Source organism: Bradyrhizobium sp. I71, assembly GCF_022354745.1.
GTDB classification, from domain to species: domain Bacteria; phylum Pseudomonadota; class Alphaproteobacteria; order Rhizobiales; family Xanthobacteraceae; genus Bradyrhizobium; species Bradyrhizobium liaoningense.
Genome location: NZ_CP059398.1, coordinates 1,003,869 through 1,118,960, shown reverse-complemented (window position 1 = coordinate 1,118,960; position 115,092 = coordinate 1,003,869). Strand labels below are relative to the sequence as shown.

At 65.7% G+C, this 115,092-nt stretch carries 99 protein-coding genes (2 of these 99 running past the window's edge); 62 read left to right on the top strand and 37 right to left on the bottom strand.

The window, feature by feature from the left end; all coding sequences use genetic code 11:
* From rfaE1 to FJV43_RS05545, 4 genes are all read left to right on the top strand, one after another.
* Positions 1–326 carry the 3' portion of a D-glycero-beta-D-manno-heptose-7-phosphate kinase gene (rfaE1, locus tag FJV43_RS05560; RefSeq protein ID WP_239625225.1) on the top strand. Its footprint begins 1,159 nt before the window's first position, so the window shows 326 of its 1,485 coding nt (coding positions 1,160–1,485); its start codon lies beyond the left edge, outside the window; its stop codon occupies positions 324–326.
* Positions 323–1,609, top strand: a complete 1,287-nt coding sequence (locus FJV43_RS05555; RefSeq protein ID WP_239625224.1) for an O-antigen ligase family protein — start codon at positions 323–325, stop codon at positions 1,607–1,609. Before rfaE1 ends, FJV43_RS05555 begins: the two co-directional genes overlap by 4 nt.
* 84 nt (positions 1,610–1,693) lie before the next feature.
* Positions 1,694–3,607 carry a nucleoside-diphosphate sugar epimerase/dehydratase gene (locus FJV43_RS05550; protein ID WP_239625222.1) on the top strand — a complete coding sequence of 638 codons (1,914 nt, stop codon included), beginning with the start codon at positions 1,694–1,696 and terminating at the stop codon, positions 3,605–3,607.
* 43 nt (positions 3,608–3,650) lie between these two features.
* Positions 3,651–4,598, top strand: coding sequence for an NAD-dependent epimerase/dehydratase family protein (locus FJV43_RS05545; protein WP_239625220.1), 948 nt, complete (start codon positions 3,651–3,653; stop codon positions 4,596–4,598).
* Here FJV43_RS05545 and FJV43_RS05540 read toward each other — a convergent pair.
* Positions 4,586–5,605 (bottom strand): glycosyltransferase family 4 protein, encoded by a 1,020-nt coding sequence (locus tag FJV43_RS05540; protein ID WP_239625218.1) that lies wholly within the window; start codon positions 5,603–5,605, stop codon positions 4,586–4,588. The genes FJV43_RS05545 and FJV43_RS05540 overlap by 13 nt on opposite strands.
* Positions 5,602–6,561: a lysylphosphatidylglycerol synthase transmembrane domain-containing protein gene (locus FJV43_RS05535; RefSeq protein WP_239625216.1), complete on the bottom strand. Its 960-nt coding sequence runs from the start codon at positions 6,559–6,561 to the stop codon at positions 5,602–5,604. The genes FJV43_RS05540 and FJV43_RS05535 overlap by 4 nt, the downstream gene beginning before the upstream one ends.
* 198 nt (positions 6,562–6,759) lie before the next feature.
* On the opposite strand from FJV43_RS05535, the gene FJV43_RS05530 reads away from it, so the two are divergent.
* From FJV43_RS05530 to FJV43_RS05490, 9 genes are all read left to right on the top strand, one after another.
* Positions 6,760–7,749: an SDR family NAD(P)-dependent oxidoreductase gene (locus tag FJV43_RS05530; RefSeq protein WP_239625214.1), complete on the top strand. Its 990-nt coding sequence runs from the start codon at positions 6,760–6,762 to the stop codon at positions 7,747–7,749.
* Between the two features lie 7 nt (positions 7,750–7,756).
* Positions 7,757–9,169 (top strand): mannose-1-phosphate guanylyltransferase/mannose-6-phosphate isomerase, encoded by a 1,413-nt coding sequence (locus FJV43_RS05525; protein ID WP_239625212.1) that lies wholly within the window; start codon positions 7,757–7,759, stop codon positions 9,167–9,169.
* A gap of 170 nt (positions 9,170–9,339) precedes the next feature.
* On the top strand, positions 9,340–10,344 hold the full coding sequence (locus FJV43_RS05520) for a Gfo/Idh/MocA family oxidoreductase (protein ID WP_239625210.1): 1,005 nt from the start codon (positions 9,340–9,342) through the stop codon (positions 10,342–10,344).
* Between the two features lie 51 nt (positions 10,345–10,395).
* Complete coding sequence (locus FJV43_RS05515) at positions 10,396–11,547, top strand: DegT/DnrJ/EryC1/StrS family aminotransferase (RefSeq protein ID WP_239629323.1); 1,152 nt, start codon at positions 10,396–10,398, stop codon at positions 11,545–11,547.
* Between the two features lie 219 nt (positions 11,548–11,766).
* Positions 11,767–13,293, top strand: a complete 1,527-nt coding sequence (murJ, locus tag FJV43_RS05510; RefSeq protein ID WP_239625209.1) for a murein biosynthesis integral membrane protein MurJ — start codon at positions 11,767–11,769, stop codon at positions 13,291–13,293.
* A gap of 260 nt (positions 13,294–13,553) precedes the next feature.
* Positions 13,554–13,844 carry a DUF1127 domain-containing protein gene (locus FJV43_RS05505; RefSeq protein ID WP_239625207.1) on the top strand — a complete coding sequence of 97 codons (291 nt, stop codon included), beginning with the start codon at positions 13,554–13,556 and terminating at the stop codon, positions 13,842–13,844.
* 251 nt (positions 13,845–14,095) lie between these two features.
* Positions 14,096–16,405: a xanthine dehydrogenase family protein molybdopterin-binding subunit gene (locus FJV43_RS05500; protein WP_239625205.1), complete on the top strand. Its 2,310-nt coding sequence runs from the start codon at positions 14,096–14,098 to the stop codon at positions 16,403–16,405.
* Between the two features lie 99 nt (positions 16,406–16,504).
* Positions 16,505–16,954, top strand: coding sequence for a cytochrome c (locus FJV43_RS05495; protein WP_239625203.1), 450 nt, complete (start codon positions 16,505–16,507; stop codon positions 16,952–16,954).
* 343 nt (positions 16,955–17,297) lie between these two features.
* Positions 17,298–18,581, top strand: coding sequence for a cystathionine gamma-synthase family protein (locus FJV43_RS05490; protein ID WP_239625202.1), 1,284 nt, complete (start codon positions 17,298–17,300; stop codon positions 18,579–18,581).
* Positions 18,582–18,654: 73 nt separating this feature from the next.
* Here FJV43_RS05490 and FJV43_RS05485 read toward each other — a convergent pair whose 3' ends face one another.
* A complete protein-coding gene (locus FJV43_RS05485; protein WP_028182282.1) occupies positions 18,655–19,071 on the bottom strand; it encodes a CHRD domain-containing protein in 417 nt (138 codons plus the stop codon).
* A gap of 155 nt (positions 19,072–19,226) precedes the next feature.
* Between FJV43_RS05485 and FJV43_RS05480 the strand changes: the two genes are divergently transcribed.
* On the top strand, positions 19,227–20,153 hold the full coding sequence (locus tag FJV43_RS05480; protein ID WP_239625200.1) for a cytochrome c: 927 nt from the start codon (positions 19,227–19,229) through the stop codon (positions 20,151–20,153).
* A gap of 11 nt (positions 20,154–20,164) precedes the next feature.
* On the opposite strand, the gene FJV43_RS05475 is transcribed toward FJV43_RS05480, so the two are convergent.
* Entirely contained in the window at positions 20,165–20,410 is a 246-nt protein-coding gene (locus tag FJV43_RS05475) for an Lrp/AsnC family transcriptional regulator (RefSeq protein WP_008554991.1), read from the bottom strand.
* A gap of 128 nt (positions 20,411–20,538) precedes the next feature.
* On the opposite strand from FJV43_RS05475, the gene thiD reads away from it, so the two are divergent.
* From thiD to FJV43_RS05455, 4 genes are all read left to right on the top strand, one after another.
* Positions 20,539–21,339 (top strand): bifunctional hydroxymethylpyrimidine kinase/phosphomethylpyrimidine kinase, encoded by an 801-nt coding sequence (gene thiD / locus FJV43_RS05470; protein ID WP_239625198.1) that lies wholly within the window; start codon positions 20,539–20,541, stop codon positions 21,337–21,339.
* Between the two features lie 286 nt (positions 21,340–21,625).
* Positions 21,626–22,438 (top strand): UDP-2,3-diacylglucosamine diphosphatase, encoded by an 813-nt coding sequence (locus FJV43_RS05465; RefSeq protein WP_028182133.1) that lies wholly within the window; start codon positions 21,626–21,628, stop codon positions 22,436–22,438.
* 13 nt (positions 22,439–22,451) lie between these two features.
* On the top strand, positions 22,452–23,495 hold the full coding sequence (locus FJV43_RS05460; RefSeq protein WP_239625197.1) for a glycosyltransferase family 1 protein: 1,044 nt from the start codon (positions 22,452–22,454) through the stop codon (positions 23,493–23,495).
* An 87-nt stretch (positions 23,496–23,582) separates the two neighbouring features.
* Positions 23,583–24,566, top strand: coding sequence for a threonine/serine dehydratase (locus FJV43_RS05455; protein WP_239625195.1), 984 nt, complete (start codon positions 23,583–23,585; stop codon positions 24,564–24,566).
* A gap of 671 nt (positions 24,567–25,237) precedes the next feature.
* Here FJV43_RS05455 and FJV43_RS05450 read toward each other — a convergent pair.
* Positions 25,238–27,061, bottom strand: a complete 1,824-nt coding sequence (locus tag FJV43_RS05450) for a caspase family protein (RefSeq protein WP_239625194.1) — start codon at positions 27,059–27,061, stop codon at positions 25,238–25,240.
* Between the two features lie 165 nt (positions 27,062–27,226).
* On the opposite strand from FJV43_RS05450, the gene FJV43_RS05445 reads away from it, so the two are divergent.
* Both FJV43_RS05445 and FJV43_RS05440 read left to right on the top strand, forming a co-directional pair.
* Positions 27,227–27,670, top strand: coding sequence for an RbsD/FucU domain-containing protein (locus FJV43_RS05445; protein WP_239625192.1), 444 nt, complete (start codon positions 27,227–27,229; stop codon positions 27,668–27,670).
* A gap of 138 nt (positions 27,671–27,808) precedes the next feature.
* Positions 27,809–28,168: a hypothetical protein gene (locus FJV43_RS05440; protein ID WP_239625191.1), complete on the top strand. Its 360-nt coding sequence runs from the start codon at positions 27,809–27,811 to the stop codon at positions 28,166–28,168.
* Between the two features lie 271 nt (positions 28,169–28,439).
* Here FJV43_RS05440 and FJV43_RS05435 read toward each other — a convergent pair whose 3' ends face one another.
* Positions 28,440–29,783 carry a hypothetical protein gene (locus FJV43_RS05435; RefSeq protein ID WP_239625189.1) on the bottom strand — a complete coding sequence of 448 codons (1,344 nt, stop codon included), beginning with the start codon at positions 29,781–29,783 and terminating at the stop codon, positions 28,440–28,442.
* A 75-nt stretch (positions 29,784–29,858) separates the two neighbouring features.
* Between FJV43_RS05435 and FJV43_RS05430 the strand changes: the two genes are divergently transcribed.
* Positions 29,859–31,055, top strand: coding sequence for a major facilitator superfamily domain-containing protein 6 (locus FJV43_RS05430; protein WP_239625188.1), 1,197 nt, complete (start codon positions 29,859–29,861; stop codon positions 31,053–31,055).
* Here FJV43_RS05430 and dgcA read toward each other — a convergent pair.
* A complete protein-coding gene (gene dgcA, locus FJV43_RS05425) occupies positions 31,025–32,020 on the bottom strand; it encodes an N-acetyl-D-Glu racemase DgcA (protein WP_239625186.1) in 996 nt (331 codons plus the stop codon). The genes FJV43_RS05430 and dgcA overlap by 31 nt on opposite strands.
* 134 nt (positions 32,021–32,154) lie before the next feature.
* Between dgcA and FJV43_RS05420 the strand changes: the two genes are divergently transcribed.
* Genes FJV43_RS05420 through FJV43_RS05410 form a run of 3 tightly spaced genes read left to right on the top strand, consistent with a single transcriptional unit; the run spans position 32,155 to position 34,963 of the window.
* Positions 32,155–33,288 (top strand): ABC transporter permease, encoded by a 1,134-nt coding sequence (locus FJV43_RS05420; RefSeq protein WP_239625184.1) that lies wholly within the window; start codon positions 32,155–32,157, stop codon positions 33,286–33,288.
* Positions 33,289–33,290: 2 nt separating this feature from the next.
* Positions 33,291–34,061 carry an ABC transporter ATP-binding protein gene (locus FJV43_RS05415; RefSeq protein WP_239625183.1) on the top strand — a complete coding sequence of 257 codons (771 nt, stop codon included), beginning with the start codon at positions 33,291–33,293 and terminating at the stop codon, positions 34,059–34,061.
* Between the two features lie 29 nt (positions 34,062–34,090).
* The gene (locus FJV43_RS05410) at positions 34,091–34,963 is read left to right on the top strand and encodes an MlaD family protein (RefSeq protein WP_239625181.1); all 873 of its coding nucleotides are present in this window, start codon (positions 34,091–34,093) and stop codon (positions 34,961–34,963) included.
* Positions 34,964–35,213: 250 nt separating this feature from the next.
* Here the strand turns inward: FJV43_RS05410 and FJV43_RS05405 are convergent, their stop codons facing one another.
* Positions 35,214–40,853, bottom strand: coding sequence for a negative regulator of septation ring formation (locus tag FJV43_RS05405; protein ID WP_239625180.1), 5,640 nt, complete (start codon positions 40,851–40,853; stop codon positions 35,214–35,216).
* A 395-nt stretch (positions 40,854–41,248) separates the two neighbouring features.
* Between FJV43_RS05405 and FJV43_RS05400 the strand changes: the two genes are divergently transcribed.
* Together FJV43_RS05400 and FJV43_RS05395 are read left to right on the top strand one after the other, a co-directional pair.
* Positions 41,249–41,623 carry an Hpt domain-containing protein gene (locus tag FJV43_RS05400; RefSeq protein WP_239625178.1) on the top strand — a complete coding sequence of 125 codons (375 nt, stop codon included), beginning with the start codon at positions 41,249–41,251 and terminating at the stop codon, positions 41,621–41,623.
* A 169-nt stretch (positions 41,624–41,792) separates the two neighbouring features.
* Positions 41,793–42,113 carry a 2Fe-2S iron-sulfur cluster-binding protein gene (locus tag FJV43_RS05395; RefSeq protein ID WP_018642875.1) on the top strand — a complete coding sequence of 107 codons (321 nt, stop codon included), beginning with the start codon at positions 41,793–41,795 and terminating at the stop codon, positions 42,111–42,113.
* 15 nt (positions 42,114–42,128) lie between these two features.
* On the opposite strand, the gene FJV43_RS05390 is transcribed toward FJV43_RS05395, so the two are convergent.
* Entirely contained in the window at positions 42,129–42,596 is a 468-nt protein-coding gene (locus tag FJV43_RS05390) for a thioesterase family protein (protein WP_239625177.1), read from the bottom strand.
* Between the two features lie 182 nt (positions 42,597–42,778).
* Between FJV43_RS05390 and FJV43_RS05385 the strand changes: the two genes are divergently transcribed.
* From FJV43_RS05385 to FJV43_RS05375, 3 genes are all read left to right on the top strand, one after another.
* Positions 42,779–43,807: an NAD(P)/FAD-dependent oxidoreductase gene (locus FJV43_RS05385; protein ID WP_239625175.1), complete on the top strand. Its 1,029-nt coding sequence runs from the start codon at positions 42,779–42,781 to the stop codon at positions 43,805–43,807.
* 105 nt (positions 43,808–43,912) lie between these two features.
* Positions 43,913–44,503 carry a DUF2147 domain-containing protein gene (locus FJV43_RS05380; protein ID WP_239625173.1) on the top strand — a complete coding sequence of 197 codons (591 nt, stop codon included), beginning with the start codon at positions 43,913–43,915 and terminating at the stop codon, positions 44,501–44,503.
* 352 nt (positions 44,504–44,855) lie between these two features.
* Positions 44,856–45,212 (top strand): hypothetical protein, encoded by a 357-nt coding sequence (locus tag FJV43_RS05375; RefSeq protein WP_028177426.1) that lies wholly within the window; start codon positions 44,856–44,858, stop codon positions 45,210–45,212.
* A 141-nt stretch (positions 45,213–45,353) separates the two neighbouring features.
* On the opposite strand, the gene FJV43_RS05370 is transcribed toward FJV43_RS05375, so the two are convergent.
* Positions 45,354–46,715 (bottom strand): HAMP domain-containing sensor histidine kinase, encoded by a 1,362-nt coding sequence (locus tag FJV43_RS05370; RefSeq protein WP_239625172.1) that lies wholly within the window; start codon positions 46,713–46,715, stop codon positions 45,354–45,356.
* Complete coding sequence (locus FJV43_RS05365) at positions 46,712–47,392, bottom strand: response regulator transcription factor (RefSeq protein ID WP_239625170.1); 681 nt, start codon at positions 47,390–47,392, stop codon at positions 46,712–46,714. Before FJV43_RS05365 ends, FJV43_RS05370 begins: the two co-directional genes overlap by 4 nt.
* Before the next feature lie 341 nt (positions 47,393–47,733).
* Here FJV43_RS05365 and FJV43_RS05360 point away from each other — a divergent pair, with 341 nt between their 5' ends.
* Both FJV43_RS05360 and FJV43_RS05355 read left to right on the top strand, forming a co-directional pair.
* Positions 47,734–48,621, top strand: coding sequence for a MipA/OmpV family protein (locus tag FJV43_RS05360; protein WP_239625168.1), 888 nt, complete (start codon positions 47,734–47,736; stop codon positions 48,619–48,621).
* 85 nt (positions 48,622–48,706) lie between these two features.
* Positions 48,707–49,153 carry a hypothetical protein gene (locus FJV43_RS05355; RefSeq protein ID WP_239625167.1) on the top strand — a complete coding sequence of 149 codons (447 nt, stop codon included), beginning with the start codon at positions 48,707–48,709 and terminating at the stop codon, positions 49,151–49,153.
* A gap of 4 nt (positions 49,154–49,157) precedes the next feature.
* Here the strand turns inward: FJV43_RS05355 and garD are convergent, their stop codons facing one another.
* From garD to FJV43_RS05315, 8 genes are all read right to left on the bottom strand, one after another.
* On the bottom strand, positions 49,158–50,699 hold the full coding sequence (gene garD / locus FJV43_RS05350) for a galactarate dehydratase (RefSeq protein WP_239625165.1): 1,542 nt from the start codon (positions 50,697–50,699) through the stop codon (positions 49,158–49,160).
* 158 nt (positions 50,700–50,857) lie between these two features.
* Positions 50,858–52,306, bottom strand: coding sequence for an aldehyde dehydrogenase family protein (locus tag FJV43_RS05345; protein WP_239625163.1), 1,449 nt, complete (start codon positions 52,304–52,306; stop codon positions 50,858–50,860).
* 77 nt (positions 52,307–52,383) lie between these two features.
* A complete protein-coding gene (gudD, locus tag FJV43_RS05340) occupies positions 52,384–53,727 on the bottom strand; it encodes a glucarate dehydratase (RefSeq protein WP_239625162.1) in 1,344 nt (447 codons plus the stop codon).
* 24 nt (positions 53,728–53,751) lie between these two features.
* Positions 53,752–54,696: a 5-dehydro-4-deoxyglucarate dehydratase gene (gene kdgD, locus FJV43_RS05335; RefSeq protein ID WP_239625160.1), complete on the bottom strand. Its 945-nt coding sequence runs from the start codon at positions 54,694–54,696 to the stop codon at positions 53,752–53,754.
* A 124-nt stretch (positions 54,697–54,820) separates the two neighbouring features.
* Positions 54,821–55,726, bottom strand: coding sequence for a LysR substrate-binding domain-containing protein (locus FJV43_RS05330; RefSeq protein WP_239625159.1), 906 nt, complete (start codon positions 55,724–55,726; stop codon positions 54,821–54,823).
* A 121-nt stretch (positions 55,727–55,847) separates the two neighbouring features.
* Positions 55,848–57,200, bottom strand: a complete 1,353-nt coding sequence (locus tag FJV43_RS05325; protein WP_239625157.1) for an MFS transporter — start codon at positions 57,198–57,200, stop codon at positions 55,848–55,850.
* A gap of 337 nt (positions 57,201–57,537) precedes the next feature.
* Entirely contained in the window at positions 57,538–59,490 is a 1,953-nt protein-coding gene (locus FJV43_RS05320; RefSeq protein WP_239625156.1) for a hypothetical protein, read from the bottom strand.
* An 84-nt stretch (positions 59,491–59,574) separates the two neighbouring features.
* On the bottom strand, positions 59,575–60,657 hold the full coding sequence (locus FJV43_RS05315; RefSeq protein WP_131872844.1) for a YbhN family protein: 1,083 nt from the start codon (positions 60,655–60,657) through the stop codon (positions 59,575–59,577).
* 429 nt (positions 60,658–61,086) lie between these two features.
* On the opposite strand from FJV43_RS05315, the gene FJV43_RS05310 reads away from it, so the two are divergent.
* The gene (locus tag FJV43_RS05310; RefSeq protein ID WP_028177413.1) at positions 61,087–61,593 is read left to right on the top strand and encodes a ferritin-like domain-containing protein; all 507 of its coding nucleotides are present in this window, start codon (positions 61,087–61,089) and stop codon (positions 61,591–61,593) included.
* Between the two features lie 106 nt (positions 61,594–61,699).
* Here FJV43_RS05310 and FJV43_RS05305 read toward each other — a convergent pair whose 3' ends face one another.
* Complete coding sequence (locus FJV43_RS05305) at positions 61,700–62,134, bottom strand: hypothetical protein (RefSeq protein ID WP_239625154.1); 435 nt, start codon at positions 62,132–62,134, stop codon at positions 61,700–61,702.
* A gap of 59 nt (positions 62,135–62,193) precedes the next feature.
* Between FJV43_RS05305 and FJV43_RS05300 the strand changes: the two genes are divergently transcribed.
* Together FJV43_RS05300 and FJV43_RS05295 are read left to right on the top strand one after the other, a co-directional pair.
* Complete coding sequence (locus FJV43_RS05300; RefSeq protein ID WP_239629321.1) at positions 62,194–62,781, top strand: hypothetical protein; 588 nt, start codon at positions 62,194–62,196, stop codon at positions 62,779–62,781.
* Between the two features lie 80 nt (positions 62,782–62,861).
* Positions 62,862–63,461 carry a YdcF family protein gene (locus tag FJV43_RS05295; protein ID WP_239625152.1) on the top strand — a complete coding sequence of 200 codons (600 nt, stop codon included), beginning with the start codon at positions 62,862–62,864 and terminating at the stop codon, positions 63,459–63,461.
* Between the two features lies 1 nt (position 63,462).
* Here FJV43_RS05295 and FJV43_RS05290 read toward each other — a convergent pair whose 3' ends face one another.
* The gene (locus tag FJV43_RS05290) at positions 63,463–64,806 is read right to left on the bottom strand and encodes a PLP-dependent aminotransferase family protein (RefSeq protein ID WP_239625150.1); all 1,344 of its coding nucleotides are present in this window, start codon (positions 64,804–64,806) and stop codon (positions 63,463–63,465) included.
* A gap of 185 nt (positions 64,807–64,991) precedes the next feature.
* Between FJV43_RS05290 and FJV43_RS05285 the strand changes: the two genes are divergently transcribed.
* On the top strand, positions 64,992–65,228 hold the full coding sequence (locus tag FJV43_RS05285; protein WP_239625148.1) for a DUF1127 domain-containing protein: 237 nt from the start codon (positions 64,992–64,994) through the stop codon (positions 65,226–65,228).
* A 254-nt stretch (positions 65,229–65,482) separates the two neighbouring features.
* On the opposite strand, the gene FJV43_RS05280 is transcribed toward FJV43_RS05285, so the two are convergent.
* The 3 genes from FJV43_RS05280 to FJV43_RS05270 form a co-directional block, all read right to left on the bottom strand.
* A complete protein-coding gene (locus FJV43_RS05280) occupies positions 65,483–66,487 on the bottom strand; it encodes an alpha/beta hydrolase (RefSeq protein ID WP_239625146.1) in 1,005 nt (334 codons plus the stop codon).
* Positions 66,488–66,696: 209 nt separating this feature from the next.
* Positions 66,697–67,122 (bottom strand): universal stress protein, encoded by a 426-nt coding sequence (locus FJV43_RS05275; RefSeq protein ID WP_239625145.1) that lies wholly within the window; start codon positions 67,120–67,122, stop codon positions 66,697–66,699.
* A gap of 50 nt (positions 67,123–67,172) precedes the next feature.
* On the bottom strand, positions 67,173–67,709 hold the full coding sequence (locus tag FJV43_RS05270; RefSeq protein WP_239625143.1) for a histidine phosphatase family protein: 537 nt from the start codon (positions 67,707–67,709) through the stop codon (positions 67,173–67,175).
* Positions 67,710–67,930: 221 nt separating this feature from the next.
* Between FJV43_RS05270 and FJV43_RS05265 the strand changes: the two genes are divergently transcribed.
* The 9 genes from FJV43_RS05265 (at position 67,931) to FJV43_RS05225 (ending at position 81,631) form a co-directional block, all read left to right on the top strand.
* Positions 67,931–69,409, top strand: coding sequence for an FAD-binding oxidoreductase (locus FJV43_RS05265; protein WP_239625141.1), 1,479 nt, complete (start codon positions 67,931–67,933; stop codon positions 69,407–69,409).
* 88 nt (positions 69,410–69,497) lie between these two features.
* Positions 69,498–70,010, top strand: coding sequence for a peptide-methionine (R)-S-oxide reductase MsrB (msrB, locus tag FJV43_RS05260; RefSeq protein WP_239625139.1), 513 nt, complete (start codon positions 69,498–69,500; stop codon positions 70,008–70,010).
* 291 nt (positions 70,011–70,301) lie between these two features.
* Entirely contained in the window at positions 70,302–72,554 is a 2,253-nt protein-coding gene (locus FJV43_RS05255) for a flagellar hook-basal body complex protein (RefSeq protein ID WP_239625137.1), read from the top strand.
* Positions 72,555–72,589: 35 nt separating this feature from the next.
* Positions 72,590–74,473: a flagellar hook-associated protein FlgK gene (gene flgK / locus FJV43_RS05250; protein ID WP_239625135.1), complete on the top strand. Its 1,884-nt coding sequence runs from the start codon at positions 72,590–72,592 to the stop codon at positions 74,471–74,473.
* A 21-nt stretch (positions 74,474–74,494) separates the two neighbouring features.
* The gene (locus FJV43_RS05245; protein ID WP_239625134.1) at positions 74,495–76,378 is read left to right on the top strand and encodes a flagellar protein; all 1,884 of its coding nucleotides are present in this window, start codon (positions 74,495–74,497) and stop codon (positions 76,376–76,378) included.
* 71 nt (positions 76,379–76,449) lie between these two features.
* A complete protein-coding gene (locus tag FJV43_RS05240; protein ID WP_239625132.1) occupies positions 76,450–77,235 on the top strand; it encodes a hypothetical protein in 786 nt (261 codons plus the stop codon).
* 10 nt (positions 77,236–77,245) lie between these two features.
* Positions 77,246–78,880 carry a hypothetical protein gene (locus tag FJV43_RS05235; RefSeq protein WP_239629319.1) on the top strand — a complete coding sequence of 545 codons (1,635 nt, stop codon included), beginning with the start codon at positions 77,246–77,248 and terminating at the stop codon, positions 78,878–78,880.
* Between the two features lies 1 nt (position 78,881).
* A complete protein-coding gene (locus FJV43_RS05230; protein WP_239625130.1) occupies positions 78,882–80,135 on the top strand; it encodes a hypothetical protein in 1,254 nt (417 codons plus the stop codon).
* Entirely contained in the window at positions 80,132–81,631 is a 1,500-nt protein-coding gene (locus FJV43_RS05225; RefSeq protein WP_239625129.1) for an aspartate aminotransferase family protein, read from the top strand. Before FJV43_RS05230 ends, FJV43_RS05225 begins: the two co-directional genes overlap by 4 nt.
* Before the next feature lie 87 nt (positions 81,632–81,718).
* On the opposite strand, the gene flbT is transcribed toward FJV43_RS05225, so the two are convergent.
* Positions 81,719–82,159, bottom strand: a complete 441-nt coding sequence (flbT, locus tag FJV43_RS05220; RefSeq protein ID WP_035671936.1) for a flagellar biosynthesis repressor FlbT — start codon at positions 82,157–82,159, stop codon at positions 81,719–81,721.
* A 321-nt stretch (positions 82,160–82,480) separates the two neighbouring features.
* Here flbT and FJV43_RS05215 point away from each other — a divergent pair, with 321 nt between their 5' ends.
* The 5 genes from FJV43_RS05215 (at position 82,481) to flaF (ending at position 93,143) form a co-directional block, all read left to right on the top strand.
* Positions 82,481–84,751, top strand: a complete 2,271-nt coding sequence (locus FJV43_RS05215; RefSeq protein ID WP_239625127.1) for a DUF1522 domain-containing protein — start codon at positions 82,481–82,483, stop codon at positions 84,749–84,751.
* Positions 84,752–85,107: 356 nt separating this feature from the next.
* On the top strand, positions 85,108–87,378 hold the full coding sequence (locus FJV43_RS05210) for a DUF1522 domain-containing protein (RefSeq protein ID WP_239625125.1): 2,271 nt from the start codon (positions 85,108–85,110) through the stop codon (positions 87,376–87,378).
* Between the two features lie 324 nt (positions 87,379–87,702).
* Entirely contained in the window at positions 87,703–89,973 is a 2,271-nt protein-coding gene (locus FJV43_RS05205) for a DUF1522 domain-containing protein (RefSeq protein ID WP_239625123.1), read from the top strand.
* A gap of 219 nt (positions 89,974–90,192) precedes the next feature.
* Complete coding sequence (locus tag FJV43_RS05200; RefSeq protein ID WP_239625119.1) at positions 90,193–92,481, top strand: DUF1522 domain-containing protein; 2,289 nt, start codon at positions 90,193–90,195, stop codon at positions 92,479–92,481.
* A 293-nt stretch (positions 92,482–92,774) separates the two neighbouring features.
* Positions 92,775–93,143, top strand: a complete 369-nt coding sequence (gene flaF / locus FJV43_RS05195) for a flagellar biosynthesis regulator FlaF (protein ID WP_028181463.1) — start codon at positions 92,775–92,777, stop codon at positions 93,141–93,143.
* 151 nt (positions 93,144–93,294) lie between these two features.
* Here flaF and FJV43_RS05190 read toward each other — a convergent pair whose 3' ends face one another.
* The 4 genes from FJV43_RS05190 to FJV43_RS05175 form a co-directional block, all read right to left on the bottom strand.
* Entirely contained in the window at positions 93,295–93,654 is a 360-nt protein-coding gene (locus tag FJV43_RS05190) for a hypothetical protein (RefSeq protein WP_239625117.1), read from the bottom strand.
* Positions 93,655–93,810: 156 nt separating this feature from the next.
* A complete protein-coding gene (locus FJV43_RS05185; protein WP_239625115.1) occupies positions 93,811–94,308 on the bottom strand; it encodes a hypothetical protein in 498 nt (165 codons plus the stop codon).
* Positions 94,309–94,319: 11 nt separating this feature from the next.
* Positions 94,320–94,688: a flagellar assembly peptidoglycan hydrolase FlgJ gene (flgJ, locus tag FJV43_RS05180; RefSeq protein WP_239625113.1), complete on the bottom strand. Its 369-nt coding sequence runs from the start codon at positions 94,686–94,688 to the stop codon at positions 94,320–94,322.
* A complete protein-coding gene (locus FJV43_RS05175) occupies positions 94,688–95,812 on the bottom strand; it encodes a flagellar basal body P-ring protein FlgI (protein ID WP_028181459.1) in 1,125 nt (374 codons plus the stop codon). Before FJV43_RS05175 ends, flgJ begins: the two co-directional genes overlap by 1 nt.
* A gap of 282 nt (positions 95,813–96,094) precedes the next feature.
* On the opposite strand from FJV43_RS05175, the gene FJV43_RS05170 reads away from it, so the two are divergent.
* On the top strand, positions 96,095–96,508 hold the full coding sequence (locus tag FJV43_RS05170) for a flagellar assembly protein FliX (protein ID WP_035678102.1): 414 nt from the start codon (positions 96,095–96,097) through the stop codon (positions 96,506–96,508).
* 3 nt (positions 96,509–96,511) lie between these two features.
* On the opposite strand, the gene FJV43_RS05165 is transcribed toward FJV43_RS05170, so the two are convergent.
* On the bottom strand, positions 96,512–96,883 hold the full coding sequence (locus tag FJV43_RS05165) for a helix-turn-helix domain-containing protein (protein ID WP_061023262.1): 372 nt from the start codon (positions 96,881–96,883) through the stop codon (positions 96,512–96,514).
* 146 nt (positions 96,884–97,029) lie between these two features.
* Here FJV43_RS05165 and FJV43_RS05160 point away from each other — a divergent pair, with 146 nt between their 5' ends.
* Positions 97,030–97,641 (top strand): NAD(P)-dependent oxidoreductase, encoded by a 612-nt coding sequence (locus tag FJV43_RS05160; protein ID WP_239625111.1) that lies wholly within the window; start codon positions 97,030–97,032, stop codon positions 97,639–97,641.
* 218 nt (positions 97,642–97,859) lie between these two features.
* Entirely contained in the window at positions 97,860–98,225 is a 366-nt protein-coding gene (gene dksA, locus FJV43_RS05155; protein ID WP_085966600.1) for an RNA polymerase-binding protein DksA, read from the top strand.
* 281 nt (positions 98,226–98,506) lie between these two features.
* Here the strand turns inward: dksA and FJV43_RS05150 are convergent, their stop codons facing one another.
* On the bottom strand, positions 98,507–98,905 hold the full coding sequence (locus FJV43_RS05150; RefSeq protein ID WP_239625109.1) for a helix-turn-helix domain-containing protein: 399 nt from the start codon (positions 98,903–98,905) through the stop codon (positions 98,507–98,509).
* Positions 98,906–99,001: 96 nt separating this feature from the next.
* On the opposite strand from FJV43_RS05150, the gene FJV43_RS05145 reads away from it, so the two are divergent.
* Positions 99,002–100,030 (top strand): aldehyde reductase, encoded by a 1,029-nt coding sequence (locus FJV43_RS05145; RefSeq protein ID WP_239625107.1) that lies wholly within the window; start codon positions 99,002–99,004, stop codon positions 100,028–100,030.
* A 78-nt stretch (positions 100,031–100,108) separates the two neighbouring features.
* On the top strand, positions 100,109–100,888 hold the full coding sequence (locus tag FJV43_RS05140) for a fumarylacetoacetate hydrolase family protein (RefSeq protein ID WP_239625105.1): 780 nt from the start codon (positions 100,109–100,111) through the stop codon (positions 100,886–100,888).
* Between the two features lie 265 nt (positions 100,889–101,153).
* Here FJV43_RS05140 and flgH read toward each other — a convergent pair whose 3' ends face one another.
* From flgH to flgF, 4 genes are read right to left on the bottom strand one after another with little or no spacing between them, the layout of a single operon-like run.
* Complete coding sequence (gene flgH, locus FJV43_RS05135) at positions 101,154–101,918, bottom strand: flagellar basal body L-ring protein FlgH (protein ID WP_239625103.1); 765 nt, start codon at positions 101,916–101,918, stop codon at positions 101,154–101,156.
* A gap of 3 nt (positions 101,919–101,921) precedes the next feature.
* A complete protein-coding gene (gene flgA, locus FJV43_RS05130; RefSeq protein ID WP_239625102.1) occupies positions 101,922–103,067 on the bottom strand; it encodes a flagellar basal body P-ring formation chaperone FlgA in 1,146 nt (381 codons plus the stop codon).
* 10 nt (positions 103,068–103,077) lie between these two features.
* A complete protein-coding gene (flgG, locus tag FJV43_RS05125) occupies positions 103,078–103,866 on the bottom strand; it encodes a flagellar basal-body rod protein FlgG (protein WP_028182232.1) in 789 nt (262 codons plus the stop codon).
* A gap of 16 nt (positions 103,867–103,882) precedes the next feature.
* Entirely contained in the window at positions 103,883–104,644 is a 762-nt protein-coding gene (gene flgF, locus FJV43_RS05120; protein ID WP_239625101.1) for a flagellar basal-body rod protein FlgF, read from the bottom strand.
* A gap of 384 nt (positions 104,645–105,028) precedes the next feature.
* On the opposite strand from flgF, the gene fliL reads away from it, so the two are divergent.
* The 5 genes from fliL to FJV43_RS05095 all read left to right on the top strand — a co-directional run bounded on the left by fliL (position 105,029) and on the right by FJV43_RS05095 (position 111,769).
* Positions 105,029–105,526 carry a flagellar basal body-associated protein FliL gene (gene fliL / locus FJV43_RS05115; protein WP_239625099.1) on the top strand — a complete coding sequence of 166 codons (498 nt, stop codon included), beginning with the start codon at positions 105,029–105,031 and terminating at the stop codon, positions 105,524–105,526.
* A 19-nt stretch (positions 105,527–105,545) separates the two neighbouring features.
* The gene (fliM, locus tag FJV43_RS05110) at positions 105,546–106,748 is read left to right on the top strand and encodes a flagellar motor switch protein FliM (protein WP_061883026.1); all 1,203 of its coding nucleotides are present in this window, start codon (positions 105,546–105,548) and stop codon (positions 106,746–106,748) included.
* Positions 106,745–107,191: a DUF6468 domain-containing protein gene (locus FJV43_RS05105; protein ID WP_035675328.1), complete on the top strand. Its 447-nt coding sequence runs from the start codon at positions 106,745–106,747 to the stop codon at positions 107,189–107,191. Before fliM ends, FJV43_RS05105 begins: the two co-directional genes overlap by 4 nt.
* A gap of 9 nt (positions 107,192–107,200) precedes the next feature.
* Positions 107,201–107,962: a flagellar protein FlbB gene (locus tag FJV43_RS05100; RefSeq protein WP_239625097.1), complete on the top strand. Its 762-nt coding sequence runs from the start codon at positions 107,201–107,203 to the stop codon at positions 107,960–107,962.
* A 102-nt stretch (positions 107,963–108,064) separates the two neighbouring features.
* Complete coding sequence (locus tag FJV43_RS05095) at positions 108,065–111,769, top strand: tetratricopeptide repeat protein (protein WP_239625095.1); 3,705 nt, start codon at positions 108,065–108,067, stop codon at positions 111,767–111,769.
* Between the two features lie 200 nt (positions 111,770–111,969).
* On the opposite strand, the gene fliP is transcribed toward FJV43_RS05095, so the two are convergent.
* Together fliP and FJV43_RS05085 are read right to left on the bottom strand one after the other, a co-directional pair.
* Positions 111,970–112,728: a flagellar type III secretion system pore protein FliP gene (gene fliP, locus FJV43_RS05090; protein ID WP_239625093.1), complete on the bottom strand. Its 759-nt coding sequence runs from the start codon at positions 112,726–112,728 to the stop codon at positions 111,970–111,972.
* A complete protein-coding gene (locus FJV43_RS05085; RefSeq protein ID WP_239625091.1) occupies positions 112,725–113,708 on the bottom strand; it encodes a flagellar biosynthetic protein FliO in 984 nt (327 codons plus the stop codon). The genes fliP and FJV43_RS05085 overlap by 4 nt, the downstream gene beginning before the upstream one ends.
* Positions 113,709–114,062: 354 nt before the next feature.
* Between FJV43_RS05085 and flgB the strand changes: the two genes are divergently transcribed.
* The 3 genes in view from flgB to fliE are tightly spaced (at most 36 nt apart) and all read left to right on the top strand, a layout consistent with a single transcriptional unit that may run on beyond the window.
* A complete protein-coding gene (gene flgB / locus FJV43_RS05080) occupies positions 114,063–114,467 on the top strand; it encodes a flagellar basal body rod protein FlgB (protein ID WP_239625089.1) in 405 nt (134 codons plus the stop codon).
* A gap of 36 nt (positions 114,468–114,503) precedes the next feature.
* Positions 114,504–114,929, top strand: a complete 426-nt coding sequence (flgC, locus tag FJV43_RS05075; protein ID WP_028180906.1) for a flagellar basal body rod protein FlgC — start codon at positions 114,504–114,506, stop codon at positions 114,927–114,929.
* A gap of 17 nt (positions 114,930–114,946) precedes the next feature.
* Positions 114,947–115,092 carry the beginning of a flagellar hook-basal body complex protein FliE gene (gene fliE / locus FJV43_RS05070; RefSeq protein ID WP_028180905.1) on the top strand. It continues 163 nt past the right edge of the window, so 146 of the gene's 309 nt are visible here — the first part of the coding sequence; the start codon lies at positions 114,947–114,949; its stop codon lies beyond the right edge, outside the window.

Genomic DNA, 115,092 nt, shown 5'->3' with positions numbered 1-115,092 from the left:
GCCTGATCGTGGGGCTCAACAGCGACGCCTCGGTGCGGCGGCTGAAGGGCGCCGATCGTCCGGTGCAGGACGAGCGCGCGCGCGCCGAGGTGCTCGCAGCATTGGAGGCCGTCGATCTCGTCGTCATCTTCGCGGAGGACACGCCGATCGACCTGATCACCAGGATCAAGCCCGGCGTGCTGGTGAAGGGCGGCGACTACACCCGCGAGCAGGTCGTCGGCCACGAGGTGGTCGAGGCTGCGGGCGGAACGGTCGTGCTGGTCGACATCCTCCAGGGCTTCAGCACGACGGCGCTGGTTCATCGCGCCCGGGGAGGCGGCAAGTGACGGCGCTTGCCGGAGAGACTCCCGGCCAGATGTTGCGGCGGCGCCTGCGCAGTCCGGCGGCCTGGCGCGAGACGGTCGACCTGTTCGCGATCCTGACCGCCGCCTCGCTGCCCTGGTCGACGTCGCTTGCGGGGATATTCAACGCGCTGATGCTGCTCTGCATGGTGCCGTTCCTCGACGTCCGCGCCTTCCTGCAATCGCTGAAGCGTCCGATCTGTGTGGCGCCGATCGCGCTGGTGCTGCTCGCGCTGGTCGGGACGCTGTGGTCGGATGCGGCCTGGGGCGCACGCTTGTATGCGGTCAATCCGACCGTCAAGCTGCTCGTGCTGCCGGTCCTGCTCTATCATTTCGAGCGCTCGCCGCGCGGCTGGTGGGTCTTCGTCGCCTTCCTGGTGTCCTGCGCCCTGTTGTCGGTGATGTCGTGGCTGGTCGCATTCTATCCCGATCTTGCGCTCAAGACCGATCCGCCCGAGCGCGGCATCTTCGTCAAGAACTACATCGACCAGAGCCAGGAATTCACGCTCTGCGCGGTCGCGCTCGCCTATCCGATCGTGATGCTGCTGCGGGAGAAGCGATATTGGTTCGCCGCCCTGCTCACGGCGCTTGCGCTCAGCTTTTTCGTCAACATGGCCTTCGTGGTGGTGTCGCGCACCGCGCTCGTCACCATTCCGATCATGTTCGGCGTGTTCGCGCTCCTTCACCTCAGGTGGCGCAGCATTGCGATCGTCGCCGCCGCGCTGCTCGCCGTCGCCTTTCTCGCCTGGCAGGTATCGCCGCATTTGCGCCATACTGCCGAGAGGTTTACGGACGACTACACGCGCTATATGGAGAGGGGCGAGCCGACCTCGCTGGGCCTGCGGCTCGAATTCTGGCGAAAGTCGCTCGGCTTCCTCGCGGAGGCGCCGATCGCAGGACACGGCACGGGCTCGACGCGCGGATTGTTCGAGCGCGTCGCGACGCCCGGCGGTCAGCACAAGGCGTCAGCCGAAGTGATCGGCAACCCCCACAATCAGACGTTGAATGTTGCCGTGCAATGGGGTTTGATCGGCGTCGCCGTTCTCTACACGATCTGGATCCTGCATCTGCTGCTGTTTCGCGGCGACGGGCTTGCCAATTGGATCGGGCTCCTGGTCGTGGTGCAGAACGTCTTCACCTCGCTGTTCAACTCGCATCTGTTCGACTTCCACGAGGGTTGGATGTACGTCATCGGCGTCGGCGTTGCCGGCGGCATGGTGATCCGGGCACAACAGGCCGAGGCGAAGATGAGGGAAGCTGGTTCCTGAGCGGTCGCGCGGCTGGCAAGTCTTGTCCAGATGGGGTATCAGCGCGATCAGGTTGCATCTAACTGGGTTTTTATCGGTCGGCGGATGACGCGTCTTTCGCATCTTACCTCGCGCAATTTCCTGATCGCGCTCCACGACCTGCTGGCGACCACGGCCGCGCTTTTTGCCGCCTTCTATCTGCGATTCGAGGGTGGCGAAGACTTCTTCGAGCGCTTGCCGCTGCTGTTCCAGATCCTGCCCTATTTTCTCGCCTTCAGCGTGGTCGTGTTCTTCGTCTTGAACCTGACCACGACGAAGTGGCGCTTCATCTCGCTGCCGGATGCGCTGAACATCATCCGCGCGGCGACCGTGCTCACCGTCGCCCTGCTCGTGCTCGACTACATCTTCGTCGCTCCCAACGTCCGCGGCGCCTTTTTCCTCGGCAAGGTGACGATCGTTCTCTACTGGTTCCTAGAGATCGCCTTCCTCAGCGCGCTGCGCATGGCCTATCGCTACTTCCGCTATACGCGGGTGCGGCGTCACGCGAAGGGCAACGATGCCGCCCCGACGCTGCTGATCGGCCGCGCCGCGGACGCGGAGGTGCTGCTGCGCGGCATCGAGAGCGGGGCCATCAAGCACATTTGGCCCGTCGGCGTATTGTCGCCCTCGATGGCGGATCGCGGCCAGTTCATCCGCAACCTGCCGGTGCTGGGCGGCATCGACGACGTCGAGGACGTCATCGCGGACTTCGCCAAGCGCAACAAGGCGATCGCGCGCCTCATCATGACACCGTCGGCATTCGAGCCGGAAGCACACCCCGAATCGATCCTGATGCGGGCGCGCAAGCTGGGAGTGATCGTCAACCGCATGCCTTCGCTGGAGAGCGGCGACACGCCGCGGCTCACCGCGGTCGCGGTCGAGGACCTCCTGCTGCGGCCGAGCGAGACGATCGACTATGGGCGCCTGGAAGCGCTGATCAGGGGCAAGGCCGTCATCGTGACCGGCGGCGGCGGCTCGATTGGCGCAGAAATCTGCGAGCGCGTCGTCGCCTTCGGCGCCGCGCGGCTCCTGATCGCGGAAAACTCCGAGCCGGCGCTCTACGCGATCACGGAAGCGCTCGCCGCGCGGGGGGCGGCAGCCCAGATCGAAGGGCGGATCGCCGACATTCGCGACCGCGAGCGCATCATGCGCCTGATGGCGGAGTTCAGGCCGGACATCGTGTTCCACGCCGCGGCGCTCAAGCACGTTCCGATCCTCGAACGCGACTGGAGCGAAGGCGTCAAGACCAATATCTTCGGCTCGATCAACGTTGCGGATGCCGCCGTGGCGGCCGGCGCCGGGGCGATGGTGATGATCTCGACCGACAAGGCGATCGAGCCGGTGTCGATGCTCGGCCTGACCAAGCGCTTTGCGGAGATGTACTGTCAGGCGCTCGATCACGAGCTCGCCGCAGGCAGCGGCGCCGCCAAGCCGCCGATGCGGCTGATCTCGGTCCGGTTCGGCAACGTGCTGGCCTCGAACGGCTCGGTGGTGCCGAAGTTCAAGGCGCAGATCGAGGCCGGCGGCCCGGTGACGGTGACGCATCCCGACATGGTCCGCTACTTCATGACCATCCGCGAGGCCTGCGATCTCGTCATCACCGCGGCCACGCACGCGCTCGGAACGCAGCGCCCTGACGTCTCGGTCTACGTGCTCAACATGGGCCAGCCGGTAAAGATCGTCGATCTCGCCGAGCGCATGATCCGCCTTTCCGGACTGCAGCCGGGCTACGACATCGAGATCGTGTTCACCGGCATGCGGCCGGGCGAGCGACTGCACGAGATCCTGTTCGCCTCCGAGGAGCCGACCCGCGAGATCGGTGTTCCCGGCATCATGGCCGCGCAGCCGAACGAGCCGCCGATGCAGACGCTGCGCAAGTGGATTGCAGCGCTGGAGCAGGCGATCGCCCGCGACGATCGCGCCACCATCAGGACCATCCTGAAGGATGCGGTCCCTGAATTCGGGTCGACGGCGGCCTGACCATGCCGGTCGATGGGTTGCGCGCTGTTCTGTCGGAGCAACGATGAGCGAGACAAAGCCGGTCGCGCTGGTAACGGGAGCGAGTGGCTTCGTCGGTCGTCACATCGTGCGCGCATTGACACGCGAGGGCTGGTCGGTCCGCCGCGCGGTGCGCAGCTCGGGAGGGGCGGACGACGAGGTCGTGATCGACTCGATCGGCCCCGAAACCGATTGGCAGGCGGCGCTTGAAGGCGTCGACGCCGTCATCCATCTCGCCGCACGCGTGCATTACAAGAACGACGAGCACGCGGCCGAACTCTACCGCAAGGTCAATGTCGAGGGCACGCTGCGCCTGGCACGCTACGCAGCAACGGCCGGCGTGCGTCATTTCATCTTCATCAGCACCGTTCTGGTGCACGGCCGCAGCAATGACGGCTGCGCGCCGTTCAGCGAGAGCGATTTGCCGACGCCGCGTGGCCTCTACGGCACATCCAAGGCCGCGGCCGAGGCGGGCTTGAGCACGCTGGCCCGCGACGTCGACATGAAGATCTCGGTGATCAGGCCGCCGCTGATCTACGGCGCGCACGCCAGGGGCAATTTCCCGCTGCTGGCGCGCGCGGTCAGGCTGGGGCTGCCGCTGCCGTTCGCGGCGATCCGCAATCGCCGCAACTTTCTCTCGGTGCAGAACCTGTCGTCGTTCATCCTGCACCGGCTCGGCCATCCCGACCCGGGGGGCAATTTCGAGATCTTCCTGGTGGCCGACCGGGAGAGCGTGTCGACGCCTGAATTCGTCGCATGTCTGGCGCGAGCCTCCGGCAAGAGCGTCCGGCTGTTCCGCATGCCGCCAGAGCTGCTCGGCGCGGTCCTCCGCATGATGGGCCGGCAGGATATGCATGACGGCCTGATCGGCTCGCTCGAGCTCGACATTTCGAAGGCGATCGCAACCGGCTGGCAGCCGCAGGTCACCCTCGAGGAGGGCTTGCGCCTGGCGGTCTCGGATCAGGAGCCCTGAGGCCGGGAGAAACGGCGCAGCACGAATCCGACCGCGCCCGCGCCAGCGAACAGGGAGACGATCGTGATCGTCGTCGAACCGGCGCGAATGGTGACGATGGCGAGCAATGCCAGCACGAGATTGAGCGCGAATACCTCGCCGACCACCCGCTTCACCGTGAACCCGTTGTCGGTTGCACGCTGATAAAAGTGCGTGCGGTGTGCCGACCAGAACGGTTCGCGCCTGATGATGCGCCGGAACAGCGTGATGGTGGAATCCGCAAGATAATAGGCGGGCAACAGCAGGGCTGCGACCGTCTGCCCCCGGAAGGCGAGCTCCAGCAGGCACCAGCCGAGCAAGAGGCCGATCGGCAGGCTGCCGACATCGCCCAGGAAGACCCTTGCGACCGGACGGTTGAACGGCGCAAAGCCGAGCATGGCGCCGCACAGCGCGGCGGCGATCAGCACGGCCGGCCACGAGAGATCCCCGACCCATCCGAGCAGCAGCAGCGCCGCGGTGACCGGCACGACTTCCGCCACGGTCATCAGGTCGAGCCCGTCCATGAAGTTGACGAGGTTCACGAACCAGACTCCGGCAAGGACGATGAGGCCGCGCTCCAGAGGAAGCGGCAGCGCCGGCACGATGCGCGCGGTCTCCGGCGCGGTGAACACCACTGCGCCGACGCAGGCCGCCTGCAGCACCAGCCGCACGAGCACGGGCAGCGACACGATGTCGTCGGCGAAGCCGACCAGCGCGATCACGACCGTCGCAGCGACCAGCGCCGGCGGGATCGCGACATTGGCCGAGGCTCCCCAGAGCGAGGCGACGATCAGGGTCGCGGCGATCACCGCGATGCCCGCGCCCTGCGGGGTCGGGATGCGATGTGAGGACCGCGCGTTCGGTCGCGCCAGTGCGTAGCGCTGGAGCAGGGGACGGCTGGTCCAGGTGACGAGCGCCGAGATCAGCGCGGCGATCGCAACGGCAAGCAGCACGGGCGCGCCGGCGAGCGCTTCGGTGGTCGAGCTCACTCCGGCACTCCGATCGGGGCCGACCCTTGCGCGGCCTTCTCCGCGCTGAGGATCCAGACCAGGCCGCCGACGGCGCCGACGATGAAGTACACGGCGCCGAACAGCAGCGAGACGTTGACACCCTCGTTGGCGGCAAGTCCCGCGAAGCCGAACGCAAGGCTCATCGTGGCTTCGCGCACGCCCCAGCCGGCGATCGAGATCGGCATCATCGTGATCAGCATCACCGGCGGTACCAGCAGAAAGACGTCGCTGAAGCGAACCGGGGCCGCAATCGACTGCACGACGCACCAGGCGATGACGACGGCCAGCACGTGAACGAGGACCGACAGCATTGCGACGATCGGCCCGCGGGGGCGGCTGAAGATCACCCGATTGGCGATCACCGCGCAGGCGTGAATGTGATGCGTGGCCCACCAGGTCTTCAGCCAGGGCCATTTCAGTGCGCCGAAAATCAGAAAGCCGACGCCGCCGGCGAGCGCCAGGAGGTCGACGAGCAGCAGCGCCGAGCGCCCGTGCGGATCGGTGATGAGGGTGTAGCTCCAGGGCAGGCTGGCGACGATGAGAACCGCGAGCGCGATCAAACCGATCGCGCGGTCGACGAAGATCGAGTAGGTCGCCGCACGCCAGCCGGCGCCGGCGCGCGCGACCAGCCACAGCCGGACCGCATCGCCGCCGATCGCCGACGGCAGGGTCTGGTTGAAGAACGAGCCGATCACGTTGTAGCGCATGGCGCGGCTGAGCTCGAGCGGCGCGCCGCAGACGGCGCTGATCTGGCGCCAGCGCAGCACGCCGACGAAGATCTGCAGGAACGCGACCGCGATCGCGACGCCGATCCAGAACAGGCTGGTGACGGTGAAGCGCGAAAACAACTCGGACAGGTCGACCTTGCGCAGCGCGAGATAGAGCAGCGCTGCGGAAATCATGATCTTGGCCGTCGACAACAGGATTCGGCGCATCTCGCCCGCATGGACAGGGTTTGCGAAGATTTGAGGCAACCCGACGCGAGGCGCCGAATTCGGCCGCTTTGGTATGGTCTTGGCGCCGATCTTGCAATAGCCGTCGTTGGGGTGTTGTGAGGGCAGCGGCGAGCCTATTGCGACCCGATCGAGCTGGCGGCTAAACAGGACCGGGCTAGGGGATCCCCAGGGAACAGGATGACGGATCAGGCGATTTTGGTCACGGGTGCCGCCGGATTCATCGGCTTTCACGTCGCCCGGCAGCTCCTGGGCGAAGGACGTCCCGTCGTCGGGCTCGACAATCTCAACAGCTATTACGATCCGGCGCTGAAGAAAGCGCGCCTGGCGCTGCTCAGGGACGATTCCCGCTTCTCCTTCGTCGAGACCGACCTCGCCGACCGCGAGGCGATGGCGGCGCTGTTTGCCCAACATCGTTTTGCCAAAGTCGTGCATCTGGCGGCGCAAGCCGGCGTGCGCTACTCGATCGAGCAGCCGCACGCCTATGCCGATTCCAATCTCCTGGGCTTTCTCAACGTGCTGGAGGGCTGCCGCAACAACGGCTGTCGTCATCTCGTCTACGCCTCGTCATCCTCCGTTTACGGCGCCAACACAAAATTGCCATTTGCGGTTGCGGACCGCACCGATCATCCCGTGAGCTTCTATGCCGCGACCAAGAAGGCGAACGAGGTGATGGCGCAGTCCTACAGCCATCTCTACCGCCTGCCGGTCACGGGGCTGCGCTTCTTCACCATTTACGGCCCGTGGGGCCGGCCCGACATGGCCGTGTTTCTGTTCGCGAACGCCATCATGGCGGGCAAGCCGATCCGGCTGTTCAACCATGGCGAGATGCGCCGCGACTTCACCTATATCGATGATGTGACCCGCGTCGTATCGAAGCTGATCGATCTTGTGCCCGCGGACGATCCGGCTGCCGCAAATGCGCCGTTTAAGCTCTACAATGTCGGCAACCACCATCCGGAGGAACTGATGCACGTCGTCGGTCTTCTGGAGCGGGAGCTGGGCCGGACGGCGATCAAAGAATTGCTGCCGATGCAGCCGGGAGATGTGCGGGAAACGTTCGCGGATGTCGAGGATCTGATGCGCGACACCGGCTTTGCACCGTCAACGCCGATCGAGCATGGGGTCCATAATTTCGTCACCTGGTATCGCGACTACTTCAAGGTTTGAGATCACGATGGACAAACGCATAATCCCCCTGATCATGTGCGGCGGTGCCGGCACGCGGCTGTGGCCCGCTTCGCGCGAGGTTCGCCCCAAGCAGTTCCTGCCGCTGTTCGGCACGCGCTCGACATTCCAGGACACGCTGCTGCGCGTGTCCGATCCCTCGCTGTTCGATCGCCCGATCGTCATCACCAATGCGGCCTATCGCTTCATGGTGCTGGAGCAGCTCGCCGAGATCGGCATCGAGGCGGACGTGATCCTCGAGCCGATGCGGCGCGATTCCGGCCCCGCGATCGCGGCGGGCGCGGTGTTCGCGCAGAACCGCGACAGTGAAGCGATCGTGCTCGCGCTCGCCGCCGACCACGTGGTGCAGGACAATGCCGCCTTCGTCGCGGCCTGCCGCGAGGGCCTCACCGCCGCGCGCGCCGGGCGCATCGTCACCTTCGGCGTCAAGCCGGAGCGGCCGGCGACCGAATACGGCTACATCAATCCGGGTGAGGTGATTTCCGGCGAAGTGCATGCGGTTGCGCGCTTCGTCGAGAAGCCGGACGCGGTGAAGGCGTCCGACTACGTCAATTCGGGCTATCTCTGGAACAGCGGCAACTTCATGTTCCCGGCCAGCGTGCTGCTCGACGAATATCGCAGGGTCGATGCGGGAAGCGTCGAGGCCGTCACCAGCGCCGTCAACAATGCCGGCCGCGATCTCGGCTTCGTCACGCTGGAGCCCGAGGCGTTCGGCGCGGCGAAGGCGATCTCGATCGACTATGCGGTGATGGAGAAGACCTCGCGCGCCGCCGTCGTGCCGGTGTCGTGCGGCTGGTCCGACGTCGGCTCCTGGCTCGCTGTGTGGGAGCTGTCCGAGAAGGACGCGCAAGGCAACGCGGCGCATGGCACCGCCGTGTTCGAGGACTCCCGCAACTGCAACGTCACCACCGATTCCGCGCTGGTCGCGCTCGAAGGCGTCGACGATCTCGTCGTGGTCGCCACCGCCGACGCGATCCTGGTCTCGCGCCAGAAGGATGCCAACGGCCTGAAGCGCCTGGTGACCAAGCTGAAGGCGGTCGCGCCCAAGGTCACCGAGGAGCATCTGAAGGTGCACCGGCCCTGGGGCAGCTATCAGTCCGTCGACAATGGCGAGCGCCACCAGGTCAAGCGCATCGTGGTGAAGCCGGGTGGGCGCCTGTCGCTGCAGAAGCACCATCATCGCGCCGAGCACTGGATCGTGGTGCGGGGCACGGCCCAGGTCACCGTCAACGAGACCGTGAAGACGGTGCATGAGAACGAGTCGATCTACATCCCGATGGGCGCCGTGCACCGGATGGAGAACCCCGGCAAGATCCAGCTGGAGCTGATCGAGGTCCAGACCGGCTCTTATCTCGGGGAAGACGACATCATCCGGATTGAAGACGACTATCAAAGGTCGTAACCAGCAAGCTCCGAATCACGCGACCCGGGCCTTTTGCGGCTTAAGGCCCGGGGAACGTGTAACTTTTTGAATCAAATCGTGTCCGGGCTCCCAGCTCCGCATTCGCCACAAATGTGGCGACCGTGCTAGGAGAGGCGCCGGGGATTTGGGTTGAATCGGGGATTGCTCAGATGAGTTCCAAAGGATCTGCACCGGCGAAGGCCGGCTTGCGCGTCGGCGTCATTGGCGCCGGCGTGATGGGCAGCAACCACGCGCGCGTGCTTGCGGGTCTACCCGGCGTCAGCCTCGTCGGCGTCGTCGATCCCTCGGCGGCACATCGTGAGCGGGCAACGGAGCTTGCCGGTTGCGAAAGCTTCGAGACGCTCGACCAGCTCTTCGCCGAAGGCGTCGACGCCGTGACCATCGCCGCGCCCACCCATCTGCATCACGAGGTCGCGCTCGCCTGCATCGCCAAGAACATCCACGTGCTGGTCGAGAAGCCGATCGCCTCCACCGTGGAAGAGGGCCGCGAGATCGTCGCCGCGGCACAGAAGGCCGGCGTGACGCTGATGGTCGGCCATGTCGAGCGCTTCAATCCGGCGGTCGCCGCGGTCAAGCAGGCCATCGCGGGCGAGGACATTCTCTCCATCGCCATCACGCGCGTCGGCCCGTTTCCGCCGCGCATGTCCAATGTCGGCGTCGTCATCGACCTTGCCGTGCACGACATCGATCTGATCCGCTGGTTCACCGAATCCGACATCGTCGAGGTGCAGCCGCAATTGTCGAGCGCCGTCGCCGAGCGCGAGGACATCGCGCTCCTGCAGTTCCGCACCGCCAACGGCGTGCTCGCCCACATCAACACAAACTGGCTGACGCCGTTCAAGGCGCGCAGCGTCACGGTCGCCACGCGCGGCAAATACGTGATGGGCGATCTGCTCACGCGCCAGGTCACCGAGTGCTTCGGCTTCAAGCCCGACGGCAGCTACTCGATGCGGCATCTGCCGGTCGGCCACGATGAGCCGCTGCGCGCCGAGCTGATCGCGTTCCTCAAGGCGGTGCGCCATGGCGATACGCCGGCAGTAACGGGCGATGAAGGCGTCGCCAGCCTCGAGATCGCCACGCAATGTCTCGAAACGCCGTCGCGGCCTGCGGCGACGTCGCCCGTCCGCAAGGCTCCGCGCCGCGTCGCCGGCTGATCCTTTTCCATGTCGACCGCTCAAACGTCACAAGGCGCCAAGAACCAGACTATGAACCAGCATCTGCGTTCCGATCCCATTCCCTTCATCGACGTCGGCGCGCAGCGGCGCCGGCTCGGGGCCTCGCTCGATGCGGCCGTCAAGCGCGTGCTCGACCATTGCCAGTTCGTGAACGGACCCGAGGTCTTCGAGCTCGAGAAGCAGCTCGCGGCCTATTGCGGCGCCAAGCACGTGATCGGCTGCGCCAGCGGCACCGACGCGATCCTGATGGTGATGATGGCGAAAAATGTCGGGCCCGGCGATGCCGTGCTGTGTCCATCCTTCACCTTCATCGCGACCGCCTCGCCGGTGGCGCGGACCGGCGCGACGCCTGTTTATGTCGACGTGGACGAGGCGACCTTCAACATGAGCCCGGAGTCGCTGAAGCGCGGCATCGCGACCGCCCGCAAGGCCGGCCTCAAGCCCGCCGCGGTGATTCCGGTCGACCTGTTCGGCCAGCCGGCCGATCACGATTCCATCGCCGAGATCGCCAAGGCCGAGGGCCTGTTCGTGCTCGACGACGCCGCGCAAGCGTTTGGCGCGAGCTACAAGGGCCGCAAGCTCGGCACGCTCGCACATGCCACGGCGACCAGCTTCTTCCCGGCAAAGCCGCTCGGCTGTTTCGGCGACGGCGGCGCGATCTTCACCGATGACGACGAGCTCGCGGCCACGCTGCGCAGCATCCGCGTGCACGGGCAGGGCGTGGACAAATACGACAATGTCCGTCTCGGCCTGACCGGCCGGATCGACACCATGCAGGCCGCGGTCCTGATCGAGAAGCTGAAGATCTTTGACGACGAGATCGCCGCCCGCAACAAGGTCGCGGAGCGCTATGAGCGCGGCCTGTCCAATGTGGTCACCGTGCCGCGCCTCAGCCCCGGCAATACCTCGGTCTGGGCGCAGTACACCATCCGTCTGCCCGAGGGTACCGACCGCGACGGCTTTGCCGCCGCGCTGAAGGCCCAGGGCGTGCCGACCGCGATCTACTACGGCAAGTCGATGCATCAGCAGACCGCCTACAAGCAATATCCGGTCGCGGAAGGCGGGCTGCCGGGTTGCGAGAGCCTGTCGCGGGACGTGATCAGCCTGCCGATGCATGCCTATGTGACCGAAGCCGACCAGGAGCGAATCATCGCCGCCGTCCGCGGCGCGCTCGCGGGCTGAATTCTTGCCCTCTCCCCTTGTGGGAGAGGGTGGCTCGCCGCGTGAGCGGCGAGACGGGTGAGGGGTTTCTCTCCGCAGGCAATGCGCGGAGAGAAACCCCTCACCCGAACGAGCATGTGTCTGCTTCCGGCGCAGCCCTCTCCCACAAGGGGAGAGGGCACAGCAACGCGCATTACAGGATGCAATCGACCTCTGCCCAATTAGGCTCTAGAAGAGCGCATGCTCGGACGCATCTTCACGGTTGGCGGATACACGCTGCTCTCGCGGGTGACGGGATTTGCCCGCGACATCATGCTTGCGGCGATCCTCGGCGCCGGTCCCGTCGCCGACGCCTTTTTCGTGGCGCTGCGGCTGCCCAACCATTTCCGCGCGATCTTCGCCGAGGGGGCCTTCAACGCGGCCTGGGTGCCGGCCTATGCCCATGTCCATGGCGAGAAGGGGGAGGCGGCGGCAAGCCTGTTCGCCGACCGCATCTTCACGCTGCTCTTGGCTTCGCAGGTGGTGCTGCTGATCGTCGCCTGGCTGTTCATGCCGCAGGCCATGAGCATCCTCGCACCGGGCTTCAGCGACGACGCCGAGCAGCGCAAGCTCGCGATCGAGCTGACCCGGATCACCTTTCCCTATCTGCTGCTGATCACGCTGGTGACGCTCTACGGCGGCATGCTCAACGTGATGCAGCGCTTCGCCAGCGCCGCGGCCGCCTCGATCTTCCTCAATGTCGCGATGATGATGACGCTGGCGCTCGCCGCGTGGTTTCCGACTGCGGGCCATGCCGCAGCCTGGGGCGTGCTCATCTCCGGCTTCCTGCAATATTTCCTGCTCGCGGGCGATCTCGCCCGCCATGGCGGCCTTCCGCGCTTTGCACCGCTGAAGCTCGACGAAGACGTCCGCGCCTTCTTCAAGGCGCTTGGACCTGCGACGCTGGGCTCGATGGGCACGCAGGTCGCGCTGTTCGCCGACACCATCATCGCGACCTTCCTGCCCGCCGGCGCGCTGTCGGCGCTCTACTATGCCGACCGTCTCAACCAGCTGCCGATCGGCGTCATCGGCATCGCCATCGGCACGGTGCTGCTGCCGGAGATGTCGCGGCGGATTACCGCCAACGACCATGACGGCGCGATGAAGGCGCAGCGTCGCGCCTTCGATTTCACGCTGCTGTTCTCGATCCCGTTCGTGGCGGCCTTCCTCACCGTGCCCGACGAGATCATGCGTGCGCTGTTCGCCCGCGGCGCCTTCTCGAAGGCCGATGCCGTCGCCGCCGGCGGCACACTCGCGGCCTATGCCATCGGCCTCATTCCTTTCGTGCTGATCCGCAGTGCGGTCGCGACCTTCTATGCGCGCAAGGATACGGCGACGCCGGTTCGGGCGTCGCTGACCGGCATCGCCGTCAACGTCGCACTGAAGGTCGCCCTGATGGGATCGCTGGCCCAGATCGGCCTCGCGCTGGCAACCGCCGTCGGCGTCTGGACCAATCTCTTGCTGGTGCTGTTTTTCGCCGTGCGGCGGGGCTTCCTCGTGCTGGACCGCGCCTGGCTGATGTCGCTTGGCAAATTCCTGCTGACCGGATTGATTCTCTCCGCGGCGTTCTGGCTGATCGCGCGCTTCAGCGGTCCTTTGTTGGGCCCGATGCACTTCCGGGACGAATTGACGCTGGTCCTGCTCGCGGTCGGAGGCACGGTCGTCTATGCGCTCGCGATTTTGGTTCTGTTCGGCCGGAGCTGGCTGGTCTCGCTGGTGCGCGGCTAGCGGAGCAGGGCGTTCGCCTCCAGGGTGCAGCAGACCTCCGCACATCCCTTGATTTTACGCGATCGTCGTGGTATCAGCACGGCATGATCAAATCGTCGCGCATCCTCAACCGCAATCACATCACCCGCTTCGGCTGGGCGGTGGGAGGAGTCGTGCGCTAGGAATTCGACGACGACATCTCTTTCACCAGGCCCCGCCGGCATCGGACGGGGCCTTTTGTTTGGCCACGCTCGCTGCCGGCACAACAGCAGGAGCGTTCGATGCCACCTCAACTGACCAACAGCACGGCCGACCCGGCGGGCGATGCCGCGAGGCTCCGCCTCGACCTCGTCACGACGCCAGATGTGCGGAGCTTCCTCACGCAATACTGGCGTGCATATCAGGAGTGGCGCTGGCGCCACCGCCCACAAACCACCTTGCAGGACCTGAGCGACAGGGAGCTTTTGGATATCGGCCTGACGCGCTGTGAGATCGACTCCATCGCACCTGAGCGCGCCATCGACAGGCTCAGAGATAGCACGAGGTATCTATTGAGCCGTGGTGGGATGTAACTCGTCGAGGAGCTTGGCGGGTCGCTTTGCGGCCGATCCTTCGAGATGCCGCCTTTGGCGGGCTCCTCAGGGGGAGGGCCTTGTTTTGCGGCGCGATCCTATCCTCCAAGAGCCATGCGACAGTCTGCGCCATGACGTGGGTGCGGCGCTCTCTTCGGCCTGCGACCCATGCGCATGCCTAAACCCGTTTGCCTTGCCACTTTTTCCACGGCAATATGCCGGCAAAACAACCATGAGAACGGGAAAACAAAATGGCGGCTCCCATCAAGTTCGGCGTTGGCCAAAGCGTGCTGCGCAAGGAGGATGACGCGCTCATCCGCGGCAAGGGCCGCTATACCGACGATTACGCGCCGCAGGCTGCGCTTCGCTGCCTGATGCTGCGTTCGCCGCATGCGCATGCCAAATACACCATCGACGTGAGCCCGGCTCGCGGGCTGCCCGGCGTCGCGCTGATCCTCACCGCCGAGGACGTCGCGGATCTCGGCAATCTGCCGTGCCTGTTCAATCTCGAGACCGATCCGTTCACCGGCCCGCCTTACCCGATCCTCGCCAAGGACGAGGTGCGCCATGTCGGTGATGCCATCGCCTTCGTCGTCGCCGAGACCATCGACCAGGCCCGCGACGCCATCGAGGCGATCGAGGTCAAATGGAGCCCGCTGCCGGCGGTGACCGGGGTCGTCAACGCCGTGAAGAAGGGCGCAGCCCAGGTCTGGCCGGACAAGCCCGGCAACGTGCTGTTCGACGTCTCGATCGGCGACAAGGCTGCGACGGAAGCCGCCTTCGCCAAGGCGCATGCGGTGGCCGAGATCTCGATCGTCAATCCGCGCGTGGTCGCGAGCTTCATGGAGACGCGCGCGGCGGTCTGCGAATACGATGCCAAGCGCGATCACCTGACGCTCACCATCGGCAGCCAGGGCAGCCACCGGCTGCGCGACATCCTGTGCCAGAACGTGCTCAACATCCCCACCGACAAGATGCGGGTGATCTGCCCCGACGTCGGCGGCGGGTTCGGCACGAAGCTGTTCCCGTACCGCGAATACGCCCTGATGGCGGTCGCGGCCAAGAAACTGAAGAAGACGGTGAAATGGGCGGCCGACCGCACCGAGCATTTCATGGGCGATGCGCAGGGCCGCGACAACGTCACCACCGCCAAGATGGCGCTGGCCGAGGACGGCAAGTTCCTGGCGATGGATTGCGACCTGATGGGCGACATGGGCGCGTATCTGTCCACCTTCGGGCCCTACATTCCCCATGGCGGCGCCGGCATGCTGCCGGGCCTCTACGACATCCAGGCCTTCCACTGCCGGGTGCGCACCATCTTCACCAACAGCGTGCCGGTCGATGCCTATCGCGGCGCGGGCCGGCCTGAGGCGGCCTATGTCATCGAGCGTCTGGTCGATGCCTGCGCGCGAAAGCTCGACATGACGCCGGACGCGGTCCGTCGCAAGAACTTCATCCAGCCGAAGGCGCTGCCCTACAAGACCGCCACCGGCAAGGTCTACGATTCCGGCGACTTCGCCGCGCATCTGAAGCGTGCGATGGAGATCGCCGAGTGGAAGGAGTTTCCCAAGCGCGCGAAGCTCGCCAAGAAGCATGGCCTGATCCGCGGCATCGGCCTTGCGAGCTATGTCGAGGTGTGCGGCACCATGGGCGAGGAGACCGCCAATGTGCGGCTCGACCCCAATGGCGACGTCACCGTCCTGATCGGAACGCAATCGAGCGGGCAGGGACACCAGACCGCCTATGCGCAGATCGTCGCCGAGCAGTTCGGCGTCGCGCCCGAGCGCGTCCACATCCACCAGGGCGACACCGACGAGATCGCAACGGGCCTCGGCACCGGCGGCTCGGCCTCGATCCCCTCGGGCGGCGTCAGCGTCGAGCGTGCCACGCGCGAGCTCGGCCAGAAGCTGAAGGAGATCGCGGCGCAGGCGCTGGAAGCCAGCGCGGGCGACCTCGAGATCTCCGAGGGCGTGGTGCGCATCGCCGGCACCGACCGCTCGATCTCGTTCGCCGATCTCGCCAAGCGGCCGGGCGTCGATCCATCGAAGCTGAACGGCAGCGCGACCTTTGCCAGCGCCGACGGCACCTATCCGAACGGCACCCATGTCGCGGAGGTCGAGATTGATCCGGCCACCGGCATCATCAAGATCGTCAACTACGTGATCGTCGACGATTTCGGCAAGACGCTCAATCCGCTGCTGCTGGCGGGACAGGTGCATGGCGGCGCCATGCAGGGCATCGGCCAGGCGCTGATGGAGCAGGTGGTGTATGGCGCCACCGACGGACAGCTCATCACCGCGACCTTCATGGACTACGCGCTGCCGCGCGCGGCTGACGGGCCGGCCTTCGTGTTCGAGACCAACAACATCCCCTGCAAGACCAATCCGATGGGGGTGAAGGGGGCCGGCGAGGCCGGCGCGATCGGCTCCTGCCCGGCGATCGTCAACGCCATCGTCGACGCGCTCTGGCGCGAATACAAGATCGACCACATCGACATGCCGGCAACGCCGGAGCGGGTGTGGATCGCAATCAACGAGCACCATCGCCGCCACAGCCTGTGAACGGTGATCTTCCCCGCGGGCGGGAATAAACGCCCGCCGCGGGGTTCTATTCATGTGACCCATCTCCCAAGAACTCTGCGAGCCGGAGAAGAATACCCGATGAAACGAACGATGATTGTCGCAGGCACCCTGCTTCTGGGTGCGGGCGCCGTGATGGCGCAGCAGGAGATTGCCGTCCAGCAGGACAATCTGATGCGCTCGATCGCCAAGAACCAGTATGGCGTCATCCAGAAGATGACGAAAGGCGATATCCCCTTCGACAAGAAGGCTGCCGATCAGGCCATTGCCAACATCGAGGCCGATGTTGCCAAGATCGCCAAGACCTTCGCGGTCAATCCCAAGCAGGATGTGGTCGACGCGACCTATGGCTCGTCGCAAAAGATCTGGCAGAACAAGGCCGATTTCGATTCGAAGATCCCGCCGGTGCAGAAGGCGATCGCCGACGCCAAGGGCAAGATCACCGACGTGGCGAGCCTGAAGTCCGCCTACACTGCGATCAACGACCGTTGCAACGATTGCCACGAGACGTATCGTGTGAAGCTGAAGTGACGGCGCGGGTCGTGGCCCGAATTTCGTAGCCCGGACGACCGCAACGACACCCGGGACGGTGGAAGCATATCTCGCTGAGCTCATCCGACCTACGGTTGCTGCGATCGCCGCGCCAGCCGGTCGAAGCCGATGGGCCTGTCCCGGGTTGCCTGCGCTCCATCCGCGCGCTTGGCGCTCCCTCTGATCGCGACTGGCCACGAGCCGGCCACGAATTCCGTTCGCATGGCCTGACGGATCGCTGTCAAAGAGGTTATCTATGGTGATGCCGATGCGGCATCGATGTCTCACGGCATCCGGAGGTTCCAACGCCCGGCGCGGAATTGAAGCAACAGCGAGACAGGCCATGGCAAAACCGTTTCCGTCCAAGACCCATATCGGCAACCATATGCTGCATCCGGAAACCTTGATGCTGACCTATGGCTATGATCCGCAACTGTCCGAAGGCGCCATCAAGCCGCCGGTGTTCCTGACGTCCACCTTCGTGTTCAAGACGGCCGAGGACGGGCAGGACTTCTTCGACTACGTCGCCGGCCGGCGCGAGCCGCCGGAAGGCATGGGCGCGGGCCTCGTCTATTCGCGCTTCAATCATCCCAACAGCGAAATCGTCGAGGACAGGCTCGCGATCTACGAGCGCACGGAGAGTTGTGCGCTGTTCTCATCCGGCATGGCGGCCATCTCAACCACGATCCTGGCCTTCGTTCGCCCCGGCGACGTCATCCTGCACTCGCAGCCGCTCTATGGCGGGACGGAAACCCTGCTGACGAACACGCTTGCACGCCTGTCGATCGGCGCCGTCGGCTTTGCCGACGGCATCGACGAGACGGCGGTCAGGCAGGCGTCGGAGGAGGCCATGGGCAAGGGGCGGGTGTCGATGATCCTGATCGAGACGCCGGCCAACCCGACCAACGGCCTAGTCGACATCGCGATGATCCGCCGTGTTGCCGACGCGATCGGAAAGGCGCAGGGACACACACCGGTCATCGCCTGCGACAACACGCTGCTTGGACCGGTGTTTCAGCGGCCGATCGAGCATGGTGCGGACCTCTCGCTGTATTCGCTGACCAAATATGTCGGCGGTCATTCCGACCTGATCGCGGGCGCCGCGCTCGGCTCGAAGGCGATCATGAAGGGCATCAAGGCCTTGCGCGGCGCCATCGGGACCCAGCTCGATCCGCATTCCTGCTGGATGATCAACCGCTCGCTGGAGACGCTGAGCCTGCGGATGGAGAAGGCCAACGACAATGCGCGCCTCGTGGCGGACTTCCTGCGCGATCATCCGAAGGTCGCCAAGGTCCATTACCTCGGTCATCACGAGGAGGACTCGCCGGCCGGGCGCGCGTTTGCGAGGCAGTGTCTCGGCGCCGGATCCACCTTCTCCTTCGACATCGAAGGCGGCAAGCAGGCGGCGGTCAAGTTCCTCAACGCGCTGCAGATCCTCAAGCTGGCGGTGAGCCTCGGCGGAACGGAATCGCTTGCGAGCCTGCCCGCAACCATGACCCATTCCGGCGTCCCCGCCGACATCCGCCGCAAGATCGGCGTCCTCGATTCCACGATCCGGCTGTCGATCGGCATCGAGAACCCGTCGGACCTGATCGCCGACCTCGCGCAGGCGCTGAACGCGGCTTGAGCGCCCCCGGAATCGAAAAGGCCGGACGCGCCCTGCAGCGCCCGGCCTTCGCGCAACGAAGCGGCCTCGAGGCTTACTTCGTCACCTGGCCGCGGATCTCGCCGCCCGGATTGGCTGCAGTGTGGATGTTGATGTAGTACTTGCCGCCGAGCAGATCGGCGGCCTGCGCGTCGGTCAGGGTCGCTTCGCCCTTGACCGGGCTCGAGGCCGCGTTCGGGATCGGGACGGCAACGCCTGCGTTCTTGCCGGCCTCGGCAGGGCCGTGGAAATGCGCGGCGGTGGCGGGCCCAGAGAGGCCGGAATAGGTGACGGTCCAGGACAGTTTCTTGCTGGCGGCATCATAGTTGAGATCGGCCGTTCCCGTGGCGCTGCTGGTCGTCGCCGGCACCTCGGCCTTGCCGTCGAGCGTTGCTTTCAGCTTTTCGGCGTTCGCGGACCCTGCAAAGGCAACGGCACCGAGCGCGAACACGGCAATGACGGACTTGTTCATGACGTTCTCCCTGTTGAACCCGAAGGGGCTGCCAAACTTCCAACAGCCGGCATTTCAGTTTATTCCGGTCTCCGGCCAGGGCGGGCTAAATTCTTCGTGGCTGGAGCCGCGACGGCATCGGTCGTAAGTTCGCCGCAACGAGTGAATGGGTCCGCATGTTGCAACGAACAATTGTCGCGGCGCTGCTCGTCGCGGTCGCCGCTGCCGGCCTTTACTGGTGGCTCAGTGCGCCGGTGGTGGCGGCTGCGGGCGCCATCCCGGCCCGCGCGCCCGATCTGGCCAATGGCGAGGTGATGTTCAACGCCGGCGGCTGCGCGTCCTGCCATGCCGTTCCCAATCAGCCCGATCGTCTCAGGCTTGGTGGCGGCGTCGCGATCAAATCGCCGTTCGGAACGTTCTACGCACCGAACATCTCGCCCGATCCGAACGACGGCATCGGCAAATGGACGGACGCCGATTTCGTCAACGCGGTGATGCACGGGGTCTCGCCATCGGGCCAGCACTATTTTCCGGCCTTTCCCTACACCTCCTACCAGCACGCGAGGCGGCAGGATGTGCTCGATCTCTTTGCCTATCTGAAAACGCTGCCGGCGGTTGCAGGCAAGGTGCGTGATCACGAGGTGAGCTTTCCCTTCGACATCCGGCGCAACATCGGCATCTGGAAGTTCCTGTTCATGGACGGCAAGCCCTTCGTCGCCGACGCCAGCAAGTCGCCGCAGTGGAATCGCGGCGCCTATCTCGTCAACAGCTTCGGCCATTGCGCCGAGTGCCACAGCCCGCGCAATGCGCTGGGCGGCATCATCTCCGGCCAGCGATTTGCCGGCGGTCCGAATCCGGAAGGCGAGGGATGGGTTCCGAACATCACCCAGAAGCGCCTCGGCGAGTGGAGCGCGAAGGATCTCGCCTATTTCCTCAAGACCGGTGAATTACCGGATGGCGACAGCGCCGGCGGCGCGATGACGCGCGTGATCAAGAACACCTCGCAATTGCCGGACCAGGATCTCGCGGCGATGGCGGAGTACCTCAAATCGCTGCCGCCGGTGGACGGGCCGACGCCGCCGAAACGCAAGCAGGGCAGCTAATACGGCTCAAGCTAGCCCGCGCCGAACGCCTTGAAGGTGATGATGGTGAGGGTGTCCTGGATGCCCGGCAGCACCTGCACCTTCTCGTTGACGAAGTGACCGATGTCGGTGTCCTTGTCGACGTAGAACTTCACCAGCAGGTCGTATTGGCCGGCCGTGGAGTAGATCTCGGAGGCGATCTCGGCTTCGGCGAGCGCGTTGGCGACCACATAGGACTGGCCGAGCTTGCATTTGATCTGGACGAAAAAGGGAACCATCGCGGGCACTCCGAGAGCGTATTCTTCCGGCTAATAGGCCAAAACCGGCCGGATTTAGCAAGCGAACTTGCTGGGTTCGGCGGGGGCTTGCTAAGACGGATCATGGCTCGAAAACGCGGAAAATCGTCATGACGACCCCGGTCGCACTCACCATCGCCGGCTCCGATTCGAGCGGCGGCGCCGGCATCCAGGCCGACCTGAAGACCTTTGCCGCGCTCGGCGTCTACGGCGCCTCCGTGATCACGGCGCTGACGGCGCAGAACACGCGTGGCGTCACCGGCATCCACGCGGTGCCGGCCGCGTTCGTCACCGGACAGATCGACGCGGTGTTCTCCGATCTCGAAATCGGCGCGGTGAAGATCGGCATGGTGGCCCAGGTCGCCAGCATCGATGCCATCGCCGCCGCGCTGTCGCGCTGGGCGCCCCGGCACGTCGTGCTCGATCCCGTCATGGTCGCGACCTCCGGCGACCGCCTGCTGGCCGCGGAAGCCGTCGACGCCCTGCGCACCAGGCTGATTCCGCTCGCCGCCGTGATCACACCCAACCTGCCGGAGGCCGCGGCTCTGCTCGATGAGCCGGTCGCGGCAAGCGAGGCCGAGATCGAGAGCCAGGGGCGCCGCCTGCTGGCGCTCGGCTGCCGCGCCGTCCTGGTCAAGGGCGGGCATGGCGAGGGCGCGGAGAGCATCGACTATCTGGTCGGTGCGGACAGCACGATCGCGCTCGCCGCGCCGCGCATCGCCACCCGCAACACCCATGGCACCGGCTGCTCGCTGTCCTCCGCGATCGCGGCGGGGCTGGCCAGAGGCGAGGATCTGGAAAACGCCGTGCGCAATGCCAAGGCCTGGATCAGCGCAGCGATCGGCGCCGCCGACCGCTTCAGCGTCGGCCACGGCCATGGGCCGATCCATCATTTCCACAGGTTCTACTGACGCGGGCCGCCCGCGGCAGCGGTGCACTTTGGGGGCACGCTCTAGCCCCCACATCGTCATGGCCGGGCCTGTCCCGGCCATCCACGCCTTGCCACGCAGCACGAAGAACGTGGATGCCCGGGACAAGCCCGGGCATGACGATCACCTTCTGCGGCGCCATGTCGCCTGATTGTCGCATGCGACTGATATTCGCGGGGAGGGCGAGGCGAAGTTTGATTCGTAGCTGAGGTGCCTCAAGGTTCAATCGGTCATCCCCCTGTCACGGGACATTGTTACAGGCTGGCGCATGGGAAGTTACGCTGTGAGTGACGAGAGCCCGGAGCGGCGCTTTCGCACCTTGTTCATCTCCGACGTCCATCTCGGAGCCCGCGGTTCTCAAGCCGATCTACTGCTCGACTTCCTGCGCTACCACGATGCCGACACGATCTATCTCGTCGGCGACATCGTCGATGGCTGGGCGCTGAAATCGAGCTGGCACTGGCCGCAATCGCATAACGACCTCGTCCAGAAGCTGTTGCGCAAGGCGCGCAAGGGCGCCAAGATCATCTACATCCCCGGCAATCACGACGAGTTCCTGCGCAACTATTACGGCACGCATTTCGGCGGTATCGACGTCGTCGAGAACACGGTTCACGCCGGCGCCGACGGCAAGCGCTATCTGGTCATCCACGGCGACATCTTCGATCTCGTGGTGCAGAACGCGCGCTGGCTCGCCCATCTCGGCGACAAGGCCTACGACTTCGCGATCCAGATGAATCGCCTCGTCAACTTCTTCCGCCGCCTGTTCGGTGTACCCTATTGGTCGCTGTCGCAATGGGCCAAGCAGAAGGTCAAGAACGCCGTCAACTATATCGGCGCGTTCGAGCAGGCGCTCGCCGCCGAGGCGCGGCGCCACGAAGCGGACGGCGTGATCTGCGGCCACATCCACTACGCCGTGATCCGCGACGAGGCCGGCATCCGCTACATGAATTGCGGCGACTGGGTCGAGAGCTGCACCGCCCTGGTCGAGCATGACGACGGCCATTTCGAGATCATCACCTGGGCGGATCATCTGCAGAAGCCGGCGGCGGTCCCGCAGGTCGCGGCAAGAGCTGCATGACAAGGGCCGCCTGATGCGCATCCTGGTCGCGACCGACGCCTGGCACCCGCAAGTCAACGGTGTGGTTCGGACGCTGACCAAGCTTGCTGACGCGGCCAAGGATCTCGACGTCGAATTCGCGTTCCTGACGCCGCAATCGTTCCGCACCTTCGCGATGCCGAGCTATCGCGACGTGCGGCTGGCCATGCCGCGCCCGGCGCGGATCGCGAGGCTGATCCAGGAAGCGCGTCCGGACAGCATCCACATCGCGACGGAAGGGCCGATCGGACTGATGGTCCGCCGCTATTGCCGCCAGCGCAAGCTGCCGTTCACGACCAGCTTCCACACCCGATTCCCGGAATATGTCCGCGCCCGCGTGCCGGTGCCGGGCTCGCTGATCTGGCACGCGCTGCGCCGTTTCCATGCGCCCAGCCGTGCCGTGATGGCAGCAACCCCGGCGCTGGCCCGCGAACTGACCGACCGCGGTTTCGACAATGTCGTGCTGTGGCCGCGCGGGGTCGATACCGGCCTGTTCCATCCCCGTGCCATCGATCTTTGCCTGCCGGCACCGGTGTTCCTGTCGGTAGGCCGGGTCGCGGTGGAAAAGAATCTCGAGGCTTTCCTCGACCTCGACCTGCCCGGCACCAAGGTCATCGTCGGTGACGGCCCGGCGCGGGCCTCGCTGGAGGAGGCCTATCCCGATGCGATCTTCCTCGGCGAGAAGCAGGGCGAGGCACTGGCGGACATCTACGCAGCCGCCGACGTGTTCGTGTTCCCCAGCAAGACCGACACGTTCGGCCTGGTCCTGCTGGAAGCGCTCGCCAGCGGGCTGCCGGTGGCGGCCTTTCCGGTGAAAGGCCCCCGCGACGTGATCGGCGATGCGCCGGTGGGCGCGCTCGATCACGATCTGGGCAGTGCCTGCTTCGCCGCGCTGGACGTCTGTCGGCAGGACTGCGTTGCGTTCGCCGCCAACTACACCTGGGAAGCCTCGGCGCGGGTCTTTATCGACAGCATCAGGGCGGTTGGCGCGGTGCTGCCCGGCGGGAACGGGACGGAACAGCCGCGCTTCGTCGCCTAGAGCCATCTCGATCGCGCGAGAACGTTTTGGGAATCCTCGCGCGGAGGTGTCTTGCCGGGGCCTCGTCGGCCGCGATACCATTCCGCCATGACCGAACAGCTCCTCCCGGTCGGCCCTGCCGACATCGATGCCGCAGCGCGCGTGATCGCGCCTTATGCCATCCGCACCCCGCTGTTGTCCTTCCCTGTGCTCAACGAGCGTGTCGGCGCGAAAGTGTTCTTGAAGCCGGAGATGCTCCAGCGCACCGGCTCGTTCAAGTTCCGCGGCGCCTTCAACAAGGTGTTCTCGATCCCGCAGGACAAGCGCGCCGGCGGCGTGGTTGCGTTCTCCTCGGGCAACCATGCCCAGGGCGTGGCAGCCGCGGCAAAGATCCTCGACATGCAGGCCACCATCGTAATGCCGGCGGACGCGCCGCTGTCGAAGCGCGAGCGCACCAAATCCTACGGCGCCGAGGTCGTGCTCTATGATCGCGACAAGGACGACCGCGAGGCGATCTCGCGCGGCATCGCCGAGAAGCGCGGCGCGACGCTGGTCAAGCCCTACGACGATCCCTTCGTGATCGCGGGGCAGGGTACCGCCGGCCGCGAGATCGCCGAGGACATGGCGAGCCTCGGTCTCGCCCCTGACATCGTGGTGGCGCCGGCCTCAGGCGGCGGCCTGATCGCGGGCGTCGCGACGGCGGTGAAGGCGCGCTATCCGCTGGCCGAGATCGTGGTGGCCGAGCCGGAGGCATTCGACGATCACGGCATTTCGCTGACCGCCGGCCACCGCGAGCCGCATGCACCGGCGGGGCGCACCATCTGCGATGCGCTGATGGCCTTGATGCCCGGCGAGATGACCTTTGCGATCAACAGCAAGCTGCTCGCGCGCGGCGTCACTGCATCGGACAAGGAAGTCGGCGCGGCCGTCGCGTTCGCCTATCGCGAGCTCAAGCTCGTGGTGGAGCCCGGCGGCGCCGTCGGCCTCGCCGCGCTGCTCGCGGGGCGTCTCGACGTCGCTGGGAAGAACGTCGTCATCGTGCTCTCCGGCGGCAATGTCGACGCCGATCTGTTCGCCGAGCTGGTGGCCTAGAGTACGATGAGATCAGGTTCTGATGCCGCAACGACGGAGGTGCGCTCCCTCCCCCGTTTGCGGGGGAGCGTTGGGGAGAGGGTAGCTCCGCAATCGAGAGCCCCCAAGAGGTGAGAGCCCTCACCCGGCGCGTTGCGCCGACCTCTCCCGCAAGCGGGAGAGGTGCACCGAGCCCGCGGCCGGCTGATTCAACCTAAGCCCATTCCGCTCTAGCCGTCATTCCGGACCTGCGCCTTTCGGCGCATGCCGGAATGATGACGTTCAAGGGCTGAGATGAAGAAAGGGCAGAGCGTCACCGCTCTGCCCTTTCGTCTTGTCGATTTCGCGGTTCGAATTCACGGCTTGCTCGGTACAACCTCTCCCGCTTGCGGGAGAGGTCGGCACGTAGTGCCGGGTGAGGGCTTTTTCCTCTTGGGGATTGTCCCGTTGTGGAGAGACCCTCTCCCCAACCCTCGCAAGTGCAGGGCAATCGCATTTGAATTTTGCAGAGGTCGTCATGCCCGGGCTTGTCCCGGGCATCCACGTTCTTTGTGCCGCGTGGAAAGGCGTGGATGGCCGGGACAAGCCCGGCCATGACGCTATGGAGACAGTCGATGCCCATAGCCACATCTCATATGCGATAGCCCTCCCCCGCAAGCGGGGGAGGGAGCGCACCTTCTTCGTTCGCGCAGTCAGTGCATGAAGCCGCCGCGGCGATTGCCGCCATTGCTCGTGCTCGGCGCCTGGTTCATCGACTGCCGGAAGTTGTTGTTGCTGTTGACCATGCGGCTCGGCATCGTGTTGAGCTGCGGACGGTTGGTCTGCACGTTGTTCTGCACCTGCACCTTGTTCACCGGGTTGCCGTTGCGCTCCACGATGCCGGTGTTGCCGTTGGTGATGCGGATCGGGCGGTTCTGCGTCTGAACATTGATCGGCTTCGCATCGATCTTCGATCCGCCCTTGCCGACATTCACCGGCATGCTCACGACCTTGCCCGGCTTGCCATTGGCGTTGCCGCCGTCCGGCTTGGTGTTGGTCGCAGGCAGCGTCACGATCTTGCCGATGCCGCCCTTGTTGTTGGTGGTGGTGGTCGGCGCTGGCAGGGTGACGATCTTGCCCAAGGACTGCGACGGCGTGCCGTTCTGCGGGTTCGGCTGGTTGTTGTTGCCAGCCGGCAGATTGACGATCTGGCCGCCATTGCCGGGCTTGCCGATGCCATTGCCGTCGACCGGCTTCTGCAGGGCCGGCAGGTTGCCGCCCGTCTGCGACCCACCATGACCCTGCTGCATCAGCGGCAAGTATTTGGGCTGGCCGAGATTGCCGATCTTGAGGATCGGCGCAATGTTCTGCGGCGCCAGGAACTTGGTCGCCTGCATCACGGGGATCTGCTTCGGCTGCGCCTGCAGCTTCAGTGCGACCTGTGCATAGGGGCTGTTGCCGTAGCTGTCGTAGAAGCTCTTGTAGGCAAGCGGCGAGTTCGCGAGCACCGCCTTGTGCCAGGCCTGCGAGATCAGGAGGTTCTTGAGCAGCCAGCGGACGTGGTCGCACAGCGGATCGTGCGGATACATCCGGATGAACTCCTGATAGTATTCCGGACGGTCCTCGGACACGACGTAGTCATAGGCCTGGCGTGTCGAACGGCTCGGCAGGTTGGAGGCCAGCTGCACGACAGGCGCCTTCACCGGTGCGCGGTTGGCGGCCACCGCGGTGTCGCCGAAGAAGGTGAAGTCGGACGTCAGCGAGGAGCTCTCCCACGGGATCTGCGCGCCGCTCGTGGTCTGGTTGACCTGCAGGCGCACGCGCTTGAACAGCTGCTCGATCGGCACGTTGGGCTCGCGCGCGACGTTCAGGAACGCCTGGGTATAGGGGCTGTGACCGCCCGTGCCGTCGAGCGCCTCGGCGCCCGGCGCAGTCGAGTAGCCGACGATCGATCCGTTCGGCGCATCGACGATGGCAAGGCCGCGGCCGGCATCGTTGACCTCAGGGAACGGGTTGTTGCGGCAGGCATCGAGAATGACGATGCGCATGCGGCTCGGGATCGTCTCCAGCGTGGACATCACGTCGACGAGGCGCACCGAATTGTTGACGAGCTCGGTCGGGCTGGAGACCTTGGCGTCGACGGGAACGAGATAGTTCTCGCCGGCGAGCTGCACGCCGTGACCGGCGTAATAGACCATCGCCACCGTGTTGGGACCGCGCGAGGCGACCTTGGCGGAAAAGTCCTGGACGACACGGAGCATGTCGTTCTGGGTCAAATCGGTCGCTGCGACGACCTCGAAGCCGGCGGAGTTCAGGAACTGCGCCATCGATTGCGCGTCATCGTCGGGGTTCGCAAGCTGCGGCGCGTTCTGGTAGTTCGCATTGCCGATCACCAGCGCCACCCGCTGCTCGGGGCCTTGCAGGGCGGTGGGGGCCGGTGCGACCGGGGCGACTTGCGCGGAAACGGGCCCGCAGGCGAAGCCGAACAGGCTTCCCAGCAGGCTAGCCGTCATCAGGAAAGGCTTTAAGCGGAACATGGCGTGCTCCTTTGGCACTCATCTCGATGCGAGATTGGTTGCGAGCAAGCTTGTCCGCGTTCGAGCCTGTGGTCCGCGATCCCTATCACCGTGGCCGCGTACGTGATCTGAATCACGCTTGGAACCTGCTATGGTTAGCGATCGATTGGGAGGATAGTCCGCCACATGCTGAAATCGATCGATCCGATCCTGACGCCCGACCTTCTCTGGCTGCTCGCCTCCATGGGCCATGGCGACGACCTCGTCTTCGTCGATGCCAATCACCCGGCCACCCGCATTGCGCAGAGCACCTCATCGCAGCGCCTGATCCGGCTGCCGGGCATGAGCATGGAGACTGCCATCCGCGCCATCATGTCGGTCTATCCGCTCGACGATTTCGATCCCGATCCGGTGCGCGTGATGATGCCGGTCGACGATCCCGACCGCGTGCCCGAGGTGCAGCATGCGGTGCTGGCGGAGATCGCGCGCGCCGCCGGCCGCCCCGTCACTCCCGGCAAGCTGTCACGGGCGGATTTCTATCGTGCGGCGGCGGCAGGCTTTGGCGTCGTGCAGGTCGGAGACAGCAGAGGCTATGGCTGCTTCCTGCTCCGCAAGGGCGTGATCAGCTAGCGGGGCCGCGTTCGATCGACGCACCGCTTGCTGTAAGCCGAATGCGATCATCTTGTGCAATGATCCTGCGCATGGATCCATTCATCCAGCACTCGAATTTGAATGGCCTTCCAGCAGGCGAGCGTCTATGGTCGACGCATGTCCCGCCTCGTGTGTCTATTCGTTGCTGTCATCCTGTCGCTGCTGCCGTCCGTCGCGCCCGCTGAGGCCGCGCAAAAGCGTCCCAAGCCGGTCTGGAAGGGTTACGGCTTCCTGCCTGGCTATCGGCAGCCGCTGAGCAACAGCATTCCGCTCTACAAGCAGAAGGACGCGATGCGGCGCCTTGCGCGCAACGACCGGCGCCATTGGTACATCGACCCGGTTCCGCAATATTACCGCTGGGATGGCGAGTGGCACTATTTCGGCCGGCCAGGCTTCAACGGCGGCCGCTACAATGGCGGCAGCTTCGGCCCGTGCTGGACGCGAACACCGATCGGGCCGATCTGGAATTGCGGGTAAGCGGCTGATTGCCTCGTCATTGCGAGCGTAGCGTAGCAATCCAGAATCTCTCCGCGGAGACACTCTGGATTGCTACGCTACGCTTGCAATGACGATGCGAGAGTGTGCCCCTCTTCTCGCTCCGGTGCCCCGGACGCAGCGCAGCGTCACTTCGACGGTGCGCTGCAGAGCCGGGGCCCATGTTGCAGTTGAATGCATGGCGTCTGGGTCCCGGATCTGCGCTTCGCTTGTCCGGGACACGCGAGTGAACGGCGCGGAAGAAACTTACCGCTTACGAGAAGAACGCGATCTTCTCGGCCTGGGTCATGCGGCGGATCGGGGCGAGCGGGTCGTTGGCCGGCGCGCGGGGCTTCTGCAGGATGCCGCTGGCGAGGATGGTGGCGCCGAGCGAGGGCTCGGGTGAGGACGTGGACAAGGGCGATGGCATCGGCAGCGTCGCGGTCGACGCTGCGGCGAACGTTGCCGTGGCCGCCATGGCCGGGGCCTGCTGCTCCATCACCTCGGCGGCGGCTTCTGCAATCGCGTCGGTGAGGCGCGCGAGCGAGTCCATCGCGATCGGTGCGTCCGCGGCGGGCTCTTCCGCGACGACAGGCTCAGACGCGATCGGCTCCGGAAGCTCGGCGGCAACGGGCGCTGCGGCGTCCGAGGCCATCGGTTCCGGCATCGGCGCGGCCAACTCGACCGGTTCGACGATCTCGTCGAACTCCGGATCGGGCGCGGCCATCTCCAGCGCGATGGCCTCGAGTATGGCTTCGTCCTCGGCTTCCGCGGCGGCATCGGGCGGGAACGCATCGGCGGCCTCCGCGAAGGCGGCTGGTTCGGCGATCGGCTCCTCGAGAGCGACGTCTTCGACTGCGGCCTGGTCGGGCGCGATGTCGCTTTCGGCAACCGTTTCCGGCATGGCGGCAGCGTCGACAGCCTGCTCGGCCGTGGCGAGCGCTTCGGTGGTGCCGGCCTTCTCAGCGGCTGCTTCGGGCTCGGGAGTTGCTGCGATGTCCTGCGGCGTTTCCGTAAAAGCCACGGGGGCTTCGCTGGCCGTCTCGGCGGGCGCGGCAGACGGCGCGGCCTGCGGCGTTGCGCCGCCGTCAAGCTGCTCGACACGATCCCTCAGCAGATCGAAGGCGGCTTTGAGCTCGACGCGGGGGTCGATGGTCGAAATCTGTCCGCAGGCGGCCTCGATCGAGGCGAGCTGCGAATCAATGAGGTCGCAGATTCGCCCGTCGGCGCCGATCTCGCGCCAGCGCCAGGAGATCTCCTTGATGATGCGCACCCCGCGCGGGATCGGCGCGAGGCTGGCCTCGATCGCCGCGGGATCGACCGCCGCGATCGCGATCGTCTCGGCCTCGCGGATGGCGCGGCGGATCTCGACCAGCGCTTCGGGCAGGCGGTCCTCGACGACGGGTTGTCGCTGTGCTGCAAGGGTTTCTTCGATCCTTGCGACCGCGTCCAGCACCATGCGCGTGTCGGCATTGCGGTTGCGCCTGGCGTATTCGCCGAGGAACCAGCGACCGCGCGCGGTCTCCATGAAGGCTTCGCGGATCGCGTCGTAATCCTGCTCGTTCGGCTCGGCCGCGCGGGCAGACATGGGCGAGAGGGCGAATGCTTCGTTGGCCATGACAATCTCGTCGCGCAAATCATCGCGCGTTACTGTAACGATCACCACGATATCGACCGAATCGCAATTGGTTTGATGGCGCCCGACTCACAAATCCCCATCGCTGCAGCCAGCAAGCGGCGATTCGCCGTGAGCCTCGCCCTGTTCTATTCGGCCATCTTCGCGGTCTCGGGCACGCATCTGCCGTTCTTTCCGGTCTGGCTGAAGGCGATCGGCATCGACGCGGCCTGGATCGGGCTCATCAACGCGCTGCCGGCGATCACGCGCTTCACCACGCTGCCGCAGGTCACCGCGTTTGCCGAGAAGCGGCATGCCATTCGCGCTGCCATGATGGTGTCGGTGCTGGCGACCGCGGTCGGCTTCACGGCGCTCGGATTGCAGCAGCAGCCGCTGGCATTGTTCCTGATCTATGCGCTGACCTGCATGATGTGGACACCGACGATGCCGCTCACCGATGCCTATGCGCTGCGCGGTGTCGCCCGCTACGGGCTCGACTACGGACCCCTGAGGCTATGGGGCTCGGCGGCCTTCGCCGCGGGCTCGCTCGCCTGCGGCTATCTCGTCGACGTCATCGCGGCGCGCGATCTGATCTGGGTCATCGTGGCCTGGGCGGTCGTTGCGGTGCTCGCCAGCTTGCTGCTGCAGCCGCTCGACGATGTCAGGCACAGGACGACGGAGCGGCATGCCGGCACGGCGCTGCTGCGCGATGCCGGCTTCTGGGCGATCATCGCCGCGGCCGCGCTGATCCAGGGCAGCCACGTCGCCTATTACACCTTCTCGGCCATCAACTGGCAGCTCCATGGCATCAGTGGATTGACCATCGCCGGCCTGTGGACGCTGGGCGTGATCGCCGAGATCGTCGTGTTCGCGCTGTCGCCGCGCTTCTCGCTGCATCCGTCCACGATGATGGCGATCGGGGGGCTCAGCGCCGTCGTGCGCTGGGTCGTCACCGCCAGCGAGCCGCCGCTGGCACTGCTCGCGGTCGTGCAGCTCGGCCACGGCTTCAGCTTCGGCATGACCATCCTCGGCACCATGAGTCTCCTGGTGCGGCGTGTGCCGCAGCACCAGATCGCGCGGGGGCAGGGCTACTATGCCGCGTGCAACGGCCTCCTGGGGGCTGCGACCTCGATCGCGTCGGGCGCGATCTACGCCCGCATCGGTGACGGCCTGTATTACGTGATGGCCGCGATGGCGGCCGCCGGTGCGCTCGTGATCTGGTCAGCGCGGCACCGCCTCACGGCTCATCCCCACAGCGAAGAATCCGGCGGATAAACCAGACTGCCGTCGTAACGCAGGCCGTGGTCACGGTCGCGCGCCAGCAGCAGCGGTCCGTCGAGATCGACGAAGCGCGCCTGCGGGGTGATCAGCATCGCCGGCGCCATCGACAGTGAGGTCGCGACCATGCAGCCGATCATGATCTCGAAGCCGAGCGCCTGTGCGGCATCGGCCATGGCAAGCGCCTCGGTGAGGCCACCGGTCTTGTCGAGCTTGATGTTCACGGCATCGTAGCGTTCGCGCAGGGGCGCGAGCGAGGAGCGGTCATGCACGCTCTCGTCGGCGCAGACCGCGATCGGACGCCTGATCCGCGCCAGCGCCTCGTCCTTGCCTGCCGGCAACGGCTGCTCCACCAGCGTGACGCCGGCCGCGGCGCAGGCGGCGAGGTTGTGCTCCAGATCAGCCTCGGTCCATGCCTCGTTGGCGTCGACGATCAGCTCGGATTCGGGGGCGGCCTTGCGCACCGCTGCGATCCGCTCCGGATCGCCGTCGCCGCCGAGCTTGATCTTGAGCAGCGGCCGGTGCGCCGCCTTGGCGGTCGCCGCGGCCATGGCCTCGGGGGCCGCTAACGAGATCGTGTAGGCGGTGATGCGCTCTCCGGGCGTCGGGCGGCCGAGCAGGTTCCAGGCCCGCAGGCCCGCCGCCTTGGCCTCGAGGTCAATCAGGGCGCAATCCAGGGCGTTGCGGGCCGCACCGGGGGGCATGGCGGCCTGGAGGGCCTGCCGGGTGAGCCCGCCCGCGAGGGCCTGCTGCATGGCCTGAATGGCGGCCAGCGTCGCCTCGGGCGTCTCGCCGTAGCGGGGATAGGGCACGCACTCGCCGCGGCCGGTCAGGCCGTCCCGGCTTACCTCCGCCACGACGGTCACGGCCTCGGTCTTGGCCCCTCGGCTGATGGTGAAGCTGCCTGCGATCGGGAAGCGCTCGATTCGCGCCGCCAAGGCTGCAAATTTCAAGGAAGTCATTTTGAACTCTGGCGAAATCTGAACCGGCTAGTTACCTCTATCAACTAACATTAACCACTTGGGGATACCTTCTCTGGGTAAGGGCGCGTGCGCAACAATCTGATTTTCTCCGCCCCGATACGGGAGCGGATATCTTGAGCAGCGATCCGAAGCTCGAACGGATTGCCAAGGGCAACGCGCTGGCACTTTGCGCTACCGGGACCTGGACCGCGAGCTTCGCGCCGGTCCTGGAGCGGATGGTGGCTGACGCCGAGAAGCTCGCAGGCACCCCGCAAAGCATCTTCATCGACGTCTCCGAGGTCGCCAAGCTCGATACTTTCGGCGCCTGGCTGATCGAGCGGCTGCGCCGCAGCCTGACCCAGGGCGCTGTCGAGGCGCAGATCGCGGGCCTCTCCGCCAATTATTCCAGCCTCGTGGACGAGGTGCGGCGGGTGCGGGCGACCCAGGTGGACGACAGCAGCACGATCACCATCTCCGGCATGCTGGAGCAGATCGGCCGGACCGTGGCCGGTGTGGCCGGGACCGTGACAGGCCTCGTCGACATGCTCGGCGCGGTGCTCGCGGCGGGGATTCGCGTATTGATCCACCCGCGCTCGTTCCGCCTGACCTCGACCGTGCACCACATGGAGCAGGTCTGCTGGCGCGCGGTGCCGATCATCGTGCTGATCACCTTCCTGATCGGCTGCATCATCGCGCAACAAGGCATCTTCCATTTCCGCCGCTTCGGCGCCGACATCTTCGTCGTCGACATGCTGGGCGTCTTGGTGCTGCGCGAGATCGGCGTGCTGCTGGTCGCGATCATGGTCGCGGGCCGCTCCGGCAGCGCCTACACCGCCGAGCTCGGTTCGATGAAGATGCGCGAGGAGATCGACGCGCTGCGCACCATGGGCTTCGATCCGATCGAGGTCCTGGTGCTGCCGCGCATGCTGGCGCTGGTGCTGGCGCTGCCGATCCTTGCTTTCCTCGGTGCGATGGCCGCGCTCTATGGCGGCGGTCTGGTTGCCTGGCTCTATGGCGGCGTCGAGCCCGAGGCCTTCCTGCTGCGCCTGCGCGACGCCATCTCGATCGATCATTTCATCGTCGGCATGGTGAAGGCGCCGGTGATGGCCGCGGTGATCGGCATCGTCGCCTGCGTCGAAGGGCTCGCCGTGCAGGGCAGCGCGGAATCGCTCGGTCAGCACACCACCGCATCGGTGGTGAAGGGCATCTTCTTCGTCATCGTCATGGACGGCGTGTTCGCCATCTTCTTCGCCTCGATCGGGATGTGACGATGGCAGGCGAGATTCAGGATCCCATCATCCGCGTCCGCGACATCACCGTGCAGTTCGGCACGACGCGCGTGCTCGACGGGCTCAATCTCGACGTCAAGCGCGGCGAGATTTTGGGATTTGTCGGCCCATCAGGTGCGGGCAAATCCGTGTTGACGCGCACGATCATCGGTCTGGTGCCGAAAATTGCCGGCTCGATCGAGGTGTTCGGCGTCGACCTCGATTCCTCCAGCACGTCGCAGCGGCGCAACGTCGAGCGGCGCTGGGGCGTGCTGTTCCAGCAGGGCGCGCTGTTCTCCTCGCTCACCGTCGGGCAGAACATCCAGTTTCCGATGCGCGAATATTTGCGCGTCTCGCAGCGTCTGATGGACGAGATCACCATGGCCAAGCTCACGATGGTCGGGCTCAAGCCCGAAGTCGCCGAGCGTTTCCCGTCCGAGCTCTCCGGCGGCATGATCAAGCGCGTGGCGCTGGCGCGGGCATTGTCGCTCGATCCGGACCTCGTCTTCCTGGACGAGCCGACCTCGGGCCTCGACCCGATCGGCGCCGGCGATTTCGACGAGCTGGTCAGGACCCTCCAGCGCACTTTGGGGCTGACGGTTTTCATGGTAACCCACGATCTCGACAGCCTTTACACCGCATGCGACCGCATCGCCGTTTTAGGGAACGGTAAGATCATTGCGGCAGGGTCGATCGCCGACATGCAGGCCTCGCAGCATCCCTGGCTGAGGCAGTATTTTCATGGCAAGCGCGCCCGCGCGGTCATGGGTTGAAGAGCTGGGTCGAGTAGCCGGAGCACCTGATGGAAACGCGGGCGAATTACGTATTGATCGGCTCGTTCACGCTGGCGGTGATCGCCGCGGCGATCGGCTTCGTGCTGTGGTTCCAGTCGCTGCACACCACCAAGCAGCGCAGCCCTCTGCGCGTCGTGTTCGAGGGGCCCGCAGCGGGCCTGCGCAACGGCGGCAGCGTCAATTTCAACGGTATCAGGGTGGGCGAGGTGGTCTCGGTGAAGCTGGACAACCCGCGGCGGGTTGTCGCACTGGCCATGATCGAGAACAACGCGCCGATCCGCAAGGACACCCTGGTCGGCCTCGAATTCCAGGGCCTCACCGGGGTCGCCGCGATCTCGCTCAAGGGCGGCGACGAGGCCGCGGCCCCGCCGCCGCTCGACCAGGACGGCATCCCGACGCTCACCGCCGATCCCAACAAGCTGCAGGACGTCACCGAGGCGATCCGCGGCACGCTGCAGAACATCAACAAGATCGTCGCCGACAATCAGGAGTCGGTGAAGAACTCGCTCAAGAACCTCGAGACCTTCACCAACTCGCTGGCGCGCAATTCCGAGAAGATCGACGCCGTGATGGCCAAGGTCGACGGCGTCATGCTCAAGGCCGACAGTCTCATGCTCGGCCTCAACACGCTGGCCGGCGGCAAGGACGGCGGCGAGCTGTTCCAGGCGGTGAAGTCGATCCGCGAGCTGGCCGACGACTTCGACAAGCGCTCCGGCGCGCTGATGGCCGACGGCCGCCGCACCCTCGGCGACATCAGCCGCGCCGTGAACAATTTCGACCGCAACCCGACCCGCGTGCTGTTCGGCGCCAGCAACTCATCGCAGCCCGCCCCGCCGCCCGAGCCGCCGAAGCCGGCGGCGGCGCCGCCGCGGCGGCAGTAGGAGCGAGTAAGTTCGCTGCCTCGTGTCCCGGACGCGCTGCAACGCTCTTGCGTTGCTGCGCAGAGCCGGGATCCAGAAGACCGCACCGTGCGATGCCGCGCCATGGGCCCCGGCTCAGCAGCGCACCACGTCGCAAGGGGCGACGCGCTGCGCTGCGTCCGGGGCACGGGAGCGAGGATGAACGCAAAACAAAAACGGAGGCCACGAGGCCTCCGCTTTTCATTCGCCATTCGCTATTCGCGAGCTGCGCTTACCCCAGCCGGCCCGCCGCGTGCGCGAGCAGCGTGTACACCAGCCCCGTCTCCGAGGTGAGGTGGCTGCGCAGCTCCTGCGGGCCGCGGCCGTCGCGGGCGACCTCGTCGAGCAGGCGCTCGAACTCGGCGACGTAGCGGTCGACCGTGCCCTTGAAGTTGCGGTCGGCGCGGTACTTGCGGGCGACCTCGTCGAACGCCTTCTGGCCGGCGGGCGTGTAGAGGCGCTTGGTGAAGGCCTTGTTCTCGCCGCGCTGGTAGCGGTCCCACATCTCGGCGGCGAGGTTGCGGTCCATCAGCCGGCCGATGTCGAGCGACAGCGATTCCAGCGGATTGCCGCCACCTTGCGGGGCCTGCGGCAGCGGCGCGGGGGCAGGGCGGCCGCGGGCGGCCTCACGGCCGGTCGGAGCGCCCTGGTTGGCGTCCGTGCGGCTCAACAGGTCCGACAGCCAGCCGTCGCGGCCCTGGTCGTTGCCGGCGGGTGCGACCGGCGGCGCTTCGGTGCGGCGCGAGGGAGCCGGCATGCCGAGGTCCGGCGGCGGCAGCGTCGAGGCGCTGCCGGTGTCGCGCATGCGGGTCTCGGGAGCCCGGCCGCCGACGGCCGCCAACACCGGCTCTTCCTGGCGCTGCACGCTGGCGCGGCCCGCCGTGGTGACGTCGAGGCCGCGGCCATGCTGGGCCACGATGCGGTTGAGCTCGGCGAGGGCCTCGATCTGGTCGACGATCACCTTGCGCATCTGCGCGGTGCTCTCGGCAGCCTCCTGCGGCATCTCGAGCACGCCGCGGCGCAGCTCGTTGCGGGTGGCTTCGAGCTCGTTGTGCATCTCGAAGGCCATCTGCTTCATGCTGGAGACGAGGTTGGTGAACTTCTCGGTCGACTGCTTGAACATCGTATCCGCCTCGTCCGTGGTCTGGCGGTAGATGTCGTGCATCGCCTCGATGGTCTGGCGGTGCTCCTCCTCGGACGCCGCGCGCACCGCCTCGAACTGGCGGGTGATCGCGGCCGAGCCTGCGCCGGCGGTCTCGGCGACCACGCGGGCGATGTCGCGGGCGCGCTCTTCGGCGGCCGCAAGGGATTCATCGAGCAGTCCGGTGAAGCGCGACAGCCGCTGGTCCAGATCGGCGGTGCGCAGGTCGATGGTGGTGACGAGCGATTCCAGCGCCTGCTTGCGTTCGGCGAGCGAGGCGGTGGTGTTCTTGTTGCTCTGCTCGACGACCTGCGCGGCCTCGACCAGCGCCTGGCCGTGCTTGTCGAACTGGATCGACAGCTCGCCGAGATCCTGCAGCGCCTTGGTGGTCTTGCTGTTGAAGACGTTGAGCTGCTCTTCCAGGTTCTGCGTCGCATCGCCGTTGCGCGAGGTGACGTCGTTCATCGCCGAGACGAAGTCGGCGACGCGCGTCACCAGCGCCCGCTCGAGCGAGTTGAGGTTGTCGTGCGCACCGGTCAGCACCTCCTGGAGCAGGATGTTGCCTTCGCGCAGACGCTCGAACAGCGCCACGGTGTCGGTGCGCAGGATCTTGCTGGTCTCCTGCATCTCGGTGACGGCCGCGATCGAGACCTGGCGCGACTGGTCGATCGCGGAACGCGAGGCCTGCTCGAGGTCCTTGAGCGACTTGCCGACCGCGCTGGTGGCGATCTCGCTCGCCGCGTTGATGGTGCGGGCGACTTCCGAGCCGTTGCCCATCATGGTCTGCGAGAAGGCCTGGCCGCGCGTCTCGATCGACTTCAGCGCATCGGAGGTGACGCGGTCGATGTCGAGCGTGAGCTGGCTGGTCTTCGAGCCGATGGCGTCGACCAGCGCGCCGCGCTTGGCGTCGATCATGTTCGACAGGCGGTCGGCCTGCTGCTGCACATAGGTGACGATCTCGTCGGTCTTGCCGGTCATGGCCTGGCCGAAGCTGCTGCTGGCGGCGAGCACGGAGCGCTCGACGTCGGCCGAGCTCGACTTGACCCGCGAGCTCGCCTCGTTGGAGGCCGAGATCAGCGCGTTCTGGGCGTTGAGCGCGCTGGTCTGGATGTCGTTGGTCGCGTTGGCGGCCGCCGCGCTCAGCGTCCGCTCGATCTCGGTCGAGATCGTGCGGATCTGGCTCGCTGCGTCGGCCGAGGTCGAGGTCAGCGAGATCTGCGCCTCACGCGCGCTGCTGAGGATGGTCGAGGCGGTGTCGGCGCCGACCGCGGTCAGCGTGCGCTCGATGTCCGTCGTCAGCGACTTGATCTGGCTCGCCGCATCGCTCGAGGCGGAGATCAGCGAGCCCTGGGCCTCGCGAACGCCGCTGGTGAGCGCCTCGATGGTGGCGCCGCCGGCGGTCGCCAGCGCGCGCTGCATCTCGGCCGCGAGCGAACGGACCTGGCTGGTCTGTTCGGCCGAGACCGCGAGCAGGGTGCTCTGGGCGTCGCGGGCGCTGGTGGTGATCGTCTCGGCGGTCGACTGGCCGACCTGCGAGAGCGAACGATGCACTTCGGCCGCGAGCGACTTGACCTGGCTCGCCGCATCCGAGGACGCCGTGACCAGCGTGCTCTGAGCCTCGCGGGCGCCGCTCATGATGGTCTCGGCCGTCGAGGTGCCCGCCATCGTGAGCGAGCGCTGCATGTCCGAGGACAGCGCCTTGATCTGGTTGGCGGTCTCGGTCGAAGCCGCGACCAGCGCGCTCTGCGCATCGCGGGCGCCGGCGGTGATCGATTCCGCCGTGGTGGTGCCGGCCATGGTGAGCGAACGCTGCACGTCGGCGGTGAGAGTCTTGACCTGGTTGGCCGCGTCCGAGGAAGCGGTAACGAGGGTGGTCTGCACCTCGCGGGCGCCGGCCAGGATCGAGGCTGCGGTGGCAGCGCCGGCTGCCGACAGCGTGCGTTCGACGTCGGCCGCGAGCCCCTTGATCTGGTTGGAGGCATCGCCCGATGCCGCGACCAGCGTCGACTGCGCTTCGCGGGCGCTGGTCAGGATCGAGTTCGCCGCACCGGTGCCGACCGCGGTCAGCGCCTGCTCGACCTCGGCCGAGGTCATCCTGAGCTGGGCGTTGACGTCGGAGGAGACCGTCAGCAGCGACTGCTGAGCGGTGCGCGCGCCGGTCTGGATCGTCTCGCTGGTGTTGACGACGAGGTTGGTGAGCGAGCGCTCGGCGTCCTCGACATGCGAGCGGATCGCGGTCGAGATCATCTCGGCGCGGGACATCATGTCCTCGCTGGCCTGGCGTCCGCTGCTCTCGATGCGGCCGGCGACGGCCTCGACGCGCGAGCCGAGCAGGTCCTCGAACTGCGCCACGCGCACGTCGATGTCGCTGGCGACCGAGCCGACCTTGGTCTCGATGGCCTGATGGATCTCCTGGAAGCGCGCCGTGACCGTGTCGGTCAGGTGCGTGCTGCGTCCGTCGATGATCTCGGTGACGCCGGTGATGCGGCGGTCGACCGCCTCGATCGCCTGCGCGGTGCCGTCCGTGAGCGTCGAGCTCAGCAGCGTGAGGCGCGTGTCGATCGACTGCACGGCCTGCGAGGCGCCGTTGGTCACGGCGGTGGTCAGGTAGGTGAGGCGGGAATCGATGGATTCGAGCGCCTGCGTCGCGCCGCCGGTGAGCGTCGTCGTGAGGTGCGTCAGCCGCGTGTCGATCGACTGGATGGTCTGGGATGCGCCGTCGGTCAGCGAGGTCGTGAGGTAGGTGAGGCGGCTGTCGATCGACTGGATCGCCTGCGCGGCACCGTCGGTCAGCGACGTCGCCAGCGTGTTGATGCGTCCGTCGATGGTTTCGGTCATGGACTTCGCGCGGCTGTCGAACGACTGTTCGAGCGCGGCGACCCGGCCGACGAGCTGGTCGTCGAAGGTCCTGATGTGGCCTTCGATCGTGCCGTCGAGGCTGGCGATCTTGCCGTTCAGCGAGGCGTCGAGATTGCTGACGCGTTCGCCGACCGTGGTCTCGAATTGCACGAGGCGCTGGTCGAGCACCGCCGTGATCTCGCCGCCGTTCGCCGTGAAGCGGGTATCGAAATTGTCGACATAGGTCTTCAGCGTCTCGGCGATGTCCTGCGTGCGCTGGCCCATGCGCTCGACGATCTCGCCGCCGAAGGTCTTCACGGTGCGATCGAACTCGGAGATGTGGCGCGTGATCAGCGCGCCCAGTGTGCCGGAGTCGCGGGCGAACTTCTCGACCAGCTCGGTGCCCTGGTTCCTCACCAGCTCGTCGAAGGCGCTCATCTGCAGCGACAGCGAGTCGTGCGCGGTCTCGGTCTGGCTGACGACCTTGGCGACCAGGGTGTTGACGGTGGCGTCGAGCGCCTCGCTCGCCTTGTCGCCGCTCGTCATGATGTGGTTGGCGAGCCGGTTGCCGGCGTCGTCGATCTTGGCCGAGAGGTCGTTGGAGCGCAGCTCGAGCTCGAGCAGCAGCGAGTCCGACGAATTCTTCAGGGAATCGTGCACCTGCTCGGTACGCTCGGAGATGCCGTCGACGATCGCGGCGGAGCGCTGCTCGAATTCGCCGGTGATGCGGTCGATGCGCTCGTTCAGCATCTCGTGGACGCGGTCGGCGAGGTCGACGAACTCGTCGTGGACGTGGCCGGTCTTGAAGTTGAGGCTGGTGGTCAGCCGCTCGCTGGCGTCGAGCACCGCGCGCGTGGTCTCGTTGCTGGCTTCCTCGAGGCGGTCGAGCAGGTCGCCGCCGCGCTCGCCGAGCGCCAGGATCATGTTGTCACCGGCATTGCTCAGCGCCTGCGTGATGTGGGCCCCGCGCTCTTCGAGCGCGCCGGTGATAGACTTCGCAACCTCGTCGACGCGGGAGGCGATCGCATCGGAGATCAGCGCGATGTCGTGGCGCAGATCGATCTGCACGCCGGAGATGGCGCTGCGGACCTGCTCGGCCTGGCCGACCAGATTGTCGCGCTGATGCGCGATGTCCTGGAGCAGGGCGCGGATGCGCACCTCGTTGTCGCTATAGGCGCGCTCCAGCGCGGCGACCTCGTTGGCGACCAGCGTCTCGAGCTCGCCGGCGCGCGCAATCGCGCGCTCGATGCCGTCGCCCATCGCCGCGACCTCGCGGCGGATGGCCTGGCCGACGGTGACCATGGAATCGGAGGCCGAGCCTTCGGGCTCGGAGAAGCGGATCGCGACCTGCGCCATCGCCTGCGCGATCATGCGCATTTCCTGGCCGCGCCAGACGAGGCTGGCGAGGAAGTAGAACAGCATGATCGGCGCGAAGACCATCGCGATCAGGCCGGCGATGACGAGGACGCCGCCGCTCTGGCCCATGGCGGCCTGGATCGAGGGCAGGAAGCCGACGGTCAGCGCGGCGCAGGCGGCGAGCCAGACGCCGGCGAAGATGGTGGCGAAGGTGTAGACGCTGCGGGCAGGGCGGCCCTTCTGAAGCGCCTGGAGCAGCTGGCCGATGGTCTCGCGGTCGTCATTCGCGGCGCGGCGCGATGAGAGCGGCTCCTCGACCGTATCAAACACGGTCGAGCGCTCATTGGCGGCCGGTCGCGGCTCGAAGCTCGGTTCGTCGAAGATCGGGGGCGCCGGCGGCACCGGGGGCGCCGCTTCGTTGCGCGCGGTGGCGTTGCGACTGGTATCGGCAGCCGTGTCACTGATGTTCAGGGCTTCCTGGATCGCAGAAAGCGCAACTTCTGTGGGGTCTTTGACCTTTTTCGGAGTGTTCGCCATGTTCAGTCCGAGCCCTCGTTACTTGTACGCGTCCCCCCGCGAGCCCTGCGCTCGGCGCAAGCCCACAGACCGGATCATGCCGCTTGCGCGGATCTCCGAGCCGTTCCCACCCGGACGGCTTGTCCGCCAATTTCCGCAACATCCTATTGGCAGAGCGTCGCGAATGAAATGCCTGCGATTAAGACAATCTTAATCATCGTTAACAGGATCGCGCCCTAACGCCTTAGCAATAAATGCAATTCTCCACCGGACTCGGCAGATTGCGGCAACTTTCCGTCAACAAGCGGGCAGATCTGCGTCAAACGGCTGGAACATTTCGTTAACCATTTTCGTGCTTGGCTGAGGGAACCTGACCGCCGGACCGGCGGCCGCCGCGCGACGCCGGGGCCTGCGCCATGACGCCTGAACTGCAACGGATGGACTGGATGCCTTCGCCCCCGCTTGCACCGATCGACAGTCCGCTCGACCTCGATCACCTCTCCCGGATGACGCTCGGCGACATTGAACTGGAGCGAGAAGTGCTGGCGATGTTCGCCGAGCAGGCGGGCCGCCTGCTCGCGGCGATGGCTGCGAGTCCGGCCGATGCCGGCGCGCTCGCGCACAAGCTCAAAGGTTCGGCGCGCGGGATAGGCGCCTTTGCGGTGGCCGATGCCGCAGCCGGCCTGGAGTGTGCGATCCGGACCGGCCATGACCGGTCCCATGCCTTCGCCGCTCTGAAAGAGGCGGTGACCGAGGCCCGCGCCGCCATCGAGGCGATCCTGAAGCCGTAAGCCCGATACGGTCGGAGACGGGCCCCTAGTCTTTTGTTTTGACGCGTTTTCTTCCCGCAAAGCGGGAATCATTCTTCGCATCAAAACGCTATGGCGCCGGGCTAACCGACCCGTTATAGGACAGCCCGGACCCTCCTTCATTCCCAGCACCGCGGCAGTACGAGCACACATGGCCAAGATTCACTTTGTCGACCACAAGGGCGAAACCCGCACGGTAGAAATCGAGAACGGCGCAACCGTGATGGAAGCCGCGATCCGCAACAGCATTCCCGGTATCGAAGCCGAATGCGGCGGCGCCTGCGCCTGCGCGACCTGCCATGTCTATGTCGACGAAGCCTGGCGCGAGAAGGTCGGCAGCCCGACGCCGATGGAAGAGGACATGCTCGACTTCGGCTTCGACGTGCGCCCGAATTCGCGCCTGTCTTGCCAGATCAAGGTTTCCGACGACCTCGACGGTCTCGTGGTGGCGACGCCGGAACGTCAGGCCTGATCGTCCCTCGCCAATTCAACTGCGCGGTGCCGCGACCTCGATTCCGCGCTTGTGCCAGGGTCTGAGCTTCTCGATCACCTCTGCGGTGAGCGGCGCGGGTCGCCGCGTGGCCTCGTCGAGCAGGACGCCGACCGACGTCGCTGACGCAATGCACGTCCCGTTCGAGAACACGACCTGTTCGAAGGTCACGGACGTCCGTCCAAGCTTCACCACCCCAAGGCCAAGCTCGATCGCATTCGGCCAGTGCAGCTCGGCGCGAAAATGCATGTCGAGCCGCACCATGATCCAGGCGAGACCCGGCGGGGTCAGCCCGTATTCGGGAAGCTTCATCAGCGTGACACGGCCGGTTTCGAAATAGGTGGCGTAGACCGCGTTGTTGACGTGCTGGTTCGGGTCAAGGTCGCCGAAGCGGACGTTGTCGCTGAGGCGAAACGGAAAGTCCTCAAGGCGCGGCGTCATGTCGAGGCGGGCGGGTGCGTTCACCGATTGATCTCCGTCATATCCAACCTCGTTACAACCCAGTTATTTTGGCCCGGCAAGTGGGCGCGGCTGCGGGGCGCTCCCGCTTTTATGCCTTCCCTGTTCCATCCCCGTTGGCTAGACAGGCAGGGTCACCTCTGCCCGACGGGCGCCGTCCAACCGATAACGACCAACAAAGAGACGACATGAGCGACGTGATCAAAACCGATGTGCTGATTATTGGCGCCGGCCCTTGCGGTCTGTTCGCCGCCTTCGAGCTCGGCCTTCTCGACATGAAGACGCATTTTGTCGACATCCTCGACAAGGTCGGCGGCCAGTGTGCCGAGCTCTATCCGGAAAAACCGATCTACGACATTCCCGGCATTCCGCATGTCTCCGGGCAGGGACTCACCGACGCGCTGATGGAGCAGATCAAGCCGTTTCATCCGACCTTCCATCTCGGTGAGATGGTCGAGACCGTGGAGAAGATTGGCGATCCCGCCTTCCGCTGCACCACGGATGCCGGCAAGGTGTTCGAATGCAAGGTGGTGGTGATCGCGGCCGGCGGCGGCTCGTTCCAGCCCAAGCGTCCGCCGGTGCCGGGCATCGAGGCCTATGAAGGCACTTCGGTTCATTACGCCGTGCGCAAGATGGAGACGTTCCGCGACAAGAACGTGCTGGTCGTCGGCGGCGGCGACTCCGCGCTCGACTGGACGCTCAACCTGCATCCCTTGGCCAAGCGCATCACGCTGTTGCACCGACGGGACGAGTTTCGCGCCGCACCCCACAGCGTCGAGCAGATGCGCGCGCTGGTTGCCGGCGGCAAGATGGATCTGCGCCTCGGCCAGGTCACCGCGCTCTCCGGCGCTGACGGCCGGCTCACCGGCGCGACCATCAAGGGCAATGACAACAGCGTGAGCGAAATCGCCTGCGATACCATGCTGCCGTTCTTCGGGCTGACGATGAAGCTCGGCCCGGTCGCGAACTGGGGCATTGCGCTGGAGAACAATCTGGTGCCGGTCGAGACATCCGCGTTCGAGACCAACGTATCAGGCATCTTCGCCATCGGCGACATCAACACCTATCCGGGCAAGCTGAAGTTGATCCTGTGCGGCTTCCACGAGGGCGCGCTGATGTCGCAAAAAGCCCATCGCTACGTCTATCCGGAGAAGCGGCTCGTGTTCCAGTACACGACTTCGTCCTCCAGCCTGCAAAAGAAGCTCGGTGTCAACTGAGGGAACGCAGTGGGGAGGCGGTGCCCCATGTTTCTGGTGCTGGAACCGTTCGCGAAATCGCCGTAGTCTGCGGCCATTCCGGTCGTGGAATAGCAAGGTGATCTCATGCGGAATTTTTCCAGCTTTCGGCTGCTCTCCTTCCTCGCGCTCGCATTGTCGCTCGCGACGGTGAGCCCGTGTGCGGCGCAGACCACCGAGCCCACGGCGGCGGGCCTCTGGCAGAAGGTCGAAGACGGCAAGACAGTCGGATGGTTCCTCTTCATCGACCGCAACGGCGTCTTCGAAGGTGTGATCGCAAAGACCTTCCCGCGGCCAACCGACAACCCGAACGAGGTTTGCAGCAAGTGCACCGACGATCGCAAGAACGCGCCGGTGCTCGGCATTTCATTCGTCCGCAACATGAAGCGCGAAGGATTGAAGTACGAAGGTGGCAACGTGCTTAATCCGCGCGACGGTCAGATCTGGAAGGCCAACATGCGGATCAGCCCCGACGGCCAGACCCTGACGCTGCGCGGCTATCTCGGCATCGCGCTGCTCGGCAAGGACGAGACCTGGACGCGCCTGCCGGATGCCAACATCGCGCAGATCGATCCCGCCATCGTGGCAAAATATCTCCCTGCGCAGGCCGCCGCCGCAAAGCCGACGGCACCAGCGGCGAAGAAGGGCGGTGCGATGATGGCGCCGCCGAAGCAGTAGAGGCGTACTGCGCGCACTGTGCCGCCTCGACGGCCGTAGCTTCGGCGCAAGCTCGTTCCCCGCCACCGGCTCTTGCCTTCGGCGAGCCCGGTGACAGGCTCCAGTGGCGTAGCCAGTGCGGTATCGCTCCCTCCTCATCCCTGAACGGCCCGTGCGGCCACGTTCGCCCAAAGGGGAACGTGTGCCGGCTTCGCTCCAGTAGTTCCCCGGAATGCGCGCTGGCGCTGGATTTGCATAGCTGTCGGCAAAGCTGCTGGGGGAGCGAGTCGCCGTCTCCACGCCCGCCGCGCACCACGCGGAGGGCGGACGGCAGCGTTTGCCTCGCGGCGATCACTTCGACCGCGGAGACGACATGAGACCTGCCATATCAGGCGCGGCCACGCTGCTGGGGTTGACGACGCTGCTCGCGGCTTCGGCGCTGGCGCGCGACGACGGCCGCTACGCCAACTCGCCCCTGAAACCCTGGTTCGAGAGTCTGCACAGCGAATTCGGGCAGTGCTGCTCGGATGCCGACGGCTACGTCATTGCCGACGTCGATTGGGAGTCGGATCGCGGCCGCTACCGCGTGCGGATCGACGACGAATGGGTCGTGGTGCCCGACGGTGCCGTGATCACCGTGCCGAACAAGTTCGGCCGCACCATGGTCTGGAAGCACTATATCGACGGTCATCCGCGCGTGCGCTGCTTCATGCCGGGCAGCATGACCTAGACGCCATAAGACTTCGATGTCGTTCCGGGACGACGCGGGAGCGTCGAACCCGGAATCCGGAGGTCGTTGCGCGAGATTCTCAGGTGCGCAATGGCGCACCAGAGTTCGCACGTCGTGCGCCGTGGAACGACGATAACCGGCTCAACGCTCTTGCAGATCGAGCTGCGAAGATCTGACCGGGGCGGCGGCGGGAAAGCGCAGGCTCATCGTCGTGCCGCTGCCGGGCGTGGAAGAGGCGAGCAACTCGCCGCCGTGGGCGGCCATGATCTCGCGGACGATCGACAGGCCGAGGCCTGCGCCGTCGCCGGCGGTGTTGCCGGTCTGAAACGGCTCGATCAGCTTGTGTCCGGCGCCATCGGGCAGGCCCGCACCGTCATCGTGGATCGAAACGCCATCGCGGCTGAGCATGGCGACGATGCGGCGCGCGCCACGGGCGTGGATGAGGGCGTTGCCGACGAGATTGGCGAGGGCGCTGCGAACCGCGGCGTCCACGCCCTGGACCAGGAACGGACCATCCCCGTCGCGCTCCAGCGCAAGCTCGATGCCGGCATCCAGCGCCGAGGGACTGAAATCGGCGAGTACCTCCAGCGTGATCTGGGCCAGGTCGATCGGTCTTGTCTCGATCGCATGATTTTGCAGCCTCGCCAGGTCGAGCATGGCGGAGACCAGCGAGGTGAGGCGGCGGACATCGCGTACCAGCTCGGCCTTCAGGCCCGGCTCGGGCACGTCGTCGATCTTGGCGCGCAGCAGCGTCAGTGGCGTGCGGAGCTGATGGGCTGCATTGCCGAGAAAGCGGCGCTGCATCCGGATATAGGCGTCGATCTCGCCGAAGGCGCGGTTCAGCGCCTCGACCAGGGGCTTCAACTCGGAGGGGACTTCCGACAGGGGGATCAGACCTTGCGGTGCTGCAGGGTCGATCGCAAGCGCGCGAAGCGCTACCCGTTCGATGCCGCGCGAGACGAATCGTGCGGCCAGTGCCGCGCCGACGGCGATCGTCGCTGCGAAGGCCAGCGCCACGATCAGGATCGAGAAAATGTTGCGATACAGGAAGCTCACTGCGATCCAGTGGAACCGGACCTGGGATTTTCCTGCCATCATCGTGAATTGCAGCGCGCCCTGCTGCATCATGGCAAGGCAGAAGGTGCTCTTCTGGTCGAGTGTGTTGAAGACGGAAATGCCGACCGGCCCGTGACGGGGCAACGCGAAGGGAAGGGCAGGCCGGCGTTCGCTGCCGTACTCACTGATCAGATCGCCGATGGACACGACGTACCAGAGTTGCGGGCTCTTCGCCTTCAACTCCTCGAGGACCCGCGTTGGGCGGACCGTCAGAGTGTTGCCTTCGATCACGGTGGCATTCTTGAGAATGGAGGCTACGACCCGACACGCCCTGAACTCGCGTTCGTCCACCGGATAGCGCCAGACGAAGACGCCGAGCATGATCAGGAAGATCGTCGTCGCGGCGATGCCGAGCGACAGCGCGAAGGTCCGGGCGATCGATCTCATCGCGGTGTCGCCAGCCGCAGGATGTAGCCAATGCCGCGCATGCTGCGGATCTCGACGTCACCGCCGAGCTCGGTCAGCTTCTTCCTCAGGCGGGAAACCTGCGCTTCCAGCGTGTTGGACTCGATCTCGTCGTCGAAGCCGTAGATCTCCTCGATCAGCGCGGCGCGGGTGATGACGCGGTCGCGGCGCATCAGCAGTGCCCCCAGGATCAGTGCCTCGCGTCGCCGCAGCAGGATCTTCCTGTCGGCGACCACGACTTCGTTGCTGCCGAGATGCAGCTCGACATTGCCGAGCGAGAGCACGGAGGGCGCGAGCAGCCGGGGCCGTCGCAACACGGCGCGCACGCGCGCGATCAGTTCCTGAGGCTCGAACGGTTTTCCGAGATAGTCGTCGGCGCCACCGTTGAGGCCGTCGACGACGTCCTCCTTGGCGTCCTTGGACGTCAGCATGATGATCGCCGGGCGCTCCGGCGATTGGCTCAGCGCCGTGACGACCTGGAGCGCATCGCCGTCGGGCAGCATGCGGTCGACGATCGCGAGGTCATATTTGAAGTTTTCCAGCGCCTGGCGGGCATCAGCGATCGAGCCGACGAGGTCGACGATACCGTGCAGTTGCTCGAGCAGCCGGCTGATATAGGCGCCGATCTGCGGTTCGTCTTCGATCACGAGGGAGCGCACGTGGGTCGTCCTTGACTCTGCTGGGGCAACAAGACCTGACCGTGACGCTCCCTGGCCGACGCCTGGCGTTTCGGCTCGTGCGCTAGGGTTCCATTAGGGCAGCGAGCTTGGCGAATAAAAGGCAGGAACGGGAGAGTTCGCGGGCACCGCCCGTCAAGATTTGAGGGCGCGGCTGCGGCGCGGCAATGTTCGGGCAATGTTGATCCGGCGGCGCCTGGCGCGCGACGTCTCGGACGACGGCTCTCGCCTTGCAATCTTGGGGCAATTTTGCCGGACCACATGCTGTGGCTCTGAACCACACGAGTCGACCAGGCCCGCAAGGCCGGTCCGGGGGCCCCGCAATGATGTTTTTCGAAGAAGCCGCTCTCCGCCTCACGGCGACCGCGCGGCGGACGACTGCCTGTCTCGCTGCGCTCGGTGCGATCTTGACGAGTGCGCAATCTGTATCGGGGCAGAGCGCGTTCACGCTGCCAGCACCACCGTTCGAACTGCCGATGCTGCCTTCACCGTCCGGAAACTGGACCGTCATGGTTGGCATCGGCGGCGAATACACGCCTGACTTCGTCGGATCGAAAAACAGCAAGTTTCTTCCGATCCCGATCTTCACGATCCGCCGCGCCGGATCGATCGACCAGTTTCGCGGTCCGCGCGACAGCGCCAGCATTGCGCTACTCGACGTCGGCAATTTTCGCGCCGGGCCTGCGTTCAAATACGTCTCCTCGCGCAAGAGCGACAAATATTCCGAGCTGACCGGCCTCGGCAATGTCGACGCCGCCTACGAGCTCGGCGGTTTCGTCGAATATTATCCGGTCGACTGGCTGCGCCTGCGCAGCGAGTTGCGTCAGGGTTTTGGCGGCCATACCGGCACAGTGGCCGACGTCTCGGCCGACGTCATCGTCCCGCTCATCCAACGGCTGACGATCTCGGCCGGCCCCCGCTTCACCTGGAAGAGCACCAACGCGACCGCACCGTATTTCGGCGTCGACGCCGTGCAGGCCCTGGCATCGGGGTTGCCGGTCTACGATGCCAGAGGCGGCGCGCATTCTGTCGGCTTCGGCAGCCAGATCTCCTATCGCATCAATCCGCAGTGGGAGGTCCACGCCTATGTCGAATACGAGAAGCTGCTCGGCGACGTCGCGGACAGTCCGCTGGTGAAGCTGCGGGGATCGTCGAACCAGACGACAGTCGGCCTCGGCGCGTCTTATTCGTTCGATTTCAGAATCCGATAGGTCATCATGCGCCGCATTGCTTTTCTATGGGTTGGCCTCGCGGCCGCGTGTATCGCCCTTGGCGCCGCTGCGGCGTTCGAGACGCGTGCGACGAAGCTCAAGGCGATCGGTTGCGCCCGTCAATCTGCTGCGCAGCGATCCATTCAAGGAACTTGTTCGCAGCGATGTCACGCCGCAGGGACTGGATGCGTACATCGTCATCACCCGGGCGAGATCGAAGCTTGGAAACGGCCGCAACGTCGAGGGCGTCGGGCTCGCCGAATACCGGACGCTGCTCGCGGACTACGGCCTGATCCACGCGCTGTACGAAGTTCGCATCATCGACGGCAAAACGTTCGACGTGATCGAGAAGCGCGCGGCCGCGCCGCTCGACAACACCGGGACGGTGAGGATCGCCGGCCCGAGCGGATCGGTCGACGAGTCGTTCGAGGGCTCGGCTTCGAGCGAACGGCTTCGCGCGGCGATAGCGGACCTCATCATCCGCAGCCTGCCGCTGACGCTGGGCGACATGCACCTGATCGACAGTCCGTGACCCCTCAGGTCACCGGCGCCGGATTGAACAGGGTGAGATCGTTGTGGATGCCCCAGCGGTCCGACCACGGCTTGGTGCGGCCGCTGGCGACGTCGAGGATCAGGCGGAACAGGTCCCAGCCGCATTCCTCGATGGTCTTCTCACCGGTGGCAATGCTGCCGGCGTCGAAATCGATCAGGTCCTTCCAGCGGCGCGCCAGCTCGCTGCGGGTGGCGACCTTGATCACGGGCGCGGCGGCAAGGCCATAGGGCGTGCCGCGGCCGGTGGTGAACACCTGCAGCGTCATGCCGGAGGCGAGCTGCAGCGTACCGCAGATGAAGTCGGATGCGGGCGTTGCCGCGAACAGCATGCCCTTCTGCGTTGCCTTCTCGCCGGGCGAGAGCACGCCGGTGATCGCGCTCGATCCGGACTTCACGATCGAGCCCAATGACTTCTCGACGATGTTGGCGAGACCGCCCTTCTTGTTGCCTGGCGTGGTGTTGGCGCTGCGATCGGCGCCGCCGCGGGCAAGATAGGAATCATACCAGGCCATCTCGCGCACCAGCGCGCGGCCGACATCCTCGTTGATCGCGCGCCGGGTGAGCAGCTGGATGGCGTCACGCACCTCGGTGACTTCCGAGAACATCACGGTGGCGCCGGCGCGCACCAGGAGGTCGGCGGCGAAGCCGACGGCGGGGTTCGCAGTGACGCCGGAGAAGGCATCGCTGCCGCCGCATTGCAGGCCGATGACGAGATCGGAGGCCGGGCAGGTCTCGCGCTTGCGGGTGTTGAGCACCTTCAGCCGGGCCTCGGCCTGGGTCATGATCGCATCGACGATGGCGCCGAAGCCGTCGAAGGCTTCGTCCTGCATGCGCACGATGGCATCGCTGATGCCTTCCGGCACCAGCCGCTCGGGCGCCAGCTTTTCGCATCCGAGGCTGATGACCAGAATCTCGCCGCCGAAATTCGGATTGAGCGCGAGGTTCTGCAGGGTGCGGATTGGCACCACCGCGTCGGGCGCATTGATGGCGACGCCGCAGCCATAGGCATGGGTCAGCGGCACGACGTCGTCGACGTTCGGATATTTCGGCAACAGCTCGGCGCGGATGCGCTTGACCGCATATTCCATCGTGCCCTTGACGCATTGCACGGAGGAGGAGATGCCGAGGATGTTCTTGGTGCCGACCGAGCCGTCCGGATTGCGATAACCCTCGAAGGTGAAACCTTCGAGCGGCGGCAGCGGCGCGGGGACGGCGGTCGAGATTTCCAGTCTGTCGAGGGCAGGGGCATCCGGCATGCGGATGCGGGCCTCGTCCACCCATTCGCCGGCGAGGATCGGCGACAGCGCGTAGCCGATGATCTCGCCATAGCGGATGATCGGCTGGTCTTGCGCGATGTCGACCAGCGCCGTCTTGTGCCCTTGCGGCACGAAGGCGCGCAGCGTCAGTCCGCTGGCGAAGCGGGAGCCGGCGGGAAGCCCGAAATCATTGACCACGATCGCGACATTGTCGCGGTCGTTGAGCTTGATGTAGCGGGGCTGCTCTTTCGCTGCGACGTCCTGGTCCATTTGCGCTTGTCTCCGAAGCCGTACGGTGGGCAAAGGCGCAACGCGCCGTGCCCACCATGCTTCACACCGAAACGTAAGCGGTGGGCACGCTTCCGCCTTCGCTCTTCGAGCTACGGCGGACAAGTCGCTTTGCCCACCCTACGAGATATTCCCCGCGGTTAGCCCGGGAAGGTATAGGCCGTTTTCACCGTCGTGTAGAACTCGCGGGCATAGGAGCCCTGCTCGCGGGCGCCGTAGCTCGAGCCCTTCCGGCCGCCGAACGGCACGTGATAGTCCACGCCGGCGGTCGGCAGGTTGACCATGACCATGCCGGACTCGCTGTTGCGCTTGTAGTGCGAAGCGTATTTCAGGCTGGTGGTGCAGATGCCGGAGGCGAGGCCGAACTCGGTATCGTTGGAGATCGAGAGCGCCTCCTCGTAGTTCTTGGCGCGGATGACGGCGGCGACGGGGCCGAAAATCTCCTCACGCGCGATGCGCATGTTGTTGCTGGCTTCGGTGAACAGCGCCGGCTGGAGATAGTGACCGGGGTTCTCGCGCTTGAGCAGCTCGCCGCCGAAGGCGAGCTTGGCGCCCTCGTCCTGGCCGATCTTGATGTAGCGCAGGTCCTGGTCGAGCTGGCTCTGGTCGACCACGGGGCCGATATGCACGCCGGCCTTGAGCGCGTCGTCCACCGACAGGCCCTTCAGCCGCTCGGCCATCGCAGCGACGAAGCGGTCGTGGATGCCTTCGGTGACGATGAGACGGGAGGAGGCGGTGCAGCGCTGGCCGGTCGAGAAATAGGAGCCGTTGACGGCGACCTCGACGGCGGTCTTGAGGTCGGCGTCGTCGAGCACGACCAGCGGATTCTTGCCGCCCATCTCGAGCTGGAATTTCTTCATGGGGTTCGACAGCACGCAGGCCTGCGCGATCTTGCGGCCGGTCTGCACCGAGCCGGTGAAGGAGATCGCGGCGACATCGGGATGCTCGAGCAGCGTCTGGCCGACCACGGAGCCGGAGCCGACCACGAGGTTGAATACGCCGGCCGGAATCCCGGAGCGGGTGATGATCTCGGACAGCGCATGCGCCGAGCCCGGCACCAGCTCGGCCGGCTTGAACACCACGGTGTTGCCGTAGCAGAGCGCGGGCGCGATCTTCCAGGCGGGAATCGCGATCGGGAAATTCCAGGGCGTGATCATGCCGACGATGCCGACCGGCTCGCGCGTGAGCTCGACATCGAGGCCGGGACGCACCGAGGCGCCCTTCTCGCCGATCAGGCGCAGCGCTTCGCCGGCGAAGAACGCGAAGATCTGGCCGGCGCGCGCGACCTCGCCGATGCCCTCAGGGAGCGTCTTGCCTTCCTCGCGGGCGAGCAGGCGGCCGAGCTCTTCCTTGCGGGCGAGGATCTCGGCGGAGATCTTGTTCAGTGCGTCATAGCGCTCCTGCGGCGTCGAGCGCGCCCAGGCGGGGAAGGCGGCCTTGGCGGCGGCGATCGCCTTCTCGGTCTGCGCCTTGTCGGCCTTGGCATATTCGCCGACGACGTCGTTGGTGTTGGAGGGGTTGATGTTCCTGGTGACGCCCGAGCCGTCGACCCATTCGCCGCCGATGAAGTTCTTCAGGATCGCTGTCATCTTTTCCTCCTTGTTCAAGGGACATGATCCTATCGGAAAACCGGTGTCCACTTTCCCGGGATCATGACTGACGTTTCTTATCGCACGAGGCACGGACGCTTGTCGTCGAAGGTCCAGCCGGGGATCAGGTCCTGCATGGCCATAGCGTCATCCCGGGCGCCGAGTCCATGCTTCTTGTAGAGCTGATGCGCGGCCTCGATGGCGGCGCGGTCGATCTCGATGCCGAGGCCGGGGCGATCGGGCACTGCGATCTTGCCGCCCCTGATCTGGAGCGGCTCCTTCGTCAGCGCCTGGCCGTCCTGCCAGATCCAGTGGGTATCGATCGCGGTGACCTTGCCGGGAGCGGCGGCGCCGACATGGGTGAACATGGCGAGCGAGATGTCAAAGTGGTTGTTGGAGTGCGAGCCCCAGGTCAGGCCGTTGTCACGGCAGGTCTGGGCCACGCGCACGGAGCCTTGCATGGTCCAGAAATGGGGATCGGCGAGGGGAATGTCCACGGAGCCCAAACGCAGCGCGTGGGAGAGCTGCCGCCAATCGGTGGCGATCATGTTGGTCGCCGTCGGCAGCCCCGTTGCGCGGCGGAACTCGGCCATGATCTCGCGGCCGGAGAAGCCGGCCTCGGCGCCGCAGGGATCCTCGGCATAGGCGAGGATGCCGTGCATGCCCTTGCAGAGCCTGATCGCCTCGTCCAGCGACCAGGCGCCGTTCGGGTCCAGCGTGACGCGCGCGTTCGGGAAGCGCTTCGCGATCGCGGTGACGGCCTCGATCTCCTGCTCGCCGCGGAGCACGCCGCCCTTGAGCTTGAAGTCGGCGAAGCCGTAATGGTCGTGGGTCGCCTCCGCGAGCCGCACCACGGTCTCGGGCGTCATCGCTTCCTGATGGCGGAGGTTGAACCATTCCGCCTTGCCGCTCTCGCCCGCGACATAGTCGAGCTTCGACTTGCGCCGATCGCCGACGAAGAAGAGATAGCCGAGCGTCTCGACGCTCTTGCGCTGCTGGCCCTCGCCGAGCAGGGCTGCGACGGGCAGGCCGAGATGCTGGCCCAGCAAATCAAGCAGTGCGGATTCGATCGCCGTGACCGCGTGGATCATCACGCGCAGGTCGAAGGTCTGCTTGCCGCGGCCACCGGCGTCGCGGTCGGCGAAGGCGGTGCGGACGTCGGCCAGGATGTTGTTCATCGCGCCGACGGTCTTGCCGATGACGAGATCGCGGGCATCCTGCAGCGTCTGCCAGATCCTCTGCCCGCCCGGCACCTCGCCGACGCCGGTGTGACCGGAATTGTCGGTGAGGATGACGATGTTGCGGGTGAAGAACGGCGCATGCGCGCCGCTGAGGTTGAGGAGCATGCTGTCGCGGCCAGCGACCGGGATCACCTGCATCGCCGTGACAACAGGTGCGCCAGAGATCTCAATCCGGGCCATCGCGCGCTCCTCCCCGTTGTCTGATTATTCTGCCGCCTGTTGTGTCGATCGGATGGCGGGCAGATTCTTCACCAGCGCCGTCAGCTCCGCCATCTCCTGCTCGGTGAGATCGGTCAGCGGCGGCCGGACCGGGCCGGAGTCGCGGCCGATCACCTTCATGCCCGCCTTGATGATCGAGACCGCATAGCCCTTCTTGCGGTTGCGGATCGCGATCAGCGGCAGGATGAAGTTCTTCAGGCCGGCATGGATGGTCTCATGGTCGCGCTTGCGCACCGCGGCGTAGAAGCTGGTGGCGAACTCCGGCACGAAGTTGAACACGGCCGAGGAATAGGTCGTCACGCCCATGTCGAGATACGGCAGCGCGAAGGTCTCCGCAGTCGGCAGGCCGCCGATATAGGTGAGGCGATCGCCGAGCTTGGTGTAGACGCGGGTCATCAGCTCGATGTCGCCGATGCCGTCCTTGTAACCGACCAGGTTCGGGCAGCGCTCGGCGAGGCGCGCGAGCGTGTCGGGCTGGAGGATGGCGTTGTCGCGGTTGTAGACGATGACGCCGATTTTCACGGAGGCACAGACGGCCTCGACATGGGCGGCGAGGCCGTCCTGCTCGGAATGGGTGAGATAGGGCGGCAGCAGCAGCAGGCCGTCGGCACCCGCCTTCTCGGCACCGATGGCGATCTCGCGCGCGATTGCGGTGCCGTAGCCGGTGCCGGCAAGCACGGGCACGCGGCCCTTGGTCTCCTCGACGGCGACCCTGACGATCTGCGGAACCTCTGCCGGGGTCAGCGAGAAGAACTCGCCGGTGCCGCCGGCGGCGAACAGGCCGGCAACGTCGTAGCCGCACAGCCAGTCCATGTTGGCGCGGTAGGTCGCCTCGTCGAAGGAGTAGTCAGCCCTGAACGGCGTGACGGGGAAGGACAGGAGGCCGGATCCGATCTTTCGGGCCATGTCCTGCGGGGTCATCTTGCTCACGGGCGCTGCTCCCTTCGTGCGTGTTGCGGAGGACGCAAAGCCTGCGCGTCCATGCGCCGTGGTTTAGGAGACCGTTCGATGCGCGTCCAAGCCAAAGCCTATATCGACCGATGCGGATTGAGCATCAATCCTCTGGCAGCTCCGCGGAGGACAGTTCGCCGGCGGTTTTGATCAGCGCCGACAACAGCGGATTCTCGTCCTCGCGCCGCCAGACCATGAACAGCTCGACGGGCACGCGGTTGCGCAGCTTCAGCGGCCGCAGCCGCACGTCGGAGATCTTCAGGTTCGCGGCTGCGGCCGGCACGATGGCAAGGCCGAGGCCGGCGCGCACCATCGCGAGGATCGAGTGGATCTGGCTGAGATGCTGGACGTAGCGCGGCAGCACGTCGGCGCGGGTGAACAGCGCGACCAGGAGGTCGTGGAAGTAGCGGCTCTCATAGGGCGAGTACATCACGAAGGGCTGGTCGTCGAAGTCCTTGATGGCGATGGTGTCGGCGTTCGCCAGCGGATGCTTCCTCGGGATCGCCGCGAGCAGAGGCTCGGCGACGACGCGGCGGCTGGCAAGCTCGGGACGCGCGATCGGCGGCCTCAGCAGGCCGGCATCGATCTGGCCGGAGGTCAGCGCCTCGAACTGGTCGCCGGACACCATCTCCTTCAGCGAGAAATCGACCTCGGGCAGCTTGGCGCGGCAGGCGGCGACGAGCTCGGGCAGGAAGCCGTAGGCGGCGGCCGCCGTAAATCCGATTTTCAGCGAGCCGATCTTGCCGAGCGCGATGCGGCGGGCGACCTGCGAGGCGCTTTCCGCAAGCTTGAGGATGCGCCGCGCCTCCGGCAGGAAGCTGCGCCCGGCAGGGGTCAGGCGCACCGAGCGGCTGGTGCGTTCGAGTAGCGGCGCATCGATGATGTGCTCGAGCACCTGGATCTGCCGGGACAACGGCGGCTGGGTCATGTTCAGCCGCGCGGCGGCGCGGCCGAAATGCAGTTCCTCCGCCACCGTGACGAAGCAGCGGAGCTGGTTGAGGTCGAACATCGATACATGCCTTAGATGGATAAGGCGTTTCCCCGGCACTTCTAGCATCGATAACCCCCAATACAAAGACGGCGGCTGGTGAGCCGCCGCAAGTTGCCTGGTCAAGCTCCCGTGAGAGCCCTCAGGAGGAACCTTTGAGCACCACCCGCTCGATCTTGCCGACGATGACGAGATAGGCGAACGCCGCCACCAGCGCGTTGAGGCCGACGAACACCAGCGCGCCGTTGAACGAGCCGGTCGCGGCCAGGATGTAGCCGATCACGATCGGAGTGGTGATCGAGGAGAGATTGCCGAACGTGTTGAACAGGCCGCCGGAGACGCCGCCGGCCTCCTTCGGCGAAGTGTCGGAGACGACGGCCCAGCCGAGCGCGCCGATGCCCTTGCCGAAGAAGGCGAGCGCCATGAAGCCGACCACGAGCGCCTGTCCATCGACATAGTTGCAGGCGATGATCGACATCGACAGCAGCATGCCGCCGACGATCGGGATCTTGCGCGCCATGGTCAGCGAGCCGGTCCCGCGCAGAATCGCATCGGAGATGATGCCGCCGAGCACGCCGCCGATGAAGCCGCACAGCGCAGGCAGCGTCGCGACGAAACCGGCTTGCAGGATCGACAGCCCGCGTTCCTTGACGAGGTAGACCGGGAACCAGGTCAGGAAGAAATAGGTCAGCGTGTTGATGCAGTACTGGCCGAGATAGACGCCGAGCATCATGCGGTTGGAGAGCAACTGGCGGATGTGGTCCCACCCGGAGCCGGATTGCGCTGCGTGCTCCTGCTTCAGATCCTCCCTGGGCGCATCGAGATCGACCAGCGCACCGCCGTTCCTGATGTAGTCGAACTCGGCCTCGTTGATCGAAGGATGCTCCTTCGGGCCATAGATGGTCTTGATCCAGACGAGACCCATGACGATGCCGAGCGCCCCCATCACGAAGAACACGAAGCGCCAGCCATAGGCGTGCGCGATCCAGCCCATCAGCGGCGCGAAGATCACGGTCGCGAAATATTGTCCCGAATTGAAGAAGGCCGACGCGGTGCCGCGCTCATTGCCGGGAAACCACGCCGCGACGATGCGGGCATTGGCGGGAAACGACGGTGCTTCCGCGACGCCGACGAGGAGGCGCAGCGCGAACAGCACGACGACGGCCGCGCCGGCGCCGAGGAAGCCCACCCAGCCCTGCATCAGCGTGAACAGCGACCAGATGATGATGCTGAAGGCATAGACCAAGCGCGAGCCGTAGCGGTCGAGCAGCCAGCCGCCCGGCACCTGCGCTACGACATAGGACCAGCCGAAGGCAGAGAAGATCCAGCCCATGGCGACGGGATCGAGATGCAGCTCCTTGGAGAGCGCGGGACCTGCTATCGACAGCGTGGCGCGGTCGGCATAGTTCACTGTCGTGACCAGGAACAACATGGTCACGATGAACAACCTGACGCGAGATCTCCTCACGTCCGCGGCGGACACCACTGCGCTCATCATGCGCCTCCTTAGAACTCGAACATTTCCTCAAGGCGAGTCCTAGAGGCGCGCGCGGCGAAGTGTCCAAGTTCAAGGAAGTATCGATCGATGCCGTCTTTGGATCGATGGAACGGCGGGTTGGGGAAACGACCTAAGAGCGTGAGAATGTGAGAGCGATGTTTAGGTGCGAGCTTGTACCACGCAACACTGCTGTCATTCCCCGCGAAGGCGGGGAATCCAGTACGCCGCGGCTCCTCGATTTGATCACGGCTGTCACGGAGTACTGGATCGCCCGCCCCAGTGCGCAAGTGCGCACAAGGCGGGCGATGACGCCGAGCGTGTGGCGGCAGCGTTGCTACTGCCGCACGCTCGGCAGCAGCTGCGGCAAGAATCCGCGCGTCACGTTCGGCGGCACCGCATCGAGCCCCAGCACGGTGCTCGCGGCCGGCAGCGCGGCATCCGCCATCGCGGCGTGGCCTTCGGCGCTCGGATGCACGGCGCCGCCGTAGACGGCGGAGAGCACGCCCCATGTCGCGTCGTGAATGTCGGTGGGCTGGCTCGCGGCCGGCAGGCCCTGCGGATAGGTCATCGCTGCGAAATAGCTGTCATTGGCGTCGCGGATCCAGCGCGCGCGGGGCAGGTAGGCGCGATATTCCGAGGCGCCGCGGCCGCACAGCATCGGCTGGCTCGCTGCGCTGACGATATCGGGATTGAAGCTCTGGCCGTTCTCGGCAAAGCAGGCCCGGTCGAATTCGGGGTCATTGCCCGAATGGGCGCAGAAGCCATGATCGCCGAACGCGGCCTGGTGCGCATCGACGAAGGTCATGCGGTCGGCTTCGGGATCGCGGCACAGCGCACCGCGGGTGCAGGTGGCGAGCCCTTTCAGCTGCGGCAGGAATTCCGTGTCGACGAAGGTGGAGACTCGGGCGAGGCGCTGCGGATCGGCGTTGAAGGACGGATGGATGTCGAAGCCGGCGCGGCCGCCGCGGCAAGGAACGCCGCCGTCGGCGAGCGCAGGATTGGCGTAGGAGACATAGACGACGCGCGAGAGATCGCCGCCGACGAGCGGCTTCAGCGCCTCGCGCAGCTTGACGAAGCTTTGCGGCAGCTCCCGCGTCAGCGCATCGCGGGAATCATCGACGCTCGCCATCACGCCGGAGCGGCGGAATAGCGTCCGCTCGGTCGCGGTGTCGACGATGACGTCGGCGACGAGGCCGGAGAAATAGACGTCGTTGGCGCCGACCGAAAGCAGCACGAGATCGAGCGTCCGATCGGGCTGGCGCTTCTTTGCCGCGGTGAGCGCTTCGCGCAGCTCGGCGACCTGCGCGTTCACGCTGGTGTTGCAGACGCCGGTCTTGCCGGGCGGGCATTCGCGGGCGCGCTGCGAGCCAAGCAGCCCGTCGGCAATGCTGGCGCCGGTGCAGGCGAGCGGCAGGAAGGTCACGGCGATGTGGGTGTAGCGCACCGCGAGCGCCAGCGCGGTGCGGGCCTGGTAACTATAGAGCGAGCGGTGGCAGGGCGCGTTGAACCAGAGCGCGCTGTAGCGCTGCCAGTTGGCGAGCGTATCCGGCGCCTCGCAGGCGCGGCCGCCCTTGAAGCCGTGGCGGCTCGGCCGGTAGTACTGTGCGCCTGCGGTACCGAGATAGGAGCGGAAGCAAAATCCTTCGTCCGAGAGTGCCAGCGGCCGGTCCGGATTGCCCTCGCCGGAGGCGATGCTGTCCCCGAGGCCGGCGACGAAAATGTCGCGGACCCGGATCTCGGTCTGGAGGCGCTGGGTCGGATCGGAGCCGGCGGAGACATCGACGGTCGCGATCGTCTGCCTGCCGTAGCGGACGCGCAGATTGATCGGCTCGGCGCAGTCGAAGGTCGATTGTTGCGGCCCGTCGCCGTCGTCGAACGACCAGGCACAGGTGGCGCCGACCGGCACCGCGCCGGTCAGTCGCACCGTCACAGGATGGTCGATCGGGGTGATGTAGTTCTCTTTGACGTTGTCGCGGGTACAGGGCTGGTTGACCCGGCCCTGGAGGTCGATGCAGAGCCGGTTGACCATGTTGCGGGCCCAGCCGCGGCCCTCGCTCTGCAGCTCCAGCGATTGCTCGGCGGCGAGGATGCTGCGGTTGCGCGCGTTCTCGACATGGAGCAGGAAGTCGCGCTCCTCGCGAAACAGCCGGAAGCGGTTACGCACCTCCCAATCGATCTGCATGGCGCCCGCATCCTGCGCGGCGGCGCGCTCGGACGGCAAGGCGGTCAAAAGCCCGGCAAGCAGCAGAGCGCCTGCGGCGAGAGTACGAAGGGATAGAGGGATCATGGCCCGGGTCTTCAACGGCAAAGTTGAGGCGGAAATAAGAGAGCATTGCTCCGCCGCCCGCAACCTTTGTCTGCACCCGCTGCCTTAGCGCTTATTGGCCTGCCGCAGCAACCGCTCGCGCTGCATCGGCGTCACCTCTTTGGGCAAATTGGCCTGCGCACAGGCCTCCGCCAGCCGCCGCCGCTCCTGCCAGGGCTCGACCACGTTCATCCAGAGCTCGCGCGTTCCCATGATGGAGATGGCGAGGCCGAACGGGATCACGAAATAGAGGATGCGGAACACCAGCAGCGTCGCCAGAAGCTCCTCGCGGCCGAATTGAGGCAGCGCCACCAGCATGGCGGCATCGAACACGCCGATCGAGCCGGGCGCATGGCTGGCAAAGCCGATCAGGGTCGCCAGGATGAACACCACGGCGAGCGACATGAAGTCGATCGGCGGATTGGCCGGCATCAGCAGGTACATGGCCATGGCGCAGAAGCCGAGATCGACCACACCGATCAGGATCTGCACCAGCGTCAGCGGGGCCGAGGGCAGCACCACTTTCCAGCCCTTCTGGCCGAGCTCGCGCCGCTTCTCGCCCATGCACAGCCAGATGAGATAGGCCCCGATCGAGGCAAGGCCGCCGAGCGCGATCAGCCGGTTGATCGATGGGGGAAGCTGATCCATCGAGGACGCCGCATCCGGGTGGATGGCCAGGCCGATCGAGAGCACGAAGATGTTACCGAGCCAGAAGGTCAGGCCCGACAGGAAGCAGATTTTCGCGACGTCGATCGCGTTCAGCCCGTAATCCGAATAGATCCGGAAACGGATCGCGCCGCCGGTGAATACCGTCGCGCCGATGTTGTGGCCGATCGAATAGGACGTGAAGCTGGAGAGCGCCGCGATGCGATAGGGCACGTGCTTCTTGCCGATCGTTCGCAATGCAAAAAAGTCGTAGAAGGTCAGCGTGCAGAACGCGAAGAAGACGCAGATCGCCGCCAGGCCGATACTGCCGCGGGGAATCTCTGTCAACGCAGTCAGGATGACGCCGGTATCGATGCCCTTGAGGGTCCGCACCAGCGTGGTGATCGCGAAGGCGATGATGAAGATGCTCGCGGCAATTCCGAGCCGTCGCCAGCCGATCCATCTCTTGAAGCCGCGTTTCAGCGCGGGCAGCAGTCCGTGCATTCATCCTCCCGACGGGGGGCAAAGACCGACCGGGCCAGGCATTGGCCGGTCGGGCGCGATCTTGGCCAAAGGCAGGCATCGATCGCTAGGCATTGATCAAGCTCATTTAAGGCAAAATCAGCGGCTTGTGCAGCCCTTGACAACAATAGGTTCTGCGTTGGACCGGCGACTTTGTCATACGCGGTTCACATCGGATGCGCGTTAAGCATATGAGTCGTGAAACCGGCTCCGCTCGCGCATTTGGTGCGCCGACACGATTTCAAATCCTGGCGCCGTCCGCATTGTTCCAGCGCAAGCGGCTTCGGCCTTTTTGGAACGTCGATGCCGCGTTCTCGTTGGGCTTCATCAGCAATCGAACATGGCGGAATATGCGGCTTTTCGTGCAAGCCGGCGCCTCCGTGTTCCCCAAAACCCGAGAGGATCGGAACGATGGGACTGTTCACAAAAGACATCAAAACCATGAACGACCTGTTCGTGCATCAGCTTCAGGACATCTATTACGCCGAGCAGCAGCTCACCAAGGCGCTGCCGAAGATGGCAAGCAAGGCCACCGATCCGCAGCTGAAACAGGGCTTTTTGACGCACCTCGAGGAAACCAAGCAGCACGTCGCTCGACTTGAGGAAGTGTTCAAGATGCACGGCGTCGCCGTGAAGGCGGTCGACTGCCCGGCCATCGACGGCATCATCGAGGAAGCCGACGAGACCGCCGGCGAAGTCGCCGACAAGGCCGTGCTCGACGCCGCGCTGATCAACGCGGCGCAGGCCGCCGAACACTACGAGATCGTGCGCTATGGCAGCCTGATCGCCTGGGCCAAGCAGCTCGGCCGCAACGACTGCGCCAGCGTCCTCGCCAAGACGCTGGAGGAGGAGAAGGCGACCGACAAGAAGCTCACGACGCTCGCCGAGAGCAAGGTGAATCTGCGCGCGGCGAGCTAGCGGTCACGGTGCAGCCGGGAAAGCGCTGCGCGACCACGCGCGGCGCTTTCTTTTTTGACGCGTATCTTCGGTGCTAGAGCGCGCCGGCGTGGGTCGGCAGAGCAAGTCAGCCGCGTCGCAACGCGAAATGCGCGCCGCAAAACGCCATCACGGCACCGAGGCAGAGCGCGGCGAGCCCGGCCAGCACGCCCGAGACGGTCGGGATCGGGCTCGGCGCCGAGGCCGCCTGGCCCGCTCCCGCAAGCAGCAGCACGCCGACCGCGATCAGGAATTGCCGCATCCTATGCGGGATCTGTCCGGAGACGGCGCTCTGCATCAGGCTCGCCGTGAAATAGCCGCCGGAGAAGCCGACAGTGGCGATCAGCCACCATGCGATCGCCGCGCCAGCCGGCATGAACTCATGCGTGTCGGAGCGCCAGAGGCCGCCGAGGTCGAGACCATAGCGCGCGCCCAGCATATGGACCGCGAGCGCGAGCAGCACGCCGGAGATCACGGCGGCGCCGAGAATCAGGCGGCGCGGAAAAAACATCGTCTGAGCCATGTCTCGCTTGTAGGATGGGCGAGGGCGATCGCGCAAGCGGATCGCGAACGGGGTTAATGATCGAGATGCGGGGAGCTGAAGCCGGTTCGGCCACGAGCTACGCCTACAAGGCCTCGCTGATCGGGTCGGCGCATCGTTTCGAGCTGACGGAGCAGGGGCTGTCCTGGCACATCGCCGGACGCTCCGGCCTGTGGCGTTACGACGAGATCTCGGCGATCCGGCTGTCGTTCCGCCCGGTCTCGATGCAGCAGCACCGCTTCCGTGCCGATGTCAGCCGCACCGGCGGCGGGCGCATCGCGATCCTCTCGACGAGCTGGCAGACCGCCGCGCTGATGGCGCCGCAGGACAGCGGCTTCCGCGATTTCATTCTCGCGCTGCATGCGCGGATGGCGCAGGCCGGCAGCCGGGCAGAATTGACCGCCGGCCTTGGCCGCAACACCTATGCGGCGGCGCTGGCTTTCCTGGCAGTGCTGACGGTGGCGATGGCGGGGCTGTTGATCCGCGCGCTTCTGATCGGCGAGTTCGCCGGTGCGCTGTTCATCCTCGGCTTCGCGGCGCTGTTCGCCTGGCAGGTCGGCGGCTTCGTGCGGCGCAACCAGCCGCAGAGCTACAGTTTCGATCGCGTGCCGAAGGCTCTGCTGCCTTAGAAGACTCTGCTGCCTTGAGTGCAATCGGCAGCAATCAAACGTGACTTCGCGTCGCGGCGCCGGCGTCGCATCTTGCGTTCATGTCAGTCATGGACCGCAGCACCCGTCTGCCGACGGCAGATGAGATCGCCAGAATCAACCGCACGCATCTGACCGACACGCCGCTGCGGCCAGCCGACCTGCTGTTCATGTTCGGCACCCGTGAAGACGTTGGCTTGCGCGCCGGCACTGCCGCAAGGCTCTGGCGCGAGGGGCTGTTCCGCTGGTCGATTGTCAGCGGCGGTGTAACGCCGGGCTCGGAGCAATCCGAGTGCACGATCATCAAGACGGCGATGATCGCGGCGGGCATTCCGGCGGACGTCATCCTCGAGGAGCATTGCGCGATGAACACGGGCGAGAACGTGATCTTCTCGCTGCCGGTCATCGACGCGGCGCTCGGACTGCGGAACATCCGCAGCGTGATCTGCCTCGGCAACACCTGGACCGCGCGGCGTTACCCGATGACGCTGCAGCGGCACTGGCCGGAGGTCGAGAAGATGCTGCTCACTGTCGACAGCTTCGCGACGCCGCGTGCGCTCTGGCATACCGATGCCGAATTTCGTCGCCGCATGCTGCACGAATGGGACAAGATCGAGCCTTACAAGGCGAGGGGCTTCATCGCGGATTGGCCGGAGGTCTGAGCTACTCCGTCGAGTCGAAATCCTCTTCCTTGGTGCCGAGCAGCGAGGCGATCGTGCGCAGGCCGGAATCGAGCTGCTCGGGCGACGGCGGGGCGAGGGCGAGCCGCACCGCGTTTGGTGCATGACCATGCGCGATCGCGAAGGTCGAGGACGGCGTCAGCGCGATGCCGCGCCTTGCCGCCGCGGCGACGAAGGTCTGCGAACGCCAGTGCGGCGGCAGTGTCAGCCAGAGATGATAGGAGCGTGCGTCGGCGGCGAGCTGGTAGCCGGCCAGGAGCCTCGCGGCGGTCTGCTGGCGGCGCGCCGCGTCGATGCGCTTCAGGCGCGTCAGCTCGGCGACGGTGCCGTCGGCCATCAGCCGCTGCCCGGCCGCCAGCGCGTGGCCGGAGGCGATCCAGCCGCCGGTGCGGACCGCGCTCATGACGCTTTCGCGCAAGTGAGGCGGCGCGACCAGGATGCCGAGCGCGAGGCCGGGCGCGACCTTCTTGGACAGGCTGTCGATCACGATGCAGCGGTCCGGCCCGAGCGCGGCCAGCGGCGTATCGTCGGCGAGGAAGCCGTAGACGGTGTCCTCGATGATGGGAAGATCGAGCTTCTCGGCGACGCGCATGATGTCGGCGCGCCGCGTCGCGTTCATGGTGACGCCGAGCGGATTCTGGATGATGGGCTGGAGATACAGCGCCGACAGGTGCGCCTCGCGATGTGCCTTCTGGATCGCATCCGGCCGCGCGCCGTGCTCGTCCATCGGAATCGGGACCAGCGTCACACCTAGCCGCGCGGCGATGCTCTTGACGTATGGATAGGTCAGCGCCTCGACGCCGCAGCGGCCACCGGTTGGAACGAGCGCCGCAAGCGCGGCCGCGAGCGATTGCTTGCCGTTGGCGGTGAAGAAGATCTGGTCCGCCTGCGGCGTAAAATCCTTGCGCGCGAGATAGGCGGCGGCCGCATTGCGCGCGCTCCTGGTGCCGGTGCTGGTCGAAACGCGCAGCGCGGACTCCAGCGCGTCGACGCGCTCCAGCCCCGCAAGGCTCTTGGCGATCATCGCCCATTGCTGCGGCAGCAGCGGGTAATTGACCTCGAAATTGATGCGCGCCTCGGCCGGCTCGCGCGTCGTCTCGACTTGGCGCCTGATGTCGCCGGAGATGAAGGTGCCGCGGCCGACCTCGCCGACCACGAGGCCGCGGCGGAGCAATTCCGTATAAACCCGGCTCGCGGTCGAGACCGCGATGCCACGGTCATAGGCAAAATTGCGCTGCGGCGGCAGCCGGTCGCCGGGCCTTAACGTGCCGTTAGTGATATCGGCCGCAATGGCATCGGCAAGCTTCACGTACTCGAACTTGGACATTATTGCACCGAGAGCAATGTTTTGCTTGCTCCGAGAAGTGTACCGGAGCATTTAAGTTCCATCAAGATCCGCGATTGAGCCGAGCGTGCGCGAGAGCAATCCGACGGCAATGAGGTGCAGGCGCTGACAGCGCCCGCGCCAACGGCATCGGCTTCGCCGCGGAACGACACGCCGGAGAAGAAAAAATGACCACGATCTCGCAAACTGCCGGGCCGAGTTTACGCCCATCCTCATCGGGCGGATTTTTCAGTGTGCTTGCCCACGCCGCCTCTGCGCTGTTCAACCGCCTGGAGCGCCGCTCCGCCGTCAAGACGCTGAACGAGCTCGACGACCGCGCGTTGCGCGACATCGGCATCACGCGCAGCCAGATCGAGGATGCGGTGTACGGGCAGTTCAAGGCCGAGTTGACGCGGTATTTGTGAGCTTGCTCTGTCGTGTGCCGGACGCGCTGCAGCGTTCTTACGCTGCTGCGCAGGCCCGGATCTAGAAGGTAACGGAGTTCGTTGAGATCTTGGTCCCGGTTCTGCAGCGCATCACTTCGTGCTGCGCAGCGCCCGGGGCACGAGAGCGGGGCTTCGGCGCGCAACTGTCTCCGCATCGTCCTTGCGAGCCAACGGGTCCGCGCGAAGCGCGGCCCGGTTCGCTTGTATCTCGAATGTCCTTTGGACGTTGCCGGCTAATGCAGTGTCGCGGCAGCGGCTTCGTCGATGGCCGCCATCAGGTCGGGTGTCGCAGATTGATGGATCATGTGACCCACTCCGGCGATCCGATGCAATTTGCTCTGCTTGATCTCCCCATGGAGCCTGACTGATTGCTTGTCGATGTCGATCAGACGGTCGTCCTCACCCCCGATGATGATCGTGGGCATCTTGAGTTCGCTGTAGGTCTTCGCAGCTACAAAGGCCGCAGGGACCATCAAGGCCGCTTCCGCAGCACTGGCGTGCATCTGTGCTGGCCGCACGGCCATTTCCTTGGGAAAATCGGCGAACTTCTCGGGGACTTCGCGCGGGCCGAATAATTTACGCAACATCACAGGCCACATCAGCCGCCCGAAGATCGGGGAGACGGTGTGACTGATGACATCTCCGAGCCCGGGTATTGCAGATGGGAAAGAGGCCGCGGCGTCGGTGCGGGCGGTTGGGAAATAGTATCCCGACGCCAGCACCAAAGCTTCGACGAGCGAGGGATGCCTGATCGCCAGCGCCACTGCGACCGACGCTCCCCACGAATGCCCCAGCACAATCGCCCGCTGGACGCCCAGATGAGCGAGTGCCTCCTTGAACAGATCCGCTTGCGCCTCGGGGGTCCAAACGGCATTGCGGGGTCGCAAGCTATGTCCGAATCCGGGGCGATCGAACACGATGACGCGGTAGCTCTCCTCTGCCAGATCGATCAAGCCGCTCGACTCGAAATCCTGGATCATGCTGCCGTTGCCGTGAAAGAGAACCAGCGGTCGACCCTTGCCGCGCTCCACATAGTGCAGACGTACGCCGTTGACCTCGATGAACCGTCCCTGCGGGGGATTATCGCGTTGCGCCTTCCTGGCAAGCTGCCGATTGACGAGAGCCGCCCCCGCCATGACCGTTACTGCACCAGCAATGGCGGTGAGTGCGGGATACCGCCTGAAGGCGTTCAGGCAGCCGGACAGAAGCACGGGGAAACGAGTTTGCAGAAAGGTCATTGGCAGCACCTCGAGCGGGTCTGCACGATGCCTCACAGCAGAATGAGAAATGTTGCAGCTGATCTAAACGAGGGCGAGCTGCGTTCGTTCCTTTACGAACCCCGCAACCTCACGATTCCATTTCTCCGCAGCAACTTCGTTTGTCGGTCGACAGCGTGAGCTGTTGCTGCGGTTCCCGGCGGTCAGCCTGTAGCTGCGTCCTGTCCGCGCTAGTGCCTCACCACCAGAACCGAGCATTTGGCGTAGCGCACGACGTGCCCGGCGTTGGAGCCGAGGAAATAGGTGCGCATCGCCGGCCGGTGCGAGGTCATCACGATCAGGTCGGCCTTCATATTCGCGGCTTCCTCCAGGATTTCGTGGTAGATGCCGCCCTGGCGCACGATGCTGGAGATGCGGCCCGGTTCGATGCCGGACTCGCGCGCGACGATGGCGAGGGCCTCCTCCGAGGTCTGACGCTGCTGCTCGTCGAAATCGGCCGGGACGTATTCGGCCAGCATCACCGGCGTCATCGGCAGCACGTTGAGCAGGCGCACCGTGCCGCTCCAGGTCTGGGACAGCGTCGCCGCGGTTGCGATCGCCGGCTTGGCGAGATCGGTGTCGGCGAGGTCGATGGGCACGAGGATGGACTTGAACATCTGCGCCTCCAAATCTTTCGGTCAGCACGTCTTGCCGGCAGGTTGCGCGATCATCCCGATCGAAGCAGCCTGGGGCTGACGAACAGCACCAGCTTGCCGCGGCGGTAAGCCACGTCACCCCAATCCTTGACGTCAAAGTCGAAGATCGCAAGCCCCGCGGTGGGCAGGTTGTCGCTGAGCGCCTTGGCGCCGGCCGGGTCGCCGCCGCCTATCAGCATCAGGGCGGCCTCGTGCATGCCGGGGTTGTGGCCGATCAGCAGCAACTGCTTTGGGTCGGCCGGGGCGGTTGCAGTGCGAATGGCTTCCAGGATTTCCGCGGAATCGGCGCCGTAGAGTTCCGGCAAGACCTCGACCTGCGGCACGGGGACGCGGTCCTTCATCGCCTCCCAGGCGATGTCCCAGGTCTGCCGGGCCCGCACGGCATGCGACACCAGCACGGTATCGGGGAAGGGGGGATGGGTGGCGATCCAGTCGCCCATCCGCGCAGCATCCTTGTGGCCGCGCTCGTCGAGCCGGCGGTCCTGGTCACGGCCGCTCGGCGCGTCGGTCTCGGTCTTGGCGTGACGCAGCAGCATCAAACGGCGCATGGCATTCTCGAATCGTTGTGTGTCCAGAATAATCTACGGGCGCGGGTCGAGAACAAGGTGACAAGCGCCGGACAGGTCCAAAAGCGCGGTGAGATTGGGACGAATCGCCATCGCGCCTTAGAGTTATTGTTTTGAGCATGATCTCCGCGCAAACGCATTTTGCGTTCGTCGCGAGGGAAAACCGCTGCACACTTCTTCGGATCATGCTCTAAGAAAACGACATGAGCGAGACTTTCACAAGCGTGTCCCAGGAAGAAGCCGGCTTGCGCGACCGCGTGCGGTTGACGTTCGATCTCGATGCCGACATCTGCGTCATCGGCGCGGGGCTTGCCGGCCTTTCCATCGCGCTGGAGGCGGCCCGGCTCGGGGCCAGCGTCGCGGTGCTCGAGGGCCGTCATGTCGGTTGGAACGCCTCCGGCAACCAGCTCGGCACCGTGATGCCTGGCTTCGCGCTGCCGCTCGCGGACCTGATCGAGCGCATCGGCTTCGAGGACGCGCGCGAGTTGTGGGCCCTGTCGAAGGAAGGCGCCGAGTTCGTCCGGGCCAACGCCACGGAAGAGAACATGCCGGGAATCGGCCTCAGCGACGGTGTGCTCGAGGTCTCCAACGTCGATACCGGCGACCGGCTGATCAGCCGGTTGCAGATGCTGAACGGGGATTTCGATACCGAGGTCGAGGGCTGGCAGGCCGATCACGTCCGCGGGCTGCTCAAGACCGATCGCTACTTCCACGGCGTGTATTATCCCAGGGCGTTCCAGGTCGACGGCCGGAAATATGTGCACGGCCTTGCGGCGCTGGCACGGCGGGCAGGCGCCCGCATCTTCGAGGACACGCCGGTCGTCAGCATCGATCATTCCGGCATCCGCAAGCGCATCGTCACGCCCTCGGCGCGGCTGCGCGCGACCCACATCGTGCTCGCCGGCAACATTCATCTCGGCGCGCCCCTGAAGCGCCTTTCGGAGACGCTGCTGCCGGTCTGGCGCTATGCCGGCGTCACCGCGCCGCTCGGCGAGCGCCTTCATGAGATCATCGCCGTCAAGGGATCGGTGATGGATTCCGACGGCGTCGACCATTTCCGGATTGTCGACGGCGACCGGCTGATGTGGGAGAGCCCGGAGACCACCTGGGCGGCGCGTCCGCAGCGCTTCGCGGGCGCCGTCAGGCGGCGGATCCGCACGATTTTTCCCGAGCTCGGCAATGTCGAGATCGCCGACATGTTCGGCGGCGCCACCGGCCAGACCGTGCACGGCATGCCGCAGATCGGCCAGTTGCGCAAAGGCCTGTGGGTGGCGAGCGGGTTCGGCCGCCAGGGCATGAACACCTCCGCCATGGCCGGACAGATGATCGCGCGCAGCATTCTGTGGGGCGATGAGCGCTGGCGGCTGTTCTCGCCGTTCGAGCTGGTCTGGGCGGGCGGCGCCACGGGACGCGTCGCGGGCCAGCTGGTCGGGATCTGGAGCAGGGCGAGTTCCGCCGCGGCAGGCTCGCTCGCCCGCTATCGCGAACGTGCCAGGGTCAAGGACAGGGAACGCGAGGCCCGCCTCGCCAAAGCCAACCGGGCCGCCGGCACCGGCCCGCGCCGTCCCCCGCCTGGCGTTCGCCCGCGGCCGGCCCCGCCGCCGAGACCTGCGGCCCAAGACGTAGAACAGGTTGAACAGGGCAGGGAACCGGCCTCTCACGACGCCGGCATCTCGCGATAAGGTCCAAGAAAAATCCCGCCCGGAAGTGTAACATCGGCCGTTAGAGCCCGTATCTCATGGCGTGGACTCCCCGCGCACGGAGAATGAGATGGTTGACCGCCGCATCCTGTTGACGACTGTCGCCGGCCTGTTTGGCCTTTCGGCCTTCCGCTGGCTGAGAGCATCCCCCGCCGAGGCCGGCGAGAAGGCCGCGGAAAAGTTCGAGATTGTGAAGACGGAGGCCGAATGGCGTGCCCAGCTCACGCCGCAGCAATATGAGATCCTGCGCAATCACGGCACCGAGCGGCCCGGCTCCAGCCCGCTGCTGAAGGAGCACCGCAAGGGCATTTTCGCCTGCGCCGGCTGTGACCTGCCGCTGTTTACGTCCGAGACCAAGTTCGAGAGCGGCACGGGATGGCCGAGCTTCTACCAGCCGATCGAGGGCAATGTCGGCAAGACCGAGGACCGCACCTACGGCATGGTCCGCACCGAGGTGCATTGCCGCCGCTGCGGCGGCCATCTCGGCCACGTCTTCGACGACGGTCCGAAGCCGACCGGCTTGCGCTATTGCATCGACGGTTTCGGGCTGGTCTTCCACCCCGCGGCGGCGTCGGCGACGTAGGTCTTTCTCGTCGTCGTTCCGGAGCGGTCCGCAGGACCGAACCCCCGGTGCGCAATTGCGCACCGGGGAATCTCGAGGTTCCGGATTCGATGCTGACGCATCGCTCCGGAACGACACTCGCCCCGGCAATTGTTGCCGGCCCGGCAATTGTGCCCCGGTCGTCCGACCGGGGCCTTTTTGTTTAAGCCATTGATTTCCTGAAGATCCCTGCATTGGCATAGGCCTTGCGACGTCTCTCCCGACTGCGGCCATGGTCGACCGGCCGCCGGGATCGGATTTGGAGACAAAGTTATGGGTATCTTCGATGCAATGAACACCTCGGTGGGTGGCCTGCAGGCGCAGTCCTATGCGCTGCAGAATATTTCCGGCAACATCGCGAACTCATCCACCACCGGTTACAAGGGCATCGGCACCAGCTTCGTCGATCTCATTCCCGACTCCTCGGTTCCGAGCAAGCAGGTCGCGGGCGGCGTTACGGCCAATGCGAAGGCCACCATCACCACGCAGGGCACGATCTCGGGCTCCACCGTCGCCACCAACATGGCGATCACCGGCGACGGCTTCTTCTCGATCCAGAAGGCGAGCGGCGTCGTCGACAACGTCCCCGTGTTCACCGGGGTGACCTACTACACAAGGCGTGGCGACTTCCAGCTCAACGCCAACGGCAACCTGGTCAACGGCGCCGGCTATTACCTGATGGGCGTCACGGTCGACCCGAAGACCGGCAACCCGACCGGCAGCGTGGCGAACGTCCTGCAATTCCAGAACAACTTCATTCCGGCGCAGGCGACCACCTCGATCCAGTACGCTGCGAACCTACCGACCCAGCCGAACACCGTGGCGAAAACGACTGCCTCGACCGGCACGCTGCTGGCGGCCGGCGGGCTCAATCCGTCCGATTTCGCCGCCAACCCGCTGCCGGTCGGCACGCCGCCGGCGCCCTATGCCAACGCAACGGTGTCAGGGGCGGCAGCAACCGGCAACATCCGCTCGGCCTATTCGTCGACGACGGCGACGGGCACGGTTGCGCTCCAGAACAATTCGTCGGCGGTCGCCTCGACAACCACGTCCCTTGACAACGCCGCCGGCACGCATCTCGCCTCCAGCATTCTCACCGCGTTGAGCGGCCAGACGCTGACCATCAACGGCAACACCGTCACGTTCGACGGCAGCACCACGGTCTCGACCGTCGGCAGCAATACGACGATTGGCCTCGGTGCGGGCACGACGGCGACCGTGGCCGACATCCTGAATGCAATTCAGACTGCCGGCGGCGCCGGCGTCACCGCTTCGCTCTCCGTCAGCGGCAATATCCAGATCTCGACCGGCACCGGCACCGACGTGGCGGTGGGCAGCGGCACGGCAGCCACCGCCCTCGGCATCAGCAGCGTGACGCGCGGCGGCAATGTGCTGTCCTCGCCCGCGATCTCGGGCGCGACCGTGCTGAGCGGCACTGCGACTGCCGGCGGCGCCCAGGTGCTCTCGTCCGGCTTTTCCGCCGGCGATACCATCACGGTCAACGGTCAGACGCTGACCTTCATGAACTCGGGCGCCTCGGGACCGAACCAGATCAACATCACCGACAACATCACGACCCTGCTCGGCAAGATCGACGCGCTCTCCGGCGCCTCGGGGTCGTCGGTCAGCAGCGGCGGCGTGATCACGCTGAACACCGGCACTGTCTCCAACCTCTCGGTGTCGAGCTCCAACAGCGCTGCCTTCTCCGCGCTCGGCTTCACCTCGACCATCACCAAGAATCGCGATGGTGGCGGCACCGCCGGCACCGGCGGCGTGATCGGCAACGACATCGCGACCTTCACCAAGGAATCGATCAGCGGCGGCGCGGTGACCGCCTACAACGCCGCCGGCACGCCGGTGAACCTGCAATTGCGCTGGGCCAAGACCGACAGTGCCTCGCTGGGCGCGGGCCATTCGGATAGCTGGAACCTGTTCTACCAGACCGACCCGAACGCGACCGGCACCACGGTCGGCTGGGTCAACACCGGCCAGACCTTCACCTTTGCCGCCGACGGCTCGCTGACCTCGCCGAGCGGCTCGGGCATCACCATCAACAACGTCACCGTCAGCGGTCAGTCGCTCGGCTCGGTCGCCTTCAACATCTCCTCGGGCGGGCTGACGCAATATGCCAGCACGAGCGGCGCGGTGACCATCAACACCATCACGCAGAACGGCTATGCCGCCGGTCAGCTCCGCTCGGTTGCCGTCAACAACAATGGCGTCGTGGTCGGCACCTTCTCGAACGGCCAGAACCTCAACCTCGCTCAGGTGCAGCTGTCGCATTTCAACGGCACCAACTATCTGAAGGCGCTCGATGGCGGCGCCTACGCTGCGACTGAACAGTCGGGAGACGCCATCGACGGCGCCTCGGGCACCATCAGCGGCTCGTCGCTGGAGGGATCCAACACCGACATCGCCGACGAATTCACCAAGCTGATCGTGACCCAGCAGGCCTATTCGGCCAACACCAAGGTGATCACGACCGCGAATTCGATGGTGCAGGATCTCTTGAACGTATTGCGCTGATCGGCGCGTAACGTAACCAAAGGCGGGTCAGTGACATGGGTTTGAGTTCAGCCCTCGCCAGCGCGATGAGCGGTCTGCGTGCAAATCAGGCCGCGCTCTCGATCGTCTCATCGAACGTCGCGAATTCGCAGACGCCGGGTTACGTCGTCCAGACGCCGAACCAGATCGAGGTCACCACCGGCGACTTCGGCTCGTCGGTGATGACCACCGGCGTTACCCGCGAACTCGACAGCTACGTGCTGAACCAGCTGCGGACCGAGACCGGCGGCAGCGGTTACGCCGACCAGATGGCCAACATCCTGAAGCAGCTTCAGAATGTCTATGGCACGCCCGGCAACAGCGGCACGCTCGAAGCCGCGCTGAACAAGTTCACCACGGCGCTTCAGGCGCTCTCGACCAGTTCGGGGGCGTCGTCGGCGCAGACCGTCGCGCTCGGCGCGGCGCAGGCGCTGGCGCAGCAGCTCAACATCACCACCAACGGCATCCAGTCGCTGCGCTCCAACGTCGAGCAGGATCTCGGCAACTCGGCGCGAGCCGCCAACGCGGCGATGCAGCAGATCGCCGACATCAACACCAAGCTCCAGGGCCTGTCGGTCAACGATCCCTCGGCCGCCACGCTGATGGACCAGCGTGACCAGGCCATCAACACGCTGTCGAAATATGTCGACGTTCGCGTCACCACCGACGGTTCGAACCAGACCAACATCTACACCACGACCGGTATTCAGCTCGTCGGCGCCGGGCTGGCCTCGGAATTCTCCTTTGCCTCCGCCGGTGCGCTTTCGGCGACCTCGCTTTACAATATCGACCCGGCCAAGTCCGGCGTCGGTGCGTTCAACATCAAGCTGCCGAACGGCTCCCAGGTCGACGTCGTCGCCAACAACGTGGTGTCGTCCGGCCAGATCGCGGCCGACCTGAAGCTGCGCGACCAGACCCTGGTCCAGGCGCAGGACCAGATCGACCAGCTCGCCGCCACGATGGCGAGCGCGCTGTCCGACAAGACCGCGGCCGGAAGCACGGTCACCGGCCCGCCGGCCGGGTTCGATCTCGACCTTGCCGGCGCGGCGCCGGGCAACACCGTCAACATCACCTACACGGACACGGCCACCAACACCCAGCGCCAGATCACGCTGGTCAACGTGACCGATCCGGCCGCGCTGCCGCTTCAGAACGCGACGAACGCCAATCCGATGCGGATCGGCGTCAACTTCTCCGGCGGCATGGGAGCGATCGCCTCCGCGCTCAACACCGCGCTGTCGGGCACGCATCTGTCGTTCTCCGCCGCCCCTGCGCCGGCGACCGCCACGACGCTGCGGGTGACCGACGACAACACCGGCCTCGCCAAGGTGAACTCGGCGTCGACCACGAAGACGATCACGTCGCTGACCTCGGGCAATCCGCAGCTGCCGCTGTTCACCGACGGCGGCCAGGCGCTCTACACCGGCGCGATCACGGCGTCCGGCTCGCAGATGACCGGCTTTGCCGGGCGCATCGCCGTGAACACGCAGCTGGTTTCCGATCCGAGCCGGCTGTCGGTCTACAACACCTCGCCGGTGACGCCCGCAGGCGACACCACGCGTTCGGACTATCTCTATTCGCAGCTCACCAATGCGGTGTTCTCCTATTCGCCGCAGACCGGCCTCGGCTCGGCGAACCAGCCCTTCACCGGCAGCGTCTCGAACTACCTCCAGCAGTTCCTGAGCGTCCAGGCCAACGCTGCCACCCAGGCGACCCAGCTCCAGCAGGGCCAGAGCGTCGTGGTCTCGACGCTCCAGGCCAAGTTCAACTCGACCTCCAGCGTCAACCTGGACTCGGAGATGTCGAACCTTATTCAGCTTCAGAATGCCTATGCCGCCAACGCCCACGTCATGTCGGTGGTGCAGAGCATGATGAACACGTTGCTCCAGGCTCAAGTGTAACAAGTAACAGGGCTCTGAAAGATGTCGATCAGCAGCATCAATTACTCTTCGTCGATTCTCGGCGCACAGATCCGCAACATCAATCAGCAGCTCACCGACCTGTCGACCCAGCTTTCGACCGGCAAGCTGTCGCAGAACTATTCCGGCATGGGCACCAACGAGGGCTTTGCGATCGCCGGGCGCGCGCAGCTCTCCAACATCGCCGGCTATACCGACACGATCACCAACGTCAACGTCAGCATCAACCTCGCCAATACCGCGCTGCAGTCGCTGACGAAGATCCGCAACACGGTGCAGACGGGCTCGGCCAACACCGCGCAGGACCTCAACGTCAACGGCCAGACGATCGCGCAGAACACTGCCGCGGCGCAATTCGGCTCGATGGTCGGCGTCCTCAACACGCAGACGGGCAGCCGCTATCTGTTCTCCGGGACGGCCGTCAACACGCAGTCGGTTGCGGATGCCGGCGACATCATCAACGGCACCACGACGCAGGCCGGCTTCAAGACCGTCATGGCGGAGCGCCAGGCCGCCGATCTCGGCGCCAACGGCATGGGGCGGCTGGTGCAGACGCAGCCGACGCCGAGCTCCGTGCAGGTGTCGGAGGACGTCGCCGGGTCGCCGTTCGGGCTCAAGATCAAGGCGGTGTCCTCGACGCTGACGGGCGCGACCGTCACCGGCCCGAGCGGCTCGCCGGTGTCGTTCTCGGTCGATCTCAACGGCGTCAACCCGAACAACGGCGACAAGCTCAGCATTCAGTTCACCCTGCCGGACGGCACCACCGAGCAGATCGACCTGACCGCCTCGACGGCGACGCCGACGCCGCTCGGCAGCTTCGCCATCGATGCGAGCACTCCCGTCAATCCGAACAACACCGCGACCAACCTCAACACCGCGCTGAACACCGCGATCACCAAGCTCGCCAACACCTCGCTGGTGGCGGCATCCGCGGTCGTCGCCGGCGACAACTTCTTCAACACCGCGAGCTCCGCGATCGGCACGCCGGTCAACAGCCAGGCGGCACCGCCGGCCCCCGTCACCGGCGCGACGGCGCTGTCCGGCGCGAGCCCCTCGGACTCGATCTCGCCGGGCTTCGTCGCCGGCGACACCATCACCGTCAACGGCACCACGCTGACCTTCGTCAGCTCGGGCGCGACCGGCGACCAGCTCAACGTTACCGACAGCATCCAGACCCTGCTGAGCAAGATCGACCAGATCACGGGGACGTCGAAGCCGTCGACGGTCCATGGCGGTTCGATCACGATCAACACCGACGACGCGGCGAGCCTCAACATCACGAGCTCGAATACGGGGGCGCTGGGCTCGCTCGGCTTCGGCGCGACGCCCGTGACCGCCACGCAACCGCCGCTGCGCGTCGGCTCCTCGCCCGCGAGTTCGGCGACGACGCTGGTGAACGGCTCGGCCACCACCGTGAAGTGGTATCTGGGCAATGACGGGCCGGGGTCGCCACGCTCCACGGCGACGGCCCGGGTCGACGATGCCGTCACGGTGCAATATGGCGCCCAGGCGAACGAGGACGCAATCCGCCGGCAGTTGCAGGCGATCGCGGTGTTCGGGACCTTCTCGACCTCGCCGACCGGCCAGTACTCGGGCGGGCAGGTGTCGGCGCTGAGCCTGCGGGTGACACAGGCGCTGACGCAGCAGCCCGGCCAGCAGCGCATCGAGGACATCCAGACCGACATCGCGATGGCCCAGAACACGATGAAGGACGCGACCACGCGCCAGACCCAGGCCAAGGCGCAGCTCCAGGGCATCATCGACCAGGCGGAATCGGCCTCGCCGGACCAGGTCGCGAGCGAGCTCCTGGCACTCCAGAACGCCCTCCAGGCGTCCTACCAGGTGACCTCGAACCTCGCCCAGCTGTCGCTCGTCAAGTTCCTGTAAGGGGGCGTTAAGGCGCCGTTAACCATGCCTGTTTACCTCTTGGTGAGGATTGGAGCGGGGCGGGGCGGTCGATGTCGGACAGGATGCAGCTGGTGGTGGCAACGCCTTGCTTCGGCGGGCAGGTGTCGAGCATCTATGCGAGCTCGATCTTCGCGCTGCAGCGCGCCGTGCACGGCATGTCCAATCTCGAGCTCAAGGTACACCTGCGCGACGGCGACGCCCTGATCACCCGCGCGCGGGCCAATTTGGTCGCGCTGTTTCTGGACGACCCCAAGGCGACGCATTTCCTGTTCATCGATGCCGATATCGGGTTCAAGCCGGAGCAGGTGTTCCGGTTGATCGAATGCGGCGCGGACGTCGTCGCCGGCTGCTATCCGGTCAAGCGGGTCAACTGGGACAAGGCGAAGCGCGCGATCGAGGCCGGCCGCACCGACGTGCCGGCGGCCTCGCTCGACTATGTGCTCGAGATCGAGGATCCCGACCGCATCGTCGTGGTCAACGGCTTCACCCGCGTGCGCTACGCCGGCACCGGCTTCCTGATGATCCGGCGCCACGTGCTGGAGGCGATGTGCCGCCACCCCGACTATGCCAACCTGCAATTCTTCCGCGAGCATTCGCACGATACGCTGACGGCGAGCCAGAACCGGTTCGCGCTGTTCGAATGCATGATCGACCCGGTGACCGGCACGTATCTTTCCGAGGATTTCGCCTTCTGCAAGCGCTGGACCGATATCGGCGGCGAGATCTGGGCCGACATCCAGAGCTCGCTCGATCACGTCGGGCCGTCGGTGTTCCGCGGCGACATCGCCTCGCAATTCGCGCCGGCGCCCGCGGCGGCGGCCGATGCCGCAGCGTGAGGCTGCCGGGATGAGCGGCGGCGCATCCCGTTCGTCAGAACCGGAACGCACGGCTGACGGCGGTTCGCGCTATCGCCTGCGCGATCTCTTCACGCCGCTCGACACGCTGCTCGTCTCCGGCGGAGATCCGCGGCTCGCGCTCGATCCCGAGGACCGCGTCAACGTCTATGGATGCGCGGCCTCGCCGGAGCCGGACATCTGGAATTTCGCCTCCTCGACCGCATCGACGATCTCGCAGGCGGCCTATGACCGTGCCGTGCTGGCGCGCGAAGAGCTGATGCACAAGTGTCTGTTCGACGAGGTCGAGGTCGCTTTCGACTCGCGTTGCGAGGACATGCGCGACGAGCTGCGCCGCCATCTCCAGCTTTCGCCGCGCGTCGACGTGGTGTTCTCGCCGTCCGGCACGGACTCCCAGCTCCATGCCCTGTTCCTGGCGCGGACGATCCTCGGCGTGCGACCGGTGACGATCGTGGTCGGCGCCGACCAGACCGGAAGCGGGACGATCCATACTGCCCGCGGACACCATTTCAGCTCCATGACGGCGAGCGGCGTTGCGGTTCGCAAGGACGGAGCGGTTGCCGGGCTCGCCGGCGCCAGCCTTGCGTTGCGACTGCGCGAGGCCGCACCCGGGATCGCGATGCGCGCGGACGCCGATGCCGCGGTGCTGCATGCGGTCGAGGCTGCGATCGCGCAAGGCGCGCCCGTGCTGCTCCAGATCATGGATTCCTCGAAGCTCGGATGGCGTGCGCCGAGCGCGGCCTGCCTCGACGAGATCGCGCGGCGCTGGCCGCGCGAGGTCCAAATCGTCGTCGATGCCTGCCAGGCCCGGCTCGGCCGCCGCCGGCTGCGCTCCTATCTCGACCGCGGCTATATGGTGCTGATCACCGGCTCGAAGTTCTTCGGCGGACCTGCCTTCAGCGGTGCGCTGCTGGTGCCGAAGGGCCTTTCGCGCTCGCTCGACCGGGGTGAGGGGATCGCACCTGGTATTTTCGACTACGCCGGCCGTTGCGATTGGCCAGTGGCCTGGACGGCGCTGCGTTCGCGCTTCGAGCGCCGCCCGAATTTCGGTCAATGGCTGCGCTGGGAGGCGGCGCTGGCCGAGATCGGCAGCTATTACGCCGTGCCCGCGGTTTCCCGCGCCGAGATGCTCGCCGAGCTCGCCGCCGGCGTCGACAGCATGATCGCGCTGTCGCCGTCGCTTCGCTCTGTTCCAACTCCAACCGCGATCAACACGGCCGACGCGGACGACGAGGAGTTCGCGCAAGCAACGATCTTTCCGTTCACGCTGCTGCGCGACGGCAAGCCGGTCTCGATCGCCGAGACCTGGGCCGTTCACCGTGCGCTGGCGCGTGACATGAGCGAAGAGATCAGCGGCAGCACGGCGGACCGAGAGATCGCCGCGCAGCGCTGCCTGGTCGGCCAGCCGGTCCGGCTGGAGCGGCAGGACGAGACGCCGCAGGCCGTGCTGCGCCTCTGCGTCGGCGCACGGCTCGTGACGGAAGCCTGGTCGCAGGATACGGCGAAGGCGCGACGCAATGTGCAGCACGTTCTCGACCGCATCGCCCATGTCCTGGTGAAGATCGAGCTGCTGCTCGACCGTGGTGCAGCCGCGACCGTGCCGGTCAAGTCCGAGTTCGAGGTGTGAAATGCAGCATCCAGTTTCTGCGCCGATCGGTTTGACTGCGGCGAGCTATGCCGACCGCATCGGCTTTGCGCAGCTGACGCGCCAGGCCTTCGAAGGCGTCGATCTGCATCCGTTGCGCGACCAGCTCGTGGCGCGGATCGCGGCGGGGACCGCGCTGGCGGGCGAAGGGCTGGATCTCTCCTTGATCACCCAGCTTCTGGGCGACAAGGATCAGGGGCTTGCGATCCAGTCCGAAGTGCTGACATTCCATCAACTCTTTCGTACGCCCAGTGCGGCTTCGCAGCCCGGCTTGCGCGTGCTCGCGCTTGCGGCCGACATCGACATGGGCGGCAACACGCCGATCGATTTCCTGCTCGAAGGCTCCGACATCGAGCTGCTGACACTCTACGTGGTCAAGGGCGTCGGTCTGCCGGAAACCTTGCCCGAGCACGACGTCGCCATCGTGATCGCGTCCGATTCCGAGGAATGCCGCGAGGCGCTCGCGCTGATCGAAAAGGCCGCGCCGCACTGGCCCCGGCCGCTGCTCAATCCGCCCGATCGCATCGGCAATCTCGATCGCGACAAGCTGTATCGGCTGCTGGCTGGTGTGCCGGGTCTGGACATTCCCGCGACCATCCACGCGACGCGCGCGCAATTGTCCGATCTCGCCCAGGACCGGATCGCCTGTGAGGACATCGCGGGCGAATTGCACTTTCCGATCATCGCGCGGCCGCGCGGCTCGCATGCCGGCGTCGGCCTCGCGAAGCTCGGCGATGCGGCTGCGCTCGCGGCCTACCTCGCCGAACGCAAGGAGCAGGACTTCTTCGTCGCACGCTTCGTCGATTATGTGAGCCCCGACGGGCTGTACCGCAAATATCGCCTCGCCATGATCGACGGCAAACCCTACGCCTGCCACATGGCGATCGCCGACCGCTGGGACATCTGGTATCTCAACGCCTACATGGCATTCAGCGAGGAGAAGCGGGCCGAGGAAGCCGTCTTCATGCGCGACTTCGACCGCGACTTCGCCGAGCGCCACAGGAGCGCGCTCGACGAGATGAGCCGGCGCGTCGGCCTCGATTATTTCATCGTCGATTGCGCCGAGAACGAGAGGCGCGAGCTTCTGGTGTTCGAGGCCGACAACACCGCCGTCGTGCACAACATGGATTCGCCAGCCGTGTTTCCTTACAAGCCGCCGCAGATGCGCAAGATCTTTGCCGCATTCACGGCGATGCTGTCGCGGCGGGCAAGGACGGGCGAGGGGAGCGCAGCATGAACGAGATCATCCGCAACACGCAAAGCTCCGTCACGAGCACCTCGCTCGATCCGCAGGACTGGAGCGAGTTTCGCGCGCTCGCCCATCGCATGCTGGACGAGACGATTGACGGCATCGCCAACGTTCGGGCGCGGCCCGTCTGGCGGCCGATCCCCGAAGACGTCCGTGCGGCATTCAGGGCCGATCTGCCGCGCGAGGCGAGCGATCTCGCCGAGGTCTATCGCGAATTCGCCGAGCATGTCGCCCCCTATGCGACCGGCAACGTCCATCCCGGCTTCATGGGCTGGGTGCATGGCGGCGGCACCTCGGTCGGCATGCTCGCGGAAATGCTTGCGGCAGGGCTCAACGCCAATCTCGGCGGGCGCGACCACATGCCGATCGAGGTCGAGCGCCAGATCGTCGACTGGATGCGCCGTCTGTTCGCCTTCCCCGACAGCGCGAGCGGCATCTTCGTCACGGGCACGTCGATGGCCAATCTGATGGCGGTGCTGGTGGCGCGCACGAGTGCGCTCGGCACGCTGGCGCGGCAGCACGGTATCGGCAATGACGGTGCGCTGCTCACAGCCTACACGTCGCGGGCGGCGCATGGCTGCGTCTCCAGGGCGATGGATATTGCCGGGCTCGGCACCGATGCGCTGCGCAAGATCGATGTCGATGCCGATCATCGCATCGACGTCGCCGCGCTGCGCGCGCAGATTACTGTTGATCGCGAGGTCGGCTTCAAGCCTTTCCTGGTGGTCGCGTCCGCCGGCACGGTCGATATCGGCGCGATCGACGACCTCAGGGCGATCGCGGAGTTGTGCCGCGAGGAAGGAATCTGGTTTCACGTCGACGGCGCTTTCGGTGCGCTCGCCATCCTGTCGCCCGAGCTTGCACCGCTGCTCGGCGGCATCGAGCTCGCGGATTCGATCGCACTCGACTTCCACAAATGGGGACAGGTGCCCTACGACGCAGGCTTCCTGCTCGTGCGCGACGGCGAGCGGCATCGGCAGGCCTTTGCGCAGCCGGCGGCCTATCTGCGCCGCGAGGCGAGGGGGCTTGCGGCGGGCGCGGTCTGGCCCTGCGATCTCGGCCCCGATCTGTCGCGTGGCTTCCGTGCGCTGAAGACGTGGTTCACGCTGAAGACGTTCGGCACCGAGCGGCTTGGCGCGGTGATCGCGCGAAGCTGTGCGCTGGCGAAATATCTGGAGGCGCGCGTGTTGGCCGAACCTCGGCTGGAATTGCTGGCGCCGGTCAATCTCAACATCGTCTGCTTCCGCTACCGTGCCGATGATGCGGTCAATCGCGAGATCGTTGCCGACGTCCAGGAGTCCGGCGTCGCAGCGCCGTCGAGCACGACGCTGGACGGCAGGCTCGCGATCCGCGCCGCGATCGTCAATCACCGCACCGAGGAAGCGGACGTCGATGCGCTGGTCGCGGCCGTGCTGGAGTTCGGCGAACGGCGGAGCCGCGGCGGACTGATCGAGGTCGAAGCGCCGCCGCTCGCGGCGCAGTAGCATTGATGCGTGCCTGAAACGACGACGGCCCCGGAGGCGATCCGGGGCCGTCGTCGTTCGCAGCTTGGGCGAAGCGAAAGCGTGTGGTCAGGCGGCAGAGCTCACGTCGGCCTTGTCCGCTTCGGCCTTGGGATGCGCGGCCGCGTACTGATCCCGCAGCTTCTCTTCATAGGCAATCAGCTTGCGGGCGTCCTTCAGCGCCCGGTAGAGGTCGCCGTTCAGGATGTTGTTGTTGATGCCTTCGATGATCGGCCAGGAACTCGGCACCGCAGTGACGATGTCGCGCACCAGGTTGAAATAGGTGCCGTGCTGGGTCTGCGGATCCGGCGAGATGTACATGAGCTGGACCGCGAGATAGACGAGCTTGGCGGGCGTATTGGCGGTCTCCGGCGTGAGGATGTCGCGCTCGCGCAGGATCGGCACGTTGTCGCCGTCGATCAGGAGGCGGGCGCGCTGGTCCGTGTTGGTAATCACGCAGTTACCGACGATGATGCGTTCGTGCGGTCTGAGCTCGACCTTGAGGGCCATGCCTGTTCTCCATCAACGCTTTCGTAACCGAGCGTTCGTTGCGGCTCATCAAGGCCTGATTCTCGCCCGGAATTAGTTAACGAGCTGTAAATCTCCGGCATTCGCGAGAAAAAGCTCAATCTTTCCAACGTTATGTCTGTGCGGCGGTGTGGCGATGTGCGCGGCTTCGGCGCCCCGAATCACGCGTGACCCGGCAAAAGCGCGGGTTTCATTTCATGCTTCGTTAGAAGTCTCGGCGCCACGGTCCGCCGGTCGCTGGGTCAATCTCGATCCAAGCAGACGCGTAACAGTAGCGTCGTTTACCAGAAAGGTAACAGAGTCATGTCCGGTATCGTTCTCTCCGCATCGGTTCGTCAGAACCTGCTCTCCCTCCAGTCCACCGCTGACCTCCTCGCCACCACACAGAACCGTCTGTCGACCGGCAAGAGCGTCAACTCGGCTCTGGACAATCCCACCAACTTCTTCACCGCCCAGTCGCTCGACAACCGCGCCAGCGACATCAACAACCTGCTCGACGGCATCGCCAACGGCGTGCAGGTGCTGCAGGCTGCCAACACCGGCATCACCTCGCTGCAGAAGCTGATCGACAGCGCCAAGTCGATCGCCAACCAGGCGCTGCAGACCACCGTCGGCTACTCCACCAAGTCCAACGTCTCCACCACGATTGCGGGTGCGACTGCGGCGGACCTGCGCGGCACGACCTCCTATGCAAGCGCCACCGCGTTCAGCAGCGTGCTGTACAGCGGCGCTGCCGGCGGCACGACTGCTGCGACTGGCACGACCACTCTCGGCGCGACCCAGGGCACGTTCTCGAACACGGTTGCCGTGAACGCCGCCGACGGCACCACCGCCGTGACCGGCACGATGACCCTGATCGGCACCACCGCCGCCACGAAGATCGGCACGGCTCCCGCCGACGGCGACACGCTGACGGTGAACGGCAAGACCATCACCTTCCGCGCCGGCACGGCTCCCTTGGCGGCCGCGGTCCCGAGCGGCTCGGGTGTCAGCGGCAACCTCGTGACCGACGGCAGCGGCAACACCACCGTCTATCTCGGCACCGCCGCGGCGCCGACTGCGACCGTCAACGACGTGCTGACGGCGATCGACCTCGCCAGCGGCGTGCAGACCTCGACGATCACCAACGGTGCTGCGACGATCGGTGTTGCCTCCGGTGCGACGGCGTCGTCGATGGCCGCCGGCATCGTGACGCTGAAGAGCTCGGCGGGTGCGGACGTGTCCGTGACCGGCAAGGCCGACCTGCTCAAGGCGTTTGGCCTGACCACTGCAACGGGTGGCGGCAACGCCACGGCGACGGCGACCCGTACGACCAGCTCGGGCTCGCTGGGCGCTCTGATCACGGACGGTTCGACGCTGAACGTCGACGGTCACGTCATCACCTTCAAGAACGCGCCGGTCCCGGGCTCGACCAACGCCCCGTCGATCCCGACCGGCTTCGGCAAGAGCGGCAACGTGATCACCGACGGCAACGGCAACTCGACGGTCTACCTCCAGGCCGGCACCGTCGCCGACGTGCTCAACGCGATCGACCTTGCCACCGGCGTGCAGACCGCCACCATTGCCGCCAACGGCAGCGCGACGCTTGCGGCCGCCTCGGGCCAGATCGCCTCGTCGATCAATGCCTCCGGCCAGCTCAAGCTCTCGACCGGCATCAATGCCGACCTGTCGATCACCGGCACCGGCAACGCGCTGAATGCGCTTGGCCTCGCCGGCAACACCGGCACCGCCAGCGCATTCTCGGCGGCCCGCACCTCCGGCATCGGCGGCATCAGCGGCAAGACCCTGACCTTCACCTCCTTCAACGGCGGCACCGCGGTTGACGTCACCTTCGGCGACGGCACCAACGGCACGGTCAAGACGCTGGATCAGCTCAACTCGAAGCTTCAGGCCAACAACCTGTCCGCGACGATCGACGCCAACGGCCTGCTGACGATCTCGACCACCAACGACTACGCGTCCTCGACCATCGGATCGAGTGCCGCGGGTGGTGCGATCGGCGGCACGCTGACCTCGTCGCTCACCTTCTCGACGGCTTCCACCCCCGTCCAGGATACGGTTGCGCAGACCTCGCGTGCCAATCTGGTGTCTCAGTACAACAACATCCTGAACCAGATCGACACGACGGCGCAGGACTCCTCGTTCAACGGCGTCAACCTCTTGAACGGCGATCAGCTCAAGCTGGTGTTCGACGAGACCGGCAAGTCGAACCTGAGCATTACCGGCGTGACCTACAACTCCAAGGGTCTGGGCCTTGCTGCGCTGACCAGCGGTGTCGACTTCATCGACAACGCTGCCACCAACAAGGTGCTGACCAACCTGAACGCTGCGTCGAGCACGCTGCGCTCGGAAGCCTCGAGCCTCGGTTCGAACCTCTCGGTGGTGCAGGTGCGTCAGGACTTCAACAAGAGCCTGATCAACGTGCTGCAGACCGGTTCGGCCAACCTGACCCTGGCCGACACCAACGTCGAGGCGGCCAACAGCCAGGCGCTGTCGACCCGCCAGTCGATCGCGGTCTCCGCGCTGTCGCTGGCCAACCAGTCGCAGCAGAGCGTGCTCCAGCTGCTCCGCTAAGTCGCGGACGACATCGCAAGCAGATCCGGCGGCGGGGCTTCGGCCCCGCCGCTTTGTTTTTGCATCGGCATCTGAGTGCCGCTCGCCAAGACGGGACGACACATCTGGATGCAGCAATTGCGTACTCTTGGTTATGGTTGACGAGTGGCAAATGCCTTTCCATTGGGCAAGAAAGCGTCGTCTTATCAGGGCGATATGCGCGAACTCGACCGAGCGTGACGCTGCCATATGGTGAATCCGCGCAAGGACTGGCGCGACACGCTTCATGCTTTGTTAGCCCTCAACGTTCACCGTCCCGCACATCGATTAATCCTAATCGAAGTTTGTTGCGTTGCGTACCAGAAGGGTAACACTCAATGTCCGGTATCGTTCTCTCCGCGTCGGTTCGTCAGAACCTGCTCTCCCTCCAGTCCACCGCTGACCTTCTCGCCACCACGCAGAGCCGTCTGTCGACCGGCAAGAGCGTCAACTCGGCTCTGGACAATCCCACCAACTTCTTCACCGCCCAGTCGCTCGACAACCGCGCCAGCGACATCAACAACCTGCTCGACGGCATCGCCAACGGCGTGCAGGTGCTGCAGGCTGCCAACACCGGCATCACCTCGCTGCAGAAGCTGATCGACAGCGCCAAGTCGATCGCCAACCAGGCGCTGCAGACCACCGTCGGCTATTCCACCAAGTCCAACGTCTCCACCACGATCTCGGGCGCGACTGCGGCGGACCTGCGCGGCACGACGTCGTATGCCAGCAACACGGCGCTCAGCAGCGTGCTGTACAGCGGCGCTGCCGGCGGCACGACCGCTGCGACTGGCACGACCACTCTCGGCGCGACCCAGGGCACGTTCTCGAACACGGTTGCCGTGAACGCTGCCGACGGCACCACCGCCGTGACCGGCACGATGACCCTGATCGGCACCACCGCCGCCACGAAGATCGGCACGGCTCCCGCCGACGGCGACACGCTGACGGTGAACGGCAAGACCATCACCTTCCGCGCCGGCTCGGCCCCCTTGGCGGCCGCGGTCCCGACCGGCTCGGGCGTCAGCGGCAACCTCGTGACCGACGGCAACGGCAACACCACCGTCTATATCGGTACCGCCGCGGCGCCGACTGCGACCGTCAACGACGTGCTGACGGCGATCGACCTCGCCAGCGGCGTGCAGACCTCGACGATCACCAACGGTGCTGCGACGATCGGTGCCGCCTCCGGTGCGACGGCGTCGTCGATAGCCGCCGGCATCGTGACGCTGAAGAGCTCGGCGGGTGCGGACGTGTCCGTGACCGGCAAGGCCGACCTGCTCAAGGCGTTTGGCCTGACCACCGCAACGGGTGGCGGCAACGCCACGGCGACGGCGACCCGTACGACCAGCTCGGGCTCGCTGGGCGCTCTGATCACGGACGGTTCGACGCTGAACGTCGACGGTCACGTCATCACCTTCAAGAACGCGCCGGTCCCGGGCTCGACCAACGCCCCGTCGATCCCGACCGGCTTCGGCAAGAGCGGCAACGTGATCACCGACGGCAACGGCAACTCGACGGTCTACCTCCAGGCCGGCACCGTCGCCGACGTGCTCAACGCGATCGACCTTGCCACCGGCGTGCAGACCGCCACCATTGCCGCCAACGGCAGCGCGACGCTTGCGGCCGCCTCGGGCCAGATCGCCTCGTCGATCAACGCCTCCGGCCAGCTCAAGCTCTCGACCGGCATCAATGCCGACCTGTCGATCACCGGCACCGGCAACGCGCTGAATGCGCTTGGCCTCGCCGGCAACACCGGCACCGCCAGCGCATTCTCGGCGGCGCGCACCTCCGGCATCGGCGGCATCAGCGGCAAGACCCTGACCTTCACCTCCTTCAACGGCGGCACCGCGGTTGACGTCACCTTCGGCGACGGCACCAACGGCACGGTCAAGACGCTCGACCAGCTCAACTCGAAGCTTCAGGCCAACAACCTGTCCGCGACGATCGACGCCAACGGCCTGCTGACGATCTCGACCACCAACGACTACGCGTCCTCGACCATCGGATCGAGCACCGCGGGTGGTGCGATCGGCGGCACGCTGACCTCGTCGCTCACCTTCTCGACGGCTTCCACCCCCGTCCAGGACGTCGTCGCGCAGACCTCGCGTGCCAATCTGGTCAACCAGTACAACAACATCCTCCAGCAGATCGACTCGACCGCGCAGGACTCCTCGTTCAACGGTGTCAACCTGCTCAACGGCGATCAGCTCAAGCTGGTGTTCGACGAGACCGCCAAGTCGAGCCTGAGCATCACCGGCGTGACCTACAACTCCAAGGGTCTGGGCCTTGCTGCGCTGACCAGTGGTGTCGACTTCATCGACAACGCTGCCACCAACAAGGTGTTGACCAACCTGAACGCTGCGTCGAGCACGCTGCGCTCGGAAGCTTCCGCTCTGGGTTCGAACCTGACCATCGTGCAGGTGCGTCAGGACTTCAACAAGAACCTGATCAACGTGCTGCAGACCGGTTCGGCCAACCTGACGCTGGCCGACACCAACGTCGAGGCGGCCAACAGCCAGGCGCTGTCGACCCGCCAGTCGATCGCGGTCTCCGCGCTGTCGCTGGCCAACCAGTCGCAGCAGAGCGTGCTCCAGCTGCTCCGCTAAGTCGCGGACGACATCGCAAGCAGGATCAGGCGGCGGGGCTTCGGCCCCGCCGCTTTTTCGTATGTCATTCGATCTTTCGAGAAACCAGGAGACGCTCTGAAAAGTAACCAGCGGTTATGGTTAATGGAGCGTAAGCGCAGAGAAACGCCAATTATTTCAGACGGATTGTCGATGCTATCCGCGCCTTCCGGCAGCTTATGGTGAACCGCCGCTTATGCCGGCGAGACGCGTTTCACCCTTTGTTAGCCATGTCCGCGCAGGCTGTGCCCGTCACTCGATCCGAAGCGATCGAACGAAGACGCGTAAGCCAGAAGGGTAAGAGTCATGTCCGGTATTGTTCTCTCTGCGTCGGTTCGTCAGAACCTGCTCTCTCTCCAGTCCACCGCCGACCTCCTCGCCACCACACAGAACCGTCTGTCGACCGGCAAGAGCGTCAACTCGGCGCTGGACAATCCCACCAACTTCTTCACCGCCCAGTCGCTCGACAACCGCGCCAGCGACATCAACAATCTGCTCGACGGCATCGCCAACGGCGTGCAGGTGCTGCAGGCCGCCAACACCGGTCTGACCTCGCTGCAGAAGCTGATCGACAGCGCCAAGTCGATCGCCAACCAGGCTCTGCAGACCACGGTCGGCTACTCCACCAAGTCCAACGTCTCCACCACGATCGCGGGCGCAACCGCCGCCGACCTGCGCGGCACGACCTCCTATGCCAGCGCGACCGCCTACAGCAACGTGCTGTATAACGGCACGGCGGGCGGCGTTACCGCGGCCGTCGCAACCACCACTCTCGGCGCGACCCAGGGTACGTTCTCGAATACGGTTGCCGTGAACGCTGCCGACGGCACCACTGCCGTGACAGGCACGATGACCCTGATCGGCACCACCGCCGCCACGAAGATCGGCACGGCTCCCGCCGACGGCGACACGCTGACGGTGAACGGCAAGACCATCACCTTCCGCTCCGGCTCGGCCCCCTTGGCGGCCGCGGTCCCGAGCGGCTCGGGCCTCAGCGGCAATCTCGTGACCGACGGCAACGGCAACACCACCGTCTATCTCGGCACCGCCGCCACCCCGGCCGCGACCGTCAACGACCTCCTGACCGCGATCGACCTCGCCAGCGGCGTGAACACCTCGGTCATCGCAAGCGGGTTGGCGACGATCGCGAACAGCGCGGGCCAGACGCCCTCCTCGATTGCCGCGGGTATCACCACGATCAAAAGCTCGACCGGTGCCGATCTATCCTTGACCGGCAAGGCCGACCTGCTCAAGGCGCTGGGCCTCACCAGCGCGACCGGCGGCGGCAATGCGTCGCTGAGCGTCACCCGCACGACGAGCTCGAGCTCACTGGGATCGCTGATCACCGACGGCGCATCGCTGAACGTTGACGGCCACGTCATCACCTTCAAGAACGCGCCGGTTCCGGGTTCGACAGGTGCGCCGGCCATTCCAGCCGGGTTCGGCAAGAGCGGCAACGTGATCACCGATGGCAACGGCAATTCGACCGTCTACCTCCAGGCCGGCACTGTCGCCGACGTGCTGAACGCGATCGATCTCGCCACCGGCGTGCAGACCGCGTCGATTGCGGCCAACGGTGCGGCGACACTGAATACCGCAACCGGCCAGAGCAAGTCGTCGATCAACACCAGCGGCCAGCTCCAGCTCTCGACCGGCATCAATGCCGACCTGTCGATCACCGGCACCGGCAACGCGCTGGCAGTGTTTGGTCTTTCGGGCAACACCGGCAATGCGACGGCGTTCTCGGCGGCCCGTACCTCCGGCATCGGCGGCATCAGCGGCAAGAACCTGACCTTCACCTCCTTCAACGGCGGTACGGCGGTCGATGTCACCTTCGGCGACGGCACCAACGGCACGGTCAAGACGCTCGACCAGCTCAACTCGAAGCTTCAGGCCAACAACCTGTCCGCGACGATCGACGCCAATGGCCTGCTGACGATCACGGCGTCCAATGACTATGCCTCCTCGACGCTCGGCTCGACTGCAGCGGGCGGTGCGATCGGCGGCACGCTGACCTCGGCGCTGACGTTCTCGACGGCTTCCACGCCCGTCCAGGATGCGGTCGCACAGACGGCCCGTGCGAACCTGGTATCTCAGTACAACAACATCCTGAACCAGATCGACACGACCGCGCAGGACTCCTCGTTCAACGGCGTCAACCTCTTGAACGGCGACCAGCTCAAGCTGGTGTTCGACGAGACCGGCAAGTCGAGCCTGAACATCACCGGGGTGACCTACAACTCGAAGGGTCTCGGCCTCGCCGCGCTGACCGTCGGCGTCGACTTCATCGACAACGCCGCCGCCAACAGGGTGCTGACCAATTTGAACGCCGCGTCGAGCACGCTGCGCTCGGAAGCCTCGAGCCTCGGCTCGAACCTCTCGGTGGTGCAGATCCGTCAGGACTTCAACAAGAACCTGATCAACGTGCTGCAGACCGGCTCGTCCAACCTGACCCTGGCCGACACCAACGTCGAGGCCGCCAACAGCCAGGCGCTGTCGACCCGTCAGTCGATCGCGGTCTCCGCGCTGTCGCTGGCCAACCAGTCGCAGCAGAGCGTGCTCCAGCTGCTCCGCTAGTAAGCAACTGAAATTACGAGGTAAAATCGAGCGGCGGGGCCATTTGCCCCGCCGCTCTTTTTGCATTTGGAGGCGGGCAGGGGCCTTCACCCGCCATTAACCCTATCCCTTAAACCGGCGTTAACCATACTTTAAAGGACACCTTCTAAAACTGGACCAAAGCCCCGCTTTGCAGACCGCGCGGCCGATTCGTATCCGGTTCAAGAGGAAGACTCGCCAATGTCCAACATCGTTCTCTCGGCGTCCGTTCGCCAGAACCTGTTGTCGCTGCAGTCGACGGCCGACTTGCTGGCCACGACGCAGGAGCGGTTGTCGACCGGCAAAAAGGTCAATACGGCGCTCGACAATCCCACCAATTTCTTCACGGCGCAGGGGTTGGACAACCGGGCGAGCGACATCAGCAACCTGCTCGACGGCATCAACAACGGCGTGCAGGTGCTCCAGGCCGCCAACACCGGCATCACCTCGCTGCAAAAGCTGATCGACAGCGCGAAATCGATCGCCAACCAGGCGCTGCAGACCACCGTCGGCTATTCCACCAAGTCGAACGTCTCGACCACGATTCCCGGTGCGACGCCGGCCGATCTGCGCGGCACGACGTCCTATGCGAGCGCAACCGCCAACAGCAACGTGCTCTATACGGGTGCCCCCGGTGGCGTGACGCCGGTTACGGCCGCCGCCGCCCTCGGTGCATCGCTCGGCTCGACGGCGGGCACGTTGACCGGCGTTGCCACAACCATGGCCGACGGCACCACTGCCCTGACCGGCAGCGCGACGCTGATCGGCACCACGGCGGCCAGCACCCTCGGCTCGTCGCCGGCCGACGGAGATTCGATCACCGTCAACGGCAAGACCATTACGTTCCGGACCGGCGCGGCGCCCGCGACGCAGCCGACCGGCTGGGGCCTGGATGCCAGCGGCCACATCGCCACTGACGGCAACGGCAACTCGATCGTCTATATGGGCACGGCCGCCGCGCCCACCGGCACTGTCAACGACCTCTTGAGCGCGATCGACTTGGCGAGCGGCGTCAAGAGCGCCGCGATCAGCGCCGGCGCCGCGACCATCTCGGTCAGCGGCTCGGCCGGTCCCGTCGGCACGCTGCAGGTGGCATCGTCGATCGCGGGCGGCCAGGTCACCCTGAAGAGCTCGACCGGCGCCGATCTGAGCGTGACCGGAAAGGCCGACTTCCTCAAGGCGCTCGGTCTGACGTCCGCAACCGGCGCCGGCAACGCCAACGTCACCGCGGCCCGGTCGACCACCGCGGGTTCGCTCGGCACCCTGGTGCAGGACGGCTCGACGCTGAACATCGACGGCCACACCATCACCTTCAAGAACGCGCAGACGCCGCAGTCGGCCGCGAGCGTCACGTCGGGTGGCGTCAGCGGCAACATCGTCACGGACGGCAACGGCAATTCGACCGTCTACATCCAGAGCGCGACGCTGACCGACCTGCTCAACGCCGTCGACCTCGCGACCGGCGTCAAGACCGCCAGCATCTTCAACGGCGCGGCGACGCTGTCGACCACTGCAGGCCAGATCCCGTCGTCGGTCAACAGCAGCGGTCAGCTTGCGCTTTCTACCGGCGTCAACGCCGATCTCTCGATCACCGGTACCGGCAATGCCCTCGGCGCATTCGGTCTCAGCGGCAATACGGGAACGGCGACTGCCTTTACTGCGGCCCGCACGTCCGGCGTCGGCGGCATCAGCGGCAAGACGCTGACCTTCACCTCGTTCAACGGCGGCACCCCGGTGAACGTCACCTTCGGCGACGGCACCAACGGCACCGTCAAGACGCTGGACCAGCTCAACGCGCAGCTGCAGGCCAACCACCTGACGGCGACGATCGATGCCAACGGCGTGCTCACGGTGACCACCGTCAACGAATACGCCTCGTCGACGCTCGGTTCGACCCTCGCGGGCGGCGCGGTCGGCGGCACGATCACCGGTGTTCTGGCCTTCACCACCGCGCAGCCGCCGGTCCAGGATCCGGTGGCGCAGACCGCGCGCTCCAACCTGGTCAACCAGTTCAACAACATCCTGGCCCAGATCGACACGACGTCGCAGGACTCCTCCTTCAACGGCGTCAACCTGCTCAACGGCGACACGCTGAAGCTCGTCTTCAACGAGACCGGCAGCTCCACGCTGAGCATCAACGGCGTGGTGTTCAATGCGGCGGGCCTCGGTCTCAGCAATCTCGTCAACGGCGTCGATTTCATCGACAACGGCGCCACCAACAAGGTGCTGGCCAGCCTGAATGCAGCCTCGAGCACGCTGCGCTCGGAAGGCTCCACCCTCGGTTCGAATCTGTCGATCGTGCAGGTGCGTCAGGACTTCTCCAAGAACCTGATCAACGTGCTGCAGACCGGCTCGTCCAATCTGACGCTCGCCGACACCAATGAGGAAGCGGCGAACAGCCAGGCGCTTTCGACTCGCCAGTCGATCGCGGTCTCCGCGCTGTCGCTGGCCAACCAGTCGCAACAGAGCGTGTTGCAGCTGCTCCGCTAAGTTCGCGGCGCAAGTTCGCTACTCGAGATTTCGCGGCGGAGCTAACGCTCCGCCGTTCTTTTAAGGGAGATCGCTAAGACAAGATTAGCTGAGATCGATGCGCATCACGCCGAGCGAGTTTACATCGTGCGTGCGTGCATCTAGCGTTGCGCGACGAAGAGCTCCGTGCCCCGTAATTGTCCGGAGTGCTTCCAAGCACAACACGTAAGCAAATCTTAAGCGGTGCTGCCTAGGGTTGGGAAAGAAATCCTTAAGCGCGTAGAACGCGTTAGGTAACGTCCAGGGTGTGATTGATGTCGAATTCCGCTGCCTCGGCTTATGCGCGTGTTGCAACGACCACCGCATCTCCTCGGGACATCGAGGCGCAGACCCTGCTCAAGGCGGCCAACAAGCTCCAGGACGCGGTGAACAACGCCGATCCGCTCAGCGAGCAGACCATGCAGGCCCTGATGTTCAACCGCAAGCTCTGGACCATCTTCCTGAGCGAGGCGATGCGTGACACCAATCCGCAGCCGATCGACGTCCGGCAGAAGATCGCCAACATCAGCGTGTTCGTATTGAGCCAGACGGCCGCGCTGCAGATGAGCCCGCAGTTCGATCATTTCCGCCCGCTGATCGAGATCAACCGCAACATCGCTGCAGGCCTGTCCGGACGGCCGTGACGCAGAGCGGTCGTGGTCGAGCATTTGCCGACCGCGGACCAGGTCGACGCTGACGGAAGCCGGCGCTGGGGCGGATCAATGACATCGCCACCGAACTTGCGGCGGACTCGACTGGTGTCGATCCGCCGTCGTGACGGTCGACACCTCGTCGTCAGGCGCTGACGTCCGTGCTGAGCGGACGCGAGGGCTCGGACTTCATATCCAGAGCATGGAAATAGGCGCGCCGGCGCAGCATCGCCTCGTCGGGGAACTGGGTCACCACCGCGTCGGTCTTGGCGTTGACGACCTGGAAGACGAAGGACGCGGCCGCCTGGTCGAACACGACCTGGCGCGAGACGTTCTCGTGGTTCGGCAGATCATTGCGCACAGGCGCGCCCGTATCGCTCGCGGCGACCGTCTGGCTCACCGGAAGATCCGTTTGCACAGCCTCGTTCGCCGCCACGTTGGACGTCGGTACGATCTGCGCGGGTGCCGGGATCCCCACCGGCCTGATGCTGAAATCTGTACTCATGGCAGCCTCCTGGTTGCCTTACTTGAGTCAAATCCCAACCCCTCTAATAGCGCAACCATGGAACACCAGGTTTGAAGACCTGGTAAGGAAACGTGACTAACCGTGCGACGCTATCGCCGCGCAATATTTCGTAAAAATGTCGCTTGTCCTGTGCGCTCAGAGCGAGCGGCTGACCGCGAGCGGGGTGATGTGGCGCGGACCCGGCGCGGCGCGGCGCCCCGCGGCCGTATAGGTGTTCGGCACGTTGCGCTTCTGGATCTCGGCGTTGACGCCGCGCACGACGCTCTCGGAGACGGCGTGCGCGGTCGCCAGCACGGTGAGATTGACCTGGAGCATCGCGCGAAACGCATCGTGGTGGCGATGCAGCGTCGAGAGCAGCTCCGGCGCGGATTTCGCGAGCTGGGCCTGGTTCGCCTTCAGCTGGCTGACGGCGCCGACGTAATTGCGCGACAGCTCCTGCTTCTTGCTCTCGAGCGTCATCGCCTCGCGGACCTTGCCGGCGCGAACGAGCTCGGTCTCGCGCTCGATCAGTCCGAGCAGCGCGCTCATTGCGTCCATCAGGCCTTCGGCGAGCTTGCGCGCCTCGGTGCTGCCGGGCGCAGTGTTCGGACTCTGGGCTTGCAGCGGCTGACGTGAGGCGTGGAAATGGTTCATTTCGTTTGACCTTATGCCGTGCGGATCGTTTTCGCCTGCTGCATGATCAGGGTGCGGTAGACTTCGGTGGCGACGCCGACGCCGCCGGCCTGGGCAAAGCTCTTGGAATATTGCTCGGTCAGCATCGAGCGCCACACCCCGGTGCCGGGCGTATCGCCGAACGGACCTTCGCCCTTCAGGCCCGAGGTCATCTGCGAGAACATGCTGTTGAGGAACATCGCCTCGAAATCGGTGGCGGTCTTCTGCGCCTTGGCCTGCTGCTGCGGTGAGACTTTCTGCAACGCGGCGGCGAGCTCGAAGTCCGGCCGGCCGTTGCGGCTCTCCACCGAGAACGCCGAAGCGGTGGTGGCGCGCGGGGTGTTGATGGAGCCTGCCTGCATCACATCACCTCGATGTCGGCTTCGATCGCTCCGGCGGCCTTGATCGCCTGGAGAATGCTGATCATGTCGCGGGGACCGATGCCGAGGCCGTTGAGGCCGTCGACGAGCTGCTGGAGCGAGACGCCGTCCTTGACGACGGCCAGCTTCTTGCCGTCCTCGGTGACGGTGACGCTGCTGCGCGGCGCGACCACGGTGCGGCCGCGCGACAGCGGGTTGGGTTGGCTGACCTGCGGGCTCTCGGAGATGGTGACGGTGAGGTTGCCCTGCGCCACAGCGACTGTGGCGACGCGGACGTCGCGGCCCATCACGATGATGCCGCTCCGTTCGTCGATGATGATCTTGGCGGCGAGATCGGGATCGACCTGGAGCTGCTCGATCTCAGTGAGGAATGCGACGACGTTGCCCTTGAACTCCGGCGGGACCGACAGCTGCACCGTCGAGGGGTCGATCGGCTCGGCGGTCTTGACGCCGAGATAGTCGTTGACCGCAGCCGCAATGCGCTTGGCGGTGGTGAAGTCGGCGTTGCGCAGCGCCAGCCGCACGTTCGGCAGCCGATTGAGCGCGAACTCGATCTCGCGCTCGATGATGGCGCCGTTGGCGATGCGTCCGACGGTCGGAACGCCGCGCACGATCTTGGCCGCCTCGCCCTCGGCCTGGAAGCCGGAGATCGCGAGCGAGCCCTGCGCCACCGCATAGACGTTGCCGTCGGCGCCCAGGAGGGGGGTCACGAGCAGGGTGCCGCCCTGGAGGTTCTTGGCGTCGCCGAGCGCGGAGACGGTGACATCCATGCGCGTGCCCTGGGTGGCGAAGGCCGGCAGGTTGCCGGTCACCATCACGGCGGCGACGTTGCCGGTGCGGATGGTGGCGCCGCGGATGTTGACGCCCATGCGCTCGAGCATCGCCTGCAGCGATTGCTTGGTGAAGGGGATGTTGTTGAGCGTGTCGCCGGTGCCGTTGAGGCCGACGACGAGGCCGTAGCCGATGAGCTGGTTCTGCCGCACGCCCTCGATGTTGGCGAGGTCCTTGATGCGCGATGTCGCGCTTGCAGGCGTGACCGAGAGCGCCAGCGCTGACAACGCGGCGCAGGCCACCCCAACAATCCTCACCCAACGAACGCCTGGCATCCTCTGCTCCCCAAGGCTCCTAAAGAAGCTCCTCAAATCGGAAGGACCTGCACGACACTCCCATGACGAGCTGGTCCGGCGCTTTCCTTGCGAGCGCTGTGCCAACCCGGGGCTTCGGGATAGATCGCTGAATAGGTTGAATAAATCTGTTTCGACCGGTGTCAGCGGGCGTTGTGCCTGAGGAGCGAAACTGCCGCCTGTCGGCAGATTTTGCCGGGCTGTTTACGGGCCGTTAACCATAAAACGGCGAAGCTCCGGCATCGATCACCCGGATTCCTTCCGATGCGCATCTACGGACCGAACGGAACCACGCTAGGAACGCCGGCCAGCCAGGCCAGGCGGACCGGCTCCGGCACCTTCGTGCTGCCCGACACCTCGTCGGCGCAGGAGACGCGGAGCGCTGCCGCACCGAAGGCCACCGCCAACATCGACGCGCTGCTGGCATTGCAGGGCGTCGAAGAGGATCCGGTCGAGCGCCGCAAGCGCTCGGTCGCCCGCGGCAGGACCGCGCTCGACGTGCTCGACGATCTGAAGATGGGACTGCTGTCCGGAAACCTCGACGCCTCGACCGTGATGCGTCTGCGTGATGCAGCGGCGAACCTCAAATCCTCGTCGGGCGATGCCGGACTCGATTCCGTGCTCTCGGAGATCGAGTTGCGCGTCGAAGTCGAGCTCGCGAAGGCCGGGCAGGCCTAGCGTCTACGCCGCTTCCTCCTTCTGCTGCGCATCGTAGCGGCGCTGCGCCGCGAGCACGTCCTTCAGATTCTGCTCGGCCCAATCGCGCAGGGGATCGACCGCCGCGGCCAGCGTCAGCCCGAGTGGCGTGATCGAATATTCCACCGTGACAGGAACGGTCGCGATGGCATGGCGCCTGATCAGGCCGTCGCGCTCGAGCGACTTGAGAACCTGACTCAGCATCTTCTGCGAGATGCCTTCAATCGTGCGCCGCAACTGATTGAAGCGCATCGGCTCCTCGCGCAGGAGCAAGAGGATCAGCACCGCCCATTTGTCGCCGACGCGATCGAGGATTTGGCGGGTAGGGCAGTTCGCTGCATAAACGTCGGGTTTCATCGTCGGTCCTCGAGAGTCTGGTCGCTTGCGAATATGCATGCCGGTTACTCCAGCGTAATCAGGTAAGCACAAAGTGCTCTCTTAACACCAGCATCCTTTGCGATATCTAGTTACTGATAGTTACTATAGAAGCAAAGGAGCCTTCCATGAAAATCGCAGTCGCCGGCGCCTCGGGCCGGGCCGGGTCGGAGATCACCAGGGAACTGTCCCGCCGCGGCCACGCCGTCACAGCCATCGCCCGGAATCCCGAGAAGATCGCAGCCCTGCCCAACGTCACGCCGACCAAGGGGGATGTGCTCGACCAGGCCGGTTTGGCCAAGCTGTGGGCCGGGCACGACGTCGCCGTGAGTTCCGTGCACTTCCTGGCCAGTGACGCGCTCAAGCTGATCGGTGCGGCGAAGGACTCCAAGATCGGTCGTTACCTCGTGGTCGGCGGCGCCGGCAGCCTCGAGGTCGCCCCAGGCGTGAAGCTGGTCACGACTCCCAATTTTCCTACCCAATACAAGGCTGAGGCGGAGGCGGGCTCGGCCTTCCTCGACCTGCTGCGGCAGGAAAAGGACCTGAATTGGACCTTCATCTCGCCGTCGGCTTTGTTCGTCGAGGGGGAACGCATGGGCAAGTTCCGGCTTGGGACCGACCAGCTTCTCGCAGATGCGAATGGAAAGAGCTGGATCACCTTCGCCGACTATGCCATCGCGCTCGCCGACGAGATCGAACGGCCCGCCCATCTGAGGCAGCGCTTCACGGTCGGCTATTGAGCCGTCAGCCGCCCCCAAGGTCCCTCCAGGATAAACCTTCCTGTGCAAGGGCTTGGGGGCGGCACCCGGGCGGTGAGGGGAAATATTGTCTGTCACAGGAGGCCGCTATATAACGCCCCGCTCGACGGACCTCGTTCCGTTTGCGAGTCGTTGCTTAGACAGATAGGCCTCCCTTGGAAAAGTTGAAAAACTACCGACCGACCGACAAAGAGCCTTTCATGAACGACCGGCAGAAGGAGTACTTCCGTTTGAAGCTCCTCGCCTGGAAGGATGAGATCCTCAAAGAGTCCAAGCTCACCCTGCAGGCTTTGCAGGAGGAGAACGTGAACCACCCCGATCTCGCCGATCGGGCATCGTCCGAAACCGACCGTGCCATCGAACTCCGCGCCCGCGACCGCCAGCGCAAGTTGATCGCCAAGATCGACGCCGCGCTCCAGCGCATCGAGGACAACACCTACGGCTATTGCGAGGAAACCGGCGAGCCGATCTCGTTGAAGCGGCTCGAAGCCCGGCCCATCGCAACGCTCTCGGTGGAAGCGCAGGAGCGCCACGAGAAACGCGAGAAGGTCTATCGCGACGAATAGAGCCCGGGCCGCCAAGTGCGGCTCTTTGTTTTTGGGACGCAAGGCGCCGTTTGGCGCCGTGATCCGCATTTTGTCTGCCGCTTGCAGCCGCGCGGCAACATGCGAAGCGTGATCGCGAAAAGTGAATCACGATCAATGGGCTAGACTCGATTCCTCCGAGCTCACGTGAGTTCGGATGAGAAACAGCCTTCACTTCAGGTGGGGCAGGTTTTGCGAGTCGCATCAACGACGTCGGCTCGAATGGTGAGACGCCGATCCAGCTGCATCAAGCATCGCTGCAATCAGGTCTGCCGCGACGCCAGGAGGCGCGCGTCCCCATAAAGCCTGGACCAGCTCAATATTTCCTTAAATGCCGGCAAGAGGCCGTAAGTCGCATCCGTCAGCTCGTACTCGACCCTCAAGGGTTTCTCCGTGAGGACGATGCGCGATACGAGGCCATCCTGCTCGAGCTCGCGAAGCTGCGTGGTCAGCATGTGCTGGGTGATGCCGCCGATCGATCGTCGCAAGGCACCGAAGCGAACCGCACCGTTCATCAGCGTAAACAGGATCTCCAGTTTCCACTTGCCGCCGAGGGCGTGGATGGCGCGCTTGAAGTCGCCGAGCAGGGCAGGATCTGGGCTGCAATCGCAGTCGTGGTCGCAGTTGCTGGTCAGGTTTTCCATACCGGTCTCGAAATCCATTCTACTTGTCCCCTTGGAGATAGTGACCAGATGCGGCCTTGAGCAGGGCCGCATCGGAACCGATCCGCCGACCCTCGCATCGAGGGGAAGTTGGCAATGAGCACTGTTCTGGTCACCGGCGGGTCGGGCTTCGTCGGCATTCACGTCGTCCTGCAACTTCTGGCCGCGGGCCATGACGTGCGGACGACGGTACGCCGGCCCGATCGTCGGGACGACGTGCTGGCGATGCTGCGCGAGGGCGGGGCGGCTTCGCCGGAAACTGTGTCCTTCTTCACGGCGGACCTCACGGCAGACGCGGGCTGGCGCGAGGCGATCGACGGGTGCGACTACGTCATGCACGTCGCCTCGCCGCTGTCGACCAGCGTGCCCAAGGACGAGAACGAGATGATCGTCCCGGCTCGCGACGGCACGCTGCGGGTGCTGCTCGCCGCGCGCGAGGCCGGCGTCAGGCGCGTCGTCATCACCTCGTCGCTGGGCGCGATCGGCTACGGCCATCCGCCGCGTGAAAAGCCGTTCGACGAGACCGACTGGACCGATCTCGATGCTTCCGGCCTGCAGCCCTACATCAAATCCAAGACGCTGGCCGAGCGGGCGGCCTGGGATTTCATCGCGCGCGAGGGCGGCGGCCTCGAACTGTCGGTGGTCAATCCCGCCGGCATTTTCGGTCCCGTGCTGGGGCCGGACTTCTCTGGCTCGATCGAGATCGTCAAATCGCTGCTCGACGGCGCCATGCCGGCGGTGCCGCGGGTTTATTTCGGCGTGGTCGACGTGCGCGATGTCGCCGATCTGCACCTGCGCGCGATGACGGCGCCCGAGGCCAGGGGCGAGCGCTTCATCGCGGTCTCCGGTGAAACGATGTCGATCCTCGATATCGCCAAGGTGCTGCGGCGGGAACTCGGGCCGTCCGCTCGCCGGGTTCCGCGGCTTCAGGCCCCCGACTGGCTGGTGCGGCTGGCCGCGACCCGGATTCCCCTGCTGCGTGCGGTCGTGCCGATGCTCGGCAGGGTGCGGCGTTCCACCAGCGCCAAGGCGAGGTCGCTGCTCGGCTGGGAGCCCCGTTCCAACCACGAGGCGATCCTTGCGACCGCCGAGAGCCTGATCCGGCTCGGCCTGGTCAAGGCGTGAGGTTGCCCCCGACTTGTCACGCCCGGGCGGGGATGCTGAAGTGTCGCCTTCGAATGCGTAGCGTGGGAGCCGGCGCCGATGGACAGGATACTCCAAGCCGCAAAGGCGATCGCGCTGGCGCGCCGCAACCATGCGCCGCTCGCGGCGCTGGAGCGTCCTCCCGCTGATGAAGCCGAGGGCTATCAGGTCCAGCGCGCCCTGCACGATCTCCTGCTGCCGCATCTCGGTCCGCTCGTTGGCTACAAGATCGGCTGCACCAGCCAGGTGATGCAGGACTACATCGGCATTCCGCACCCCTGCGGCGGTGGCGTGTTCCAGAAGGGGGTCCATGACAGCGGCGCCAAGCTCGCCACCTCCAACTATGTCCGGGTCGGCGTCGAGTGCGAGATCGCGGTGCGGCTCAAGCGGGACCTTGCCGCCGGCGAGGCGCCGTTCACGGCCGAATGGGTCGGCGAGGCGGTCGATGCCTATCATCCCGCAATCGAGATCGTCGACGATCGCTACGTGAAGTGGGAAACGATGGGCGCGCCGACCTTGATTGCCGACGATTTCTTCGCCGCCGGCTGCGTGCTGGGTCCGTCGGTGCCGCGCTCGTCGGTTCCGGACCTGAAGGTGGTCAAGGGCCGTGCCATCATCAACGGCGAGGAGGTGAGCCAGGGTACCGGCGCCGACGTGCTCGGCCATCCCCACAACGCGCTCGCCTGGCTCGCCAACCATCTCGCCGCCGAGGGCAAGGGTCTCCATGCGGGGCAACTCGTGCTGACGGGCAGCCTGGTCAAGACGCTGTGGCTGAAAGCCGGCGACAAGGTGCGGATGGAGCTGGATGGGCTGGGCGTGGTGGAGGCGGAGTTTACGTGAGCTCTCGCCACCGTCATTGCGAGGAGCCCTTCGCGACGAAGCAATCCAGTATCGTTCCGCGGCGGCAGTCTGGATTGCTTCGCTTCGCTCGCAATGACGGAGGCTGGGGCACGCTTGATTACACCGACTGGCCTCGAAGTCATGCGTCGCGGCACATCATCTCCGAAACACATGCGGCCTCCGGCAGGGGAGCTACCGGAGGCCGCGTAGTACACCGTCGTTCGCGCCTAGGTTCGCGAACACGATGTGGGAGCTCGGGAGAGGACTAGAAGGGCAGCAGCACGTCCATCACTTGCTGGCCGTAGCGCGGCTGCTGCACGTCGGTGATCTGGCCGCGGCCGCCATAGGCGATGCGGGCCTGGGCGATCTTGGTGGAGTCGATGGTGTTGTCGCTCTGGATGTCCTCGGGGCGTACGATGCCGGCCACGATCAGCTCGCGGATCTCGAAGTTGACGCGAATCTCCTGCTTGCCTTCGACGACCAGGTTGCCGTTCGGAAGCACCTGGGTCACCACGGCGGCGACGTTGGTTTGCAGGGCTTCCTTGCGGTCGACGCTGCCCTTGCCCTCGCTGGACGAGGTCGAGTCGGCTGTCAGGATACGGCCGGGCAGGATCTTGTTGGCCTGGGTGATCGTTTGCGAGCCGATGAAGTCCGTGATTCCGGAATCTTCCTTGTTGGTGCGGCTGCGCGAGGTGTCGTTCTCGATGTTGGCCTTGTCCGTGATGTTCACGGTCACGGTCAGGAGGTCGCCGACCTGGCGGGCGCGCTGGTCCTTGAAGAACGCGCGGCTGCCGTTGCGCCACAGCGAGTTCGGATTGTAGGAGGCAACTTCCGGCTTCGGCATCGGCATCTGCACCGGCTTGTAGCCGGGCTGCGTCGTCGGATTGTCGATCGCCGACAGCTTCGGCTGCTCGCCGATCTGCGACAGGCGGTCGATCGAGGAGCAGCCGCTTGCCAGCGCACAAGTTGCCAGCAGCAGGGCAGAGATCGCGATGCGACGAAGGCGGAAAGCCGAACTGAACGTGGACATGACCTACTCTGACTTGGCTGGAGCTTGCGGGAGACGAGCTTGCGGGATCGGGGGCTGCGGGATCTGTGCCTGGGCGATCTGGGCCGCAGACGCGGGTGTCTGGATCAGGCTCTGCGCCAGGGCTGCGGCCGGCGGCACGTCGTCGCGCTTGATCGACGAGGTCTGCTCGACGGCCGGCGCCATCGGCGCGGATTGACTTCCACCCTGGACCGTCACCTGGCCGCGGCCGGTGACGACGCCGGTCAGCGTGCGCTTGGATTGCAGATTGAGCACGCTGACGGTGTCGCCCTCGGCTCCGTTCTCGATCGCCTTGCCGCGCGTGGTGAGATAGAGGCCGGGCACCTGGTAGATGATGGTGACGGCCTGATCGCGCAGCACGAAGTCGGGCTTGACGATGTCGGCGACGCGGAGCGGCGCGCCCGCGCGCATCGCCCGGCGCAACTGCATGCCGATGCTGCGGTCGCGCGCGGCCGGTTCCCCGGTGACCTCGGCCTTCGGCCGGCGTTCCAGCGAGACGTCGGAGGATTTCAGAAGCTCGGCGCGGTCGATGTCGCGGGTCAGCACGGCCACTTCCACGGTCTCGATCGCGGTGCCGCTGAAGCGCAGCTTGGTCGGCGCAGAGTTGCTGTCGTTGGCAATCTCGAAGGCGATGTCGAAACGGCCGCTGCGGGCGTCGTAGCGGGTTGCGACCGGCTCGAGCGCGCCGGTGTTGGAGGCATCGAGCCGCATCTCGGCGACGCTGCGGTCGAACGTGACGGTGATGTTGGCGGCTTCTCCGAGGCCGAAGCGGCGCTCGAGCGCAGCGGTGACCGCGTTCTGGATGTCCTTGCTGGCGAGCGTGCGGGCGAGGCGGGTGACCTGGACCTCCTTGATGTCGCCGGTCGTGACGCCGATCACCTGTTTTGCCCGCAGCACGGCGAGCACCTGGCCGACCGTCAGCGTGCCGGTGGTGCCGAGATCTGGCGAGCGGTAGACCGGGATCAGCGCGGCGGATCCTGCGTTCTCGATCAGATCGCCGATCCGCACCACGTCCGACGTGACGGTGACGCTTGCGCGCAGCGCCGGCGAGGCGATGAATTCGTCGGCGGCCACTGCCGGCAATGCCAGCATGAGAAGGGTGGAGATCGAGGCGAGCGTGGTGCGGATCATCGTCATCACCTCAGCGGAACAGCGCCGTGGTCGACTGCATCATCTGGTCGGCCGCGCTGATGACCTTGGCGTTCATCTCGTAGGCGCGCTGCGCGGCGATCAGGTCGCTCATCTCCGAGACGACGTCGATATTGGCCTGCTCCAGGCTGCCCTGCGTGATCTTGCCGTAACCCTCGGAGTTGGCGGTGCCGTCCTGCGGCGCGCCGGAGGAGGGCGTCTCGATGAACTGGTTGTTGCCGACGGGCTGAAGGCCCGCCTTGTTGATGAAGCGCGTGACGCCGATCTGGCCGATGATCGACGAGGTCGACGAACCCGGCAGCGTCACCGAGACCTGGCCCTGCTCGCTGACCGAGATCCCCGAGGCGTTGTTCGGAATGGTGATGGTCGGCTGCACCGGGTTGCCCTGCGCGGTGACGACGCGGCCCTGATTGTCCATCTGGAAGGTGCCGTCGCGGGTGTACTGGTAGGTGCCGTCGGGCATCAGGATCTTGAAGAAGCCATCGCCCGAGATCGCGAGATCGAGGTCGTTGCCGGTCTGCGACAGCGTTCCCTGCGTCATGCTGCGCGGCGTGCCGACGGTCTTGACGCCGCCGCCGATGTCGACGCCGACCGGCAGGATGGTGCCCTGGTCGGACGACTGGGCGCCAACGCGGCGGACGTGCTCATAGATCAGGTCCTGGAATGCCGCGGTCTGCTTCTTGAAGCCGGTGGTGCGCAGGTTGGCGATGTTGTTGGAGATCACCTGAACGTTGAGTTCCTGTGCCGCCATTCCGGTCGCAGCGGTGTGAAGCGCCTGCATGTCAGTTCTCCTTCAATCAGGCCGGAACGTCGGCGAGCTTGTCGATCGCCGATTTGTGGAGGTCGCTCTGCTGCTGGAGCAGGCTGGCGATGGCGGTGTAGCTGCGCATCACCTCGACCATGCGGGTCATCTCGCCGACCGCATTCACGTTCGACTTCTCGATGTAACCCTGCTGCAAGGTGGACCTGGTGTCGGCCTGCTGGTTGGCCGAGCCGGCGCCATAGAGATTGCCGCCGAGCTTGGTCAGCTTGGCCGGATCGTCGAACGACACCATGCGGATCTTGCCGCGGATCGAGTCGGTCCGCGCCGTACCCTCGAGCACCGTGACGGTGCCGTCGGGCGCGACATTGATGTCGTGGTCGGTCGGCTGGAAGGTAATCGGGCCGGCATTGCCGAGCACGAGATTGCCGCTCGCGGTGACGAGCTGGCCGGTGCTGTTGAGCGAGAACTTGCCGTCGCGGGTATAGAGCTCGCCGCCATTGGCCTGCACCGCGAAATAGGCGTTGCCGTTGATCGCGATGTCGAGCGGATTGTTGGTCGGCTCCAACGGCCCCTGGCCGACGTCGCGGAAGGTGCCGCGATCCTGCACATAGGAGATCCGGCGGTCGCGACCGATGAAATTGTCATGACGTGCGTTCGAGTTGAGATACTCCTCGAACAGCGAATGGTCGGCCTTGAAGCCGTTGGTGTTGGCATTGGCGACGTTGTTGGCGACGACGTCCATCTGCCGTTCCAACGTCATCTGCCGTGACAAGCCGATCAGAAGCGCGTTCTGCATCGGAAAATCTCCCCTGAGTGAGATCTGCCATTTCGCTCTCCCAAGCGCCTTGGCGGGTCCCGTGAACGAGACCTCGGGTTCTCCCAAACCGTGAGGTCTCGGTCCTCTCTCAGCGAAAGCCGTGCCAACTTAAAAAGGCACACAATTTCAAATGGTTGCTGATTTTTGAGGGGCGCGGAAGGGCGGCAGAAAGGTTCTGTTAGCCATGTTTGCCCGGCAGATTTTTCCTAGCGGAGGCCCAATCGAAAGGTTCCGTTAACCATTATTACCGTAGCGTTTGCGCATCAGAGGAGCGCATTGCGCTGGGGCATTTGTATCGCGTCACTGTCTGCCAGGAGGCTTCGCTCTTTCGACCCCTTTGAGAAATGAACGAGCGCGGCAACCATGGCAGAGAATGAGGAGGGCGGCGCAGCCGCCGACGGCGCGGAAGCCGCTCCGCCGAAGAACAAGCTCAAGCTCATCATCATGGCTGTTGGGCTGCTCGCCGTCCTCGGCGGCGGTGCGGCGACCTGGTTCTTCTTCTTCCGTCATGGCGACGCCGAGCATCATGCCGAGGCCGCGCCGCCGCCGAAACCGCCGGCCTTCGTCGACGTCCCGGACATGATGGTCAACCTCGCCGGTGCGCCGGGCGAGCGCGTGCAATATCTGCGGCTGAAGATCGTGCTGGAGCTGAAGGAAGAGAAGCAGATCGAGGCGATCAAGCCGACGATGCCGCGCGTCACCGACATCTTCCAGACCTATGTGCGCGAGCTGCGCCCCTCCGACCTCAACGGTTCCGCCGGCATCTTCCGCCTCAAGGAGGAGCTGACCAAGCGCGTCAACGCGGCGGTCGCCCCGATCCAGGTCAGCGCGGTGCTGTTCAAGGAAGTCGTGGTCCAGTGAGCATGACGGACTAGGGATCATGGCGGGCAACGACCAGGTCGACCAGGATGCAATTGCCGCCCAGTGGGAGGCCTCGCTCGATTCCGAGGATCCCGCCGAGGCCGCAAAGGCTGCCGCCGAGAACGAGCTGTCGGAAACCATGGCCCTGCAATGGGCGGCCATGGTCGAGGACGGCAGTCGCGATCTCGGCACCGGCAAGAACTCCGGCGAGCGGGTGCTGTCGCAGGAGGAGATCGACAATCTCCTCGGCTTCACCGTCGGCGACGTCACGCTCGACGATCATTCCGGCATTCGCGCGATCATCGATTCTGCGATGGTCTCCTACGAGCGTCTGCCGATGCTCGAAATCGTCTTCGACCGCCTGGTGCGGCTGATGACGACGTCCCTGCGCAATTTCACCTCCGACAACGTCGAAGTCTCGCTCGACCGCATCACCTCGGTGCGTTTCGGCGACTACATGAACTCGATCCCGCTGCCCGCCGTCCTCACCGTCTTCAAGGCCGAGGAGTGGGAGAACTTCGGCATGGCGACGGTCGATTCCAACCTGATCTATTCGATGATCGACGTGCTGCTCGGCGGCCGCCGCGGCACCAGCCAGCTCCGCATCGAGGGCCGGCCCTACACCACGATCGAGACCGAGCTGGTCAAGCGGCTGGTCGAGGTGGTGCTGGCCGATGCCGAGCAGGCGTTCCGGCCGCTGTCGCCGGTGACCTTCACGATCGACCGGCTCGAGACCAATCCGCGTTTCGCCGCGATCAGCCGTCCCGCCAACGCCGCGATCCTGGTCCGCCTGCGCATCGACATGGAAGATCGCGGCGGCAATATCGAGCTGCTGCTGCCCTACGCGACCATCGAGCCGATCCGGGGCGTCCTGCTCCAGATGTTCATGGGCGAAAAGTTCGGCCGCGATCCGGTCTGGGAAGGCCACTTCGCCACCGAGATCGTGCAGGCCGAGATCGCCGTCGATGCGGTGCTCTATGAGGCCGACATTCCGCTCAAGCAGCTGATGCGGCTCAAGGTCGGCGACACGCTGCCGCTGGACATGCGCGCCGACGCCAACGTCACCGTGCGCTGCGGCGACGTCACGCTGACCGAGGGGCGGATGGGCCGGGTCGGCGACCGCGTCGCGATCCGCGTGACGAAACCCTTGCGCAAGCCAAGTACGACACTTGCGATGTTCGAGAAGGTCGACGAGCAGAACAAGATGATGGAGGCCCCATGAACCACTCCCTGGGAATGGCGATCGAGACGCTGGTGGCTATCCTGCTGATGCTGACGATCGTCTACTGCGTCATGCTCAACAAGCGGCTGACGCGGCTGAAGGCGGACGAGCATTCGCTGAAGGCGGTCATCGGCGAGCTGATCACCGCGACGGAGATCGCCGAGCGCGCGATCGGCGGGCTGAAGCTGGCCGTGCGCGACGTCAACGAGAACCTGGGCAGCCAGCTCGCCGCCGCGACGCAGATGTCGGACCAGCTCTACAAGCAGCTCGGCGAGGCCGACAACGTGGTGCGGCGCCTGTCCAAGATCGCGATCGCCGCGCGTCCCGTGACGAACCCCGAAACGGCCGCCGCGCCTGCGGCCAAGCCGTCGACGGCGAAGGCGGTGGCGGCTGCGGCCGAAGCCTTCTCCGAGCGCCGGCGATCCAACGGCCTTGCCGCATAAAGCCTGGGTATGAAGTCCTTTCGTAACATCCGCGTCATTCCGGTCGTCCTGGTCGCCGTCGCAGGCCTCGCCACGCTGAAGGTGGCGGGCCTCGTGATCAACGGCGGCTACGTCTTCGACTACAAGCCGAACCAGACCAAGAAATCCTGGGCGCAGGAGAATCTGAATTTCCCGACCGGTCGCGATGACCCCGACATCACCGGATCGACCCATGGTGCGCCGAAGGAGGCGCCCAAGCCGGCCGCACCGGAGACCAAGCCCGAGGGCACCGTGGTCAAGGTGGAGGAAGGCCAGCCCCAGGTCTCGGCCTCGGAACGTGCGATCCTGGAACGGCTGCAGGCGCGGCGGCAGGAGATCGAAGCCCGCCAGCGCGAGATCGACATTCGGGAAAGCCTGCTGAAATCGGCCGAGAAGCGCATCGAGAACAAGGTCGAGGAGATGAAGGCGGTGGAAACCCGCATCTCCGCGACGCAGGCCGAGCAGAAGGCCGCCGAAGCCCAGCGCATGAAGGGCCTCGTGACCATGTATGAGGGGATGAAGCCCAAGGATGCCGCGCGGGTGTTCGACCGGCTCGAGATGGGCGTGCTGATCGAGATCGCCTCGGCCATCGCGCCTCGCAAGATGTCGGACATCATGGGATTGATGTCGCCGGAGGCGGCCGAGCGGCTGACGGTCGAGATGGCCCGCCGCGCCAATGGCGGCGGCGATCAGTCCGCCTCGGCCGGCGATCTTCCCAAGATCGAGGGCAAGCCGACGCAAAAGCCGAATTGAGGGCTCATACTTAAGAAGTCCTTAATTGGGAAAACCTTAGATTCAACGGTACGGGCCGGCGCCAGTGCCGCCACGCCCGCCGAACCGGAAGAAATGCCGCCAATGGCGCGAGAGGCTGCCGCTGGATTTGTGTCGCGAGCCCGCGCAGCGGCGCGGGGATTGTCGCGTCATGTCCGGAAGGCGCGCGTGCTGACGGCCTGTATCCTGATTGGCCTCGCGGCGCCGGTCCGGGCGGCCGACCCGGTCAGGGGCGAGGCGAATTTTTCCGCCGGCGGCGGCTTTGCTCGTCTCGTGATCAGGCTCGGCGAGGACGTTCCCTCCGAGGTGACGACCGCAGGCTCCATTCTCGTGATCCGTTTCGACCGGCCCGTCGACGTTCCCGTCGACCGGATCCCGGAAGGTGCGCCCGATTACGTCAACTCCGCCCGCCGCGACCCGGATGGGAGCGCGATCCGCCTGTCGCTGGCGCGGCGCGTTACCGTCAACACCATGAACGCCGGCGAGCGCACCTTCGTCGACCTGCTGCCCGAAGGCTGGAAGGGACCGCCGCCGAGCCTGCCCATGGACGTGGTCAAGGAGCTCGCCGAGCGCGCGCGCGTGGCCGAGCGCGCGCTGCGTGCCCAGCGCGCCGCGGCCGAGGCCAGGAAGCGTCCGCAGATCCGCGTGCGTGCCTCGGTGCAGCCGACCTTCGTGCGCTTCGTGTTCGAGATGCCCGACGGCGTCGGCGTCTCCTCCGTGCTCAACGAGCAGAAGCTCACGCTCGCCTTCAACGCCAACCTCAATTTCGACCTGGCGGACGCGGTCGTCGCGGCGCCGCCGAACGTCGCCTCGATCAAGCAGAAGGCCGACATCGACCAGACCAATGTCGAGATCGCGCTGATCGGCGATTCAGACGTGCATTCATTCCGCGACGAGAAGAACTACGTCGTCGATGTCGCCTTCCAGCCCGACAAGGGCAAGGCGGCCGCGACGCCCGAGGCGGCGATCGCGCAGATGAAGCCCGCCGGTCACGCACCGGCGCCTGCGCCGGAAAAGCCGGCGGCCGAGAAGCCGAAGGACCCCCGCAGCGAGATCGCGCCGCCGACCTCCGAGACGATCGCACGCGAAGCCAAGATCGACATCAAGCCCGAGGTGAAGCCGGAAGCGCCCGCCGCGCTGCCGTCCACCGAGGCGCCGAAACCGGCAGCCGCTCCCGCGGTCGAAGCTGCGCCCGCTCCGGAAGTGCCCAAGGAAGCCGCGAAGCCGGCGTCGCCCGCTCCCGAAGCTGCGGCGGTGCTTGCCAGGCCGGCGCCGGCCGACGCGCCGAAAGAGCCGGTCAAGGAAGTCGTCAAGGCTGCGCCCGCGGCGCCGGCCGCGCCGCCCGCCGTTGCCAGCGTCGATGCGCGCCGCGACAGCGACGGATTGCGCGTGACGTTCCCGCTTCAGGTCGCAACGCCGGCGGCGGCGTTCCGCCGCGGCGACACGGTGTGGCTAGTGTTCGATACGCCGAAGCCGATCGATGTCGAGGCGATCCGCACCAAGGGCGGCGCCATGATCGGCGAGGTCGGCCGCATCCCGCTCGACAAGGGGCAGGCGGTGCGCATCCGTCTCACCCGTCCGCTGGTCTATTCGCTGACGAGCGAGGAGGTCGGCAAGGAGACCAACTGGCTGTTGACGCTCGCCGACAAGATCCAGGCGACGCCGCTGCCGCTGATGATGTCGCGCAACATCACCGATCCCGCGCTCGCCAACATCGCGATCCCCTTCGCCAATCCGGGCCTCCTGCACAAGCTCACCGATCCCGACGCCGGCGATACGCTCTATGTCGTCACCGCGCAGCGGCCGGTGCGCGGCTTCATCAAGCGGCAGGATCTCGTCGATCTCTCGCTCCTGGAATCGGCGCACGGCATCGCGATCCGGCCCAACTCCGACGAGGTCGGCGTCGAGGTCGGCTCTGACAAGGTGATTGTCGGCAAGAAGGGGGGATTGACGCTCTCGCCGGTCGACATCTCGGCCGAGCGGGCGCCGACCGCGGTGCGCCCGATCTTCAGCCCCGAAGGCTGGCGCAAGGGCCAATCGGAAAACTTCATGGTGCGCCAGAGCGAGCTGGTGACGGCGATCTCGGCGGTCGAACCGGCGCTGCGTTCGCTGCCGCGGCTGGACCTCGCGCAGTTCTACATGTCGCGCGCCATGTATCACGAAGCCAAGGCCGTCACCGACGTCATGCTGAGCGATCCCCTCAACAAGGAGGAGAGCGGCGCGCTGATCATGCATGCGATCGCGAGCATCCTGATCGGCCGGCCGGCGCAGGGCCTCAAGGACCTCGCCAATCCCGTGATCGGCAACAGCCATGATTCCCAGCTCTGGAAGGCGCTCGCCTATGCGCGTCAGGGCAAATGGGCGGACGCGCGCGAGAAGTTCAAGAACGTCGAATTCGCCATCGCCTCGCTGCCGCTCGACATCCAGCGTATCGTGACGATGGACGCGATGCGCGCCTCGCTCGAGGTCAAGGACTATGCAGGCGCCTCCAAGCGCCGCAGCGAGCTCGAGGTGGTCGGTGTCCCGCCTGAGGCCGCGCCCGGCTTCGCCGTGCTGCGCGGCCGGCTCGCCGAGGCGCTCGGCCACGACAAGGATGCGCTGGACGACTACAGGTTCGCGGTCGCCTCGAGCGACCGGCCGGCTGCGGCCGAGGCCAAGCAGCTCGAGGTCGCGCTGCGTCAGAAGCGCGACGAGATCGGCAAGGAAGAGGCGCTGCGCGAGCTCGAGACGTTGTCCATGACCTGGCGCGGCGACACGATCGAGGTCAAGACGCTCCAGATGCTGTCGCGGCTGTATGCCGAGAACGGGCGTTACCGGGATGCGCTCACCGCCGCGCGGACCGCGACGAGGCTTCAGCCGAACGCCGAGGCCTCGCGTCAGGCGCAGGATCTCGCCTCCGAGCTGTTCACGCAGATATTTCTCGGGCCGAAGGGCGACGAACTGCCGCCGGTGGAGGCGCTCGGGATGTTCTACGAGTTCCGCGAGCTGACGCCGATCGGCCGCCGCGGCGACGAGCTGATCCGCCGGCTCGCCGACCGTCTCGCCTCGATCGATCTGCTCGATCAGGCCGCCGAGCTCCTGCAATACCAGGTCGATCATCGCCTTGAAGGCGCGGCGCGTGCCCAGGTCGCCGCCCGCCTGTCCATGATCTATCTCGCCAACCGCAAGCCCGACATGGCGATCACCGCGCTGCGCGCGAGCCGCATCAGCGATCTCTCCGGCGAGCTCCGGCAGCAGCGCCTGCTCCTGGAAGCGCGCGCGCAGAGCGACGTCGGCCGCCACGATCTCGCGCTCGACATCGTCTCCAACGTCTCCGGGCGCGAAGTGCTCCGCCTTCGCTCCGACATCTTCTGGGCGGCGCGGCGCTGGCGCGAGTCCGCCGAGCAGATCGAGCTCTATTACGGCGACCGTTTCCGCGACTTCAAGCCGCTCAACGCGGTCGAGAAGAGCGACATCATCCGCGCCGCCGTCGGCTATGCGCTCGCGGACGATTCGATCGGCCTGTCGCGCTTCCGCGAGAAATACGCGCCGCTGATGAGCGAAAGCGCCGACCGTCTCGCCTTCGACATCGCCAGCAAGCCGGCCGCGGCCTCGAGCGCCGAATTCGCCGAGATCGCCAAGCTGGCTGCCAGCGTCGATACGCTGGACGGCTTCCTGCGCGAGATGAAGCAGCGCTTCCCCGACGCCACGGCGCGTGCGCCCGGTTCGCCGCAAGCCAAGGACGAGTCCGACCACACCGGCGCGCTGCCCACGATTCCCGTCGTGCGGCAGATCAAGATAACGCGGTAGGGCTGGTTGCCGCGCGAAACGCGGCCCGTGACGGCTCGACATTCTCCGTCATTGCGAGCGAAGCGAAGCAATCCAGAGTCTCTCCGCGGCGGCAGTCTGGATTGCTTCGTCGCAAGTGCTCCTCGCAATGACGGGGAGGGGGGCGGGCGCAATCGCCGGTGGCGGAGAAGATGCGGCGGCGACGTGGGGCCGAGCCGCCGTTACCCTCCGTAGCTCTGCACCAGGCTTCCCGCGACCAGCGACCAGCCGTCGACCAGCACGAAGAAGATCAGCTTGAACGGCAGCGAGATCGTCGCCGGCGGCAGCATCATCATGCCCATCGACATCAGCACCGAGGCGACGACGAGGTCGATGATCAGGAAGGGGAGAAACAACAGGAAGCCGATCTCGAAGGCGCGCTTCAGCTCGGAGATCATGAAGGCGGGAACGAGGATGCGCAAGGCGAGTTCGTCGGGGGTGGCCGGCGGCGGCTCGCCCGACAGATCCAGGAACAGCTTGAGGTCTTTCTCGCGCACGTTCTTCTGCATGAAGCCGCGCAAGGGGACGGAGGCGCGCTGGAGCGCATCCTCGACGCCGATCTGGTTGGCGACAAGCGGGCGGATGCCTTCGTCGTAGGACTTTTGCAGCACCGGGCCCATCACGAAGAAGGTGAGGAACATCGCGAGCGCGATGATCACCGAGTTCGGCGGGGCGGTCGCGGTACCCAGCGCGGTACGCAGCAGCGACAGCACCACCACGATGCGCGTGAACGAGGTCATCATGATCAGGATCGACGGCGCGATCGACAGCACCGTGAGCAGCGCGATCAGCTGGATCGCGCGCTCGGTGACGCCGCCGCCGCCAGCGCCGCCGCCGAGATTGATGCTGATGTCCTGGGCATGCGCCGGCATCGCAAGCGAGGCCGCGCCGATCAGGACAGAAAGGAAGAGAACTCTACGCGGGAGGGCCGGCAACCTCACGAAGACGGCTTCGGACGGCCGAGCAGCGAGGCCATCTCGTCTTCGAGATTTTCAAAGCTGGTCTTTTCCGCGGCCGGCTTCGCTGCCGGGGCGGGTGGCGCCGGCGGCTCGCTGCGTGCGGCACGCGGGGGGGCGGCCGGCGGCTCCGGCGCAACCGGAGGCGCGACCGTTTCGCCGGCCGGGCGGCGCAGGGCAGCCTCCAGCCGCTGCGCCATTTCGGCGAGATTCTGCTCGGCGCTCGAGGGCACAGGGGCCGGTGCCGGCGGCGGAACGGGCGCAGCCTGCGGCACAACAGGCGGAGGCGGAGGCGGAGGTGGCGGTGCGGCGCGCTCGGGGCGCATTGGCGGCATCTTCACCGGCTCACTCTGGCGCGGCGGACGCGGCATCAGCGGCGGTTCGCCGCGGGCGATGCGCGGCGGCAGGGGCTCGGGCCGTGGTTCGCGCTCGGGACGCGGCGCGATCGGCTCAGGTGTAAAGCCTCCCAGGGGCGGTTCGCTGCGACGTTCGGCCAGCGCAGGAGCAGGCCGGCGCACCTCATCGGCGAAGGATGGGCGGGCGGGCCGCGGCGGGGGCTCGGGCATCTGCGGCTCGGGATGATCGAGTAGTTCCGGTCGCGGCGCCTCGTCGGCCCAACCGCCGACGTCGGGCATGGGAGCAAGGCGCGGCGGCTCGGCGGCGTTGGGACGCTGCGGGAGCTGGTCGCGGCTCGGCGCGGCGCGGACGATATTGGGCTCGACGACGATGTCGGTGGGGCCGCCGATCATCAGGAGATGCTCGACATTGTCGCGCCGGACCAGCACCAGACGGCGCCGGCCGTCGACCGCAGCGGCGTCGATCACGGCGAGCCGGGGCATCCTGCCGCGCTGGGTGTTGGCGCCCAGCCGGCTGCTGCCGAATCGGCGAACCAGCCATGCAGCGACGCCGATCAACGCCAGAACGACGATGAACGCGACGATGAAGGTGATAGGGCTGCCTTGCATACTTGTCCCCGACAAATGGCGCTTTTCTCGTACCCATGGTCAGATTTGCCAACCACCGGCGTACGATGCCCCAAGCTGCGATTTCTTAACGTTCCACGGCAAGTTTTGCCGTCCCCAACTCTTAATAACCCATGAATCGCCCGATCCAAAACGACTTCTTGGCCTGTGCACGCCCCGCCAAGCGGTTGGGTTAATGCCACTTTTCGAGGCGTAGAATCACGGGCGCGCGAAAATCGTGTCTCGCCCGGCGACATGCTTCGAGAGCGCTCTTAACCAGCTGTTAACCATACAGGCGGCAAATTCTGCCTAGCTTCGGACCTCGGGTCCGCAAGGGTGGCTGAAGGAGCCGCGACGATGTCCATCAACGACCTCCCGGTGCTGTCGGCGCTTCGCACCAAGATGCAGTGGCACCAGGAGCGCCAGCGCGTCCTGTCCGAGAACGTCTCCAATTCCGACACGCCCAAATTCCGGCCGCGCGACCTGGTCGAGCCGAAGCTCGACAGGACCGGCGCCGTCACGGGGGCCATGGGGCCGCTGGCCCTGACCCGTACCAGCGGCTCGCACATGACGCCATCAGGCGCCGTCTCCGCATTCGACCAGGACAAGAACGCCGGCTTCGAGACCCGCCCTGCGGGCAACGCCGTCAATCTCGAGGAGGAGATGATGAAGGCCGCCAGCAACCAGATGGACTACGCGGCGGCGACCTCGCTCTATTCGAAGAGCCTGCGCCTGCTCAAGACCGCGATCGGCAAGGCCTAGGCGTGATCCCGGAACCAGGAGAGCTAGAGGCGAAACATGGCGAATGACAGCAGCGACTTTGCCCGCTCGATGGCGATCGCCACCTCCGGCCTGCGCGCGCAGGCCGGGCGCATGCGGGTGATTTCGGAAAACATCGCCAATGCCGACTCGACGGCGCAGACCGCCGGCGGCGATCCCTATCGGCGCAAGGTTCCGACCTTCTCCTCCGCGCTCGACCGCACGCTGGACGCGCAGGTCGTCACTCTCGGCAGGATCAAGCCCGACCAGTCCGACTTCCGCGTCAAATACGAGCCGAACAATCCGGCCGCGGATGCGAGCGGCAACGTCAAATATCCCAACGTGAACTCGGTGGTCGAGATAACCGACATGCGCGATGCGCAGCGGTCCTACGAGGCCAATCTCAACATCATCAGTGCGACGCGCCGGATGATCCAGCGCACGCTCGACATCCTCAAGAGCTGAACAGGACATCTTAAGTCATGGCATCACCGACAATCGCAGCGAACGCCTATGCCAACCTTGCCCGCGTGCTCGAGAACGGCGGCGCCGGCAAGGGCAGCGAGCCGACCGGGCAATCCTTTGCTTCGCTGCTGAAGGACGCCGTCGGCAGCGTCATGGAGTCCGG

Excerpts from the sequence above, each read along its gene's own strand:
- FJV43_RS05550 (WP_239625222.1), top strand. The coding sequence starts at position 1,694 with ATGACGCGTCTTTCGCATCTTACCTCGCGCAATTTCCTGATCGCGCTC.
- FJV43_RS05545 (WP_239625220.1), top strand. The coding sequence starts at position 3,651 with ATGAGCGAGACAAAGCCGGTCGCGCTGGTAACGGGAGCGAGTGGCTTC.
- FJV43_RS05535 (WP_239625216.1), bottom strand. The coding sequence starts at position 6,561 with ATGCGCCGAATCCTGTTGTCGACGGCCAAGATCATGATTTCCGCAGCG.
- FJV43_RS05530 (WP_239625214.1), top strand. The coding sequence starts at position 6,760 with ATGACGGATCAGGCGATTTTGGTCACGGGTGCCGCCGGATTCATCGGC.
- FJV43_RS05525 (WP_239625212.1), top strand. The coding sequence starts at position 7,757 with ATGGACAAACGCATAATCCCCCTGATCATGTGCGGCGGTGCCGGCACG.
- FJV43_RS05520 (WP_239625210.1), top strand. The coding sequence starts at position 9,340 with ATGAGTTCCAAAGGATCTGCACCGGCGAAGGCCGGCTTGCGCGTCGGC.
- FJV43_RS05515 (WP_239629323.1), top strand. The coding sequence starts at position 10,396 with ATGAACCAGCATCTGCGTTCCGATCCCATTCCCTTCATCGACGTCGGC.
- murJ (WP_239625209.1), top strand. The coding sequence starts at position 11,767 with ATGCTCGGACGCATCTTCACGGTTGGCGGATACACGCTGCTCTCGCGG.
- FJV43_RS05505 (WP_239625207.1), top strand. The coding sequence starts at position 13,554 with ATGCCACCTCAACTGACCAACAGCACGGCCGACCCGGCGGGCGATGCC.
- FJV43_RS05500 (WP_239625205.1), top strand. The coding sequence starts at position 14,096 with ATGGCGGCTCCCATCAAGTTCGGCGTTGGCCAAAGCGTGCTGCGCAAG.
- FJV43_RS05495 (WP_239625203.1), top strand. The coding sequence starts at position 16,505 with ATGAAACGAACGATGATTGTCGCAGGCACCCTGCTTCTGGGTGCGGGC.
- FJV43_RS05490 (WP_239625202.1), top strand. The coding sequence starts at position 17,298 with ATGGCAAAACCGTTTCCGTCCAAGACCCATATCGGCAACCATATGCTG.
- FJV43_RS05485 (WP_028182282.1), bottom strand. The coding sequence starts at position 19,071 with ATGAACAAGTCCGTCATTGCCGTGTTCGCGCTCGGTGCCGTTGCCTTT.
- FJV43_RS05480 (WP_239625200.1), top strand. The coding sequence starts at position 19,227 with ATGTTGCAACGAACAATTGTCGCGGCGCTGCTCGTCGCGGTCGCCGCT.
- FJV43_RS05475 (WP_008554991.1), bottom strand. The coding sequence starts at position 20,410 with ATGGTTCCCTTTTTCGTCCAGATCAAATGCAAGCTCGGCCAGTCCTAT.
- thiD (WP_239625198.1), top strand. The coding sequence starts at position 20,539 with ATGACGACCCCGGTCGCACTCACCATCGCCGGCTCCGATTCGAGCGGC.
- FJV43_RS05465 (WP_028182133.1), top strand. The coding sequence starts at position 21,626 with ATGGGAAGTTACGCTGTGAGTGACGAGAGCCCGGAGCGGCGCTTTCGC.
- FJV43_RS05460 (WP_239625197.1), top strand. The coding sequence starts at position 22,452 with ATGCGCATCCTGGTCGCGACCGACGCCTGGCACCCGCAAGTCAACGGT.
- FJV43_RS05455 (WP_239625195.1), top strand. The coding sequence starts at position 23,583 with ATGACCGAACAGCTCCTCCCGGTCGGCCCTGCCGACATCGATGCCGCA.
- FJV43_RS05450 (WP_239625194.1), bottom strand. The coding sequence starts at position 27,061 with ATGTTCCGCTTAAAGCCTTTCCTGATGACGGCTAGCCTGCTGGGAAGC.
- FJV43_RS05445 (WP_239625192.1), top strand. The coding sequence starts at position 27,227 with ATGCTGAAATCGATCGATCCGATCCTGACGCCCGACCTTCTCTGGCTG.
- FJV43_RS05440 (WP_239625191.1), top strand. The coding sequence starts at position 27,809 with ATGTCCCGCCTCGTGTGTCTATTCGTTGCTGTCATCCTGTCGCTGCTG.
- FJV43_RS05435 (WP_239625189.1), bottom strand. The coding sequence starts at position 29,783 with ATGGCCAACGAAGCATTCGCCCTCTCGCCCATGTCTGCCCGCGCGGCC.
- FJV43_RS05430 (WP_239625188.1), top strand. The coding sequence starts at position 29,859 with ATGGCGCCCGACTCACAAATCCCCATCGCTGCAGCCAGCAAGCGGCGA.
- dgcA (WP_239625186.1), bottom strand. The coding sequence starts at position 32,020 with ATGACTTCCTTGAAATTTGCAGCCTTGGCGGCGCGAATCGAGCGCTTC.
- FJV43_RS05415 (WP_239625183.1), top strand. The coding sequence starts at position 33,291 with ATGGCAGGCGAGATTCAGGATCCCATCATCCGCGTCCGCGACATCACC.
- FJV43_RS05410 (WP_239625181.1), top strand. The coding sequence starts at position 34,091 with ATGGAAACGCGGGCGAATTACGTATTGATCGGCTCGTTCACGCTGGCG.
- FJV43_RS05405 (WP_239625180.1), bottom strand. The coding sequence starts at position 40,853 with ATGGCGAACACTCCGAAAAAGGTCAAAGACCCCACAGAAGTTGCGCTT.
- FJV43_RS05400 (WP_239625178.1), top strand. The coding sequence starts at position 41,249 with ATGACGCCTGAACTGCAACGGATGGACTGGATGCCTTCGCCCCCGCTT.
- FJV43_RS05395 (WP_018642875.1), top strand. The coding sequence starts at position 41,793 with ATGGCCAAGATTCACTTTGTCGACCACAAGGGCGAAACCCGCACGGTA.
- FJV43_RS05385 (WP_239625175.1), top strand. The coding sequence starts at position 42,779 with ATGAGCGACGTGATCAAAACCGATGTGCTGATTATTGGCGCCGGCCCT.
- FJV43_RS05380 (WP_239625173.1), top strand. The coding sequence starts at position 43,913 with ATGCGGAATTTTTCCAGCTTTCGGCTGCTCTCCTTCCTCGCGCTCGCA.
- FJV43_RS05375 (WP_028177426.1), top strand. The coding sequence starts at position 44,856 with ATGAGACCTGCCATATCAGGCGCGGCCACGCTGCTGGGGTTGACGACG.
- FJV43_RS05370 (WP_239625172.1), bottom strand. The coding sequence starts at position 46,715 with ATGAGATCGATCGCCCGGACCTTCGCGCTGTCGCTCGGCATCGCCGCG.
- FJV43_RS05360 (WP_239625168.1), top strand. The coding sequence starts at position 47,734 with ATGATGTTTTTCGAAGAAGCCGCTCTCCGCCTCACGGCGACCGCGCGG.
- garD (WP_239625165.1), bottom strand. The coding sequence starts at position 50,699 with ATGGACCAGGACGTCGCAGCGAAAGAGCAGCCCCGCTACATCAAGCTC.
- FJV43_RS05345 (WP_239625163.1), bottom strand. The coding sequence starts at position 52,306 with ATGACAGCGATCCTGAAGAACTTCATCGGCGGCGAATGGGTCGACGGC.
- gudD (WP_239625162.1), bottom strand. The coding sequence starts at position 53,727 with ATGGCCCGGATTGAGATCTCTGGCGCACCTGTTGTCACGGCGATGCAG.
- FJV43_RS05330 (WP_239625159.1), bottom strand. The coding sequence starts at position 55,726 with ATGTTCGACCTCAACCAGCTCCGCTGCTTCGTCACGGTGGCGGAGGAA.
- FJV43_RS05325 (WP_239625157.1), bottom strand. The coding sequence starts at position 57,200 with ATGAGCGCAGTGGTGTCCGCCGCGGACGTGAGGAGATCTCGCGTCAGG.
- FJV43_RS05320 (WP_239625156.1), bottom strand. The coding sequence starts at position 59,490 with ATGATCCCTCTATCCCTTCGTACTCTCGCCGCAGGCGCTCTGCTGCTT.
- FJV43_RS05315 (WP_131872844.1), bottom strand. The coding sequence starts at position 60,657 with ATGCACGGACTGCTGCCCGCGCTGAAACGCGGCTTCAAGAGATGGATC.
- FJV43_RS05310 (WP_028177413.1), top strand. The coding sequence starts at position 61,087 with ATGGGACTGTTCACAAAAGACATCAAAACCATGAACGACCTGTTCGTG.
- FJV43_RS05305 (WP_239625154.1), bottom strand. The coding sequence starts at position 62,134 with ATGGCTCAGACGATGTTTTTTCCGCGCCGCCTGATTCTCGGCGCCGCC.
- FJV43_RS05295 (WP_239625152.1), top strand. The coding sequence starts at position 62,862 with ATGTCAGTCATGGACCGCAGCACCCGTCTGCCGACGGCAGATGAGATC.
- FJV43_RS05290 (WP_239625150.1), bottom strand. The coding sequence starts at position 64,806 with ATGTCCAAGTTCGAGTACGTGAAGCTTGCCGATGCCATTGCGGCCGAT.
- FJV43_RS05285 (WP_239625148.1), top strand. The coding sequence starts at position 64,992 with ATGACCACGATCTCGCAAACTGCCGGGCCGAGTTTACGCCCATCCTCA.
- FJV43_RS05280 (WP_239625146.1), bottom strand. The coding sequence starts at position 66,487 with ATGACCTTTCTGCAAACTCGTTTCCCCGTGCTTCTGTCCGGCTGCCTG.
- FJV43_RS05275 (WP_239625145.1), bottom strand. The coding sequence starts at position 67,122 with ATGTTCAAGTCCATCCTCGTGCCCATCGACCTCGCCGACACCGATCTC.
- FJV43_RS05270 (WP_239625143.1), bottom strand. The coding sequence starts at position 67,709 with ATGCGCCGTTTGATGCTGCTGCGTCACGCCAAGACCGAGACCGACGCG.
- FJV43_RS05265 (WP_239625141.1), top strand. The coding sequence starts at position 67,931 with ATGAGCGAGACTTTCACAAGCGTGTCCCAGGAAGAAGCCGGCTTGCGC.
- msrB (WP_239625139.1), top strand. The coding sequence starts at position 69,498 with ATGGTTGACCGCCGCATCCTGTTGACGACTGTCGCCGGCCTGTTTGGC.
- FJV43_RS05255 (WP_239625137.1), top strand. The coding sequence starts at position 70,302 with ATGGGTATCTTCGATGCAATGAACACCTCGGTGGGTGGCCTGCAGGCG.
- flgK (WP_239625135.1), top strand. The coding sequence starts at position 72,590 with ATGGGTTTGAGTTCAGCCCTCGCCAGCGCGATGAGCGGTCTGCGTGCA.
- FJV43_RS05245 (WP_239625134.1), top strand. The coding sequence starts at position 74,495 with ATGTCGATCAGCAGCATCAATTACTCTTCGTCGATTCTCGGCGCACAG.
- FJV43_RS05240 (WP_239625132.1), top strand. The coding sequence starts at position 76,450 with ATGTCGGACAGGATGCAGCTGGTGGTGGCAACGCCTTGCTTCGGCGGG.
- FJV43_RS05235 (WP_239629319.1), top strand. The coding sequence starts at position 77,246 with ATGAGCGGCGGCGCATCCCGTTCGTCAGAACCGGAACGCACGGCTGAC.
- FJV43_RS05230 (WP_239625130.1), top strand. The coding sequence starts at position 78,882 with ATGCAGCATCCAGTTTCTGCGCCGATCGGTTTGACTGCGGCGAGCTAT.
- FJV43_RS05225 (WP_239625129.1), top strand. The coding sequence starts at position 80,132 with ATGAACGAGATCATCCGCAACACGCAAAGCTCCGTCACGAGCACCTCG.
- flbT (WP_035671936.1), bottom strand. The coding sequence starts at position 82,159 with ATGGCCCTCAAGGTCGAGCTCAGACCGCACGAACGCATCATCGTCGGT.
- FJV43_RS05215 (WP_239625127.1), top strand. The coding sequence starts at position 82,481 with ATGTCCGGTATCGTTCTCTCCGCATCGGTTCGTCAGAACCTGCTCTCC.
- FJV43_RS05210 (WP_239625125.1), top strand. The coding sequence starts at position 85,108 with ATGTCCGGTATCGTTCTCTCCGCGTCGGTTCGTCAGAACCTGCTCTCC.
- FJV43_RS05205 (WP_239625123.1), top strand. The coding sequence starts at position 87,703 with ATGTCCGGTATTGTTCTCTCTGCGTCGGTTCGTCAGAACCTGCTCTCT.
- FJV43_RS05200 (WP_239625119.1), top strand. The coding sequence starts at position 90,193 with ATGTCCAACATCGTTCTCTCGGCGTCCGTTCGCCAGAACCTGTTGTCG.
- flaF (WP_028181463.1), top strand. The coding sequence starts at position 92,775 with ATGTCGAATTCCGCTGCCTCGGCTTATGCGCGTGTTGCAACGACCACC.
- FJV43_RS05190 (WP_239625117.1), bottom strand. The coding sequence starts at position 93,654 with ATGAGTACAGATTTCAGCATCAGGCCGGTGGGGATCCCGGCACCCGCG.
- FJV43_RS05185 (WP_239625115.1), bottom strand. The coding sequence starts at position 94,308 with ATGAACCATTTCCACGCCTCACGTCAGCCGCTGCAAGCCCAGAGTCCG.
- flgJ (WP_239625113.1), bottom strand. The coding sequence starts at position 94,688 with ATGCAGGCAGGCTCCATCAACACCCCGCGCGCCACCACCGCTTCGGCG.
- FJV43_RS05175 (WP_028181459.1), bottom strand. The coding sequence starts at position 95,812 with ATGCCAGGCGTTCGTTGGGTGAGGATTGTTGGGGTGGCCTGCGCCGCG.
- FJV43_RS05170 (WP_035678102.1), top strand. The coding sequence starts at position 96,095 with ATGCGCATCTACGGACCGAACGGAACCACGCTAGGAACGCCGGCCAGC.
- FJV43_RS05165 (WP_061023262.1), bottom strand. The coding sequence starts at position 96,883 with ATGAAACCCGACGTTTATGCAGCGAACTGCCCTACCCGCCAAATCCTC.
- FJV43_RS05160 (WP_239625111.1), top strand. The coding sequence starts at position 97,030 with ATGAAAATCGCAGTCGCCGGCGCCTCGGGCCGGGCCGGGTCGGAGATC.
- dksA (WP_085966600.1), top strand. The coding sequence starts at position 97,860 with ATGAACGACCGGCAGAAGGAGTACTTCCGTTTGAAGCTCCTCGCCTGG.
- FJV43_RS05150 (WP_239625109.1), bottom strand. The coding sequence starts at position 98,905 with ATGGATTTCGAGACCGGTATGGAAAACCTGACCAGCAACTGCGACCAC.
- FJV43_RS05145 (WP_239625107.1), top strand. The coding sequence starts at position 99,002 with ATGAGCACTGTTCTGGTCACCGGCGGGTCGGGCTTCGTCGGCATTCAC.
- FJV43_RS05140 (WP_239625105.1), top strand. The coding sequence starts at position 100,109 with ATGGACAGGATACTCCAAGCCGCAAAGGCGATCGCGCTGGCGCGCCGC.
- flgH (WP_239625103.1), bottom strand. The coding sequence starts at position 101,918 with ATGTCCACGTTCAGTTCGGCTTTCCGCCTTCGTCGCATCGCGATCTCT.
- flgA (WP_239625102.1), bottom strand. The coding sequence starts at position 103,067 with ATGATCCGCACCACGCTCGCCTCGATCTCCACCCTTCTCATGCTGGCA.
- flgG (WP_028182232.1), bottom strand. The coding sequence starts at position 103,866 with ATGCAGGCGCTTCACACCGCTGCGACCGGAATGGCGGCACAGGAACTC.
- flgF (WP_239625101.1), bottom strand. The coding sequence starts at position 104,644 with ATGCAGAACGCGCTTCTGATCGGCTTGTCACGGCAGATGACGTTGGAA.
- fliL (WP_239625099.1), top strand. The coding sequence starts at position 105,029 with ATGGCAGAGAATGAGGAGGGCGGCGCAGCCGCCGACGGCGCGGAAGCC.
- fliM (WP_061883026.1), top strand. The coding sequence starts at position 105,546 with ATGGCGGGCAACGACCAGGTCGACCAGGATGCAATTGCCGCCCAGTGG.
- FJV43_RS05105 (WP_035675328.1), top strand. The coding sequence starts at position 106,745 with ATGAACCACTCCCTGGGAATGGCGATCGAGACGCTGGTGGCTATCCTG.
- FJV43_RS05100 (WP_239625097.1), top strand. The coding sequence starts at position 107,201 with ATGAAGTCCTTTCGTAACATCCGCGTCATTCCGGTCGTCCTGGTCGCC.
- FJV43_RS05095 (WP_239625095.1), top strand. The coding sequence starts at position 108,065 with ATGGCGCGAGAGGCTGCCGCTGGATTTGTGTCGCGAGCCCGCGCAGCG.
- FJV43_RS05085 (WP_239625091.1), bottom strand. The coding sequence starts at position 113,708 with ATGCAAGGCAGCCCTATCACCTTCATCGTCGCGTTCATCGTCGTTCTG.
- flgB (WP_239625089.1), top strand. The coding sequence starts at position 114,063 with ATGTCCATCAACGACCTCCCGGTGCTGTCGGCGCTTCGCACCAAGATG.
- flgC (WP_028180906.1), top strand. The coding sequence starts at position 114,504 with ATGGCGAATGACAGCAGCGACTTTGCCCGCTCGATGGCGATCGCCACC.